The sequence below is a fragment of the Burkholderia sp. FW306-1C-G01B genome (assembly GCF_058781685.1).
Genome location: NZ_JBYSWZ010000009.1, coordinates 202,348 through 317,690, shown reverse-complemented (window position 1 = coordinate 317,690; position 115,343 = coordinate 202,348). Strand labels below are relative to the sequence as shown.

The window sequence follows — 115,343 nt, the reverse complement described above, 5'->3', positions numbered from 1 at the left end:
TCGTCGCGGCGATCATCGTGACGAAGATTCCGTCCGAAAACGGCTATCTGCTCGATCTGGAGTTTTTCGGCGACGCGATGGGCGACGGCGGGCTCGACTACACGATCGTGACGATCATCGAGCGCCTCGCGCAGGAAGGCGTGCAAATGTTCAGCTTCGGCGCGACGTTGGGCGTCGTCGTCGCCGATTCGCCGAATCCGAATCCCCATGTCGAGCGCACGCTCGGCGAATTGCGCGATTCGGGCATCTTCCGCGGCGACGGCAATTTCCAGTTCAAGAACAAATACCGGCCGGACAATTTGCCGGTCTATCTGTGCCAGCCCGCGGCGGCGTCGGCGGTCGATGTCTCGTCGGTGCTGCTGTTGATCGTCAACCCGTCGGTTCCGCCGCGCGTCGACGCGGAATCGAGCGTGCCGCCCGTCGTGCCGGATGACGCGGCGGCCGGCATCGACGCCGTAACGGCGGACCGCGCGCCCGTGACCGGCGAAAGTCCGCGGCGCGCGCGCCTGCGCGAGGCGGGATGGAATCCGCTGCGCCTGTCGCCCGCCGCCGGCATCGTCGAGCTGGTCACCGATTCGTGGGCCGAACGCGACGACTTCGCGCTCGCCGAGCGGGTCCGCGAGCTGACCGAGACGGCCAATGCGATCTGCCTCGACCTCGCGGACCAGCGCCTGCTGCCGTTCTCGTACGTGCAGGCGGCGCCGTCGGGACGTGCCGCCGAGATGGCTTTGCTGCGCGCGGCCGAGGGCCCGAGGAAAGGCATCCTGCAAAACCATCTGTTCCAGACCTGGACCTTCAACCAGCTCGAACTCGGCTGGGTGCCGCATCGGCTGACCACGCTGCCGCACAGCGCCGATATCGATCTCGCGCATCTCGACCGGATGATCGAGCAGCATCGGGCGACGCTCGGCCTCTGCTGCATCGAGCTGGCGCCGAACGCGACCGGTGGCCGGGCAATCTCGATCGACAATCTGCGCGCCGTGAAGGCACGACTCGCGGCCGCGTCGATTCCGCTCGTGTTCGACGCGACGCGCGGGCTCGAGAACGCGTGGATGATCAGCGAGTCGAGCGCCCGACCGTTCTGGGAGGTCGCCGCCGAATTGTTCGGCCTGGCCGATGCGCTGACGCTGTCGATGTCGAAGGATTTTGGCGTCAATGCGGGGGGGCTCGTGGCCAGCAATCACCCTGCGATCACGCGGGCGCTTGAACAGCGCGTGCGCGACCGCGGCCACGACGTGTCGATGGCAGGCCGGCGCCTGCTCGCGAGCGCGCTGGCCGACCGCGACTGGCTCGAACAGGCGGTCGCCGCACGGGTGGCGAATGTCGCGCGCGTCGCAGCCAGCGTCGCGGCGGCCGGCATTCCGGTGCGGGCCGCCGGCGCTCATGCGGTGCTGATCGATGCCGCCGCCTGGTGCGCGGGCCACGCCGAGCCGGTCGCCTCCGCGCTGGCCTGGCTTTACGACGTGGCGGGCGTGCGCGCCGCGCCGCATCTGTCGGCCGGGCTCGACGAAACGGGGCAGTGCATCCGGCTCGCCGTTCCGGTCGGGCTCGACGACGCAGCCCTCGACGCGCTGGACGCGGCCTTCGCCGCGTCACGCGCCGCCGCGGCCCCGGCCGAGCTGTTGCGCGTGCCCGGCGGTGCCGGCGCCGCCGCGCAATACGTGATCCGCGACAGCGTGCCCGACGACGTGGTCGAGGCGCTGGCCGACGCTGCCCCGGGCGCGCCAGCGGCTCGCAACGAAGAGGTCGCGCGCCGCTGGCAGCCGGCCGTCCGACGGCATCTGGTTCCGTATGAAGGCGCGCAGATCGAGGTATTCGAGTGCGGCGCAGGCGAGCCGGTCGTCCTGCTGCATCCGTTCAATATCGGCGCCGGCTTCTTCGCGCCGCAGTTCGCCGAACTGGCCCGGACCCGCCGCGTGGTGGTCGTCCATGCGCCTGGCGCGGGCATGACGACGTATGGCACGGACCTCACGTTCGCCGGACTGTCGCGGCTCGTGCTGGCGGCCGTGCAGGGGATCGGGATCGCCTCGCGCTTTGTCGTGGCCGGCGCAAGCTTCGGCGGATTGACGGCGCTCGCGGTCGCGCATGCCTATCCGGAGCGCGTCGGCGGGCTTGTGCTGCTCGGCAGCTCGTACAAGGTCGGCAACCGGCGCGGAGAAGTCAATCGTCTCGCGGTGGTCGCGCGCGAGGATTTCGACGCGCTCGACCGCGCCGGCGTGACGCTCGACCGGCCGCGCGGCGAATACGAGCGCCTGCTCGCCGAATGCGAAAGCATGGATCCGAAGATCGGTCTGCGCTATCTCGACGTGTTCGCGGCGCGGCCGAGCCTGCTCGACGCCGCCCGCGCGCTGCAGGTGCCGACCTTGCTGATCCACGGCGAACACGACACCGTGATCGCCCGCGCGATTGCGCACGAGATCGACGCGGCGATTCCGGCGGCGCGTTACGTCGAGCTCGACGACGCCGGCCATTTCCCGAGCCTGACCTCGCATGCCCGCGTCAATGCGCTGATCGATGCGTTCGTCGATACCGTCGCGTCGCGGACGCCGCCCGCTGCCGATCCGCTCGAGCGCCGCGCCTATGCGCTCGACTGACGCCAACCGGACCCCGCTCGCGAAGTCCGGGCCGCCTGGCGGGCGGCCCGGGTCTCGCGAGGCCCTCCACAACCCTGAAGTGAGTGTTGTAACGATGACCGTATTGGAAACTTTCGCCGGCTTCGAACCCGACACCCTGGTGCGGGTCGATGATCAGGTGCTGTCGCGCTTCGTCACCGTGAAGCCCGCCATGTGCGGCCATAACGCCCGCCTCGCCGGCCAGATCGGTGACTGGACCTGGGAGGCGGTCAGCCACCTGTGCGGCGTGAATACGTTTCGCGCCACCGACGCGCAGGACGTGCCGACCTATTTGTCATTCTTCTACTACCAGCTGATCGGCGACCAGGCATTTCATCTGCGGGTGCCGACCTTCGGCGACCGGCTGCACGTGGTGTCGCGCTGTTATGGCTTCGGTCCGGAATCGATCCTGACCGTCCACCGGCTCGCGCCGGCCTCGCGCGAGTTGCCGGCCACGGTGTCGGCGCACGAGATGCTGCACGCGCGGCTGCCCGGCTGTCTGTACGCGCAAACCTTCAATCGCTGGATCCAGCGTCGCGGCCAGGGCAACCGCGAACTGCAGTCGGCGGCGCCGTCCGGGTTCCGCTACCAGCATCTCGACCGGCTGCCGCCCGAACTGTCGCCCCGCACCGCCTACGACGCCGCGCGCCGCGGCGGCAGTTTCGTGCCCGACGACGGCACGCTGTTGCTGCGCGACGACCTGCGGCTGGCCTACGAGGTCGACATGGGGCGCGACCTGAACGGCGTCGGCCTGCTCTATTTCGCGAGCTATTTCGAGATCGCCGACAGTGCGCTTGCGAAAGCCTGGCGCCAGCTGAGACGTGACGACGCGTCGTTTCTCGACCGCGTCGTCACGTCTCAGCGCCTGTTGTTTCTTGCCAATGCGGACGCCTGTACGAGCCTGGCGATCCGGATCCGGCGTTTCGAGGTCCCGGCGCAGCCGGGCCGGGAAGTCTTCGATATCGGCATCAGCGAGCGCGACAGCGGCCGCGTGCTGGCGATCATCGAACTCTGTTGTGAGGAAAAGGCATGACCGTACCATCCGACACCGTGCTGCGCGATACCCGCGAGCAGGTCCATAGCGTGCTGCTGGACATCATGCCGGCGCTGAACGCGGCGGGCATCGATGAGCGCCGGCATCTCAAGGAACTGGGCGCCGATTCGGTGGACCGCGTCGAGATCATCATGTCGTTGCGCGAACGTTTCGGGCTGAGCGTCGCGATGTCGCGTTTCAGCGACGTGCCGGACCTGCACGCGCTGATCGCGCTGCTGGCCGCGCTGCGGGAGGGGAAGGCATGAGCGAAGTCGGCATCGAAAAGCTCAACGTTTATGCCGGCGTCGCGGCGATCGACGTGGCCGAGCTGTTCCGGGGGCGCGGCCTCGATCCCGAGCGGATCGGCAACATCCAGCAGGAGCGGCGTTCGCTCGGCCTCGGCTTCGAGGATCCGGTCACCAGTGCGGTCAACGCGGCGAAGCCGATCATCGACCAGCTTGGCGAGGCCGCCGACCGGATCGAGATGCTGATCGTGTCGAGCGAGTCGGGCGTGGATTACAGCAAGTCGCTGTCGTCGTACGTGCATCGCTATCTGGGGCTCGGGCCGCACTGCCGCTTTCTCGAGGTCAAGCAGGCCTGCTACGGCGCGACGGCCGCGCTGCAGATGGCGCTCGGCTACCTCGGCTCCGGCGTCTCGCCCGGCGGCAAGGCTCTCGTCATCGCCACCGATATCTCGCTCGTCGATGCGCGGGCCGGGTATGCGGAGCCGTCGACCGGCTTCGGCGCGGTGGCGATGCTGCTCGGCGAGGCGCCCGAGGTCCTGACGATCGACCGCGGCGCGTTCGGCCTCTATAGCTACGAGACGATGGATTCCGCGCGGCCGCTGCCGACCCAGGACATCGCCGACGTCGACAAGTCGCTGTTCGCTTATCTCGACTGCCTCGGCAACAGCTTCAAGGACTACCAGTCGCGCGTGCCGGAAGCCGATTTCGTGACGACCTTCGGACAACTATGCATGCACACGCCGTTCGCCGGCATCGTGCAGGCGGCGCACCGGAAGATGATGCGCGACGTCGCCAAGCTGTCCGATCCCGCCGTGCTGCGCGACGATTTTGCGCGCCGACTGCAGCCTTCGCTGGTCTATCCGCGCCAGGTGGGGAACATGTGCTCGGGTTCGCTCTACCTCGCGCTGGCCAGCCTGATCGAGAACCGCGACGGCGACGCGCCGGTGCGCGTCGGGCTCTATGCATACGGCTCGGGATGCTCGTCGGAATTCCTGAGCGGGGTCGTCGACGCCCGTTCGCGCGCCGCGCTCGCGCCGTTCGCGATCGCCGACGCGCTGGCGGCGCGCACGCTCGTGTCGTTCGAGCAGTACGAGGCGTTGCTGCGGACCACGCTCGGTGCGATCACGCCCGTCAGTTCGCGCACCGTGCGCATCGAGGACGATCTCCCGCTGCTGCCGGCCACACGGCCAGGGCTGCTCGCGCTGGCGCGGATCGCGGATTACGAACGCCATTACGAGTGGATCTAGCCGCTTCGACGAACAACGAGAGGTAACGACAACATGACACAAGCCATCCCAGTGGGACAGGATCTGGAAGGCACGGTATTGCAGGTGATCGCGGGCAATATCGCCGACTTCATGCCCGGCATCGATCCCGCACAGGTATCGATCGCCGGGAAACTGGCCGATTACGGCTGCAACAGCATCGACCGCATGGATATCGTCTGGAAGACGCTCGACGATCTTCAGCTCGATATTCCCGTGACGGAATTCAGCGCGGTTCACGACCTGCGCGGCCTCGTCGCGCTGCTGTGCGGCTTCATCGGGCGTCGCAATTGACCGCGCCTGCCCTTGCCGTGACGGGCCTGGGCGCGGTCGGCGCATGCGGTCTCGGGACCGCTGCGCTGCTCGACGCCATGCGCGCGGGCCGCGTCGGCATCGAAGCCGGTGCCGACCCCAGCCTGCCGGCGAGCGCGCTCGCGCCGCTGCCCGATTGCGACATCGGCCGCGATGCGGGTGCGCTCGGCATCGACGCCACGCTGGCAGCCAGCCTGCAGCGGAGCGCGCATCGGGCCGGCCAGGCGCGCCGCGCCACGTTGCTGGCCGCCGCTCAGGCGTGGTGCCAGGCGGGCTCGCTGGCCGCCGCCGATCGTGTCGCGCTGATCGTCAGCGGGACGAATCTCGATCAGCAGGGGGTCGCGGAGTCGATGGCGCGCGCGATGGAAGGGCGCGCGGTGCGGCCCGGCTACGCGAGCGATTTCATGGACACCGATCATGTCGGCGCGCTCAGCGAGGCGCTTGGCATCCGAGGCGAGGGCTATGCGATCGGCGGCGCGTCGGCGAGCGGCGGGATCGCGCTCGCGCATGCGCGGCGCGCGCTGCTCAGTGGCGAGGTCGATGCCGTGCTGGTGGTCGGCGTGCCGATGATGCTGTCGGGCGCCGAGTTGCAGGCGCTGGCGGCGGCCGGTGCGATGTACCGGGGCCCGGCGCCGCGGGCCGGCGAATGCGTCTGTCGGCCGTTCGACCGCGCGGCGGCCGGCTTCGTCTATGGCCAGGCCAGCGCTGCGATGGTGCTCGAGCCCGAGGCGGCGGTGCGCGGGCGCGGCGGCCGGACGCTTGCCCGCCTCGCCGCCGCGACGATGGGGCTCGACGCGAACCGCTCGACGAATCCAAGCGTGCAGGGCGAGGTGGGCGCGATGCGGCGCGCGCTGTCGCAGGCGGGCCTCGATGCCGCCGCGATCGACCTCGTCAGCGCGCATGGAACCGCGTCGGTGCTCGGCGACCGGATCGAGGCGACAGCACTCGCGGAAGTGTTCGCCGAGGCCGGTTGCCGGCCGGCGATCAACATGCCGAAGGCGCTGTTCGGTCATTGCCTGGCCAGCGCCGGATTGCTGGAAGCGGTGGCGCTCGTCCTGCAGATGCGCGCTGGATTCGCGCACGGCAATCCGGCGCTCGACACGCCCGTCGACGATCGCCTCGACTGGGTCGGTACGCATGTGCACACATGCCGGGCGGTCGCCGCGATGTCCAACAGCTTCGGCTTCGGCGGTATCAATTCATCCCAGATTTTTACGCTTCCCCAGGAATCCCACCCATGAACACAAGCTGGATCGGCGGGCGCCCGCTTTATTCCGACACCGCCACGACACGGCTGATCTGCTTTTCCCACGCGGGCGGCGGAACGGCGTTGTATGCGCCCTGGCGCACCGCATTCGGGCCCGAGATCGAAGTGTGCCCGGTGCTGCTGCCCGGACGCGAGGCCCGGATGCGGGAGCGTGCCTATCGCCGCATGGAGGACCTGATCGATCCGCTCGTCGACGCGCTGATGCCGTATCTGGACCGGCCGTTCTCGCTGTTTGGTCACAGCATGGGCTCGATCGTGGCGTTCGAGGTGGCGCGCCGCGTGGCGGGGCTCGGCCGCGCCCCGCGCTCGCTGCTCGTCTCGGGACGCCGGGCGCCCCACCTGCGCAGTCCGCGGCCGCCGGTTCACTGCCTCGACGACGCGGCCTTTGCCGACGCGATCGGCGAACTCGGCGGCACCCCCGAGGAAGTGTTGCGTGACCGCGGGATCTTCCAGACGTTTGCGCCGAGCCTGCGCGCCGATTTCGAATTGAACGAGCGCTATACGCCCCTGATCGGGCCGCCGCTCGCTTGCGAGATCGTCGCGTTTTCCGGCGACCGTGATCCGCAGGTCACCGAGTCCGAATTGCTGGCCTGGCGGGAAGTGACGAGCGGCCCGTTCTCGCACCACCTGCTCGATGGCAATCACTTCTACCTGCAGGCGTCGCCCGCGCCGTTGCTCGCGCTCGTCGGCGCGCATCTGCGCGGGATGACGGCCGTCGCGGCGCCACGCGAGACGTCGCGGCCATTCACGGTGCTGGGCGTGCATCACGTTGCGATCGGTGGTCCCGACAAGGCGCGCCTGACGAATCTGTGGGTGAACCTGCTGGGGCTGTCGGTGGCCGAGCGCTTTCGCAGCGATGCCGAAAACGTGGACGAGGACATCCTGATCGCGGGTTCGGGCGCCGGGGCCATCGAGATCGACCTGATGCAACCGCTCGACCCGGCGCGCAAACCCGACGTGACTCGCCCCGCGCTCAATCATATCGGCCTCGCCGTCAGCGACCTCGATGCAGCCGTCGTGTGGCTGGGCGCGCAAGGCGTGCGATTCGCCGATGGCGGGATTCGGCGCGGCGCCGGCGGTGCGCGCGTCGCCTTCATTCATCCGGCCGCCAGCGCGCAGTTTCCGCTGGGTGGCGAAGGCGTCCTGATCGAACTCGTGGAGGCCGTGCCGGCGGCCAGGCACGACGCCCGCGACGAACGCGTCCGGCAGCCGGCGTAAGCGGCGCCGTCGCGTCACCCGAAGTCCCAATGGAGGAACAACCATGCCTGACAATCGAGATCCGGGCGCGCCGGCAGCGGCGCTGAACCTTGCCGCGCTGCAGCGCGAGATGGAGCAGATCCCGCTGAAGCCGGTGTATACCGCGGCGGACACGGCGGGGCTGCCGTTTCAGGACACCTTGCCGGGCGCGCCACCGTATCTGCGCGGCCCGTACGAGACGATGTACACGACGCGTCCGTGGACGATCCGCCAATACGCGGGCTTTTCAACCGCGCAGGAGTCGAACGCGTTCTATCGCAACGCGCTTCGGGACGGCGTCGATGGAATCTCGGTCGCCTTCGATCTGCCGACCCATCGCGGCTACGACTCGGACAATCCCCGCGTCGCCGCCGATGTCGGGATGGCGGGTGTCGCGATCGATTCCGTGGAGGACATGAAGGTCTTGTTCGACGGCATACCGCTCGACAGGATTTCGGTCTCGATGACGATGAACGGCGCCGTGCTGCCGATCATGGCCTGCTTCATCGTCGCGGCCGAGGAGCAGGGCGTCGCGGAATCCGCGCTGACCGGAACGATTCAGAACGACATTCTGAAAGAGTTCATGGTGCGCAACACCTATATCTACCCCGTGCGCCCGTCGATGCGGATCACCACCGACGTGATCGAATACTGCGCGACCCGCCTCAAGAAGTTCAATTCGATTTCGATCTCCGGCTACCACATGCATGAGGCGGGCGCGTCGCCGACGGTCGAGCTGGCGTTCACGCTCGCCAACGCGCGCGAGTACGTGAGGAGCGTGCTGGCGCGCGGTCTTGCCATCGACGAATTCGCGAGCCGACTCAGCTTCTTCTTCGCGGTCGGCATGAACTTCTACCTCGAGATCGCGAAGTTGCGCGCCGCACGCCAGCTCTGGTGGCAACTCGTCGGCGAGTTCAATCCGGCCAGCGAACGCTCCCGCATGCTGCGCACGCACTGTCAGACCTCGGGGTGGTCGCTGACTCGGCAGGAGCCGTACAACAACGTGGTGCGCACCACGATCGAGGCAATGGCGGCCGTGTTCGGCGGCACCCAGTCGCTGCACACCAACTCGCTCGACGAGGCGATCGCGCTGCCGAGCGCGTTTTCCGCGCGCCTCGCGCGCAACACGCAGCTGATCATTCGCGAGGAAACGCGGATCCCGAGCGTGGTCGATCCGTGGGCCGGATCGTACATGATGGAATCACTGACCCAGGATATCGTCACCCAGGTCACGCAGGTCATGGACGAGATCGAACAGCTCGGCGGCGTGATCGGCGCGATCGAATCGGGCTGGGCCAAACGCAAGATCGCCCACGATGCGTCGCGCAAGCAGGCGCGGATCGACTCGAACGCGGATGTGATCGTCGGCGTCAACAAATACCGGCCCGATACCCTGGACTGCGAGACCGAGGTGCGCAGGATCGACAACAGCGCGGTGCGCAGCGAGCAGGTCGAACGCTTGCGGCGCCTGAAGGAAACGCGCAGCCAGCGCGATGTCGATGCCGCGCTGGCCGCGTTGCGCGACGCGGCCGCACGCGGGCAGGCCGACCGCGGCCGGCGCAACCTGCTCGATGCGGCGATCCAGGCGGCTCGCGTTCGCGCGACGGTCGGCGAGATCTCGGCCGCGATCGAGGCCGTGTGGGGCCGGTATTCGGTTCGGACGGAGGTGCTCGCGGGCGTCTACGAACGTGAGTTCGTGAACGATGCCGGATGGCAACAGCTCGTCGCGGCGATCGCGCGGTTCTCGGCCAGGAACGACGGCCCGCCGCGCATTCTGATGGCAAAGCTCGGCCAGGACGGTCATGACCGTGGGATCGGCGTGGTGTCGGGCGCCCTTAAGGATCTTGGCTTTTCCGTCGTGACGGGAACGCTGTTCCAGACCGCCGAGGAAGTGGTCCGGATCGCGTTAAGCGAACAGGTTCACGCGATCGGCATTTCATCGCTGACGGCAGGACACGGTGTCTCGATTCCGGCCCTGATGGACGGCATGGACCGACATCTGCCGTACCGGCTGCCTGTCTTTCTCGGCGGCGTGATTCCCGATTCGGACCATCCGGAACTCCGTCGTCTCGGCATCGCGGACATCTTCGGCCCGGGAACGCCGATCGTCGATTTCGCGACGATCATGCTGCGCCGGATCGAAGCCGAACTCGGCGCGCGCATGGCCTCGGACCCGCGCGTGGCGGGCTGGACCGATGCGCCGCCCGTTACCGACACGATATCCGGCTAATCGACGGCGGCCTGGCGGTTGCGGCATCGGTGCCGTCGGGCCTGCCCCCGCCTTCCTTATCCCTTTACCGCGATACGATGGACATCCTTCTTTACGACACCTGGGAGCGCTCGCTGCGGCCGTTCAGTCCGATTCATGCGGACTGGGTCGGGCTCTATTGCTGTGGTCCGACCGTCTACGACCATGCTCATATCGGCAATCTGAGAACCTATCTGTTCGAGGATCTCCTGCGCCGGACCCTCGAATTCAACGGCTATACGGTCCGCCATGTCGTCAATATCACCGATGTCGGCCATCTGCTGTCCGACCAGGACGAAGGCGAGGACAAGGTCGAGCGTCAGAGCCGACGCAGCGGCGTTTCGGCCTGGGCCCTCGCCGAACGCTACACCGAGGCGTTCATCGCTGATCTCGGGCTGCTCAATATCGAGCCGCCGACGATCTGGTGCAAGGCGACCGACCATATCGAAGAGCAGATCGCACTGATCGAATCGCTCGACGAACGCGGGTATACCTACCGCACGCCGGATGGTCTCTATTTCGACACGTCGCGGCAGGAGGGCTACGGTTATCTCGCCAGGCTCGACAAGGCCGGACTCAACGCCGGCGCACGCGTCTCGATGGGCGAAAAGCGCAGCGCAACCGACTTCGCGCTTTGGAAGTTCAGTCGCGTGGGCGAGCAGCGTCAGATGGAATGGGCCAGCCCGTGGGGAACCGGGTTTCCGGGATGGCACAGCGAATGTTCGGCGATGTCGTGCAAGTACCTCGGTCCATGGTTCGATATCCATTGCGGCGGCGAGGATCACGTTCCTGTTCACCATACGAACGAGATCGCGCAGAACGAGGCGCGTCACGGCACACGGCTCGCGAACTTCTGGTTGCACGGTCACTTCCTGCAGGTCGACAAGGCGAAGATGTCGAAGTCGGGCGGCGATTTCCTGCGATTGCAATCGCTGACCGACGAGGGCATCGATCCGCTTGCTTTTCGCTATCTATGCCTGGGCGCTCATTATCGCGGCCACCTCAATTTTTCCTGGAGCGCGTTGCAGGGCGCAAGCGCGGCGCTAAGTCGGCTCCGTGAAAAATTCCATGAGCTCCCGGCTGGTGGCGATGCCGACCCCGATTTCGTTCTGCGATTCCGGGCAGAGGTGAATCGCGATCTGAATACAGCGAACGGATTGGCGCTGGTGTGGGACCTGTTGAAAAGCGCGCTGCCCGATGCGCGCAAGAAGGCCACGCTCGCTGCAGTCGATGCCGTGCTCGGCTTATGCCTCTCGCAATGGAGCCCCGAAGCCGATGAAGCGATCCCGGAACCGGTGCGTGAACTGCTGCGGGCACGGACTGCGAGTCGCGCCAGTCGGGACTGGGGCCGGTCGGATGCTTTACGTACGGAGATCGAGACGCTGGGCTATGCGGTCGAGGATCGCGGGGGGGCGGGGGGGACGCGGGTTCGGCGTCGGTAAGCATTCGCACGGGCTGCGACTGTAGGTCGGCCGGCACGGATCAGTCGGTGCCACCTATTCTGCGTCCGCCGTCGCGGTCCTTACGGTGGCAATGAGTGGGCTAGGGTCACAGCGCCCGAGTAGCTCGGTCCGGTCGACGAGCTTGCGTGCGATCAGGTGCCGCACCTTGCCGTCGGTCTGCCAGGGGCGGTGCGCCATTACTGGTCGCCGCCGGCCAGTGCACGTCCGACAGGTTAGCCGGAACGGAAGGCGATGCGGCCCCGCAATTCACGCAGGCAAGAAAAAGCCCGCTGCTTGAGCGGGCTGAATCCATGTTTGGAGACATGGAGGAGACAAACGTGAATTTAAGGGAAAACCCGAGGGTTGGCAAGCCCCCGTTGTATCGATGCAACTTGCTGCCGTACCGGCCGCCTCGCGTCGATGCAACCGATACCGCACTCACATTCCGCCAGCCCGCGCGTGCGCCGCAAACGCACCGAACCGTTCCTGCGCGACAGGCAGCGCGTACTTGTCGCGCATTTCCGTCTCGATCCACGCACAGGCCTCGCGCGCGCAGTCGGTCAGCGCATGCCGCGTCGCGTGTCCGTCGATGTCGTAGACGAAGCGCACGCCAACCTCGTCGTCGGCAACCTGCCGCTCGAGCTGGTTGAGCTGCAGTTGCGGCCCGTGCTGTTGCGACAGCGCGCGCAACTCGTCGAAGTGATATTCGAGCCAGTCCGCGAAGAACAGCGCGTCGCTGTGGCACGGCAGGCGGAACGCCGCGCGCCGCGCCGGGCGCGGCCCGGCTTCACCGGCCGCCGCGTGCGGTTCGCTCGCCGCGGCGAGGGGCGCGCCGACGGGCGCGAGCGGGTGTTGAATCTGCCGGTAAGGTGCGTGGTCGCGCAGCGCATGCCACAGCAATTCGTCGCCGGCGGCGCCGGACGGCTGCATCGTCAGGTCGTGGCGGCCCTCGCCGGCCGGGGCGATATCGCGGATCACGAGGCGCAGCGAGCAAAGCGGCTCGTCCGCGACCAGCAGCGTCGCCGCGCGCGGCAGCCCGCAGACGAGCGGCGCGGCGCCGGCGGCACGAAACACGAGCCCGCGGCGGTCGAGCCGCACGAGCGGCAGCGGCCTGGGAAACGACGGATAGGCGACCGCGATGCGGGCGCCGTTGGCGCTCGTCAACCCGGGCATCATCGCGCGAAAGACCTGAGACTGGTCCACGTTGGTTCTCCTTCGTTACGATGCCGCCCGGACGGAAACGCGCGTTCCGGCTCAGGCGGCGATGGCTTGCCGGGCTGCCTGCCCCGGCTCGATTCCTAGTGCCGCAAACGTTTGCGGGTCAATATCGATCCAGCACGCGACCACCAGACGTCCGTCCACCTGCTTCGGCGGGCCTGCGCGGTGCGCGTGTATGCCGATCCGGCGGAACAGCCGCTCCATGCTCGCGAATGTCACGCCGATCAACTGCCGCGCGCCAAGCTGCGCCGCGCATTCGACCACGGCCGCGAGCATCGGTCGCACGGCCCATTCGGCATTGCGCGGCCCGCCTTCGTCGTCGGTCGCCGCGAACCTGGACAGCTCCCAGACGGCCGCCGATTGCGGCAGCGGCATGTCTGCGGCGATCAGGTCGGCGAACAGCGACTGCAGCAGATACGGGCGCGTCGTGGGCAGCAGGCGCGCACATCCGCACACGTCGCCGCCGGCATTTCGCGCGAACACGTACACGGTATCGTCACGATCGAACTGGTCGCGCTCGAAGCTTTCGTTCGCCGACGGGAGCTCCCAACCGAGTTGTTCGACGAACACGCGGCGCCGGTAGCGCCCGAGATCCGCTGCAAGTTCGTGTGGCAACCGCCCTTCTTCGTGAACGAAGGTCCGCATGGTGTCCTCGGATTTGTGCTTTTGTATGCACGCATTACATCGCGCGGCACGAGGAGGCGGTAACTGGTAACTCTTACAGGTTGGGCGGCGCAAAGACGCCATTTAGGACGTGGTAACGGTTTCTTGATCGACGGGATTGAAAAACCGGGCGCTTTTGCTTATAAAGAGCGCCAGCATCATGGAAATTGTCAGATGAATGCGCTGCCGGTTGTCACTGGAGCGTCGGACCGGCATGATAGGCGTCGTTGCGACCGAGCAGGGCCGACGCGACTGCGGCGTGCCAGTCGATGCAGGCGAGCCGCGCGACGAGCGCGGCGGCCGTGCGGAACATGCCGATGTCGGCACCCGTGGCGTCGACGGCCATTACGTTGCTGCGGACGTCGCCGCCGGTGATGACGAACGTGCCCGTTGCGCGTTCGAGGTACCAGTCCCAGCCGACCGTCACGTAAGGGACGCCGGCACGGGCCGTGCGCTGCCATTCGGTATAGCCGGCGAGGCGTGCGTCGATCGCGTTGTCGCGCAGTTCCGCGAGCAGCGATGTATCGAGGCCGCTTGTGACATGATCGAGTACAAGCGCGGCCAGTGCGCCTTCTGACAGGCGCACGTAGCCGTCCGGGGACGGGCCGGGGACCGGGTGCAGCAAAGGTGAAGTCATGCGCGGAATGTATCAGCCTCGAACTGGAGCTGGCACCTGACAAGTATGACAGCGTGACGTTGTCGGAGAACGAATGGAACTGCGCTGGCAGGATGCCTATCAACAATTCAGCGCCGCGGAAGACGAGCAGCAGCTCTTCCAGCGGATCGCCGCCTATTCCAGACGGCTGGGATTCGAATATTGCTGTTACGGCATTCGCGTGCCGCTGCCGGTGTCGAAACCGTCGGTCGCGATCTTCGATACCTATCCGGATGGCTGGATGGCGCACTACCAGGCGCGGAACTACATCGAGATCGATTCGACGGTGCGCGACGGCGCGCACAGCACCAACATGATCGTCTGGCCGGATGTCGACCGGATCGATCCGAACCCGCTGTGGCAGGACGCGCGCGAATTCGGGCTGTCGGTGGGTGTCGCGCAGTCGAGCTGGGCGGCCCGCGGTGCGTTCGGGCTGCTGAGCATCGCGCGCCACGCCGACCGGCTCACGCCGGCCGAGATCAATATGCTGACGCTGCAGACGAACTGGCTCGCGAACCTGTCGCATTCGCTGATGAGCCGCTTCATGGTGCCGAAGCTGTCACCCGCGGCGGGCGTCACGCTGACCGCGCGCGAGCGCGAGGTGCTGTGCTGGACCGCCGAAGGCAAGACCGCATGCGAAATCGGCCAGATCCTCAGCATCTCGGAGCGGACGGTCAACTTCCACGTCAACAACATCCTCGAGAAGCTCGGCGCGACGAACAAGGTCCAGGCGGTCGTCAAGGCGATCTCGGCCGGGCTCATCGAGGCACCCTGACGCGAGCGAGGGCGGCGACGCCGAATCCGGCGGCCGCCATGCCGCTCACTCCATCAACGGCTCCGCTTCCTTCGCGGTCCAGCTCACGCTGGAAATGCTCTTCTCCATGCTCATCCGGCTCGCGATCTGCTCGAGCTTCTGCTGATCCTTCGGATGCAGCTTCAGCGTCGCGGTCACCTTCAGCCGGTCCGGCTGGTCGGGCACGTCCTCGCTCGTCAGGCTCTGGAACGACAGCGGCTTCGCGTACATCGAGTTCGACAGCAGCGTGCGGATGTGCACTTCGTCGGCGGCGAGGCAGATCACGGTGATCTGGTATTCGCGCACGAGATCGGCGTTCGACACGGGCGTCGCGTTGATCGCCTGGCTGACGCCGCGCAGCACGGTGTTGGTGAGCAGCACGACGCCCGTGCCGGCGAGCGCGGGCACGTAATGGCCGGAGCCGGACAGCACGCCGACGGCGGCCGAACACCACAGCGTCGCGGCCGTGTTGATGCCCTGGATCGAGCCCTTGTCGCGCATGATCACGCCGCCGCCGAGAAAGCCGACGCCCGACACGACGTACGCGGCGATCTGCGTGACGCCCGCGACGCCGTTGCCGGTCAGCACGCCGAGCGTGACGAACAGGCACGCGCCGCTCGCGACGAGCGTGATCGTGCGCAGGCCGGCCGTGCGCTGGCGCATCTGGCGTTCGAGGCCGATGGCGACGCCGCAGGCGAACGCGGTGAAAAGACGGAGTGCGAAATCGAAAGTCATGGTTGTCCTGCCGTGCAAGGCGCGCATGCCGGCTCGTATCGCCGCGGCGCAATGCCGAAGGCGACGCGACGATAGCCGTCATCGCGCGGTACTGTACCGCGCGTATGCGTCATTCAGTGTGAAACGGGTAGGCGTGCGGGCTCGCGGAACGCGAGCCGGGGCAGGAGAGAACTGCGTCGGACAGGCGTTCAGGCGGCAAGCGGCGCACGCAACGGAGTGCTGCAACTGTCCACGATGGTTCCTGAAGAAAGAATGGGCGGCATTCTAGTGGGCGGCGTGCGCATGCGTCAACCGCCCGGCGGCGGTTGCGCTACTGCGCCGAGCCGATCGTCCCGGTCGCGAGCGCGAGTGCGGCAGCCGCCGACAGCGCGCCGGCGTAGCTGTCGACCTCCGCATTCCGCGCCGCGAGCAACTGGCTTTGCGCGATCGTCGCATCGGTGACCGAGCCGACGCCGTTCCGGTACGCGGTCAGCGCCGCATCGTAGCTCGTCTGCGCGGCATCGACGAGCGCGGTCGCGGCGTCGTGCGACGCGAGGCTCGTCTGCACCGCGTTCTGCGCGGCGACGACCTGGCGGACGGCTTCCTCCTTGGTCCGCGTGAGGCGCGCGGATGCGCTTTGCGCGTCGTTGCGCGCCTGCATCAGCACGGCCGAACGCAGGCCGCCGTCGTACAGCGGGATCGTCACGCCGAGGAACACGCCGCCGCCGTAGCGGCTGCCGCTCAGGTTGACGGTCGGCGCCTGGTCGCCGATCGCGGGCAGCGCTGAGATAGCCGTGCCGCCGCTCGCATACGACGTCGAAGCGGACAGGAATATCTTCGGCATGAACGCGGCTTCGGCGGCCTTGATCTTCGCGCGATTGGCTTTTTCGAGCGCGAACGCGCCCTGCAGGTCGGGGCGGCGCGCGATCGCGTCCGACACGATCGCGTCGACCGACGAACCGAGCGCGGGCGGCAGCGGCCGTTTCGGCAGCGCGGCGATCGTCGGTTTCGACAGCGGCGAGATGCCGAGCGCGGACACGAGGGCGAGGTAGCTGTCGCTCTCCGTGCCGCTCGCCTGTACGAGCGCGAGGTTCGCCTGCGCACGGTTCTGCGTCGCCTGCGCGAGCTCGACGACCGTGCCGACGCCATGCTTGAGCCGCGCGCGGGACGCCGCGAGGATCGCGTCCGCGTTCGCGAGGCCCTGCTGCGCGCTGAGTGCGCGCGAGCGCGCGGCTTCGTACCGGTAGTACGCGACGGTCACGTCGTGGATCACTTGCTGGTGCACGGCCGTGAACGCGACGTTCGACGCGATCGACGCCTGTTCGGCCGCTTCGACGCGCGCCGCGCGGCCGCCGAAATCGAACAGCAGCCATTGCAGCGACAGCGCCGAGATCGTGCCGTGCACGGTCGTGTCGCTCGACGAGTCGCCGAATATCGTCGACGTCGAGCCGTGGCTCGCCTGGTACGCGCCCATGGCCGTCGCGGACAGCTTCGGCAGGTAGGCGGCTTTCGCGATGCCGACCGCGAGCGCCGCATTGCGCGCGTCGTTCCATGCGATGCGCGTCAGCGGGTTCGCCGATTCGGCGAGATCGATCAGCTCGGGCAGCGTGTACGCATGCGCGGAATCGAGCGCGGCAGGCGGCGCTACCGACGCGAGCGCGGGCGTGGCTGGCAGCGTGTAGTCGTGCGCGCCTTGCGCGGTCGCGCGCGGCGGTGCGGGCACGATGTCGCCCGCGGCCGAGGTCTGCGGCTGCCACGGGCGGTCGGACGCCTCCGGCGCCAGATCGATCGACGACGTCGCGCAGCCGGCCAGCGCGACGGCGGTCGCGAGGGCGGCGGCGGCGATCGAGGCGGCCGGCGGTTCAGGTAGGCGCATGGGGGGCAGGCTCCTTCGGTGTGGCTTGACGGGCGGCGTCGGCGATGTGCGCGAGCCGCGTGTCGATCAGGTTCAGCAGCGCGTCGCGTGCGGGGTCGGTGGGGGCGACATTCGGCGGTGGGGCCGGCGGAGTGGGGGAATCCGCGCGGGGCGCGGCTTCGTCGTCGTGCAGGTCGACCACGCGCGCGAGCTGCACACCGATCGCCGCGTCGCCCGGTGCGCGCTCGGCGAGCAGGAACAGCGGGCCTTCGAGCGCGCCGAATTCCGCGAGTGCGCGTCGCCGTGCGGCGAGCCACGTGGCGGCCGGCCGCACCCACGACGGTTCGTAATGGATCAGGCCGAGCTCCTGCGAGATCGCGCCGTGGCGTGCGAACGCTTCGGCGGCCAGCGCGCGCCGCTCGGCTGGCTGCGCGATCTGCGCGACGCGCCGCCACTGGTCGAGCAGCGCCGCGAGCGCCGCGTCGATCTGCTTGCCGATGCTGACGGGCCAGATGCGCGTAAACACGAGATACACGACCACGTTGCCGAGCAGGATGCCGATCGTGCGATCGCGCGCGAGCGTCAGGTCGAAGCCGGGGCCCGCGCCCTGGATCACGCACAGGAAGAACGCGAATGCGACCTGGAAGCCCGCGTAGGCGATGCGCGGCGACCCGAACGCGACCCACGCGGCGAGCCATGCGCCGGCGAACACGAGCGCCATCAGCTCGCCGATCGACGACAGCGACGGCACGACGAACACGAGCGCGGCGGTGCCGAGCAGCGCGCCGACGATGCAGCCGGCGATGCGCAACGTGAGCTTCTCGACCGTTTCGGCCGTCGAGCCGAGCGACACCATGTAGCAGGTGATGAAGCAGGTATGGATGCCCGACCAGTCGAGCTGCGAGTACAGCAGGTAGCAGAACATCGCCGCTGCCGTCGTCTTCAGCGCATAGCGGATGTGGTCGGGATTGGTGCGCGCGTCGGGCAGGAAGAAGCCGCCGCCGGGGGCGGGCGGTGCGGCGGGTTCGGCACGCGTGTCGGCGGCGTGCGTGTGGGCTGTGTCGGCCGAAGCATCGGCCTCGGCCGGTTCCGCGAAGTGCGTGATCGCCGTGTGCAGATCCGCCGCGACGACGCGCGCGAGCGGTGGCAGCGCTTCGGCTGCCGGTAGCGCGAGCGTCACGTCGACCGGATAACCGCCGCGTTCGAGGATGGCGGCCATCTCGTCGAGCGTCGTCGCGATCGGCTCGACAAACGCGTCGGGCAGCCGCGCGTCGGGTTCGCGGTCGGCGAGCGCGACCGCGACGAGCAGCGCGGTGCTCGATGCGATGGCCTGCCGCAGCGCGACGACGTCGGCGGCCGCCGACGAGCCTTCGAGCTTCGACAGCTTGAGCCACGTGAGCAACTGCTTGTCGCCTTCGCGCAGGCTCGCGTCGAACGCGGCGCGAGAGTCGCCGCTGTCATCGCCGCGCAGCCGCCGCGCGGCGAGCCGCAGCCGTTTCGCGAGCTGCGCGTGCACGAGCTTGCGCGGCGACGGCGCGATCAGCAGGTTGACGACGATCGCGACACCGACCGGGATCGCGACCATCAGCCATGCATAGAGCAGCGCGCGTGTCGCGGCTTCGCCGAACGGCGCCAGTCCGAGCTGGTCGAGCCCGAAGCCGACGATCATCGCGAGGATCGCGCCGACCGGGCGCAGCTTGCTGGCGGATGTCAGGTAGAGCAGGCCGATCGACATCACGGTCATGCAGGCGACCCGCAGGATCGAATAGTCGATGCTGAAGATCGCGACGCCCATCACGAGCGCGATCACGACCGTGACGAGCAGCAGCATCGCGACCGCGAGCACGACGCTCGTCACGCGGTCGGCGCGGTTCAGGAAGAACACGACATACGCGGAGATCGCGGCTTCCGGCGTGCCGTAGCCGCTCGTCACGAGCACGACCAGCGCGCAGATCAGCGCGACGCGCACGGCCATCGCCGTGCGCCCCGGAAACGGTGCCAGCAGCCGCAGGACTTCGCGCGGGCCCGGCGAGCGGACGTCAGCGGCAGGCAGTGCCATGCCGGACCTCGACGATCGCGCTGGCGCCGACGCGCACGAGCTTGCCGTCGGGTTCGTCGAGCTTCACGCGCACGGGGAAGCGCTGCGCGACGTGTACCCAGTTCACCGAGTTCTGCACGATCGGCAGCGAGCGCGGCAGGTTGATGCGAGCACTGTCCGCGATGCCCGCGCCGATGCCGACGACCTTGCCCGTCATCGGGCGGCTGCGGTCGATCATCGAATAGACGGTCGCGCAGTCGCCGACCTCGATGCGATTCAGCGACGTTTCGCGGAAATTGCCGACGGCGAACCATTCGCTCGCGTCGATCAGCGTGAAGATCGACTGGTTCGGCGCGAGGGTCTCGCCGGCGAGCACGGTCAGGCCCGTCACGAGCCCGTTGTGCGGCGCGCGCACGACCGTATCGTCGAGCGCGTGCTGCGCGCGGGCCAGCGCGGCCTCGCGCGCATGCAGCGTCGCGATCGCGTCGGCTTCGTCGCCGATCGTCTGTGTGGACGCGCGCTGCTGTTCCTGCGCCTGCGCGAGCGACACGGCCGCATCGCGCTGGCGGACCTTCGCCTGGTCGAACTGCTGTGCGCTGACGTAGCCCTGCGCGGCGAGCGGCGCGAGCCGGTTCACGTCGCGCGTCGCGAGGTCGGCGTTCTGCGCCGCGCGCTTGACCTGCTCGGCGGCGACCGCCGCGTTCGAGCGTTCGCCGATCAGCGAACGGCGGCGCGTGTCGAGCGATGCGCGCGCGAGCTCGAGGTCGGCTTGCGCCTGCGCAACCGTCAGCCGGTACGGTACGGGATCGATTTCATACAGCAGGTCGCCTTTCGCGACGCGCTGGTTTTCATGCACCGCGAGCCGCACGATGCGCCCGCCGACAGGCGACGCGACATGCACGATGTCCGCGTCGATCGACGCATCGTCGGTGGACGGGTAGGCCGTCGTGCGGTGGTACGCGTACGCGAGCGCCGCGATGCCGAGCGCGACGATCGCGAGCGCGATCACGCGGCCTTTCATGGAGGGGCGGGCGGTTCCGGCGGCCTTCATGCGAACGGCCCCGTGCCGGTGAGCCAGACGAGCACGGCGATCACGAGCCCGATCGCGGTGCAGACGGCAAGCTGGTAAGGGACCGTGGCGGCCCAGCCGGTCGCGACGAACACGCGGTGCGCAACGATCGCGCCGACGATGCCGACGATCGCGCTGACGAGCCAGAGCGGGAAATACGCGCCGAACAGCACGTACGACGGTGCGCCGCGCGATGCGCAGCCCGCGAGCGGCAGGGCTGGCGTCAGGACGGCGGCGACGCGCAGGGGCGCGCGCGGCGTTGTTTTTCTCATGGTGTGGCGAGCTCGACGATGGGGGGGATGCCGGGCGCGGCGCAATGCGGTTCGCCGCCGCGACGACGATTCCGCGATACGGGGCCGATAATAAAGCAGCGCGATGCGGACCGCCAGCCGTCCGTCTCGAGGGGGGCGGCACGGGCCACGGCCGGTCGCGGTCGCGCTGGCGGTGGTGCCGGCCCGTCCGGCATCGCGTTTCGGCGGCGGGGCGGTCGGATCGCCATGATTCTGCCAGCGCAAGCTCGTGTAGGGTTGCTAACGGACTGTAAAGGATCGTCAGACGAAAGAGGGCGGGCTGCATTTCTCGTGCTGATGCGGCGGAATCGGCGTGGAAACGGCCGATCGCCGCACGAAGCCGCGCGAGCCTCCACCGGTGGCCGCGACCGGTCGTCGTAGCCGGGATCTGTGTACCATCGTACGTATGGCGCGAAGCGCGGCATGGGGCGTCACGGCCCCGTGTTGCGGATTTCGCGGAAGCCGTATTGCAACGAAGGTGAGCGCTCCATGCGAAGTTTCTTTGTCCGGTTCATTGCAATCGGCGTATTGTTCCATCTGTACGTCGGGATGCGGATCATTCCCGACGCGTTCGCGTCGCCGGTCGCGCGCACGATCTCGGCGCTCGCGCTGGCGAGCTTCGTCGTGCTGATTCCGGTCGGCATGTTCTCACGCCGCTTCGACGAAGGCTGGGCCGCGACGCTGGTCGGCTGGGCCGGCTCGCTCGTGATGGGCTTCTTTTCGTCGCTGCTCGTGCTGACTGTCCTGCGCGAGTTCGTGCTGCTCGGCGTGTTCGCGTGGCGGCATCTCGGGCACGACGGCGCGTGGAGCGGCGCTGCAGCCGACACGGCGCTCGGCGTACTGGCGGCCGCGGTGCTCGTCACCGCGATCGGGTTCGTCGGCGCGCGCCGCACGGCGGCGGTCAAGCGCGTGTCGATTCCGGTCGCGGGGCTGCCGGCTGCGCTCGACGGGCTGACGATCGTGCAACTGTCCGACATCCACGTCGGGCCGACGATCAAGCGGCCCTATATCGAACGGATCGTGCGCGCGGTCAATGCACTCGATGCGGACCTCGTCGTCGTGACGGGCGACGTGGTCGACGGTTCGGTCAAGCGCCTGCGCGAGCATACGGCGCCGCTCGGCCGCATGCAGTCGCGGCACGGCAGCTTTCTCGTGACGGGCAACCACGAGTATTACGCGGGTGCGCATGAGTGGATCGACGAATTCCGGCGCATCGGGCTGACGGTGCTGCTGAACGAGCACGTGCTGATCGAGCACGACGGCGCGCGTGCGGTGCTCGCCGGCGTGACCGACTTCACGGCGGGCGGGTTCGATCCCGCGCATCGCAGCGACCCCGAGCAGGCGCTGGCGGGCGCGCCGCGCGACGTCGGCACGAAGATTCTGCTCGCGCACCAGCCGCGCAGCGCGGAGGCGGCGAACCGCGCGGGTTTTACCGTGCAGTTGTCGGGGCACACGCACGGCGGCCAGTTCCTGCCGTGGCCGCCGTTCGTGCGGATGCAGCAGCCGGTGATCGGCGGGCTGAGCCGCTTCGGCGATCTGTGGCTCTATACGAGCCGCGGCACCGGATACTGGGGGCCGCCGAACCGCTTCGGCGTGCCGTCCGAGATTACGCTGATCCGGCTGACGCGCGGCGGCTAGCGAGCCCCGTCATTCGATGCGGGCGATATCGTCGAAGTCGAAGCGCGGGCTGCGCGGGAACAGGCCGGCCGGATCGCCGTAGCCGAGATTCACGAGGAAGTTGCTCTTGATCGCGGTGCCCGCGAAGAATTCGGCATCGACCTTCGCGCTGTCGAAGCCCGACATCGGGCCCGCATCGAGGCCGAGCGCGCGTGCGGCGAGGATCAGGTACGCGCCTTGCAGCGACGAGTTGCGGAACGCGGTGGCCTCGATCAGCGCATCGTTGCCGGCGAACCAGCTGCGTGCGTCGGCGTGCGGGAACAGGCGCGGCAGGTGATCGTAGAACGCGAAATCCATGCCGACGATCACGGTAACGGGCGCGGCCATCGTCTTCGCGAGATTGCCTTTGGACAACGCGGGCTTCAGGCGCGCCTTCCCTTCGGGCGACTTGACGAACACGAAGCGCGCGGGGCTCGAGTTCGCCGACGTCGGGCCGAATTTCGTCAGGTCGATCAGCCGGTGCAGCAGCGCGTCGTCGACGGGTTTGTCCTGCCACGCGTTGTGCGTGCGCGCGGTGCGGAACAGTTGATCGAGGGCGGAATCGGAGAGCGTCGTCATGATGGGATCCGGGAAGAAGGCGGCCGGGGCGCGCCGGCAGGCATGGCGGAAGAAAGCCGCGCCCCGCGGCAGGGCGCCGCGACACGCCGCGATGATAGCGTGATGCGAGAACGCGCATCGCGGTGCGCGGCGGTTTCCTTTCATCGGCCCTTTCATCGGCGAATGACAGCGCATGGCGGCGCGCGGCGCCGTTGGCTAGTATGCAGACATGCATGGTTCGCCCCGTTCATCGCTCGCTCCTTCCCGACATGTCGACGCCCGATCTTTTCTCTGACACGCCCGTGCCCGACGTGGACTGGTACCCGGACTGGCTCGCGCAACCCGACGCCGACCGCGCGCTGGCCGCGCTGATCGGCGAGGTCGCGTGGCGGCAGGACACGATCCGCACGCCGCGCGGACGCATTCCGTTGCCGAGGCTCACGGCGTGGCAGGGCGAGCCCGATGCCGTTTACGTGTATTCGGGGATCCGCAACGTGCCGGCGCCGTGGACGCCGGCCGTGCTCGACCTGAAGCACGCGGTCGAGGCGACATGCGGCGCGCGATTCAACAGCGTGCTGCTCAATCGCTACCGCAATGGGCAGGACAGCCTCGGCTGGCACGCGGACAACGAGCCCGAGCTCGGCGATGCGCCGGTGATCGCGTCGGTGAGCCTCGGTGCGATGCGCGTGTTCGATCTTCGCCATCGCGCGACCGGCGTCACGCATGCGTATCGCCTCGTGCGTGGCAGCCTGCTGGTGATGCGCGGGCGTACGCAGGCCGAATGGCAGCATCGCGTGCCGAAGGCGCCGAGCGTGCAGGGCGAGCGCGTCAACCTGACATTCCGGCGCGTGATGCCGGCCGGTACGGGCCGGTAGCGGCCGGTCGTCAAGACGACGATGCCCGGGTGGCCGGGAGATTCCCGCCCCGTTTTTGTGACCCACGAACGACCGATGCACGCAATCGGCCGCGCGTGCGGCACGTTGCCGCATGAGCGTTGTGCCGTGCGGCCTGAAGCGGCTCTGAGGCCCGTCCCATATGGATTTCAGACATATTCGATCGACCGCCCGGTTCCGATAGATGAGTGAAACCTCTGATGGTGCGTCGCAACAATCATTGACTAGACTGTTGAATGGCTGAAACGCGTCATTCGTATACTGGCGCGACCCTTTCGACATGCCCCGTGCGTTGCCGATGCAATGCGCAAGGGGGCAGGAGCATAACGCGTGACCGTACTCGACCCTTCCTTCGAACCCTCGCTGCACGTCTTCGAACAAGACGGCGGATGGCAATGGGCGCTGACGGTGAAGCGGGCGACCGGCGTCGGCGTGAAAGTCGTTGCATTCAGCCGGGAAGGCTTTCGCGGCGAAGCCGAGGCGTACGCCGCCGGCCAGCTTGCCCGCGCCGAGTATGACGCCGCCGTGACGGCCTGACGCCGTCGCGGCGATCCCGCCCGAGGATCGCCTTCATCGCCTGCCGCCCGCTGGCCGCTGTTTTTTCCCGATCGATTCCTGTCTTCCGTCAACCGCGATGCGTACATCGCACGGTACCGCACGCGAGCGCCGATGCACCGCCGCCCGCGATCGTCGTGCGCGCGTGGATCGGCGCGAACGGCGCCGTCACGCGCGTCGAATTCGCGTCGCTGGGCGATTCCGATGCGGACGCGACGCTGCGGCAACTGCTGACGGCCGGCGGCCCGCTGGCCGAGCCGCCGCCGCCCGACATGCTGCAGCCGTTGCGCGTGCGCCTGCGGCTCGCGCCGAATCCCGACGCGGCGGCCGCCGCACCGGCGTCGGCGGCGCGCACGCCGTGACGCATGGGCCGGCCGATGCAGGCGGATATCGTAATAAGATATGAGGTTATTGCGTTGGCGGGGCTACGATGCCCTTCTTCCTCAAAAGGACCTACCCATGCAACTGACCCAGTTAGGCGGCCATGTCGCCCAATCCGGCTTCGCCGAAAAGCAGAAACATGCGCAAGCGCTGATGTACGGCATGGCCGACATCAACGAGTACGTGTCCGGCGGCGTCTGTTACGACGCCGCGGCCTATGTCCGGTACCTGCTGCGCGGCGACGCGATGATCGCGCCCGGTACGCTGCTCGACACGATCGGCCAGCACTGGAGGACGCGATTCAACTTCGAGACCGGCGATCAGTGGGACGGGCGCGCCAGCATTCCGGCGGGAACCGCGGTCGGTTTCTCCCGCGGCGGCAATGTCTTTCATGCCGCGATCGCGGTCGGCGGCAGCCGGATCCGGGCGGTGAACGGCGGCCGTCTGGGCAGCGGATGGATGTATGCGGTCGACCTTGCCCGGGTGCTCGAGCAGGATGCGGCCGGCGGCTTTACGTACGACCGCGCGAACATCCGGGTCCACCTGTCGCGCCTGTAGGCGACGCGGCGCCGGATGCCGCGCCGCTCGCCGTCTTTCAGCCGCCCGAAGCAGGCAACGGCCGGGCGGCCGGGTTCCCGCCGTTCGGCGATTTCCGCATGGCGTCGCGCTGTCCATCGCTGCTATCCTCTCGACCGTGAATGACTCTGCATGGGGTCGCGGATGCGCATGCCGCGTCGCGGCGAAGCGCGCGGGTGCGAGCCTGAGCGCGCGCTGGAGTAGCATGACTGAATATCCACGACGATCCATGACCTGTTTCGTGACTGATTTCCTTCCGTCCATGTCCACATGGTCAAGACAACGATGAGCGACGCACCCGATCCTGCCGCTGCCGGCGACGACGAATCGTCCGGCGGCGCTTCGTCCTATCTGGTGCCGGGGCTCGAGCGCGGGCTGCGGATCCTCGCCGAATTCTCGGCGCGCGAGCCCGTGCTCGGCGCGCCCGAGTTGTCGAAGCGCATCGGCATTCCGCGCACGACCACGTTCCGCCTGCTGCAGACGCTCGAGGCGCTCGGTTTTCTCGAACGCGTGAACGGCGACCGCCATTTCCGGCTCGGCGTCGGCGTGCTGCGGCTCGGCTTCGAATACCTGAACTCGCTCGAGCTGACCGATCTCGGCGCGCCGGTGCTCGAACGGCTGCGCGATTCCACCGGCTTCTCGACGCACCTGCTGATCCGCGACCAGCGCGACGTCGTGTTCGTCGCGAAGGCGCAGAGCAATGCGTCGATGTTCGGTTCGGTGAAGGTGCATGTCGGCACGCGCCTGCCCGCGCATGCGACCGTGCACGGCCACGTGCTGATGGGCGACCTGACGCGCGACGCGCTGCGCCAGCTCTATCCGGAAAAGCGGCTCGAACAGTTCACCGAGCGCACGCCGGGCACCGTCGACGAACTGTACGAGCGTGTGCGGCAGTACGCGCGGCTCGGCTATGCGGTCAGCGAGGCGGCGTTCGAAAGCGGCATTTCGGCCGTGACCGCGCCCGTGCGCGATCATTCGGGCTCGATCGTCGCGGCGATCACCGCAACGGTGCCGCGCTCGGAGATCGGCGAGGCCGGCGAGAAGGAGCGGCTCGTCGAAGCCGTGTGCGGCGCGGCGGTCGACCTGTCGCAGCGCCTGAACTACCGTCCGCTCGAAAGCGACCCGACGTTCGCGCACGCACGCCACAAGGTCGCGATGTTCTGACGCGCGGGCGGCGCGACGCGCCCGGCATCGCCAAACGACAAGAGCGGCCCGCGGGCCGCTCTTGTCGTTTCGGACGCCGAACGCGTGAAACCGCTCAGAACGAGTGGTGGATCCCGGTGAGCACGATCACCTGGTTCGCGGTGCTCGATACGCCGGCCGTGAAGAACGCGGCTTTCGCGCCGCCCGACCCGTGTTCGTACAACACGTTCGCATAGAGTTGCGTGCGCTTCGACAGCGCGTAGATGTCGCCGAGCTCGACCTGCGTCCAGCGGCGGCCGGCCAGCGTCGTGGTCGCCGCGCCGCCCGCGATCGTGTTGAACGCGCTGCTGCGGTAGTTCACGCCCGCGTCATAGCTCTGGAACGTATCCGAATAGCCGTTCGACTGCATCTTCGTGTGCGTGTAGAGGCCGTGCACGAGGAAGTCGCCGAACTGGTACGACGCGCCCGCGCCGATGTTCTCGACCTTGTTCGCTATGTAGCCGTTCGCGGTGTTCTGCCCCTGGAACGAAGCGATACCCGTCTGGCCGATCAGGATCGAGCGGTCGTGTTCGTTCGAATAGACGGCCGACGCCTTGAACGGCCCGTTCGCATAGTTCAGCGCGACGCCGACCGACTTGCCGGTCGAGAAGTTCGTCGTGTTGCCGAGCGCGATCGCCGCCGCTGCCGAGAAGCCCGCGTAGGTCGGCGAGCGGTACTTCACCGAATTGTTGTACGGCACGTTGCCGGTTGCGGCGAGCCCGTCGATGTTGCCGGGGTGGAATGCGTACCAGCTCAGCGCCAGGTAGGCCGTGCTGAGCGGATCGAGATAGTCGAACGACAGCGGCGTCTGGCGGCCGAGCGTCAGCGTGCCGTAGCGCTCCGAACTGAGGCCGACGAACGCCGCGCGGTTCCAGATCGTGTTCGCGGTCGCGAACTGGCCGTTGTTCGTATAGAAGCCGTTTTCGAGCTGGAAGATCGCCGACAGGCCGTCGCCAAGGTCTTCCTTGCCCTTCAGGCCCCACCGATCGGGCTGCGTGTTGCCCTGGATCATCGCCCACTTCGCATGACCGCCGACGTTGTTCACGTACGCGACGCCCGCATCCAGGCTGCCGTACAGCACCACGCTGCTCTGCGCCCACGCGCCCGACGCGGCGCCCATCCCGATGACTGCTGCTGCTACCGCATGCTTGACCATTTGATCTCCTGACTCTCCAACCTGATGAAAACGTGCCGTGGCGGCATGCGCGGGGACGGCCTGCCGTCACGCGTGTTCCACCGCCGGATGGGCATTTCTTGTGTTCCATATAAGGAACGACGTGCCTCTGATGGAATGGAGTATAGGGGCGTCAAGCGCGTGATCAAAAATAAATTTTTCGGGACGGATGGGTTCCCGGACGGTGCGCGGCATCGCTGCGCGAAGCCCGTAAAAAGGGCATAACTCCCCGCTACAAAACAAAAAATCACATTGGATGGGGTGGGTGGGTGCAATGATCGATCCGGCGGTCGGTGTTTTCCCTAGGGCGTGCAGCTTTTTGTTTTACTCGTGGAAAGTCACTTCTATAATCACCATCCATAAACTGTTGTTCCTAATATGGAACAAACAAGAAGCAAACCGAGAGTCGATCAGAAGGAAGGGTGTGAGATGTCTGAACAATGGATTTGCGCCGGGCACGCCGGCGCGCTGTCGGAAGACACGCCGATCGAGTTCAAGCGGACCGACGGCGTCGAAATCGGGATCTACCGCGTCGGCGATGACGTGTATGCGCTCGAGAACGTGTGCCCGCATGCGTACGCGCTGCTGACGCAGGGGTTCGTCGACGAAGGCACGGTCGAATGCCCGCTGCACGAGGCCGTGTTCGACATCAGGACGGGCGAATGCCTGAAGGGTCCGGGCGGACGCGCGCTGAAGCAGTACGCGGTGCGCCTCGCCGGCGAGGAAATCCAGATCAAGGTGGAATGACATGAAAGAAGCGACCGTCAACTTCAATCCCTTCCTGAAGCCGTGGGTGGCGCCGCAGCCGAACAACGTCGCCGGCAAGGGGCAGATCGAGATCCCCGGTCAGGTCGAGAACCTGATCTGGCAGAACCGCAAGGCCGAGCCGACCCAGTACGAGAACGACCTCGGCGATGCGCTCGAACGCGTGTTCGAAGCCGGCGCGACCGAGCTGGACGACGTCGTCGCGGGCCTGAACCGCATCGGCTTCCGCGCGCCGGACGGCACGCCGTGGACACCGGAGCGCTTCCGCGCCGAAATGGCCGCGCTCGCGGAATGACCGCACCGAGCGCGCGATCCGCCGACCCGACGACAACCGCATCCGGAGCACACTGATGACGTCCCCCGTACAACACGCTTCCCAACACGACCCGGTCCGTGACTATCTCGACCGCGGCATCAAGAACTACTGGTATCCCGTCGCGCCGAGCTGGCAGGTGTCGAACGCACCCGTCGGCCTCACGCGCCTGTCCGAGCAGATCGTGCTGTGGCGCGATCACGACGGCAAGGTCCACGCACTCGAGGATCGCTGCCCGCACCGCGGCGCGCGGCTGTCGCTCGGCTGGAACCTCGGCGGCAGCATCGCGTGCTGGTATCACGGCATCGAAGTCGACGGCGGCGGCACGGTCAACCGTGTGCCGGCCGTGTCGAACTGTCCGCTCGAAGGCACGAAGTGCGTGAAGTCCTATCCGGTCGAAGAGAAGGCCGGCGCGATCTTCCTGTGGTTCGGCGACGAAGCGCACGGCGAGCCGGCGCCGCTGAACCTGCCCGAGGAACTGGTCGCCGACGAATACGGCCACTTCCTGTGCGTGTCGAACTGGAAGTGCAATTACCAGTACGCGATCGACAACGTGATGGACCCGATGCACGGCGCATACCTGCACGCGACGTCGCACTCGATGGCCGAAGGCGACAAGCAGGCCGACATGCGCGTGCGCAAGACGGAAACGGGCCTGATGTTCGAGAAGATCGGCCAGCGCGACGTGAACTTCGACTGGGTCGAACTCGGCGAAACCGGCTGCCTGTGGATGCGCCTCGCAATTCCGTACAAGCAGAAGTTCGGCCCGGGCGGCAACTTCGGGATCATCGGCTTCGCGACGCCGGTCGACGGCGACAACTGTCAGGTCTACTTCTGGCGCACGCGCAAGGTCAGCGGCTGGCAGCGCGACGTGTGGCGCTTCATGTACCGCAACCGCCTCGAAGGGCTGCACTGGGACGTGCTCGAGCAGGACCGCTATGTCCTCGAAAGCCTCGCGCCGCAGGCGCGCGATCACGAATACCTGTACCAGCACGACGTCGGCATCACGCGCGTGCGCCGGATGCTGCGCCAGCGTGCGCAGGAACACCTGTCCGCGCTCGACGCGCATCGCGCGGCGCACGCCGCTTCGGAGCCCGCGAATGGCTGAGCTCGCACCGGTCGTGCCGCTCGCGGGGCGCCGCGTGCTCGTCACCGGCGGCGCGCGCGGTCTCGGCGCGGCGTTCGTGAAGGCGCTCGTCGCCGCGGGCGCGCAGGTCGCGTTCGGCGACGTGCTCGCCGAAGAGGGCCGCGCGCTGGCCGCGCAGCTCGCGCAAGCCGGTCACGCCGCGCATTTCTTCGCGCTCGACCTGGCCGATCCGGCGAGCGTCGACGCATTCGTCGCGCAGAGTGCGGCGGCGCTCGGCGGCATCGACGCGCTGATCAACAACGCGGCGATCACGAACTCGGGCGGCAAGCTGTCGACGGAGCTCGACGTCGCGACGTGGGACGCCGTGATGAACGTGAACGTGCGCGGCGTGTGGCTCGTCAGCAATGCGGCGCTGCCGCACCTCGCGAAGTCGGGCCGCGGCGCGATCGTGAACCTCGCATCGGACACCGCGCTGTGGGGCGCGCCGAAGCTGCTCGCGTACGTCGCGAGCAAGGGCGCGGTGATCGCGATGACGCATGCGCAGGCGCGCGAGTTCGGCGCGCACGGCGTGACGGTCAACGCGATCGCGCCGGGGCTGACCGAAGTCGAGGCGACGGCCTACGTGCCGGCCGAGCGCCATGCGTTCTACATGCAGGGCCGCGCGCTGACGCGCGCGCAGGTGCCCGACGACGTGACGGGCCCCGTGCTGTTCCTGCTGTCGGACGGCGCGCGCTTCGTGACGGGCCAACTGCTGCCGGTGAACGGCGGCTTCGTGATGAATTGATGTTTTCACCCTTGATGAAGGAGTTGACGATGGCGGACGCCGATCTCGAACGCAAGTCGTGGGACCAGCCGGAAGGCGCAAGCTTCAACGACTGGATGGAAGGGCGCGTCGCGCGCTACGCGACGCGTCGCTACGACTGGGACGCACTGAAGTTCCAGGCCGACTACGACCCGAAGTACCGCCGTGCGCAGATGCGCTATGTCGGCACCGGCGGCACGGGCGTCGCGAAGGACGTCAACACGGTGCCGGCCGGCAACTTCACGTTCTCGACGATGGTCATCCCGGCCGGCAACATCGGCCCGAGCCACATCCATATCGACGTGGAAGAAATCTTCTTCGTGCTGCGCGGCAAGATGAAGGTGATCTGCGAACGCGACGGCGAGACGTGGGAAGCGATCCTCGGCGAGCGCGACCTGATCTCGGTGCCGCCCGGCGTGTATCGCACGGAAATCAACATCGGCGAGGAAGACGCGCTGATGTGCGTGATGCTCGGTTCGCCGAAGCCGATCACGCCGACCTATCCGCCCGATTCGCCGCTCGCGAAGATCAAGCGTTGAGACGGAGCCGGTGAAGCAATGAGTGTCATCGACAAACGTGAACGCGACCGCACCGCGGCATTCGCCGCGCTGCTCGGGCAGTTTCCCGAGCAGCGTTGCGCGGCCGGCGCGGCGGGCACGATCGGATATCGCGAGGCCGGCGCGCAGCATGCGGGCCGCGCGCTGCCCGTCGTGCTGCTGCACGGGATCGGCTCGGGCGCCGCATCCTGGGTGCGCCAGCTCGACACGCTCGGCGCATCGCGGCATGTGCTCGCGTGGGATGCGCCCGGTTATGGCGCGTCGACGCCCGTGCCCGACGCGTCGCCGGCTGCCGCCGATTACGCGGCATCGCTGAACGCGTGGCTCGAGGCACTCGGCATCGAACGCTGCGTGCTGGTCGGGCATTCGCTCGGCGCGATCGTCGCGGGCGGTCTCGCCCGCGCGATGCCTGGTCGGATCGCCGGCCTGCTGCTGGTGTCGCCTGCCGGCGGCTACGGCAGCGCGCCAGCCGAAACGCGCGAATCGCGCCGCGACGCGCGGCTCGCGATGCTCGCGGAACTCGGTCCGGCCGGGCTCGCCGAGCAGCGCAGCGGCAACATGCTGTCCGGTTTCGCGAGCGAGGATGCGCGCGCGTGGGTGCGCTGGAACATGGCGCGCATCGCGCCGGCAGGTTACGCGCAGGCCACGCATCTGCTCGCGAATGCCGATCTCGCGGCCGATCTCGCCGGTTTTCGCGGCCGCACGGCCGTGGCCGTCGGCGCGAACGACGCGATCACGCCGCCCGCCGCATGCGAGCGGATCGCCGCGGCCGCGCACGTCGGGCTGCAGGTGATTCCGCAAGCCGGTCATGCCGGGTACGTGGAAGCGCCGGCCGTTTATTCCGCACTGGTCGACACGTTCTGCCGTCAGTGCGATACGCAGTGGGGTCGGGTATGAGCGAACCGCTGCAACAAGAACCCGAAACCGGGAAGGCCGAAGCCAGCTACGTGGTGCCGGGCCTCGAGCGCGGGCTGCGGATTCTCGCCGAATTCTCGCCGCGCGAGCCCGTGCTCGGCGCGCCCGAGTTGTCGAAGCGGCTCGGCATTCCACGCACGACGGTGTTCCGTCTGCTGCAGACGCTCGAATCGCTCGGTTTTCTCGAGCGTGCGGACAAGGATCGCAACTACAAGCTCGGCATCGCCGTGCTGCGGCTCGGCTTCGAATACCTGAGCTCGCTGGAGCTGACCGACCTCGGCCTGCCGGTGATCGAGAGCCTGCGCGATGCGACCGGCTTCACGACGCACATCGTGATCCGCGACGGCCGCGACGTCGTGTTCGTCGCGAAGGCGCAGAGCCAGTCGCCGGTGTTCAGCTCGATCCGCGTGAACGTCGGCACGCGCTTGCCCGCGTATGCGACGACGCACGGCCACGTGCTGATGGGCGACCTGTCGCTGAAGGAGCTGCGCTCGCTGTATCCGGAAGGCACGTTGAACCGGATGACGAGCGCGACGCCGGAGACGGTCGATGCGTTGTACGAAGTGATCCGCGAGGATGCGCTGCGCGGCTATGGCGTCAGCAATTCGTCGTTCGAACGCGGCATCTCGGTGGTCACGGCGCCGGTGCGAAACGAGACGCAGAAGATCGTCGCGTGCATCACGGTGACGGTGCCGCGGCCGGAGATCGACGCGGCGCTGATCGCGGACGGGTTGATCGACAAGGTGCAGCGCGCGGCGGCGGAACTGTCGCGGCGGCTCAATTACCGCTCGGATGACGAGCACACGTTTATGAAGGCGTTAGGACTCCGATGATTGAAATCGATCTGACCGGGCAGGTTGCGGTGGTGACGGGCGGTTCGTCCGGCATCGGCCTCGCGACGGCCGAACGATTCCTGCAGGCCGGCGCATCGGTCGCGATTTGCGGCCGCGACAGCGACCGCCTCGCACGCGCCGAAGCGATGCTTCGCGACAAATACGCGGGCGCGCAACTGCTCGCCGAGCGCTGCAACGTGCTCGACGAAGCCGACGTGGCCGCGTTCGCACAAGCGGTGTCCGCGCGCTTCGGCGGTACCGACATGCTGGTCAACAACGCAGGCCAGGGCCGCGTGTCGACCTTCGCCGGCACGACCGACGACGCGTGGCGCGAAGAACTCGAACTGAAGTACTTCAGCATCATCCGCCCGACGCGCGCGTTCCTGCCGCTGCTGCGCGACGCGGCCGCGCCGACGATCACCTGCGTGAACTCGCTGCTCGCGCTGCAGCCCGAGCCGCACATGGTCGCGACGTCGTCGGCGCGCGCGGGCGTGCTGAGCCTCGTGAAGTCGCTCGCGACCGAACTGGCGCCGCAGCGCATCCGCGTGAACTCGATCCTGATCGGCATCGTCGAGTCGGGCCAGTGGCGCCGCCGCTACGAAGCGCAGGCGCAAGCCGGCGAAAGCTGGGAGGACTGGACGGGGGCGCTCGCGCGCACGAAGAACATTCCGCTGAATCGCTTCGGCAAGCCCGACGAGGCCGCCTGGGCACTTTTTTATCTCGCAACGCATCTGTCGTCCTACACGACGGGCAGCCATATCGACGTTTCTGGAGGCTTTGCACGCCATGTCTGAAAAAACCACGGTTGGCGAGCTGATTGCCGCCTTTCTCGAGCAGTGCGGCGTGAAAACCGCATTCGGTGTCATCTCGATCCACAACATGCCGATCCTCGACGCGATCAACTCGCGCGGCAACATCCGGTATGTCGGCGCGCGCGGCGAAGCCGGCGCGGTGAACATGGCCGACGGCCTGGCCCGCGTGTCGGGCGGCCTCGGCGTCGCGTTCACGAGCACGGGCACGGCGGCGGGCAACGCGGCCGGCGCGATGGTCGAGGCACTGACGGCCGGCACCGCGATGCTGCACATCACGGGGCAGATCGAGACGCCGTACCTCGACCAGGATCTCGCCTATATCCACGAAGCGCCCGACCAGTTGACGATGCTGGACGCGATCTCGAAGGCCGCGTTCCGCGTGCGCACGGTCGAGACCGTGCTGCCGACGATCCGCGAAGCCGTGCGCATCGCGCAGACCGCGCCGACGGGCCCCGTGTCGGTCGAGATTCCGATCGACATCCAGGCCGCCGAAATCGAATGGCCGGAAGATCTTGCGCCGGCGCACGTCGCGGTGAGCGAGCATGACGCCGCACGCGTCGCGAAGCTCGCCGATGCACTCGCGGCCAAGCGCCGTCCGCTGCTGTGGCTCGGCGGCGGCGCGCGTCACGCACGCGACGAAGTCGAGCGCCTCGTGAAGCTCGGCTTCGGCGTCGTGACGAGCGTGCAGGGCCGCGGCGTGCTGCCCGAGGATCATCCGGCGACGCTCGGTGCGTTCAACGTGCATGCGTCCGTCGAAGCGTTCTACAAGACCTGCGATGCGCTCGTCGTGGTCGGCTCGCGCCTGCGCGGCAACGAGACGCTGAAGTACAAGCTCGCGCTGCCGCAGCCGCTGTTCCGCGTCGATGCCGACGCGCTCGCCGACAACCGCGGCTATCGCAACGAGCTGTTCGTGCATGGCGATTCGAAGCGCGTGCTGGCCGAGCTGGCCGATCGCCTCGAAGGCCGCCTGTCGGTCGATCCGCAGTTCGCATCGGATCTCGCGGCGGCCCGCGAGCAGGCGGTTGCCGATGTGGCGAAGGGCCTGGGGCCCTACAAGCAGCTCGTCGATACGCTGCAGGGCGCGGTCGGCCGCGACTACAACTGGGTGCGCGACGTGACGATCTCGAACAGCACGTGGGGCAACCGCCTGCTGAAGATCTTCGAACCGCGCGCGGGCGTGCATGCGCTCGGCGGCGGCATCGGCCAGGGGATTCAGATGGGCATTGGCGCGGCGCTGGCGGGCGCCGCCGCGAAGACGGTCTGCCTCGTCGGCGACGGCGGCCTGATGGTCAACGTCGGCGAGCTCGTGACGGCCGTGCAGGAAAACGCGAACGTGATGATCGTGCTGATGAACGACCAGTGCTACGGCGTGATCCGCAACATCCAGGACGCGCATTACGGTGGCCGCCGCTGCTTCGTGCAATTGCACCAGCCCGATTTCGCGCAGTTCTGCGCGAGCTTCGGCCTCGCGCATTACCGGATCACGTCGCTCGACCAGGCCGAAGCGATCGTGCGCGACGGGATGGCGAAGGAAGGGCCGGTGATGGTCGAAGTCGACATGCTGTCGGTCGGCTCGTTCGCCTCGTCGTTCGCAGGCCCGCCGGTGAAGACGGAAGCGCCGTCGGAGCGCCAGTATGCGTAACGATCACGCACGCGCGCACGCACCCGTCGACGTAGCGATGATCGGCTTCGGCGCGATCGGCGCGGCCGTGTACCACGCGGTCGAGCACGATGCGGCGCTGCGCATCGCGCACGTGATCGTGCCCGACCACCAGCGCGCCGCGGTGCAGAGCGTGCTGGGCGGCGCGGTGGAGGTCGTGTCGTCGGTCGACGCACTGGCCCGCCGCCCCGGGTTCGCGCTCGAATGCGCGGGCCACAGTGCGCTCGTCGATCACGTCGTGCCGCTCTTGAAGGCCGGCACCGACTGCGCGGTCGCTTCGATCGGCGCGCTGTCCGATCTCGCGCTGCTCGACGTGCTGTCTCGGGCCGCCGACGAAGGCGACGCGACGCTGACGCTGCTGTCCGGCGCGATCGGCGGCATCGACGCGCTGGCTTCCGCGAAGCAGGGCGGTCTCGACGAAGTGCTGTACGTCGGCCGCAAGCCGCCGCTCGGCTGGCTCGGCACGCCGGCCGAGGAATTGTGCGACCTGCGCGCGATGACCGAGGAAAAGGTGATCTTCGAAGGCACTGCGCGCGACGCTGCGCGGCTCTATCCGAAGAACGCGAACGTCGCGGCGACCGTCGCGCTCGCGGGCCTCGGCCTCGATGCGACGCGCGTGCGCCTGATCGCCGATCCGGCCGTCTCGCGCAACGTGCACCGCATCACCGCGTGCGGCGCATTCGGCGAGATGTCGCTGGAAATGAGCGGCAAGCCGCTGCCCGACAACCCGAAGACGTCCGCGCTGACGGCGTTCAGTGCGATCCGCGCGCTGCGCAACCGCGTGGCCCGCTGCGTGATCTGAGCGGCGCTTCGAGAGATTCGGACTATTGAACGTCCGTCCGCGCCACGGCGAGGGCGGGTGCGCAGAGACAGATTTGTGGGACTTGTGACATGACTCCTTTCGATACGAGCCTCGTACCCGACGGCAACATCCTGATCGGCGGCGAGTGGCGGCGCGGCCGTGGCGTGCCTTACGCCAGCATCTATCCGGCCGACCAGTCGGTGAACATGGAAGTGTCGACGGCGAACGCCGAAGACGCGGCCGGCGCCGTCGAAGCCGCCGATGCCGCATGGCGCCGCGCCGACTGGGCCGGGCTGAAGCCGCACCAGCGCGCGCAGGTGCTGTACCGCATCGCGGATCTGATCATGCAGCGCCACGAGGCGCTCGCGAACCTGCAGCGTCGCGACAACGGCAAGCCGATCGGCGAGACGCGCGTGCTGGTGGCCAGCGCCGCCAACACGTTCCGCTATTTCGCGGCCTGCCTCGAAACGCTCGACGAAGAACTGACGCCGTCGCGCGGCGACTACCTGACGATGAGCGTGTACGAGCCGATCGGCGTGATCGCGGCGATCACGCCGTGGAACTCGCCGATCGCATCCGACGCGCAGAAGCTCGCGCCGGCACTCGCAGGCGGCAACGCGGTGGTGCTCAAGCCGGCCGAAGTCACGCCGCTCGTGTCGCTTGCGCTCGCGCGCATCTGCGAGGAAGCCGGCGTGCCGAAGGGCGTGCTGAGCGTGCTGCCCGGCAAGGGCTCGGTGATCGGCGACGTGCTCGTGCGTCATCCGCTGGTGAAGAAGGTGTCGTTCACGGGCGGTACCGAAGTGGGCCGCGGCATCGCGCGCATCGCGGCCGAGAAACTGATGCCCGTGTCGCTCGAACTCGGCGGCAAGTCGCCGACGATCGTGTGCGACGACGCCGATCTCGATCATGCGGTCAACGGCGTGCTGTACGGCATTTTCAGCTCGTCGGGCGAAGCGTGCATCGCGGGTTCGCGGCTGTTCGTGCAGCGCACGGTGTACGACGAATTCATGAAGCGCCTGGTTGCGGGCGCACGCAAGCTGCGCGTGGGCGACCCGACGCGGCCCGATACGCAGATGGGGCCGCTGATTACCGCGAAGCACCGCGAATCGGTGGAGCGCTACGTCGCGCTCGGCCTGGAAGAAGGCGGCCGCCTGCTGTGCGGCGGCGAGCGGCCGTCGGGCGACGGGCGCGAGAACGGCTTCTTCTACCAGCCGACGATACTCGAAGGCTTGCCGAACAGCGCGCGCATCTGCCAGGAAGAAATCTTCGGGCCCGTGCTCGTCGCGATGCCGTTCGACGATGAAGCGTCGCTGATCGCGCAGGCGAACGACAGCGTGTTCGGTCTTGCCGCCGGCATCTGGACGCGCGACTACAAGCGCGCGTGGCGCATCGCGCGCGCGCTGGAGACGGGCACCGTATGGATCAACACGTACAAGCTGTTCTCGATTTCCACGCCGTTTTCCGGCTGGAAGGAGAGCGGGATGGGGCGCGAGAAGGGGCGTCTCGGCATCCGCGAGTACATGCAGCAGAAGAGCCTCTACTGGGGTTTGAACGACGCGCCGCTGCCGTGGGCGAACTGAGCGAAGGGGAATGACGCAATGAGCATTTTGGGAATCGAGCAGATCACGTACGGCGTCGACGATCTCGCGACCTGCCGACGCTTTTTCGCCGACTGGGGGCTGAAGGAAGTCGCGCACGACGACACGCGCGCGCGCTTCGAGACGATGAACGGCTGCACCGTGCTGGCCGTCAACGCCGACGATCCGGCGCTGCCGCCCGCGTTCGAAGCGGGCCCGACGCTGCGCGAAGTGACGTGGGGCGTCGCGACGCAGGGCGAAGTCGACGCGCTGCGCACGAAGCTCGCCGGCCAGCCGGGTTATTACTCGCACGACGATGCGGTCGGCTGTATCGACCCGAACGGAATGGCGATCCGCGTCGAAGTCACGCGCAAGCGCGAACTCGACATCACGGGCTCGCCGTCGAACGTGTGGGGCCAGACGCTGCGCGTCGACCAGCCGAGCCCGATCTATGCACGCGCGGAGCCGGTCGAGGTCGGGCATGTCGTGTTCTTCACGAACTGCCTTGACGAACAGGAAAAGTTCTATCACGAACTGCTCGGCTTCGAGACGTCCGATCGCTACCCGGGCCGCGGCGCGTTCATGCGCTGCGCGCCGCACGGCGGCCATCACGACCTGTTCCTGCTCGCGCTGCCGAACGGAAAGCGCGGCCTGAACCACGTCGCATTCACCGTGCGCGACATCCACGAAGTGTTCGGCGGCGGCATGCATATCGACCGCTGCGGCTGGGAAACGCAACTCGGCCCGGGCCGTCACCCGGTGTCGTCTGCGTACTTCTGGTACTTCCAGAATCCGGCCGGTGCGCTGATCGAGTACTACGCGGACGAGGACGTGCTGACGCCCGAATGGCAGCCGCGCGAATTCGAGCCGGGCCCGACCGTGTTCGCCGAGTGGGCCGTCGACGGCGGCCTCGACGGCAACACGCGCCGGCAGAAAAACGCGAAGGCGCCGGAAGGCAAGTTCATGACGGAGCGCAAATCGTGACCGAAGCGAACACACAGGCGCAGCCCGCGCCCGGCACGGTCGTCGTGATCGGCGGCGGCCAGGCCGCCGGCTGGGTGCTGAAGACGTTGCGCGCGGAAGGTTACACGGGCCGCCTCGTGATGATCGCGGACGAGCCGCACCTGCCGTACGAGCGTCCGCCGCTGTCGAAGGCCGTGCTGGCCGGCGACGCCGATATCGAAACCGTACGCGTCGTGCGCCCGGATGAATTCGGCGCGCTCGATATCGAAGCATGGCAACCGGAACGCGCGGCGTCGATCGACCGCGCGCGCCGCGTGGTGACGACCGCCAGCGGCCGCGAGATCGAATACGACCGGCTCGTGATCGCGACCGGCGGCACGTCGCGCCGCCTGCCGGACGCAATCGTGAGGACGCCGAACCTGCATTACCTGCGCACGCTCGACGAAGCGGCAGCGCTTGGCGAGAAGCTGCGCGCGAGCCAACGCGTGCTCGTGATCGGCGGCGGCTGGATCGGCCTCGAAGTCGCGGCGACCGCGCGCAAGCTCGGCGTCGAGGCGGTCGTGGTCGAAGGCGCGCCGCGCCTGTGCGGCCGCTCGGTGCCGCAGATCGTGTCGGATTTCCTGCTCGATCTGCATCGCACGAACGGCGTCGACGTGCGTCTCGGCGCGGCGCTCGCGTCGCTCGATGCGCAGCCTGGCGACGCATCGAAGGTGCGCGCGACGCTCGCCGACGGCACGACGATCGACGCCGATTTCGCGGTGGCCGGCATCGGCCTCGCGCTGAACGCATCGCTCGCGAGCGATGCGGGGCTGGCCGTCGACGACGGCATCGTCGTCGACGAATTCGGTGCGACGAGCGACCCGGCGATCTTCGCGTGCGGCGATGTCGCGAACCATCACAACGGCTGGCTGAAACGGCGCGTGCGGCTCGAATCGTGGGCCAATGCGCAGAACCAGGCGATCGCGGCCGCGAAAGCCGTGCTCGGCGTGCGCGCGCCGTACGCGGAGATTCCGTGGTTCTGGTCCGATCAGTACGACGTGAACCTGCAGATCCTCGGCGATCTGCCGGCCGATGCGCAGCTCGTCGTGCGCGGCGATCTCGCCGCGCGCCGCGCGACGCTGTTTTTCCTTGGCGACGGGCATGTGAGAGGTGTCATCGCCGTGAACAACGCACGCGAGCTGAAGCTCGCGCGCAAGTGGATGAACCAGGGCCGGGCAGTGGATACGGAAGCCCTGGCGGACACGACCAAAGCGCTTGCCTGACCGGCAAACCAGGAGACACCCCGCATGAGCACTTTCGACAACGTCGTGGCCGGACGCGCCACGATGGAAGCTGCCGCCTCCACGCCCGGCGCGATCATCGCGCGGCTCGAGCGGCTTCCCGGCAACGCGATGCAAATCCGCGCACGCGTGCTGATCGGCACCGCGACGTTCTTCGACGGCTTCGACGTGATCACGATCGCGGCGACGCTGCCGCTGCTGATTCACAAATGGGGGCTGTCGCCGACGCAGATCGGCATGCTGATCGCATCCGGTGCGATCGGCCAGCTGATCGGCGCCTTCCTGTTTCCCGCGCTGGCCGAGAAGCACGGCCGTGTGAAGGCGATCGCATGGAGCTCGGCCGTGATCGGCATCACAAGCATCGCATGCGGTTTCGCGCCGACTTTCGAGGTGTTCGTGCTGCTGCGGATCCTGCAGGGGCTCGGGCTCGGCGGCGAGCTGCCGGTGGCCGCGACGTACATCAACGAGATCACGCGCGCGCATGGCCGCGGCCGTTTCGTGCTGCTATACGAGATCGTGTTCCCGATCGGCCTGCTGGTGTCGATGGCGCTCGGTGCGTGGCTCGTGCCGCGGTTCGGCTGGGAAATCATGTACTTCGTCGGCGGGCTGCCGCTGATCCTGTCGCTCGTGCTCACGCGCCTCGTGCCGGAATCGCCGCGCTGGCTCGCGTCGCGCGGGCGGCTCGCGGAAGCCGGGCGCGCGGTCGGCGTGTTCGAAGCGTCGGTTCGCGGCGAACTGCCGCCGGTCACGCAGGCGGCCGCGTTCGACGAGATGGTGCGCCAGCATCCGAAGCGCAGGATGAGCGACCTGTTCAGCGCCGCGTATCGCAAGCGCACGCTCGCGGTGGCGACGTTGTGGGCGACCTGCGGGTTCATCCAGTACGGACTGTCGACGTGGCTGCCGACGATCTACAAGAACTTCTATCATGCGCCGCTGCAGCTCGCGCTGAACCTCGCGGTGATCGGTTCGGTAATGGGCGTGCTCGGGTCGCTGGCGTCGGCGCTGCTCGTCGACAAGCTCGGCCGCAAGCCGGTGATCGTGTGGTCGTTCGTGCTGTGCGCGCTGTCGCTGGCGCTCGCGGGCATCTATCACGCATCGTCGGTGTATGTCGTTGCGGTCTTCTGCTCGCTGTCGCTCGGGTTGATGGCGTCGGGGTTCATTACCGCGTACGTCTACACGCCGGAACAGTATCCGACGAGCATCCGCGCGTCGGGCTGCGGGCTCGGCAGCGCGTGGCTGAAGATCGCGTCGTTCGTCGCGCCGATGGTCGTGCCGCACGCGATCATCGGCGGGAACCTCGCGCCCGCGTTCTACCTGATCGGCATCGTGCCGCTGATCGCGGCGGTGACCGTGCACTTCGTCGGGATCGAGACGAAGGGGAAGGTACTGGAGGCGCTCGAAGCGTAAGCGCGGCCGGCGGTAGCGGACGATGTCCGGGCCTTTTTGTCTGGGGCGATCCGTTGGCAACGGAGCGCGTTGCGCGCAACCTGAAGACGTCCGCGAGCATGTCGATCTCGACGCAGCGCAAGGATAGGCGAAGGCTTGCCGTCCGACCTGACCGAACGGTTTTACGCGCTTGCGACTGACCGGGCCGGTACTTCGGTCCAGCGCCGAATAAAAAAATGGCGCCGCGAGCATGCAGCCTGCGGCGCCATTGCGCGATGCTGCGACGGCAACAACCCGCCGCAGCCCGACCCGTGTGCTTACATCTGCACGGTGTCGGCCACTTCCTTGAAGTCTTCGATCTGGTCGAAGTTCATGTACTTGTAGATCTTGTCGCCGTTGGCGCTGAGCACGCCCATGTCGGCCATGTACTCGTCCTTGGTCGGGATCTTGCCCAGGCGCGAGCAGATTGCCGCCAGTTCCGCCGAGCCGAGGTACACGTTCGTGTTCTTGCCCAGGCGGTTCGGGAAGTTGCGGGTCGACGTCGACATGACCGTCGCGCCTTCGCGCACCTGTGCCTGGTTGCCCATGCACAGCGAGCAGCCCGGCATTTCGGTACGCGCACCGGCCGTGCCGAACACGCCGTAGTGACCTTCTTCCGTCAGCTGCTTCTGGTCCATCTTGGTCGGCGGGGCGACCCACAGCTTGACCGGGATGTCGCGCTTGCCTTCGAGCAGCTTCGACGCCGCACGGAAGTGGCCGATGTTGGTCATGCACGAGCCGATGAACACTTCGTCGATCTTCGCGCCAGCGACGTCGGACAGCGTCTTCACGTCGTCCGGGTCGTTCGGGCATGCGACGATCGGCTCATGGATGTCGGCGAGATCGATCTCGATGACGGCCGCGTAGTCGGCGTCGGCATCCGGCGACAGCAGTTGCGGGTCGGCCAGCCACTGCTCCATTGCCGCGATACGGCGCTGCAGGCTGCGCGGATCCTGGTAGCCCTGCGCGATCATCCACTTCAGCAGCGTGACGTTGCTGTTCAGGTATTCGATGATCGGTTCCTTGTTCAGGTGGACCGTGCAACCGGCGGCCGAACGCTCGGCGGACGCATCCGACAGTTCGAACGCTTGCTCGACCTTCAGGTCGGGCAGGCCTTCGATTTCGAGAATGCGGCCCGAGAAGATGTTCTTCTTGCCTTGCTTGGCGACCGTCAGCATGCCTTGCTTGATCGCGTACAGCGGAATCGCGTTGACGAGGTCGCGCAGCGTGACGCCCGGCTGCATCTTGCCCTTGAAGCGGACCAGCACCGATTCCGGCATGTCCAGCGGCATCGTGCCGGTGGCGGCCGCGAAGGCCACCAGGCCCGAGCCTGCCGGGAAGCTGATGCCGATCGGGAAGCGCGTGTGCGAATCGCCGCCGGTGCCGACGGTGTCGGGCAGCAGCATGCGGTTCAGCCACGAGTGGATCACGCCGTCGCCCGGACGCAGCGCGATGCCGCCGCGCGTGCTGATGAAGTTCGGCAGCGTCTGGTGCGTCTTCACGTCGACCGGCTTCGGATAAGCGGCGGTGTGGCAGAACGACTGCATCACGAGGTCGGCCGAGAAGCCGAGGCACGCGAGATCCTTCAGTTCGTCGCGGGTCATCGGGCCCGTGGTGTCCTGCGAGCCGACCGAGGTCATCTTCGGTTCGCAGTACGTGCCCGGGCGGACGCCCTGGCCTTCCGGCAGACCGCATGCGCGGCCGACCATCTTCTGCGCGAGCGAGAAGCCCTTGCCGCTGTCGGCCGGCTGGTGCGGCAGGCGGAACAGCGTCGACGGCGCGAGGTCCAGCGCTTCGCGTGCCTTCGCGGTCAGGCCGCGGCCGATGATCAGCGGAATGCGGCCGCCGGCGCGCACTTCGTCGAACAGCACGTCGGACTTGACCTGGAATTCGGCGATCACTTCGCCGTTCTTCAGCGCCTTGCCGTCATACGGACGCAGTTCGACCACGTCGCCCATTTCCATCTGCGACACGTCGAGTTCGATCGGCAGCGCGCCCGCGTCTTCCATCGTGTTGTAGAAGATCGGAGCGATCTTGCCGCCGAGGCACACGCCGCCGAAGCGCTTGTTCGGAACGAACGGGATGTCTTCGCCGGTGAACCACAGCACCGAGTTGGTGGCCGACTTGCGCGAGGAGCCGGTGCCGACCACGTCGCCCACGTATGCGACCAGGTGACCCTTTTCCTTCAGCGACTCGATGAACTTGACCGGGCCGCGCTTGCCGTCTTCTTCCGGCGTGATGCCCGGGCGCGCGTTCTTCAGCATCGCCAGCGCGTGCATCGGGATGTCCGGGCGGGTGGTCGCGTCCGGTGCCGGCGACAGGTCGTCTGTGTTGGTTTCGCCCGTCACCTTGAAGACGGTGACGGTCAGGCTTTGCGGCACTTCCGGACGGCTCGTGAACCATTCGGCGTCGGCCCAGCTTTGCAGCACGGCCTTCGCGTGGGCGTTGCCCTTGTCGGCGAGTTCCTTCACGTCATGGAACTGGTCGAACATCAGCAGGGTTTTCTTCAGCGCGTCGGCGGCCACGGCCGCGACTGCGTCGTCGGACAGCAGTTCGATCAGCGGCTGGATGTTGTAGCCGCCCAGCATCGTGCCGAGCAGTTCGGTGGCGCGCGCGCGCGAGATCAGCGGGCAGGCGGTCTCGCCTTTGGCCACGGCGGCCAGGAAGCCGGCCTTCACGCGGGCGGCTTCGTCGACGCCGGCCGGCACGCGGTAGGTGATCAGTTCGAGCAGCGTCTGCTCTTCGCCGGCGGGCGGGTTCGTCAGCAGTTCCACCAGTTCGGCGGTTTGCTGAGCCGTCAGCGGCAGGGGAGGAATACCGAGCGCGGCGCGGGCGGCCACGTGAGCGCGAAAGTTTTCAAGCATGGGGAGACCTGCTGATATGGCGTTTGAGGGGAAGGCCTTTCCGGCACTCCGGGGCTGTTCCAGGCACTGCTTTGAGCGGGATTCTAATCTCAATGAACTGTAACGTCAAATGTCTTATGTCTTATATAAGAGTTGTCGGGCAAGATGCGGGGGAGCGTGGCGGCGCGGGGGAGTCGGCGTTTCCGTGCGTGCTCCGGGGGGCGGCCCGAGCGCCTTTGCGGACAAGGTATTTCGTGTGGTTCTTGCGATAGCCGGCAGGAGGGGGGGGCGATTTGCGGCTGGCTGCCCGGCTGCGGTTTGGGGGCGTCCGTTGACGCCAGGTCGGTCTCTTCGGGGTTCGCTTTCGTTATGTGGAACAGAAGCGGGCCGTGCGAAGCCGCGCCGGACGACTACACGCCCCAGCTAGAGAAGCCCTTGCGCTCGATTCTGGTTTCAGGTGCCGCACATATCTGCACAAGCACGCAAGAAGCGGTACACACGCCAACGCCACGATGAAATAGTAGCGGCGCGCGTCCTATCTCCGCTTTGCCCGATACGCGTCGAGATTCTTCCGCGCCTGCGCGCGGATCGCGCGTTGCACGAACGGCGTCCAGCCGAGCAGGGCGCCCTTCAGCCCAAGCGCCTGACGCGCCCAGCGCCACAGGTCGAAACTGTCGCGATGCTCGGCGATGAGCCCGTCGCGGAACCGGAAACGCGCATCGATCCGGTTGACCACCATGCGGCCGGTCGCGGTGAACCGGTAGTGCGCGACCCACTGCGCGCGCCCGGTTTGTTCGTCCGCGTCGACCTCGCCGAACGTCAACGAAAATTCCTGCGCACGCGCCACCAGCATGCGCCACATGTCGCGCGCGAGCTCGCCGCGCAGCTCGCCGAACGCGGGATCGCTGAAGACGATGTCATCGGCATAGCAGGCGAGCATCGCGTCGATGTCGCGCTGCTGAAAGGCCGTGTAAAAACGCTGGATCAAATCGGTGTTGAGATGACTCATCTTTTGATTGACTGTTGTTGTAGATGAAGCGGCGTCTTCCCCGCGACGGCACGGGCCACGAGCAGACCTTCAGCATGAACGGCGTCCGGAGCGTGACATCCGTCGCGACATCGATCGAGAAAATGACGGTAAACAGCGGGAATTGACTCGAATGCGATCGGAACGTCACCGGATTCGCGTCAACGGTTCGCCATCGCGACGTCCCGGTTGCCTCGCCCGGTCACGAGGCAACCCGACATGAATGCCTCGCTCTGGCTGCCGGCGGCCGCCTCGCCGAAGCCGCGGCCGAGCGCGTCGGCCTTCACCTGCGCGGCGCCCTGTTCGCATGCAAGCGGGCTGGCGTCGCGGCCCTGCGCATGCAGGATCGCGCGATCGGCAATGAGATACGCCAGCAGCGCGAAAACAGCGATATGTACGGCTCGTCTCATGGTGCGTCTCCTCGTCGCTCAAGCGTAACGCGGACACGTTCGGCGAAGCACTTGGGGCTTCCCCCGGTAAACGTCTGCTGAATCGGTGGCGGGGCGGCGTGATCCCGTCGCGTTTTTCGTGTTTCGCGTGCAAAAGGAACGGAGCTTTCAGGCTGGCGGCCGGCAGACGAGGATAGGCACGCAGCGCGGCAATCGTGCGACGGATTTCGGTGCGAGAGGTGTGTGATTCGCGCGAGTTTGACGAATGTCAGGGTACTGGCGGGAGGGGGCGGTCGCGCTGCCGCTCAAAGCGATAGCATGAATGCATGATTTGACGGAACGCGATGACGGATGAATGCATCGGTTCCGGCAAGCAGGTGCGTGCCGAACATCGCTGTCGAAATAGTGAGGAATCCAAATGCTTAACGTCTCTTCCGTGCTGATCAGTCTTGCTCCGATGTGGGCAATCCTGCTGGTTGCGTCTTCGGCGGCCGCCTATTTCGTGTTCTGGCGCAAGGTCATCAAATAAGCGCCGCGTGAGGGGCAGTACACGTGCGGCGCGCAACGCGCACACATACTGCGCCGCTCATTCGTCCGTCGCTGGTGCAAGCCTGCGGCCCGTCGTGAGACTGTCGACACGCATCGTTTCCGTCATTGCACGGCCGTCACCGGCACATTCGAAATCCGCACCAGCCGGCCCATCACGCTGCGGCGAAACACCGACATCAGTGCATGAAGCGGGTCGTGCCGCGGCGCGACGACCACGATCTCGTCGCATCCGGTCTCGGCCGCCACGGCCGCGATCGTATCGGCCACCGGCCCGACCTTCTTCACGACGCTGTATTTGACGCCGGCATCCTGCAGAATCCGCTCCGCCATGGCCAGATCGTCGGACGCGAACTTTTCCTCGATCGAGCGCAGCCGCGACAGCGGGTGATAGGCCTCGAGCCGCGTCGATTCGAGCGGCGCCTGAACGTTGATCAGCACGATCTCCGACGCGCACCGCTCGCGATACAGGAATGTCGCGTGGCGAACCGCCTGAAGCGAGCGTGGCGAGTGACCGACCGGAACCAGCAGCTTGAGCATGAACGATGTCCAGGGAACAAGATGCTTCCAGCGTAGCGCGCCGCCGGAACGAACCATCTAAAGAGATCGGGCGATCGCGTAAAAATGTCGTTAACGCGCGCCGTCTCGTGTCGCGCCTATTAGAAATATAAGAAATTTTAGTTTATGCGCATAAACGATTTCATCGATCGGGCCGGCGTGGGCGGCCCGGTATGCTTTGCCCCGATTCAGTCGGATTCGCAATGAATCGCGACGGAAAATATCGGAGGTCGCCGAATCGGGGTCGCGTAGAGTAGAGAGCATCGGCCGCGGCGCGGCCCCTCCCGGCCGGTTCGGGGGCGACCGCCGCCGCCACGCGGCCTGCCATTCCATTCCGATTTCAGGAGACCCGCATGCCGCACGGCGCCCCGCAGCTTCTCGCTCCCGCCTCCATCCCCGTCGACCCGATCGTGCGCCTGTCGGCCGGCGAGCTCGCGTCGGCGATCCGCGGCAAGGCGATCTCGTGCGTCGAGACGATGCGCGCGTATCTCGACCACGTCGAGCGCGTGAACGGCGCAGTCAATGCGATCGTCGCGCTGCGCGAGCGCGATGCGCTGCTCGCCGAAGCCGCGGAAAAGGATGCCGCGCTGGCGCGCGGCGAGTACCAAGGCTGGATGCACGGGATGCCGCAGGCGCCGAAGGATCTGGCGATGACGAAGGGGCTGCGGACCACCTACGGCTCGCCGATCTTCCGCGAGAACGTGCCGCAGGCCGATTCCGTCGGCGTCGCGCGGATGCGCGCGGCCGGCGCGATCTTCATCGGCAAGACCAATACGCCGGAGTTCGGGCTCGGTTCGCACACGTTCAACGAGGTTTATGGTGCGACGCGCAATCCGTACGACCTGACGAAGAGCGCGGGCGGCAGCAGCGGCGGCACGGCGGCGGCGCTCGCGTCGCGGATGCTGCCGGTGGCGGACGGCAGCGATTTCGGCGGCTCGCTGCGCAATCCGGCCGCGTTCTGCAACATCTACGGCTTCCGCCCGTCGCAGGGGCGCGTACCGCGCTGGCCGGCCGTCGACGTGTTCATGCAGCAGCTCGGCATCGAAGGGCCGATGGGCCGCACGGTCGGCGACGTCGCGCAGCTGCTCGCGATCCAGGCCGGCTACGACCGCAACGATCCGCTGTCGCTCGCGGAAGATCCGGCCGTGTTCGCGCAGCCGCTCGACGCGGACCTGCGCGGCAAGCGCATCGCGTGGGTCGGCGACTGGAACGGTTATCTCGCGACCGAGGCCGGCGTGCTCGCGCAGTGCGAACAGGGGCTGGCAACGCTGCGCGAGATCGGCTGCGACGTCGATGCCGCGCTGCCGGCATTCGCGCCCGACCGGATCTGGCGCCTGTGGCTCGTGCATCGGCACCTGCTGTCCGGCGGCGGGCTGCTCGCGCACTATCGCGACCCGGCGCGCCGCGCGCTGCTGAAGCCCGAGGCGATCTACGAGGTCGAAGGGCTGCTCGCGATGCAGGGCGCGGCCGTGTTCGACGCGAGCGTCGAGCGCACCGTGTGGCACCAGGCCGTGCTGAGCTTCTTCGATCGCTACGACTTCATCGCGGCGCCGACCGCGCAGGTGTTTCCGTTCGACGTCGACCAGCGCTGGCCGAAGGAAATCGCGGGCCGCGCGATGGACACTTATCACCGCTGGATGGAAACGGTCGTGCCGTGGACGCTGGCCGGCTGTCCGGTGATCAACGTGCCGGTCGGCTTCAATGACGCGGGGCTGCCGATGGGGATGCAGCTGATCGGGCGTCCGCGCGCCGATCTCGCCGTGCTGCAGCTCGCGCGCGGCTACGAGCAGGCGGCCGACTGGGTCGGCCGGCGGCTGCCGGCGTGGATGGCTGCGTAAGGTCGCGGCCGGCCGGCAGCCGGTAACGGGTAGCAGGGTGACGGGTAGCAGGGTGACGAAACGGGTGGCGGCGAGCCGCCCGTTTTGCTTCGATCCCCGAACGCGATGTTTGTCGGCACCCAGCACTCAGCACGCCCGCGAGAACGCGTTTCCGGGCCGCGATACGTTTTGCGGTACCGCTCGCAGAACCCGAAACCCGCCGTCATTCATGCAACCGGAGAACGAATGCCGGCACAGGCGTGATATCGCGCATCAACCGCGGACGAATCCGCTCGACCGTGTCCGTCGGTCGCGGAATTGCAAGCGGCCGCGTGGCGTGATTTCGTTTCGATGTGTTTCAGTCGTTGCGGCGGCGCGCGACGCGCTTCGACAATATCGGCCTCAATCATTCCGGCACGAGGGAAACACATGAAGCACATTCGCGCGACGGGCAGGCATCTGGCCTCGGCAGGCATCGCGTTCGGCATCCTGGCGAGCGGCGCCGCGCACGCGCAGCTCGATCTGCAGTCGCTCGGCGCATCGCTGCTCGGCGGCGGCCAGCAACAGGCAGCGCCCGCGCAGGGCGGCATCGCGCAACTGCTGCAGGCGTATGTCGGTGCGAACCAGCAGGTGTTGTCCGGCCAGTCGTCGCTCGCGTCGGCGATGGGGTTGACCGGCGCGGCCGGGCAGGCGCAGCAGGCCGCGAGCCAGCTGGCCGGCGGCGATGCGCTGACGCCGGCCGCACTGTCGCAGATGGGCGGCGCGCAGCAGTCGGTGTCGCAGGCGCTCGGCCAGGCTTTCGCGAGCGGCGGCGCGTCGCACGGCCCGATCGACAAGCAGGCGTTCAGCAACGGCCTCGCATCGCTCGGCCAGGGGCTTACGCAGTATTCGCAACTGCAGTCGGGGCTCGGCAATCTCGGTTCGACGAGCGCCGCGTCGCTGCTGCAGTCAGGCCTGAATCCGCAGAACATGCAGGCCGCGTCGTATATCGCGCAAAGCGCGCCGGGCCAGTTGCAGTCGCTCGCGGCGATGCTCAACCAGGCCGTGCAGTTCGCGACGAGCCAGGGCATTTCGGTGCCGTCGGTCGCGTCGTCGGCGCTGAAGCTGCTGCCGTAACGTTGCGCGGGGCCGCGCGCGGTGCGGTGCCGGCATCGCGCGCGACGGCGGACAATCGCCCCGCCCAACATGGGGATTTCGCGCGATGCTATCGTGGCGTGTCCTTTTTACCGGTGCAGGTTCATGACTGACTCGTTCGACCTCTCGCGCTATTTCTCCCGCATCGGCTACGACGGCCCGGCCGAGCCGACGCTCGACGTGCTGCGCCGGCTGCATCTGCTGCACCCGCAGGCGATTCCGTTCGAAAACCTCAATCCGCTGACCGGCGCGCGCGTCGCGCTCGACCTGCCCGCGATCGTCGACAAGGTGATCGGGCATCGCCGCGGCGGCTACTGCTTCGAACTCAACAAGCTGTTCCATACCGCGCTCACGACGATCGGTTTTCGCGTGACGCCGCTGATCGCGCGCGTGCGCTGGATGCGGCCGCCCGAGATCGTCACCGCGCAGACGCACATGCTGCTGCGCATCGATCTCGACGATGCGGTCTGGCTCGCGGACATCGGCTTCGGCAGCGCGACGCTGACCGCGCCGCTGCGCTTCGTGCCGGGCGAGCGGCAACTGACGCCGCATGGCGCGTTTCGCGTGATCGACGCGCCGGTCGACGGCGAATTCGACATGCAGTTCGAAATCCCCGATGGCTGGCAGACCACTTACCGTTTCTCGCTGAAGCCGGCCGAGTGGATCGATTACGACGCCGCGAACTGGTTCACGTCGACGTATCCGGAATCGATCTTCGTGAACGACCTGATCGCATGCCGCGTGCTGCCGGACGGCCGCGCGGCGCTGCTCAACACCGCGCTGACGCTGCGCGACGCGGTGGGGGCCGGGCGCACCGTCACGTTCGACGACGCGGCCGCGTGGGGCGCATGCCTGCGCGACACGATCGGCATCGATACGGCAGGGTTCGATCTCGACGCGCTGTTTGCGCGGCTGGCGGCGCGCGCCGCGAAGTAACGACGCGAACCCACGGGGTTCGCGCCGGCGGCCCGCGCGGCGGGCCGCGCCCGATCAAGACATCCCGCTCTCCACCGCCCGCATTTGACAATTGCTATTTTGCTAGCATACTAGCAGCCATGACCGACGAAGAAGTGAAGCAATTCAACGTGTACCTGCCGCTTGGCCTGATCCGGCAGGTCAAGCATCGCGCCATCGAAACGGAGCAATCGCTGTCCGCGCTGGTGGCCGACGCGTTGCGCGCATACCTGGCCGCGCCGCCGCCGGGCGCGGGGCCGTCCACCAAGGAGGAGTGACATGTCATCCGAGCGAATCGAAGCCGTGTACCTGACGACGCACAACTGGGGCAAGTCCGCGAAATTCTTCCAGGCGCTGGGCTTCACGCTGGAATTCGAAACCGATCACAACTCGGGCCAGCTACGCAGCGGCGACGGCCCTTTTCTGTTCATCGCCGAAGTGCCGCCGGGCGAGGTGCCCGACATGCAGGTCGTGCTCAAGGTGCCGGACGAGCAGGCGGTGCGGCCGCAGCCGATCGTCGATGTCGTCACGCCGTTCGAGGACACGCACTGGGGCACGCGCGACATGACCGTGCGCGACCCGGACGGCCGCGTGTGGCGGCTGCAGGCGCCGGGCAAGCAGGGCGCGTGAGGCCGCGATGACCGATACCCGCGAAGACGCCCCCGACAGCACCGCCGCGCGCGTCGCGCTGTGGCGCGCGCTGCACGTCGAACTCGACGCGCCGCCGCACGTGCTCGCCGACGAAGTCGGGCTTCGACTGCTCGCGCCGGCGCCGGGCTGGCAGCAGCGCGGCGACATGGATCCGCGGTTCACGCGGCCGTTTCGCGCGTCGATCGTCGCGCGGGCGCGCTTCATCGAGGATCTCGTGGCCGAGCAGGCCGCGCGCGGCGTGAGCCAGTACGTGATCCTCGGCGCGGGCCTCGACAGTTTCGTGCAGCGCCGGCCCGACATGGCGTCGCGCGTGACCGTCTTCGAAGTCGACCCGCCGGCGCCGCAGGCATGGAAGCAACGCCGCCTGGTCGAACTCGGCTTCGGCGTGCCCGACTGGCTGCGCTTCGTGCCGGTCGATTTCGAGGCGAAGCAGTCGTGGCGCGATGCGCTCGTCGGCGCGGGCTTCGATGCCGGCAAGCCGGCGGTCGTGGTGTCCACCGGCGTCAGCATGTACCTGACGCGCGAAGCGAACGCGGCCGCGCTGCGCGAAGTCGCGTCGCTCGCGCCGGGCTCGACGCTCGCGATGACTTTCCTGCTGCCGCTGGAGAACGCGGACCCGGACGTGCGCCCGGGGCTGGAAATGGCCGCGAAGGGCGCGCGCGCGAGCGGCACGCCGTTCATCAGCTTCTTCATGCCGGCGCAGATCCAGGCGCTCGCGCTGGGGGCCGGCTTCGCGACTGCCGCGCACGTATCGGCCGCCGAACTGACGCGGCGCTATTTCGCCGATCGCACGGACGGCCTGCGGCCGCCGAACAACGCGGAAGAGCTGCTGGTCGCGACGGTCTGATCCAGCCAGAACCGTCACGCGCGTTCGAGCACGGCCATCTCGCGCACGATCACGAGCAGTACCGCGAGGCTGGCGCCGCCCGACGCGCGCAGGTCCGCGAGCAGGTGCTCGTAGCGCGCGAGCGCGGCGTCGCGGCGCTCGCGCCACGCGCCGACGATCGTCTCCGGCGTGGTCGAATCCGACGATTCCGCGAGCGCGCTCGTTGCGAGCGTGCGCTTCAGTCGCGCGACTTCCGCTAGCGCGGCCGCGCGTGCGAGCATGTCCCAGTGCGTCGGCGTCGGCAGCGTCGCCGCGCGTTCGCCGATCCATCCGTAATTGAGCAGCGTGCCGAGCGAGAAATAGACGCCCGCGACGAGTTCGAGGCTGCGGTTGCAGGTTGCGGCCACTTCGGCGATGTCGAGCAGCGCGGCCGAGATGTCGCCGCTCGCGACGCGCACCGCGAGCGCGCTGTCGACGCCGGCTTCAACGAGCACGCGCTGCCGCTCGGACAGCGCATCGAGCGCGTCGGCCGGCAGCAGCGACGGCAGCTGCGGCGCGAGCCGCTGCGCCGCGTCGCGGCAGCGCGCGATCAGCTCGCTAACGCCGCCGTCGGCCACCGCGCCGGACTGCAAATGACGCAGGAACCACAGCGCCGCGCGCTCCAGCAGCCGTGCGACGTCGACGAACATGCGCGCCTGCACGTCGTCGGCGACGCGGTTGTCGAGCGCGTCGATGTCGCGCCATACCGCATCGAGGTCGAACACGTCGCGCGCCATGATGCACGCGCGCACGATGTCGCCCGGATTCGCGTCGGTTTCCTCCATCAGCCGATGCACGAACGCGCAGCCGACGCGATTGACGAGCGCATTGGTCAGGTGTGTCGCGAGAATCTCGCGGCGCAGCGGATGGCGGCGCATCGGCTCGCTGAAGCGCTGCTGCAGCGGCTTGGGGAAGTAGTCGACGAGCATCGCGGCGACCAGCGGATCCTCGGGCACGTCGGATTCGAGCAGCGCGTCGTAGAGCCACATCTTGCTGTACGCGAGCAGCACCGCGCGCTCCGGCGACGTGAGGCCGAGCTTCGCGGCTTGCCGTTCGGCGACTTCGTCGTCGGTCGGCAGGAACTCGATCACGCGGTTCAGGCGGCCCGCGCGTTCGAGCCAGCGCATCAGGCGCGCCTCGGCGTCGAGCTGCTCGACGCCGTAGCGGCCCGCGATCGACAGCGCCTGCGTCTGGTAGTAATTGTCGCGCAGCACGAGCAGCCCGACTTCGTCGGTCATCTCCGCGAGCAGCGCGTTGCGCTGCTTCCCGGTCATCTCGCCGTCGGAGACGACGAGCCCGAGCAGGATCTTGATGTTGACTTCGTGATCCGAACAATCGACGCCGGCCGAGTTGTCGATCGCATCGGTGTTGATGCGGCCGCCGCGCTGCGCGAACTCGATGCGGCCGAACTGCGTGCAGCCGAGGTTGCCGCCTTCGCCGACCACCTTGCAGCGCAGGTCCGCGCCGTTCACGCGCACCGCGTCGTTCGCGCGGTCGCCGACCTGCAGGTGGGTTTCGCGCGCGGCCTTCACGTAGGTGCCGATGCCGCCGTTGTACAGCAGGTCGACCGGCGCCTGCAGGATCGCACGGATCAGCTCGGTCGGCGGCAGCGCGTGCGCGTCGATGCCGAGCGCGGCCTGCACGCCCGGCGACAGCGGGATCGTCTTCGCGGTGCGCGGATAGACGCCGCCGCCCGCCGAAATCGCGGCCGGGTCGTAGTCGGCCCAGCTCGACCGTTCGAGCGCGAACATCCGCTGGCGCTCCGCGAAGCTGACCGCCGGATCGGGGTTCGGGTCGAGGAACACGTGCCGGTGATCGAACGCGGCGACGAGCCGGATATGCGGCGACAGCAGCATTCCGTTGCCGAACACGTCGCCCGACATGTCGCCGACGCCGACTACCGTGAAGTCGGTCGTCTGCGTATCGATGCCCATCTCGCGGAAGTGCCGCTTCACCGATTCCCACGCGCCGCGCGCGGTGATCGCCATCTTCTTGTGGTCGTAGCCGACCGAGCCGCCGGACGCGAACGCGTCGTCGAGCCAGAAGCCGTATTCGTGCGAGATCGCGTTCGCGTAGTCGGAGAAGGTGGCCGTGCCCTTGTCGGCGGCGACGACCAGATACGGATCGTCCGGGTCGTGGCGCACGACGTCGGGCGGCGGCACGATCGCGTTGCCGACCAGGTTGTCGGTCAGGTCGAGCAGGCCGCGCAGGAACGTCTGGTAGCACGCGATGCCTTCGCGCATCCACGCTTCGCGATCGCTCGGCGGCGGCGGGTTCTTCACGACGAAGCCGCCTTTCGAGCCGACCGGCACGATCACGACGTTCTTCACCATCTGCGCCTTCATCAGCCCGAGCACCTCGGTGCGGAAATCCTCGCGGCGATCCGACCAGCGCAGCCCGCCGCGCGCGACGCGGCCGCCGCGCAGGTGCACGCCTTCGACGCGCGGCGAATACACCCAGATTTCGAACATCGGCTTCGGTTCGGGCAGGCCCGGCACTTTCGCCGGATTGAACTTGAACGACAGGTAGGGTTTCGATTCGCCGTTCGCGTCGAGCAGGAAGTAGTTGGTGCGCTCGGTCGCGTTGATCACGCCGAGGAACTGGCGCAGGATGCGGTCCTCGTCGAGGTTGGGCACCTGGTCGAGCGCAGCTTCGATCGCCTTCAGCAGCCGTTCGGCCTGCACGTCGCGCGTGTCGCCGGTGCGCGGGTCGAAGCGCAGCAGGAACAGCTCGACGAACTGGCGCGCGATCGCCGGATTGCCGGTCAGCGCGCGTTCGATATACGCGTCGCTGAACGTCGAGCCGACCTGTCGCAGGTATTTCGCATACGCGCGCAGGATCGTCACTTCGCGCGCGCTCAGGTGCGCGCGCAGCACGAGGCGGTTGAAGTCGTCGTTCTCGATCCGGCCGCTCCAGATCCGGTCGAACGCATCCTCGAACAGGCCTTTCACGCGCTCGATGTCGAACTCGGTATCGTCGGCGAGTTCGAGCCCGAAGTCGTGCACCCATGCGTGCGCGGCGTCCTGCGTCTGGATCCGGTACGGCCGCTCCTCGTCGACGCGCACGCCGAGATGCTCGAGCATCGGCAGGCTGCGCGACAGCGCGATCGGGTCGCCCGTGCGATAGACCTTGAAGCGAAACGCGCGCGCCCCGGCCTCGATCGGCCGGTACAGGTTCATCGCGAGCTGGCCCGAATCCTTCACGCGCTCGATCAGCTCGATGTCGCGCACGGCCGTGCGCGCCGGATAGTCGTCGCGATAGCCGGCCGGGAACGAGTCTGCATAGCGTTGCAGCAGGCGGTTGCCTTGTTCTTCGCCGAACGCGTCGAGCAGTGCGTCGGCGAGATCGTCCTGCCAGCGGCGCGCCACCTGAACGAGCCGCGTTTCGAGCTCGCGCGTGTCGACGTCGGGCATCGTGCCCGGCTCCGCATGCACGACGAAATGAATGCGCGCGATCGCCGATTCCGACAGCAGCGGCGTGAATTCGACGTTCACGCCGTTGTACGCGTCGACGAGCAGCTTCGCGATGCGCCGGCGCAGGTCGGTGTTGTACTTGTCGCGCGGCACGAACACGAGACACGACACGAAGCGGTCGAACCGGTCGCGGCGCACGAACAGGCGCGTGCGCTGGTGTTCCTGCAGCCGCAGGATGCCGAGCGCGATGTCGTAGAGCTGGTCTTCGTCGGCCTGGAACAGCTCGTCGCGCGGATAGGTTTCGAGCACCGTCACGAGCGTCTTGCCGAGATGCCCCTTCGGAAGGAAGCCTGCACGCTGCACGATGTTCGCGCACTTGCGGCGCACGATCGGGATCTCGGCGCTCGACACCATGTATGCGGTCGACGTGTAGAGCCCGATGAAGCGGCGCTCGCCGGTGATCTTGCCGTCGGCGCCGACGAGCTTCACGCCCACGTAGTCGAGATAGCCGGGCCGGTGCACGGTCGCGCGCGAATTCGCCTTGGTCAGGAAGATCGGCCAGGAGCCGGTGATGATGTCGGCGGCGGCCTTCGGCAGCGGCGTCACGTCCGACGCGCCCGACGTGCGCAGCGATTCGCGCAGGATGCCGAGGCCCGTGCCCTCGATGCCGCGCAGGCCGAAGCCGGTGCCATCCGACACCAGCGCGTAGTCGCGGTGGCCGAGGAACGTGAAGTGATCGGCGGCCATCCATTCGAGGAACGCGCGCGCCTCGATGTCCTCCGTGGTCGATTCGCGCGCTTTCATGTCCTTGATCGTCGCGCGCACGATGTCGACGATCTTCGGCCAGTCCTCGACCGATGCGCGCACGTCGCCGAGCACGCGCGCGATGTCCTCGCGCAGCGTGTCGAGCAGCGCGGCGTCGCCGCAGCGATCGACTTCGAAATGGATGAACGACGCGAGTTGCGACTGGCCGTCGCCGGACGTCGCGCCGCCCGCGTCGACGCGCTCGATGCCGCCGTTGGCGCCGCGCCAGATGCGGAACACGGGATGCAGTGCCGAATGCAGCGCGAGCCCGAGGCGGTTGACGGCCATCGTCACCGAGTCGACGAGGAACGGCATGTCGTCGTTGACGATCTCGATCACCGTGTGGTCGGAATGCCAGCCGTGCTGTTCGAGGATCGGGTTGTATACGCGCAGCCGTTCGCTGCCGGGCACGTATTTCTGGGCGGTCTGCCAGTGCGCCATCGCGGCGCCGTAGAGGTCGGCGATGCTGCGGTCCTGGAGATCGTCGGCGTCGACGAAATCGTAGTAATGACGCAGGAAAGGTTCGACGATCCGGAACGTGGCTTCGGGCAGGCGCTCGCGCGCGAATTCGACGACGTCGGAGAGCAGGTGTGCGACGACTTCCTCGTTCTTCGCTTCCATGGCGGTCTCCCGGGTGGCCATTGGCTGCTGCGTCTGTCCGGCATTATGCGCCGATTGCGTGACAAAGCGATGTGCGGGCGCACAACGGCGGAGCCGGGGGACGGCGCGAACGCGCGCTAGTCGAGCCGCTCGGGCTTCAGATCGGGGTGCCGTGCATGGAGTGGATTCATGAAGTCGACCAGCATCGTGGTGAGCAAGGAGGAGACGAATTCGCGATAGGTCGCGAACTCGTGTTCGGAGCAGGTTTCCTTGACTTGCTGAAGCGATCGATCCAGTTCCGCGCCCATGGACAGGATCATCTCGTTCAACGCCGAGGCGATGCGTGTGTTCTCGATCATGCGGTCTCCTTCGAGCGCTGCGATGTCGCGGCGCGGCCGTTCAGGCTCCGGCCTGGTTCGAGCTCGTTTTGCCCGGCGGGTTCCGTAGGGACTGCGTTACGCCTGTCAGCCCTCGTCGCTCCACAGCTTCCCGGCCGTCGCCCAGTTCTCCTTCTTCACGTCGGTCAGGATGATGTCGACCGAGCCCGGCGCGCAGCCGAGCGTCTCGCACGTGACGCGCGTGATCGCTTCGACGAATTCGCGCTTCTGGTCGACGGTGCGGCCTTCGAACAGCTGGATATTGAAAGTCGGCATGACAGGTGCTCCGGTTGGGTTTGAACGATTCGGCCGCGGTTGCGGCGATGGTTGCGGCGTCAGTCGCGATACGACGGATCGATCCGGTCGAGCCGGCGCAGCAGCGCCGGCCATTCCAGTTCGCCTTCGATCGCGCCGCCGCCGCGCAGTTGTTCGGCGGTGCGGTCGGCGACGGCCGGGTCGGGCAGCACGAGCGGCCCGCCGCCCGCCTGCGCGCGCACCTGGATGTCGCACGCCTTGATCAGCGTATCCATCAGCACATAGGCTTCGGCAACGGTGCGGCCGACCGTCAGCGTGCCGTGATTGCGCAGCAGCATCGCGGATTTCGCGCCGAGGTTCGCGGTCAGCCGCGCGCCTTCGGCCGGCGAGAACGCGAGCGCCTCGTAGTCGTGGTACGCGAGGTCGCGATGAAAGCGCAGCGCGTGCTGCGATGCGGGCAACAGCCCGTCGCGCTGGATCGACACGGCAATGCCGGCCGTATTGTGCAGATGCATCACGCACACGGCGTCGGCGCGTGCGGCATGCACGGCCGCGTGCAGCGCGAAGCCCGTCACGTTGACCGCGTGCTCGCTGTCGCCGATCCGGTTGCCGGCCAGGTCGATCTTCACGAGGTTCGATGCGCGGACCTCGTCGAACGCGAGGCCGAACGGGTTGATCAGGAAATGGCCGGGCTCGCCGGGCACGGTCGCGGAAAGGTGCGTGTAGATCAGGTCGTCCCAGCCGTTCAGCGCGACGAGCCGATACGCGGCGGCGAGATCGACGCGCAGCCGGCGTTCGGCGTCCGAGATCGGGCCGCCGGGTTTCACGGCATCAGGACGGTGTGCGAATGACGACATCGGGTTCTCCGAGGGTGAAGCGGCGCGCGACGGCCACCGTGACCCACGACGCGAGCACGAACGGGGCCGTGAACGCGGGGATGCCCGCGCATGTCGCGAGCCACTGGATCAGTGCGGCGAGCGCGGCGGCCGCGAATGCCGCGCGCGGGCCGCGCGGCGCCAACGCGAGCGCGGCGAGCGCGCCGTTGAAGCCGAGCAGGCCGTCGGCGAACGACGTGCCGTTCGCGCCGAGCGCGAGCAGCAGCACGGCCGACACGATGGCGCCGCCGAGCGCGAACGCGGCCGCGCGGCGCGACGCGGCGGCGATGCCGGCGACGATCAGCGCGCCGGCCCACGCGCCTTGCGCGAAGATGGTCTGCGCGATGCCCGAGAGCAGCGCGTCGGCGATGGAAGAAAGCGTCAGTGTCGCGCCAGCCGTTGCGCCGCTCGCATGCGGCGGCGCAACAAACGACAGCCACAGCGCGGTAACGGCGAGGCACGGGCTCGAATACGGACACTGGCGCCAGCGGGCGAGCGGCGCGCGCATCGCGCGTTGCACGAGTGCCGCGCCGATGGCGACCAGCGGCACCAGCGCGAGCGCGGCGAGCGGACGGGGCGCGAGCAGCACGGCGATCAGCGCGGCGAGCGCGCCGTTGAAGCCGTGCAGCCCCAGTTCGACGTCGCGCCGCTCGGCGCCCGTCAGCACGGCGGTCATGCTCGCGGCGGCCGAGCCGACCAGCGCCGCGCACGCGAGCCGCACGTCGGTCAACGCCAGCGCGGCGAGCAGCAGCGCGCCGGTGAACGCATTCGCCTGCAGCACGATCTGCCCGATGCCGCGCAGCAGGATGCGCAGGTCGATCGACGGCGAGGCGGAGCGGGCGGTAGGCATGGTGGCGGCGGGACAGGACGAGCCGCGAGCATAGGACACAATTCCATGCACCGGAATAGGGAATCCTGGATAGTCAGGATTTGTGGGCGGCGCCCCGAATTGGGGCGGAAAGCGTTGTCCAAGATGCGTTTGTCAGGCGCATTAGCGTTTTTTTGGAGTTTCTCTATTTTGGTAGCAAATTTTGGTCGTCGTTAGATTTTCCGTGCCCCTGCGAACGCGTTAGCGTTTTCGGGTAGGATCCGGAAATTGGTAGTATTTTCGCGGCCTCGGTAGGAGATTTTTCCATGCAAGTCGGCTTCAAGGCTCTGGCTGCTCGCTACGGTATTACGCTCGCACAACCTCTGCGTGTCGATTCGGTCATCGGCACCGGACGTGCGAGCCGGGAAACTGATGAGCAGGTAGAAAACCGGTATCCGCCCAGCTATCGACCCACCGACGACTTCGCCGGCCATTTTGAATTCGGACTCAAGTACGAAGAGCTTCACTTCGAGTTTTTTGCACGCCTGTTTGCAGCCGTGGGACCGGAGCCGATCGAAATGTGGTGCCGAAATGCCCCCTTTGGCCAATACGCCCGACGCGCGGGTTTCTTGTACGAGTGGCTGACAGGCAGGCGCCTGAATGTGCCTGACGTGACCAACGGCGGCTATGTCAACGCCGTTTCTCCGACTGAATACCTTACTCGCACAGAGTCGCTTCGCGTTCGCCGTTGGCGCGTGCACGACAACTTGCCGGGAACGCCCGCGTTCTGCCCGCTGGTTCGGCGAACTGCGGCGGTGCAGGCAGCGCTGCAGTTCGACTTGGGCACCGCATTGAGAGAGTTGGATCGCGTTTTCGGGGCCGACATCCTGATGCGGACAGCCAGCTGGTTGACGTTCAAGGAGTCGCGGGCGAGCTTTCTCATCGAGAAAGAGGCTGATCAGACCGACCGCATCCAGCGGTTTGCACACGTCATCGCGCAATACTGCGGCCGTATCGACGCTCCACTAAGCGACCGTAGCCTGCATACTCTGCAAGCCGGCATTCTGGGCCACGATGCGTTCGGTTTGGGGTTGCGGCGTTCGCCGGTCTTTGTAGGGCAGGCGACGATGCGCGAGAATATCGTGCATTACATTGCTCCTGCGTTCGAGGACGTGGCGGCGATGCTGGAGGGCCTCGGTGAATTCGAGGCCGCGACTCGAGGCGCAGAGCCGCTGGCACGTGCCGCTGCGTTGGCATTCGGCTTCGTTTATATCCACCCTATGCGAGACGGCAACGGCCGGATTCATCGCTTTCTAATCAACGATTCTCTGGTGCGGGACAAGGCGGTGCCGGATGGCGTGATATTGCCGATCTCGGCAACCATCACGAGTTCGACGGAGTTCCGTGCCGGTTACGATCGCACGCTCGAGGTGTTTTCTCGCTGCTTCATGCGCCGCTATGCAACGTCCTATCGGTTCGGAGAACTGGTGACCTATGAGGACGGGACGCTGAGCAACTTCGTATTCGACGACTACGAAGATGCGCGCTTCGCTTGGCGTTATCCGGATCTGACGGCTCACGTTCTGTATACCGCGCGAGTTGTCGAGCACACGATTCGCACGGAGATGGCCGATGAAGCCAGGACGCTGCTGATCTTTCAGCTTGCCCAGGAGCGGCTCAAGGAGGTCGTGGAGATGCCGGGCCCGGATGCTGACCGTATCATTCGCTCTGTCAAGGAAAACGGCTGGCAAATCTCCGGCAAGCTGAAGCAGCAGTATCCGCAGCTGGAGAATGAGCGCAGGGCGTCGCGAGTCGTGGAAGCTATCCGGTCCTCGTTTGAAGGCAGGGACATGAACTTCGACAACGAATGACGCTCGTTGGATTTGTCGACAGTGAAATTCCGGATGGTCGGAATGTATGCGACGATCCTTCGCATTGAGTAAACCCGGAGGCGGAAGGATGCGCGAAGTGCGTTGGGCGTCGCTCGAGGGCGACGGGGCCGAACATCTGACGTTCGACCGGAGCGGCGGCGGGATCGTCGTCGAAAGCGCGGTGGTCGGCCAGCGGTACGGCCGCGCATACGGGCTCGCGTATCGCGTCGAGTGCGATTCGCACTGGCGCGTGACGTATGCGGTGCTCAAGGTGATGGGCGGCGGCACGCTCGAACTGCGCGGCGACGGCGCAGGCCACTGGCACGACGGCGCGGGCCGCGCGCTGCCGGAGCTCGACGGCTGCGTCGACATCGACATCGCGGCGACGCCGTTCACGAATTCGCTGCCGATCGGCCGCCTCGGGCTCGCGCGCGGCGAGCGGCGGCCGATCGACGTCGCGTACATCTCGACGCCGGACCTGAAGGTCACGCCGGTCAAGCAGGCCTACGCGTGCATCGAGCCGGGCCGGCGCTACCGCTACGAAGGCATCTTCAGGAATTTCACGGCCGAGATGGACATCGACGACGACGGGCTCGTCGTCGACTACGAGACGCTGTTCAGGCGCCTGCCGACGCCGGCGGTGCGCTGAACCGCGGCGGTCGTGACCGCCGGCCGCTCCTGCGCGGACGCGAAGCGGTCGATCCGCGACGCGATCATGTCCGGGTGGCGCAGCACGATCCAGTGCGTGCCGTCGATTTCCTCGCGCACGTGGTCGCCGAGCCAGCGGTCGAGGTCGACCGACATTTCGGGCGTCACGTAGCGGTCGCGCACGGGCACCAGGATCTGCACGGGCGCCTGCGCATACCGTTCGCGCGGCTTGCGTGCCCGTGCGAGGAAGTTCGCGCGGTAAAGCTGCAGGCCGTTCAGCGCATTCTTCAGTTGCACGGGGTCGCGCTCGGCGCGAACGCGTTCGGTGAGCTGCAGCCAGCGCGGCCACAGCGCCGCGCCGCCGAGTCGCCACACCAGCGACGGCACGAACGGCAGGTGGAAGAACGCGATGTACCACGACTTCAGGCTCTGCTTGAGCCGCAGCTTCGCGCGGAACACGTGATCGAGGCACGGGCCCGAGATCGACGTGTACGACGCGATCCGGCCACGGAACGCGGGGTCGGTCACGGCCTCCCAGCACTGGATCGAGCCCCAGTCGTGGCCGACGAGGTGGAACGGCCGGCCGCCGCAGGTCGCGTCGGCCACCGCCTTCAGGTCGTCGGCAAGCCGCGCGAGCGTGTAGTCGGCACGGCGGCGCGGCGCATCGGACGCGCCGGCGCCGCGCACGTCGTACGCGATCACGCGGTAGCGCTTCGCGAGCCGTGCGCGGATCGGCGCCCACACGGCCGCCGAATCGGGGTAGCCGTGCACGAGGATCAGCGGCGGCGCGCGACGCGATCCGCTTACGTAGACGGCGAGTTTCACGTCGCCGGACTGGACGGTCAGCATCTCGTGAGCGCGCGCCATCGCGTCATGCCTGCGCAACCGGATGCAGCGGCACGCGGCGCGGGGCGGCCTGCGCCGCGTAGCGCGCGTTGGTCGCGTCGATGTTCTCGAGCAGCGTGTCGAGCCCCTGCAGGTACTGGTGGTTGTCGTGGTCCCACGGGTGGAAGCCCGGGCGGAAGTAGTCGAGCCATTCCCGCGCGATGCTCGGGAACACGCCGTGCTTCGGGCCGTACAGGTACTTCACGAGGCGCCACATACCGCCGAACTTGCCGTGTTCGCGACGGTGCGCGCGCATCAGGCGCACGTGGAAGTCGAACACGATCGCCCAGAAGAACACCGTCGTCGTCAGCATCGTGCCCGTGCGCAGCAGGTAGCTGCCGAGGCCCGGCTTCATCACGGTGGTCCATACGTCGTACGACACCGCCTTGTGCTCGGTTTCCTCCATCGCATGCCACATCCACATCTGCTGGTAGCCTTCGACCGAGCCGTCGATGCGGTGCTCGTGGCCCGACAGCAGCTGGTTCGCGAGAATCGCCGTGTAGTGCTCGAGCGCGATCGTGATCGCGAGCTGCATCGAATGCGGCAGCACCTTCTTGAACCAGCCGAGGATCGTCCACAGGCGCTTGTCGAGCTTGTGCGCGGGCAGGCCCGACGCCTGCAGCAGGTCGTTGTATTCGATGTGCTCGCGCGTGTGCATTGCTTCCTGGCCGATGAAGCCGAGCACCTGCTTCTTCAGCTCGGGATCCTCGATCCGGTCGCGGTAGTTGCGCACCGAATCCATGAAGAAGCGTTCGCCGGCCGGGAACAGCAGCGACAGTGCGTTCATGAAGTGCGTGACCGGCACGCCCTGCACGTGCCAGTCGCGCGCGCGTTCGGGCGGCAGCGCGAAACGGATGTCGCGCCGCACGGGCATCATGTTCGGGGTCGTCATGATTGTTCTCCTCCCTGATTACCTGCGTTGTTGTAGGTGGCGTGCAGCGGGGCGGGCGCCGGCGTGCCGCGTGCGGCGTCGCGGCGGGCCTTCGCGGCCTCGCGGCGCGTCGCGAGCACGACGAGCGCCTGATACGCGGACGGCAGGACGCGCGCCATCCAGTCGCCGGCCTTCGCATCGCGGCCGATCAGCACGCGGCGCTTGTTGCGGCGCACGCCGGCGAGGATCGTGCGCGCGGCGTCGTCGGCGGTCGTGATGAAGAACTTCTCGAACGTGTCCCTGCCTTGCTGCTCGCTCGCGACCATGAAGCCGACCATGTTCTTCGACACGCGGCTGGCCTGCGCGATGTTCGTGCGGATGCCGCCCGGATGCACGCAGGTCGCCGACACGCCGCACTTCATCATGTCGAGCTCCTGGCGCAGCGATTCGGTGAAGCCGCGCACCGCGAACTTGGTCGCGTTGTAGCCGCTCATGCCCGGTTGCGCGAAGATCCCGAACAGGCTCGACGTGTTGATCACGTGGCCGTCGCCGGATGCCTTCAGGTGCGGCAGGAACGCCTTCGTGCCGTGCACGACACCCCAGAAATTGATGTTCACGATCCACTCGAGATCGCTGTAGTCCATCCCTTCGATCGTGCTCGACAGCGCGACGCCCGCGTTGTTGAAGATCAGGTTGACCTTTCCGTGTTCCTTCGCGGTGTCGTCGGCCCACGCGAACATCGCGTCGCGCTCGCCGACGTCGAGCACGCGCGTCGACACGCGCACGTTCGGCGCGATCGCGCGGACGATCCGTTCGGTTTCGGCGAGGCCGACGCCGTTCTTGTCGGCGAGCGACACATGGCAGCCGGCCTGCGCGAGCTGGATCGCGAGCGAGCGGCCCATGCCCGAGCCGGCACCCGTGATCGCGGCGACCTTGTTGGCGAAATCTCTCATGTCGTTGGCTCCTTGTCGGGCTCAGGCCGCTTCGGCGGAAGTGGAGGCGGAAGCGGCGGGCGCGGCGATCGGCCGCGCGATCGTGTCGTGCGGTGCGCGATACGCGTGGTAATCGGCGATCGAGAAGCGCGCGGTCGCCTGGCGGAAACGCCACGTGAAGCCCGGCCACAGCGTCGTGTTCTTGCCCGTGCGCGGATCGAGATACCAGCTCTTGCAGCCGCCCGTCGACCAGATCGCTTTCTTCAGCTTGCCTTGAAGGTCGCTGTTGAACTGAGCTTCGACGAGCGGACGCACCTCGATCGCGTCCGCGCGCTCGCGGCGCATCGCCTGCAGCGCGCCGAGGATGTATTCGATCTGCGACTCGATCATGAACACCATCGAGTTGTGGCCGAGGCCCGTGTTCGGGCCGACGATCATGAAGAAGTTCGGGTAGCCGGGCAGCGTCGAGCCGAGATACGCATGCGCGCCGTCGCGCCACGCGTCGACGATGTCGAGGCCGCCGCGGCCGACGATCGCGCCGCGCGGATACGGATCGGCGACCTGGAAGCCGGTGCCGTAGATCAGGCAGTCGACTTCATGGCGGCGGCCGTCGGTCGTCACGACCGCGTCGGCTTCGATATGGTCGATGCCGGTCGTGATCACGTCGACGTTCTTGCGCGACAGCGCCGGGTAGTAGTCGTTCGAGATCAGCACGCGCTTGCAGCCGAGCGTGTAGTTCGGCGTGACGGTCTTGCGCAGCTCCGGATCGGGAATCTGCTTGAGGATGTGGCGCAGCGCGAGCTTCTGCACGTTCTTCATCAGCGACGGATGGATCGCGAAGCCGAGCACGCGCGATTCGAGCATCCAGTAGATGCCGCTGCGCACCACCTTCTGCGTGAACGGCAGCGTGCGGAACAGCCATTTCTCGAACCCGGTCAGGTTGCGGTCGGGTTTCGGCATGATCCACGGCGGCGTGCGCTGGAACAGCGCGAGCGCCTTCACGCGCGGCGCGATCTGCGGCACGAACTGGATCGCGCTCGCGCCGGTGCCGATCACCGCGACGCGCTTGCCTGCGAGCGCGTAGTCGTGATCCCACTGCTGCGAATGGAACGCGCGGCCCCGGAAATTCTCGACGCCCGGAATTGCCGGCAGCGCGGCGCGCGACAGGCCGCCCATCCCCGACACCAGCACGCGCGCGGACAGCCGCTTGCCGTTCGCGAACGTGAGGCGCCAGCGCTGCGCGGCCTCGTCGTACTCGGCGCGCTGCAGCTCGTGGTTCATGCGCAGGTGCGGGCCGATCCCGAAGCGCTGCACGCAGTCTTCCAGATACGCGCGGATTTCCGGCTGCGGCGCGAACATGCGCGTCCAGCGCGGGTTCGGCGCGAACGAGAACGAATAGACGTGCGATTGCACGTCGCATGCACACCCGGGGTAGTGATTGTCGCGCCACGTGCCGCCGACCGACGCGGCCTTCTCGAGGACGACGAAGTCGGTCACGCCTGTTTGCCGCAGGCGGATCGCCATCCCGAGACCGGCGAAGCCGGTGCCGATGATGGCGATGTCGATGGTTTCGTCCAGGCCGTCGTGGCCGGGCGGACCGAAAGGCAACGTGCGAGCATTCATCCGGGTGTCTCCGATTTGGCTCATTTTTTAATGTTACATTGGTTGATGTAACGATAGTGGGTGAGCCCGGAAACCGCAAGAGGCTAGAAGCGGCGCTCTAAGGGCCGGAAAACCAGGCGGGAAAAGGCTGAGCGGGGTTTGGAACAGCGCATTTTCCGCAATGCGGGATACGCGGAAAGACGCGTCGATACGGGCGGAGCGGGGCGGAGAGGAGACCGCCGGCATGCGGCGGTCTGTTTGAAACGGAATCAGGGGCGGATCGATCGGGCGGCCGTCTCATGGAAAACCCCGGCCACGATCGTGACCTGCGCGAGCGCGTAGAGGCCCCAGATCAGGTAATCGATGCCCGGAAAACCGCCGAGGAACCGGCCGACGCCGATCAGCGTATCGGAGCCGACGAAGATCAGGCTGCCGACGGCCACCAGCGGGCCGTGCGAGCGGGCGGCGAGCGCGAAGCTCGCCATCGCGCACAGCACGAGCATGTAGACGGCGACCGGTGCCAGCAGTTCGCCGAGGTGCGGCAGGAAGGCGAGGTAGAACGCGGGCGCGGCGATCCACAGCCCGATCAGCGCGACGATGCGCCAGCCATGCGGCCGCGCGCGCCAGCGCAGGAAGATCGCGCAATAGCACAGGTGCGTGAGCAGGAACGCGCCGAGGCCGAGGACGAACGACAGCGGCCAGTCGGGCAGCGCGAGCAGCACGTCGCCGAGCACGGCCGTCGCGAGCGCCGCGCACAGCCACGCGCGTTCGCGCGGCGCGCCGCTGGTGCTGCCCGCCGCGAGCAGCAGGATGCCCATCGCGGCTTTCGCGGCGGCCTGGCCCGGATAGGGCGCGGCGGCGAGCGACAGCCCGTACAGCAGCGCGGCGGCGACGGCGAGCGGCCAGAGCCGGCGGTAGGTGGCGGGAAGCGTGGCGATCAAGGCGGGTGTCTCCGGTTTGTTTTTTTCTGCGGTGGACGGCGCGCCGTCGTCGTCGTCGGCGCGGCTGCGGCCATTATCCGGAAGAAAGGGCGGGCGAAAACCGGCGAATCCTTCTAGGACGCGGTCGGGATGACACGTGCAGGTGTGTGCCCGCCGCCGCCGCGATCCGGTGCTGCCGGGTGACGATGCGCGGCCGTTGCCGCCGGATTTTTCAACGCGTTGCCCCTGCTGAACCGGGGCAACGGCTCCAATTCGGCTTGCTATGATCGCCGCGGTATTGCCGTTGTCGTTGTCCCGCCCGGCCGCGCGACTGGATGCGCAAGCCGGTGCGTGCCCGATGAATCCACGCCGTGCCCGGCCCGCGCGCCCATGCAACGCGAGGCCGAGCCGGCCCCCATGAAAACAGGTCCGACCATGACCGAACTTCTCCATGGCGACGGCGCGATCCGTCGCACGACGCCGTACGGCTCCTCGATCGAAAACACCTATGCGGGCGTGCTGTCGTTCATGCGCCGCAACTATTCGCGCGCGCTCGACGGCGTCGACGTCGCGATTTCCGGCGTGCCGCTCGACCTCGCGACCACCTATCGCTCGGGCGCACGGCTCGGGCCGGCCGCAATCCGAGCGGCGAGCGTTCAGCTCGCGGAGCTCAATCCGTATCCGTGGGGCTTCGATCCGTTCGACGATCTCGCGGCCGTCGACTACGGCGACTGCTGGTTCGATGCGCACAACCCGCTGTCGATCAAGCCCGCGATCGTCGAGCATGCGCGCACGATCCTGCGCTCGGGCGCGAAGATGCTGACGCTCGGCGGCGATCACTACATTACGTATCCGCTGCTGGTCGCGCACGCGGAGCGCTACGGCAAGCCGCTGTCGCTGATCCATTTCGACGCGCACTGCGATACGTGGGCCGACGACGATCCGGACAGCCTCAATCACGGCACGATGTTTTACAAGGCCGTGAAGGAAGGGCTGATCGATCCCGCGACGTCGGTGCAGGTCGGCATCCGCACGTGGAACGACGATTTTCTCGGGATCGAGCGGCTCGATGCCGCGTGGGTGCACGACCACGGTTCGCGCGCGGCGGTCGAGCGGATCGTCGACATTGTCGGCGCGCGGCCCGCGTATCTGACGTTCGATATCGACTGCCTCGATCCGGCGTTTGCGCCCGGCACGGGCACGCCGGTCGCGGGCGGGCTATCGTCCGCGCAGGCGCTGGCGATTGTGCGTGCGCTCGGGGCGGTGAACCTGGTTGGGGCGGATGTTGTCGAGGTCGCGCCCGCTTACGATCATGCGGACATTACTGCGATCGCGGCCGCGCATGTTGCGTGCGATTTGCTGTGTCTATGGCGGCAGAAGAAGGTGGCGGGGGCGTTGAAGTAGGGCGATGGTCGACCTTCACCACGCGGGCTTGTTGCTCAAGTACGAGGTACCCACGACGCACGATCTGTTCGGGTGCTGGCTGGCGTGAGCCGCGCGCGCATCGACGGCACCTCTGTGCGGATTCTCCATGACGATCTCCTTTCAGGCTAACGGGATCGAGTGTGCGCATCTTCCGGCGGCGCTATCCGACTCGTTCCTGCGCTGCGGGGGCTCACGGCCTGAAAACAGGTTCCGAGGTCGATAAGTCGCTGCATTGCATGCGATGGCAATCCGCTTCCACGCAAGCATGAGTCATCCGAGCGGAAAATAGGTGACGTCCAGGGCGGGGGGCGCGACGGGCGTCTGCGAGAGGAGCGTATGAACTTGGCCGCGATGGTGGGCGTGATGAATGAAAATGTGGGAAAGAACGAGTTGAAGAGGTTTTCGTTGCGGCGTTCCATCCATGCTCGTGTAGTCGATGTTTTTCTCCAGGTCGTTGCATGCGACCGTGCCGACAATGCGGACAAGCCGCCCATCCTCCGTTAGTCTTGCGGTTCGCAGGCTCTCGAAATCCCGGCAGACGACATGGTCCAGGGACGGGATGTCATGCCCTTCCCCGGAGAGCCGGCCGAGCCAGATGCGGTCGGTGGCAAGCAGATGATTGAGCGTATTGTGGATCGAGCCGAAGGCGCAGGCGCGCTCGAGAAAATAGTCGTCCGACGAAAGCCTGGCGCATGCGTCGTATAGGAGGCCATTCGCCCAGACGGTCCAACGTGCCAACATCTCGAAGTTGTTCCTCATCACCGTTCCTTTGTCTTTCGATAGCCGCACGGGTAATCTATTGGCCCTGATGGCCCCTGTCGATGGCGTTTTTCTGATCAGCTATAAGGCCCGATGATGCCTGTCCGCCGTGATCCGCCCCAGACCCACTTGCTTCGCGCCTTTGAGGCTGTCGCCCGGCTGAAGAGTTTCAAGCAGGCGGCTGTCGAAATCGGCGTGTCACAGAGTGCGGTCAGCCAGCGCGTGGCGGCTCTCGAAACCCGCCTCGATACATGCCTGATCCATCGAGACCATGGCCGCTTCGAATTGACCCGCGATGGCCTTGCTTATCTGGCAACAGCGGAAGGCGTGCTGAGAACGCTGGCGCGCGCGGACAACAGGCTTGCGGATCGCCGCGACACTGTCCGCATGACGGTTGTCTCGTCCTTTGCGCACTGCTGGCTCGCTCCCCGACTCGAATCGCTCTCCCAGTCCTTTGAAGACATCTGTCTCGATCTGCATGTTTCCGACGAGATCGTAGCCATCGACGAAGGCGAATACGATCTCGCGATCCGCTTGCATCCGAGGGCTGGTATCCCGGGAGAGCGGATGACGGCAACCGACGACGTGCTCATCCCGGTCCACGCGCCCGGCAGTCGGGCGAGCCGTGCCGGGCGCCCGGACCCGTTCGACGGTATGAGGTTGCTCGAAGATGACTGCAGCCGTCTCGGCGGATCTCGCCACCAATCGTGGGACGCATGGTATGAGTTCAACGGATGCGATATTCCGCGAGAGCGCAGGCGGATCGTGTTCAGCGATGCGGGCTTGATGATCGAGGCCGCGCGCCGCGGGGCAGGCGTCGCTCTCGCACGCCAATCGCTGGTGGCGGACCATTTGGCTGCCGGCGAATTGGTGAAATTCGACGGAACGCCGCTCGAATGCGTGGGGCAGACATCATTGATTCAACGACGAGCGAGCAGTCGCAGCAAGGCAAGTCAGCGCGTCGCAAAATGGCTTCTTGATGCCGTGTCCGCCGATGACGCTTAGGATCGCTTGTCGTGTTTTTGGGACGGTGGTCTGGAAGTCGGGCGATATTTTCAAGAGCCACGATAGCCATTCCCCAACCTAACTGCCGGTGTGATCCGCCCCAACCACCTCCTTGGTGAAGGCGAGCAGGAGCTCGCTGAGCCGAACCGGCTGCTCCTGCTGGATCCAGTGACCGGCGCCGTCGATCATCTCGATGCCCGCCATTCTCGTCGTCGCCTTCGTCCTCATGAGATCGAGCGCGCCCGGCGCCGAATACGTACCCCAATCGCTCTTGCCGCCAATGAAGAGCGACGGGACATCGATCGTCTTGCCCGAAAACAGGCGCAACTCAGCGTTTAGGTCAGGATCGGAAAAGACGCGATAAGCCTGCAGGGCGCCTTGAAACCCCGTGCGGCCATACTCCTCCGTGTACACCCCAAGTTCCGGCTCGGTGAGCCATTTGCTGGCCAGGACCTCGGCGGCGGAGGGTTGGAATGGCGCGACGGTCTCGGGCATCGTCTTGCCGAGATCCATGACGTAATAGGTGGGCATTTGCGCAAGTTCTGCGGCGGTCAGCGCCTTCAACGGATGCGGCTTATTTCCCGGCCAGTCGGCGCTCTTGACGTAGAAAAATGCACGAAGAAACGCGTGTAAGCCTTGAGGGGGTGCCACATGTCATGGTTCGCCTCCCGTGTGCTCAGGTATTGCTGGTAATACTCTCTCGGCGGGTCGAGCGCAGCCAGCGCGGCCGCCAGCTTTTGATTGCCGGTATTCGGTTGAACCGACGATACCTCGCTTTCCGCAATGTTGAACGGAAGCGTCGGCGGACCGGGGAACGGTGCGCTCATCAGCACTACCGAGGGAAAGACGTCAGGTCGGGCTAGCGCACAATAGGCCGCGACGGGCGATCCGAGGTCGTGCCCGACGAGCATTGCCGTACGCCGATACCCCAACGCCAAAACCAATCCGAGGGCGTCACGCGCCATATTCAAAAGGCTGAAAGGCGCCAGCTGGGCGTCATAGTCGTTCATCCAACCGGTGGTGCGGCCAAAACCCCGCTGGTCGGGCGCCACGACATGGTAGCCGGCGTCGGCCAGAATCGGGATCAGGTGTCGCCAGCCGTAAGCCAAATCGGGAAAACCGTGCAGAAGCAATGCAAGCGGCCGGCCGGGGGGCTCGTAACCGGCCTCGAGAATATGGACATCGAGGCCGTTGACCCCGTGGATCATGCGCGAGCGGACCGTCTTCGGAAGCGTTCCACCGCCATATGTTGATGCGGACAAGTCAACTCCTCCTATGGGGGTTGCGCGGGCGGGTCGAATCAAAGGGGCAAACAGGCTGACCGCGCCCATCGCCAGGAAGGCTCGTCGGGACGCCGTTGGCCTGAAGCGATGTGGGCGACTCATGATGGAACACCCCGTCCGCGTGCAAGCGCTGTCTTCAGCTTCAGCGAAAACGCACGCGACGAACGATTCGCCCGGCGGCCGGGCAATCGAGGACGAGCAGCCCCGACACGAAGACGCTCTGCATGGGATGAGCGAGAAAACCCGCGCGTTTCACGTTGAGTTTCAGCTATTCGTGCCGCGATCTGGGGAGGCTGCGGATCACTGAACGAACCTTCTTGACTTGCGATTGGGTCGAGGGGCATCGCCGGGCTCCGGATATGGCGATCACCATACTATGCCAATCGCCATAGAATCATCAAGCGAAACGTGCTATGTTCTCGGCATGCCACGTAAGACTGACGCCCGCGCTCGCGCGATTGCCACGGCTCAACGACTGTTTCGCATCCAGGGCTACACTGCGACGGGATTGACCCAGATCCTTGAAGAAAGCGGTGCGCCTAAAGGATCGTTCTACTTTCACTTTCCACGCGGCAAGGCACAACTCGCAGAAGAAGCAATCGATAATTACATTGCGAATCGAATTGCTGTACTACGGGACATCTCGGCGAATACGACGGGTGATGCTCTGAATTTTGTTCATCAGATTTTCAGGACATTCGCGGCTGAAATGGTCGCCTCTGATTTCCAGTATGGATGTCTGATGCAAAATCTGGCGAATGAGCTGCCCGCGCTCGACGCCGAGCTGACCAAACGGATAGCACGCGGGTTTGTTGAGTCGACCGAGATTATCGCGGAGCATTTTAGGGGGTGCGGTTTCGCTCCCACGCGCGCGTCCTCTACCGCAGCCGCATTGGTAGCCGCCCTCGAAGGCGCGCGGACGATCGCCCGCCTGGAACGCACACCCGCTGTATTCGAGGCGCTGGCAGAGGTTAGTGTTCAAAGGTGGGCTGCCTCCGAGGGGTGATCCGGTCCAATGTTCCCGGTCGGACGAAATTGGCCCCGATCATCCTACGAAGAGCGTCGATCTTTCGCGCATGTCCGTTTGCAGACGCTCAGCCGCCGGATGAATGTCTTAGCCTTGTCCATTGCCGGACCGCCACAATCAGTTTGGCTTCGGCTTAAGCGGGAATATGTCAGCTCATTCTCTCGACTGCGTTCGCTTGGGTCTGCAATCCAAGATTGGTCGCTCGTCAATGAAGTCCGGCCACAGCTGCAATTTCAGGCAAATGCCGGCTGGTTCTTGACACTCGGGCGTTCCCGCATTCTCTTGTACCAGGCGAGAAGGGCTTCACACTCGGTGGGAACGGGCAGCTTCACGATCGACGCGAAGACCAGGCCGCCGATGACGGTGATGTCGGCCATCGAGAACGCATCCCCGCCGACAAATGGCTGCTTTTTCAGGACGTCATTGAAGTACTGCATGCCCCTCAGGGCTTTGTCACGCTGACGAAATCCCCATTCGGAGTTCTGATAGCGCTCGACTTCGGGCCCGAGCCCGGGCGTGGCGTGGTGGAAATAGACACTGATGGCGTCGAGCAATTCCAGCTCGGCGCGCTTGCTCATCATGTGGATCACACCCTTTTCGCGCGGCGTGCTACCGGTAAGCGTGGGTACGCCATCGAGCGTGTCGAGGTATTCGGTAATGGCGGTGCACTCGGCAATACAGGTTCCGTCATCCAGTTCAAGCACCGGTAGCGTGCCGGAGTAGTTCTTGTTGGCGATGAACCCAGGCCTTTTGTGCTCGCCCTTGTAGAGATCGACCAAGACGTACTGGACGCGCGATTGCAGGCTCTTCTCGGCCAGAGCGATACGGACTCGTGTCGGATAAGGGCCCGTGGGGAAATCGTAAATCGTCATCGTAGCCAGTTTGCTTACGTCGAATTCGCGGGTGTCGGAAGCCATGGTTCGCCTATCAGGATGGGTGAAGCGTTTGAAATTAGATAGGGCCGAACCGTTTGATACGACCCTACCTGCCACTTGGTAGGTTTACGTTAGACGCTATAATGTGCTTGGTCAACACGTATTTTTCTTAAGCGAGGCAAGCAGTGAGGAACGAAGCCAGTTCGAATTCAAGGGAAAACATCCTCGCGGCAGCCAAGCTGGCTGCGCAGTCGCATGGCTACGACGGTCTGAATTTTCGTGATCTCGCGTTAGCGGTCGGTATCAAGGCAGCCAGCATTCACCATCACTTTCCCACGAAGGCCGATCTTGGCGCGGCGGTAGCAAGGCGCTACTGGGAGGACTCGGCGGCCACTCTGGACGCACTGTGGACTGAATCCTCGGATCCGATCGACTGTCTGCGCCGCTATCCAGAGACGTTTCGCAAGGCGCTGGAGAACGGTAATCGTATCTGCCTCTGCAGTTTCATGGCCGCCGAATCTGATGACTTGCCCGAAGCGGTGACGAAAGAAGTCCAAACCTTTGCAGATGTGAATATTGCGTGGTTGAGCAAAGTGCTGTCGGCCACGGCCAGCGCCGAGGACAGCGAGGGGCGTGCTCGCGCTATCTTCGCAGCCGTCGCTGGCGCGCAACTCATCGCCAGAAGTCGCGCGGATATCTCTGTCTATGACGGGCTAATTGAAAGCTATCGTGTTGCTGGTCTTTTGCCGGCATAGCAGTAGAAAAAAGTGGGGTATCAGAATTTCCGTGTTCAAGGCGGGTTGAGAATCACACGGACGGACGAACGAAACGATCGGCGTAGAGGATCGCGAATTGGTTCATGGCCGCCTTCCAGTCCTTGGCTGCGCGTCCCCAATCAGCGGTGATATTGCGCAGTGCCAGCCAGATGAGTTTCGTCGCTGCGTCATCTGTCGCGAAGTGTCCCCGCGTCTTGATGATCTTGCGCAGTTGCGAGTTGATATTCTCGATGGCGTTCGTAGTGTATATAACCTTGCGTATCTCAGGCGGAAACGCAAAGAACGGAATCACGCGGTCCCAGGCATTGCGCCAGGCTGTGCTGACGGGCGGGAATCTCTGGCCCCAGGGCCCTTCGGCAAACGCCTCAAGTTCGGCCTGAGCCGCCTCCGAGCTGGGTGCCGTATAGATCGGCTTGATCGCGGCGGCCAATCCCTTGCGATCCTTCCAGCTCGCGTAATCGAGGCTGTTGCGGATCAGATGGACGACGCAGGTTTGCAGCGTGGTCGCCGGGAACACCGCAGCCAGCGCCTCGGGCATGCCTTTGAGGCCGTCGGTTACGGCGATCAGGACATCGTGGATGCCACGCGTCTTCAGGTCGTTGAACACCTTCATCCAGAACTTGGCACCCTCGGTGTTTTCAATCCACAGGCCGAGGATGTCGCGCGAACCATCGGGCAGCACGCCCAGCGCCAGATAAACCGCCTTGTTGCGAACCACAGCGTCTTCGCGGATCTTGACCCGCAACGCATCGAAGAATACGACTGGATACATCGGCTCGAGCGGCCGGGCCTGCCAGGCAGTGACCTCGGCCATCACCTCGTCGGTCACGGAGCTGATGAAGTCGGGCGAGACCTCGGTGCCGTATTGCTCAAGCAGAAAGCCTTGAATCTCGCATACCGTCATCCCCCGGGCATACATAGCAACGATCTTGTCGCCGAAACCGGTGAAGCGTCGTCCGTGCTTGGGAATCAGCAACGGTTCGAAGCTGCCGTTGCGGTCACGCGGGACCTCGATGCGTATCGGTCCATCTTCGGTCAGGGTCGTCTTGGCGCCTTTACCATTGCGCTGGTTCCCCCGTATTGGCTGACTTGGCAGCACCGGGCGGATAGCCGAGATGATGATTCATCTCGCCACCCAGCGCCTGCTCGATCAGCGCCTTCTTGAGCGCCATCGTCGCGGCGTTGATGGCCTCGGCCGTCATCGGACCATTGCCGAACTGTTCAAGCAGCTCGGTGGGAATCGCCGGCAGCGTTGCCGGCGGTGTTTTCGGTTTGCGTGGCATACGTTCTCCTTGGGAACATCATATGCCTCGAACACGAAATTGCTGACAGGCCCGCGCTTTCCGACTGCGGATTCAACCGGTCGATGCAGCATGACACTTGCACGGACGCGACTCATCACGCTATTTCTTCTTCGACACAATCGCCGCCAACTTTGGCCAACGCATTCAGCAACCCTGTTCGCAGCGTGATCAACGCGAGACTCTTTGCGTCGAGTTCGGCGAGTTTTGCTTGCAGGCACGCGACCTTTTGGTCAACGCCGAACGTCGGACTTTCCCATACATGGACAACGTCGCGAATTTCCGCCAGCGTGAAGCCCAACGCCTTCGCGTGGACGATCAGCCTTATCCGCTGTAACGAAAGTTCTGAATAGCGCTTGTAAGTGTTCGTCGCGTTAGGTTGTGTTGCTTTGTCCAGCAGACCCATGCGCTCGTAGTAACGGACGGTGTCGCGCGATACACCCGCCCGCTTGCATAGCTCGCCGATGCGCATGCTGCCTCCAATCAATGTCGTGGAGCGTCATTTACGCTTGACCGTTGCCTATAGTCAACGGTTTAGAGTGCAAACTCCCGTTCCACTCCATCAGCAAGCTATGAGTAAATCTTTCGATTTTGGCGGAAAAACAGCACTCGTCACCGGTGCATCGTCGGGTATCGGGCGCGCGTTTGCCTATGCGTTGGCCGAACGCGGTGCGAGACTCCTGCTGGTCGCACGCTCTCACGACAAGCTGCGCGATCTGGCCGCAGAACTGCGGCGCGACTATGCGTGCGACGCCGATTTTCTGACGGTCGACCTGAGCGCGGCCGACGCCGTCGACACGATCGATCGTCATCTGAAGGAGACCGGCACGTTCGTCGATGTGCTGATCAACAATGCGGGCTTCGCAGCATACGGGCGCTTTGAAACGATTCCGTTGACGCGCCAGCGCGATGAAGTTCTGGTGAACTGCATCGCCGCGCTCGAGCTGACTCATCTTCTGCTGCCGGGGATGCAAGCGCGATCCGGTGGCGCAGTCATCAACGTCGCGTCAACCGCGGCATTCCAGCCCGATCCGTATATGGCCGTCTACGGCGCGACGAAGGCCTTTCTCCTGTCATTTTCGGAAGCTGTTTGGGCTGAGAACCGGCATCGGGGCATCCGGGTCGTCGCGCTATGTCCTGGCGCGACGCAAACGGCCTTTTTCGACGTTGTCGGCGCGAAGGAGGCTGCTGTCGGCGTGCCGATGCCGGTCGCGAACGTGGTGCGGGATGCGTTGTGGGCGCTCGATCGCAATCTGAGCTACCGGGTTGTGGGGGCGCGAAATCGACTGCTGGCGAACTTGCAGAGACTACTGAGCCGTCATATGTCGGCCCGGCTCGTTGAAAAAATCCTTCGGCCAAGAGAAGATCCGGATTTCGCGGCAACAGATCTCAAGGCTTAGGGCTGCGCCGTTTCCGGATGGTAGTCTCTCGACGTCGCTATCCGCAGATCGTCTTCGGCGGATAGCGAGCGGCTGCAACCGGCCGAACGCCGACAGTTCGCTCCACGTTCCCCGAAAATTCGAGAAGAACAAAAAAGGCCGACGGGCAGGGTGCCCGTCGGCCTTTTTCGACTGCGCGCGCTGCGCGTTACTTCGCCGCGAGCGCGGTTGCCACGCGTTTGTCGCTCCACGCGTTGTCGGCGACGCTCAGCTTCTGCGGAATCAGCTTCGCCGCGTAGAACGCGTCCGCGACACCCTGCTGAACCGCAACGATCTTCCCGTCGACCGGCACCGCCCCAAACGGCACGCGCTTGATCCACGTCTCGACGAGCGGCAGCGGCAACCCGACCTTCGGCGCGATCAGCGCGGCGGTCTCGGCCGGATGCCCGTTGACCCACAGGCCCGTCTCGCGCGCCTGCTTCAGGATCGCGCCGACCACGTCGGCATGCTGCTCCGCGAAATCGCGCGTCGCCTCGTAGAAGTTGTTCGCCGGCGTGAGGCCCGTGTAGTCGGACAGCGTGCGGATCTTCAGCGAATTCTGTGCGGCCGCGTAATACGGATCCCAGACGGCCCACGCATCGACATTGCCGCTTTCGAATGCGGCGCGCGCGTCGGCGGGCGGCAGGTACACGGGGTGGATCTCGTCGTAGCGCACGCCGGCCTTCTTCAGCGCTTCCAGCAGCAGGTAGTTCGCGCTCGAACCTTTTTGCAGCGCGACCTTCTTGCCGCGCAGCTCGGCGAGCGAGCGGATCGGCGAATCGGCCTTCACGAACACGGCTTCGTTGTGCGGCGACGGCGGTTCCGCGCCGACGTACACGAAGCGCACGCCTGCTGCCTGCGCGAACACGGGCGGCGGCGCGCCCGTGTAGCCGAAGTCGATGCTGTTCGCGTTCAGCGCTTCGAGCAGTTGCGGGCCGGCCGGGAATTCGAACCACTGCACGTTGTAGCCGAGCGGCTTGAGCCGCGCTTCGAGCGAGCCCTGCGCCTTGATGATCGACAGCAGGCCGGCCTTTTGATAGCCGATGCGCACGACCTTGTCGGCGCCGCCCTGCGCGAAGGCCGACGCGGCGGACAGCGCGACGAGCGTGACGGCGGCGGTGCGGGTGATCCAGCGGGTGAAACGAATCATCGAACGGACTCCATGCGAAACGTCTTCGGGAGAGCGGCCGGTGCCGCTCGGTTGGAAGAATCGTCGCATGGGCGGTTGCGCTCGCAAACGAAGCATTGCCGATAAGAATATGACGGCGGCGGCCCTATGCTTTGTCGTCGTCGCCTTGCGTATCGGGCGTGCCGGACTGGCGCGCCGCTTCGTCGCTGAGCTTCTTGTCGAGGATCGTCGCGACGCGGCCGCCGAGATATGCGCCCGCCGCGGCTTCGAGCGCGCGGTTCGTCTCGCCTTCGACGAACACGGCCGCGAGCGGGCGCAGGCGCCAGATCGCGTCGACCAGTTCGGGCACGTCGGTGGCCGGCGGCAGCGTGTCGGCGTCGTAACGGTCGAGCCGCTTCACGACGAGATCGACGAGCAGCCGCGCGATCGCGTCGAAGTGCGGCCGGGCGAGGCTGATCACGTCGAGCAGCTCGCGCGGCGGGATGCCTTCCTTCGTCATCGCGGCCGCCGCTTCGAGCAGTGCCGGGCTCTTCGCGACGAACGACAGGCCGTGCCGTTCGAGCAGCCCGAGCTCGGTCACGCGCGAAAGCTGCGTGGTCGCCTGCGGGCCGAACATCTGCGCGAGCGCGGCGAGCGAATAGGTTTTCGGCAGTTCATGCGACCAGCGCCCGCCGATCGCGTTTTCGAGGCCGAGGATCGAGCGCAGGTCGTGGCCTTCGTCGATCGCCTTGATCAGATCCTGGATGTTCGACAGCGTGTAGCCGCGCGCGAGCAGGTGGTTGATCAGCGTCAGGCGCGCGACGTGCGTGTCGTCGTAGATGCCGACGCGCCCGCGCTTCTCGGGCGGCGCGAGCAAACCGCGATCCTGGTACGCGCGAACGTTGCGCACGGTCGTGTCGGACACGCGCGCCAGTTCGTCGACCGTGTATTCGTTGCGGGAATCCGCCGCGGCCTCGTCGGGGGTGGAATGAGTCTGTTTTGACATGCGGCCATTCTAGCGCGACGCGGCAGGCTCGGGCGAGGCGGGGAGCGTGCGTGCGCCGTCCCCGAGCGGGCGCTGCAGCAGCGCCGTGTCGATCCAGCGGCCGTGCTTGAAGCCGACCGCCTTCAGCGTGCCGGCCGGCTCGAAGCCGAACGCGCGATGTAGCGACGTCGAGCCGCCGGTGCCGCCGTCGGCGATCACCGCGATCATCTGCCGCCACGGGCCGTTCTCGCAGCGCGCGATCAGCGCCGCGAGCAGGGCGCGGCCGATCCCGCGCCCGCGCTGCGCATCGTCGATGTAGATCGAATCCTCGATCGTGAAGCGGTATGCGCTGCGCGTGCGGTACGGCGTCGCGTACGCGTAGCCGGCCACGCGGCCGTCGCATTCGGCGACGAGATACGGCAGCCCGTGGCTCAGCACCGCTTCGCGGCGCGCGCGCAGCTCGGCGGCGTCGGGCGGCGTTTCCTCGAACGACGCGACGCCGTGGCGGACGTGGTGCGCATAGATCGCGTGAATGGAGGTGAGATCGGCTTCGGTCGAATCGCGGACGATGCAGGCGGCTGGCGTATCAGGCATGGTGGCGGGGCGGCAGGGCGGGGATGCGGGCAAACCATGACTATGCGGGCGATTGCCTGGCGCGTAAAGCGGCGGCCGCATTCCGGGCGCCGCGGCGTTCAGTTCGGCGGCCGCTTCTTCTGCGTGTCGCGCGGCAACTCGTCGAAGCGGGCGAAGTAGTACGCGGAAAAGCGGCCGAGGTGCCCGAAGCCGAACGTCAGCGCCGTATCGGTGATGCTGGCCACCGGGTCGGTCAGCAACTGCACGCGCGCGGCGTCCAGCCGGATGTTGCGCAGCAGTTCCATCGGGGTCGCGCCGTGGTAGCGCCGGCACAGCACGTTCAGCGTCCGCAGGCTGACGCCGGCCGCCCTGGCGAGATCTTCGAGCGAGATCGGCGCGCAGAGCCGCGCGTGGATGAATTCGTGCAGCGCATCCATCTGCCGGATGCCGCCACGCGACACGGCTTGCGCCGGCGCGCCGCGCGCTGGCGGCGCCGCGCCGGCATGCACGGCGGCGGGCGACGGCGGGCAATGCACGAGCAGGAACAGCGCGAGGCTTCGTTCGAAATGGTCGCGCCATTCGGCCCGGATGCCGCCGTCGTCGGCGACGGCGAGCACGTTGAGCAGCGACTGCGCGATCAGATCCCATTGCGACGCAAGCGCCGTCGGCAACAGGAATCCCGGCGCGAGGCCGGGCGCCGCGTCGTCGGGCCGGCGGCCGCAGACCGCGCGCATCAGCGAATCGGGCACCTTGACGATCAGTTGCCGGGTGCCGGACCGCCAGCGAAGGCGGACGTGCGACGTCGGCGCCAGCACGGCGGTGCGCCCTTCGGACACGCCCATCACGTGCCCGTCGCACTCGATCTCGGCGCCGCCCGCAAGCGACGTGTGGACGAGCGAAAAGCCGTCGAACGGGCGCGGGGCGACCTCGACTTCGGCGCCGTACTGCAGCGCGTAGACGCTCAGATGATTCAGTTGCCCCTTGAAAAGCGCCGCGTCGGGCACGCCCTGCTTCCAGCGCAGCGCATGCTCGGCCAGCTCCAGCGAGACCTGCTCGTGCGCATCCATGCGCAAGCCGGATCGGAACACGCAATTCCGATATAGCGCGGACAGCACTTCCGCATTCGGGGTGAGGGGCATGGGGGGCGTCTCCTGTGTGGCGCTTTTCGTGCAGCGCATCCAGCGGGCCGCGGATGCGCGTCGTGCCACATCGGTTTCTCTTGTGAGCGAGATATCCTGAAAGGATGATATTGATCTTCGTCAGACTTGTCGAAAGTATCGCAAGAATCGGATAGTCCCGCTCCCGCCAGGGAAAAATCCGGATAGCGCGCGGCCCGCGGTACGCGGCACTAGAAAAAAAGCGGACTGAGTTCGCGAGCCACGTGCAAATTCCGGATAGTGAGAATCATTGTGGCTTCCTACACTGCGCCGGCATCCGGACGGAAAGCGGCGCATTTCACGATGAAATTTCGTACAGCTACTAAATCGATGAGCTGAGCGATCGTATTACTTCGAACGCGTGTGATGCGACGGCTACCGCCGGGCCCGAATCCCCTCTGGAAAAAGGAACGAAGCTCCATGCGTCAAATCAACCTGCAGGCGCTCTCCGACGATGCGCGGCTGGGTCCGCTGCACGGCGTCGTGCTGTTCTGGTGCGCGCTGATCATCGTGTTCGACGGCTACGACCTCGCGGTGGCCGGCATCGCGCTCCCGGCGATCATGAAGGAGATGGGCGTCAATCCGGCGCAGGCCGGCTTCATGGTCAGCTCGGCGCTGTTCGGCATGATGTTCGGCAACATCGTGTTCGGGACCGTCGCCGAGCGGATCGGGCGCCGCTGGGCCATCGCGGCCTGCCTGACGCTGTTCAGCGTCTTTACCGCGGCGGCCGGGCTGGCGCCGACGCCCGCGCTGTTCGGCGCCGCGCGCTTCCTGGCGGGCATCGGCATCGGCGGCGTGATGCCGAACGTGATCGCCCACATGACCGAGTACGCGCCGCGCCGCTTGCGCAGCACGTTGGTGACGCTGATGTTCAGCGGCTATTCGGTCGGCGGCATGCTGGCGGCGGTCATGGGCAAGGGGATGATCGAGGCGTACGGGTGGCAGTCCGTGTTCGTCGCCGCGGGTGCGCCGGTGCTGCTCGTTCCGATGCTCGTGAAATGGATGCCGGAATCGCTGCCGTTTCTGATCCGGCGCGGCAGGACCGACGAGCTCGCGCGCATCGCGCGCCGGCTCGATCCCGCATACCGGCATCAATCGGGCGACTGCTATGTCGTCCCGCGCGAAGGCAACGCCGGCAGCGCGCCGGTTCGCCAGTTGTTCGACGACGGCCGCGGATTCAGCACCGTCATGTTCTGGATCGCCTGCTTCATGTGCCTGTTCATGGTGTATGCGCTCAGCTCGTGGCTGACCCGGTTGATGGCGAGCGCCGGCTACAGCCTCGGCTCCGCGCTGACCTTCGTGCTGGTGCTGAACGCCGGCGCGATGGTCGGCGCGATCGGCGGCGGCTGGATGGCCGATCGCTTTCCGATCAAGAGGGTGCTCGTGTCGATGTATCTGCTTGCCGCGGTGTCGATCACGCTGCTCGGCTACAAGATGCCGACCGCGCTGCTGTTCGTGCTGGTCGGCCTCGCGGGCGCGTCGACGATCGGCACGCAGATCGTCAATTGCGCGTATGCGGGGCAGTTCTATCCGATGGCGATCCGCTCGACCGGCATCGGCTGGACGCTGGGCGTGGGCCGCAGCGGCGCGATCCTGGCGCCGATCGTCATCGGTTTGCTGGTCGGCATCGATCTGCCGCTGGAACAGAACTTCATGGCGATCGGGCTGCCCGCGCTGGCGGCGGCCGTCGCGGTCGGCCTGATCGATCATCGGCGCTCGGCGTCGCATCGCGATCACCCGGCCAGTACCGGCGAGCGTCAGGCGTCGCCTGTCCGGCAGTCCTGAGCGGCGCATCGGCGGGGCGCAGCCAGCCGGGGATCATGGTCGGCCCGCAACGGCGGTTCTGAAGGGGCGGCGGTGTCAGAGCCGCCCGTCCGCCGCGCGCACGGCGTCTGCGATCGCGTCCGCGACGCGCTGCACGCGCGGCGAGCGGCGCACGTCCGGATGGACGACGAGCCAGATCTCGCGCTCGATGTCGCAGCGCGGCGCGGAAGTCAGCTCGACGAGCGGCGCGGGTGCGGACGAGGGTGCCGCACCGGCTGCAGCGAGCGAATCGTCGACGAGAAACCGCGGCAACAGCGCGACCCCCGCGCCGGCGACGCACGCGCGGTGCAGCGCCGCGAGGTCGTTCGCGACGAACGCGAAACGGCGCCCGGCCGCGAAGCGTTCGAGCCATTGCTGCTGCGGCGTCTGCGCGAGCGCGTCGTCGTAGCCGACGAACGGCCAGGTGTCGGGCGGCGCGGCCGCCCATTCCGGCGACGCGCACAGCGCGAAGCGCATCGTGCCGAGCCGGCGTGCGGCGAGCCCCGGCTCGCTCGGCCGCGACAGCCGCACCGCGAGATCGGCTTCGCGCGCATACAGGTTCGCCGCATGCATCTCGCCCATCAGGTCGATCCGCAGCGCCGGCCATGCGCGCTGCGCGCGGGCAAGCCGCGGCGCGAGGAAATGGCTGGCGAACACCGGCGACGCCGACACGCGCACGACGCCGTCGAGCGCTGCCGCGCCCTGCGCGGCGCGCGCGAACGCATGGGCATCGGCTTCGACGCGCGCGGCGTGCTCGGCGAGGTGCAGCCCTTCGTCGGTCGGCGGCCAGCCGCGCGGCAGCCGGTCGAACAGCCGGATGCCGAGCGCGGACTCCAGCGCGTCGATGCGCCGTGCGACCGTCGAATGCTGGACCTGCAGCGCGCGTGCGGCGGCCGACAGGCTGCCGCCGCGCATCACCGCGAGGAAGGTGCGGATGTCGTCCCAGCTCATTGACGGCGCGGACGCGGGTACGGAACCAGGATCGGTCGAATTTTGCACAGTAGTTGGGCGATAAACGGGAATTCCGATCGATTATGCACGATGGGATGATCGTGTCACTTCATTCGATTGCGAGGAACGTCATGACCCAAACTGCCACCGCCATCCGGATCGGGATCGACCGCTACGGCGACGCAGGTGTGCTGCGCCGCGTCGATGCGCCCGTCGCGCCGCCCGGCGCCGGCGAGGTGCGGATTCGCCAGACCGCCGTCGGCGTGAATTTCGTCGACATCTATTTCAGGACGGGGGCGCACGCATTGCCCGCGCTGCCGGACGCGCTCGGCGTCGAGGCGGCCGGCGTGATCGACGCGGTCGGGCCCGGCGTGACGGATCTCGTGCCGGGCCAGCGCGTCGCGTATGCGGGCATGCCGACCGGCAGTTATGCGAGCCTGCGCACGATGCCGGCCGGGCGCGTGCTGCCGATACCCGACGGCCTGAGCGACGACGCGGTCGCCGCCGGGCTGCTGAAAGGGATCACCGTCTATATGCTGTTGCATCGCGTCCGGCAGATCGGCGCCGGCGACTCGGTGCTCGTGCATGCGGCGGCCGGCGGCGTCGGGCTGCTGGCGACGCAGTGGGCGCGCGCGCTCGGCGCGCGGGTGATCGGCACGGTCGGGTCGGCCGCGAAAGCCGCGCTCGTGCGCAGGCATGGTGCCGACGCGGTCGTCGATTATCGCGAGGAGGATTTCGTCGCGGCCGCGCGCGCGTTCGGCGGCGGCGCGGGTGTCGATTACGCGATCGACGGGATCGGCGGCGACGTGCTGACGCGCACGCTCGGCGCGATCCGTCCGTTCGGGATGGTCGCGAGCATCGGGCAGGTTGCCGCGATCGGCACGCGGCAGACGGTCGATCTCGACGAACTGGGGCCGGCCCGCTCGATCGCGCTCGCGCGGCCGAGCGTGCTCGGTTTCATCGCGCGCGACGTCGCGGGGTATCGCGAAGCCGCGCGCGCGACGCTCGAACGGCTGGCGGGCGGAATGCACGTCGAGATCGGCGCGCGGCTGCCGCTCGAACAGGCGGCCGATGCGCACCGGCTGCTGGAGTCGCGCGCGACGACGGGCGCGGTCGTGCTGGTGCCGTAAGGACGGGCCGCTGGGAATGGGGCGCGATACGGGTCGAAGGCCTGAAGGCCGCGGCGCGGCGCGCTTCCAGTGCCGGCCGCGGCGCGGCTCGCATGCCGATCAGTTGTGCTTGCGCAGCGGCGCATCCTCGACGAACCACGCGAGCACGAACGCAATCGCGACCACGGTCGCCGCCGCGAGATACACGACATGCAGCGAGCCCGCGAACGCATGCAGGTACGCGTCGCGCACCGCGTCCGGCAACTGGTGCACGGCACCGGGGCCGAGCGCGGGCGGCAGCTCCGTGCCGGCCGGCAGCGCCTGCAGCATCCGCGCCTGCAGCCCGTGCGAGAACAGCGCGCCGAACGCCGCGACGCCGATCGAGCTGCCGATCGAGCGGAACAGCGTCGCGCCCGATGTCGCGACGCCCATGTGCCGGAACTCGACCGTGTTTTGCACCGCGAGCGTGAGCACGGGCATCACCATCCCGAGGCCGATCCCGAGCAGCGCCATGTACGCGTACATCGTCTGCAGCGGCGTATCGAGCGACAGCGTCGACAGCAGCGCCAGCGCGATCCCGCCGATCAGCGTGCCGGCGATCGGAAACATCCGGTACGAGCCGAACCGCGAGATCAGCCGGCCGCTAATGACCGACATGGCGAGCATCCCGCCCATCATCGGCAGCAACTGCATCCCGGCCTGCGACGGCGTCGAGCCCTTCACGACCTGCAGGTAGAGCGGAATGAACGTGACCGAGCCGAACAGCGCGGTGCCGACCACGAAGCCGATCAGGCTGACCAGCACGAACGTGCGATGGCGGAACAGTTCGAGCGGGACGATCGGCTCGGCCGCGAGCCGTTCTTCGTAGATGAAGCCGCCGATCGCGACGAGGCCGAGCACGAGCGTCATCCACAGTTGCGGCGACGTCCACGGCAGCAGCGAGCCGCCTTCGCTGGTGAACAGGATCACGCAGGTGAGGGCCGTCGCGAGGAACGCGGCGCCCATGTAGTCGATCCGGTGCTTCACGTGCGCGCTGTGCGGCCGGAACGCGATGCCGATCACGGCGAGCGCGAGAAAACCGAGCGGCAGGTTGATCGTGAAGATCCAGCGCCACGACAGATGCTCGACCAGGAAGCCGCCGAGCAGCGGGCCGACGATCGTCGCGAGGCCGTACACGCCGCCGAACATCCCCTGGTAGCGCGCCCGGCGATCGGGCGGGACCAGATCGCCGATCGCGGCCATCGTGACGACCATCAGGCCGCCGCCGCCGAGCCCCTGCAGCGCGCGCAGCACGATCAGCTGCGTCATGTCCTGCGCGACGCCGCACAGCGCGGAACCGGCGAGGAACAGCACGATCGCGGCCTGCAGCACGATCTTGCGGCCGTACAGGTCGCCGAGCTTGCCGTACAGCGGCAGCACGACGGTGGACGACAGCAGGTACGCGGTGACGACCCACGACAACTGGTCGAGCCCGCCGAGCTCGCCGACGATCGTCGGCAGCGCGGTCGACACGATCGTCTGGTCGAGCGCGGACAGCAGCATGACGAGCAGCAGCGCGGCGACGATCAGCCCGGTCGGCGCGTCGCGGCGGGCCGTCTCGGCGGCCGGCGGAGTAAGGAGGGTGTCGGTTGTCATCGAGATATCTGCCATGGCAGGGAATTGGTCGAAATATAACGACCAGTGATTGACTAGTCAATTTCTGCCCAGCCTCGATATGTTGCAGCCGTAACAGGAGATTGCCGGTGCGAAAAATTGATCGGGATCAGACAGAAAGCGGGGCCGGACTCAAGTTTTCTGCAGGCAAACCGTAATCCAGAGTGCCGCGGACCGATTGCCGCGGCACTTTTCATCGCTCACGTCCCGTCATGAACCTGAACGCCCTGTTTTCCCGTTTCTCGATCCGTACGCGGATTTTCTCCACGCTCGGTCTCGTCGCCGCGCTGCTCGTCGTGTCGGGGCTGATCGGCCTCGCCGGCATGCAAAGCTCGAACCGCGCGCTCGACGAGGCCTATACGCAGCAACTGGCGGCGAAGACTGCGTTGTCCGCGGCGAGCCTGAACCTGACGATCGTGCGTACGACGCTCGACCGCGCGCTGCTGCATCCGGAAGCGCCGGAAGTGCCCGATCTCGTCAAGAAGGCCGAGAACTATCTCGCGAAGGCTGACGCCGCGTGGCGCGGCTACGCGGCGATGCCGCACGACGGCGACGAAGGCCCGCTCGCGAGCCGTCTCGACGCCGCGCGCCAGGCGCTGATCGGGCAGGCGCTGAAGCCGCTGATCGACGCGATCCGCGACGGCCGGCGCGACGAGGCCGACCGCTTGCTGATGCAGGTCGCGCCGCCGCTGTCGGTCGCGCTCACGCAGGCGACCGATGCGCTCGATGCTTACCAGGCGGCGCGCGGCAAGGATGTCTACGACACCGCGCAGACCTATTACGGCTGGATGCGCGCCGGCGCGATCGCGGGCATCGCGTTCGGCCTGGCCGCGTGCCTCGGCTGCGCGATCGGCCTGCATTACGCGATCACGCAGCCGGTGAACCGGCTGCTGTCGCATTTCCGCCGACTGTCGGACGGCGACCTGACGTCGGAAGTGCGCTGGTCGTCGCGCGACGAGATGGCCGAACTGGTCGAGGGCGTGACGGGCATGCAGCGCAGCCTCGCGGACACGGTGCGCCAGGTCAGCCAGGGTTCGGAAGCGATCTCGACGGCGACGCACCAGATCGCGGCCGGCAACACCGATCTTTCGCAGCGCACCGAGGAACAGGCGTCCGCGCTGCAGGAGACGGCCGCGAGCATGGAGCAACTGACCGCGACCGTGAAGCAGAACGCCGACCATGCGCTCGAGGCGCAGGCGTGCGCGGACAGCGCGAGCGAGATCGCGACGCGCGGCGCGACGGTGGTCGGCGAGGTGATCGGCACGATGAACGAGATCGACCAGAGCTCGCAGAAGGTCGCCGACATCATCGGCACGATCGAGGGGATCGCGTTCCAGACCAACATCCTCGCGCTGAATGCGGCGGTCGAAGCCGCGCGCGCGGGCGAGCAGGGCCGCGGCTTCGCGGTGGTCGCGGGCGAGGTGCGCACGCTCGCGCAACGCTCGGCGTCCGCCGCGAAGGAGATCCGCACGCTGATCGGCGAATCGGTCGAGCGCGTCGCGAACGGCTCGCGGCTCGTCGGCGTGGCCGGCGCGACGATGCAGGACATCCAGCAGGCGATCGGGCGCGTGACGGGGATCATGACCGAGATCGCGGCCGCGTCGAACGAGCAGCGCGACGGGATCGAGCAGGTGAACCGCGCGGTGTCGCAGATGGATCAGGTGTCGCAGCAGAATGCGGCGCTCGTCGAGCAGGCCGCGGCTGCGGCGTCGTCGCTGGAGGAGCAGGCTGACGGGTTGCGTCGTGCGGTGGGGGCGTTCCGGGTAGCTTGATCGATAACGGGCGGCGACGCGGCGGGCACTCGCCTGCCGGCTGCCCGCCCGTTGCGTCAACCCGCCGCGAGCTGCCCAGCCGCCCGCGACGACGCGACGATCAGCAGCTTCATCGTCGCGCGCGTCGCGCCGACGAACAGCTTGCGCGCAGCACGCGCGTCGAGCGTGTCGAAGTCGACTTCGGTGAGGATCACGCACGGCGCCGACTGGCCCTTGAAGCGGTAGATCGAATCGAGCAGCACATCGCCCTCGCGATATTCGGGGTTGCCGAACAGGTCGTACTTGCCGGTGAAGCTCTTGACCCGGTGCGGGCCGAGCTGGTCGAGCGGCGCGAGCACCGAGCCATCGCGGCCGCGATACGACAGCACCGCGATGTCCTGCTTGCGGAAGCCGAGCGACAGCGCGTGCGTGATCGCGCGCTTGGTCGCGTCGATGCAGGCTTGCGCCAATGCGTCGCCCGACATGCCTACTTCCCCGTATGCCGACACCGACGGATCGGACCCGTCGAACGGGCTGCCCGAGCGCAGCTCGGTCGCAAGCGGCTCGACGCGCCCGACGACGTCGCGCACGAAGTCGAGCAGGTCGCGCGGGCTGCGGTAGTTCGTCAGTGCCTTTAGCGTCACCCAGCCGGGCAGCGCGACGGGCTCGCGCATGTACAGGTTCTGCAGCGGATCTTCGAGCCACCACCACGCGCCGTCCGGCGCCAGCAAACGCTCCAGTGCGGCCGCCCACGGCGCATGGAAATCCTGCCCCTCGTCGACGACCAGCACGTCGAAGCGCCAGCGTTCGGCGATCGGCGCCTGTGCGAAGCGCGCCTCGAGGCGCTCGAATTCGCCGGGCACCTGGAAGTCGGGCGTATAGCCGCCGTCGCGCGCGACCCAGTCGCACAGTTGGTGGTAGTTCGCGATCTTCGCGCCGGGCGGCGCGATGCGCGCGATGTAGTCGGCGAGCGGCCGGTTGAAGCACACGTAGAGCACGCGCTTGCCGGCCGCGACCGCATCGCGCATCGCCTGCACCGCGAGCTGCGTCTTGCCCGAGCCGGCCGTGCCGGTGACGCGCAGCCGGAACGGCGCGAATTCGAGCTGGCGCGCCCACGCGGCGAGGCCGCCCGACAGCCGCGTGACGAGCGTGCCGGCCTGCCCGACGAGCGCGCTCGTGTCAGGCGTGAGCGCGAGCTCGTCCGCGAGGAAATGGTGGAGCTTCGGCGCGTTCGGGAGACGTTCGTCGTCCTCGGGCAGGATCTGCAGGATCACCTGCGCGAGCTGCGCCTTGCGCGACGCGTCGACGATGCGGTCGGCCGCGACGCCGGCGATCGATGCCTGGCGGATCGAGTAGTCGGGGCAGTACAGCAGCGCCTCGACGCCGTAGACGCCCGCGCCGAGCGCGGCTGTCAGGCGCCGGTGCAGCGTTTCCTGCGTGCGCGCGAGCTGGATCGCGACGTTGCGCTCGGTCTGCAGGTAGACCTTCACGAGCCCCTTCGGCGTTTCGCGCAGGAAGCCGGCCTTCTGCTCGATCAGCAGCACGCGGCCGGCGGGGCTCACGACGACGAACGCGGCCTCGCCGAACACCGAGAAGGCCTGGTCGGCGCGCGTCCAGTGCACGCCGTGGTACACGGTGTAGGTGTCGGGCAGCACGTGTTCGAGCGCGGCGAGCGTTTCGCGCTCGCGTTCGGCCGCGCCGGTCGCGGCGAGGCTTTTCCAGTCGTCGGGAATGAGGCGGGCCATGGAGTCGGGCGGCGTAGGCGTGAACAGGTGCGGCTATTGTACTGAGGAACCTGTTCACGGCCGCACGGACGCTGGCCGTCCGGGAGAGGGGCGGAGGCGGGCGGAAGCTACCCGCGCGCGAGCCGTTTCGCGAGATCGGCGCTGAGGATCGCCATGCGCGCGGGTTTTTCGTAGCAGACGACGTCGAACGTGCGGATCACTTCGCTGATGTCGACTTCGCTCGCGCGGCCGGTGAGCAGGTCGCCCGTCAGCACGAAAATCGGCGCGCCCGGGTTGTCGGACGTACGCACCGCCTTGATCGCGGTCGCGGCCGTGCCGTCGTCGAACAGCCATTCGGTGAGCACCGCATCGAAAGCCTGGCCCTGCAGCGCGTCGACGAACGGCGCGAGGCCGTCGAACGCGGCCGTCGCGAAACCTTGCCGTTCGAGATAGCGGCACAGCTCGGTCGCGCTGACGCGATCGGGATCGATCACGGCGACGACGAGCTTGTCGCTCTCCGCGCGGCGCGGATAGATTTCGATCTTGTGCACGTCGTACGCGTTCTGGTACAGCACGCCCGTGTGGCGCAGCACGCGCCAGCGGCCGTTCTGTTCGTACGCGACGAACTCGGGGCGCGCGCCGGCTTCGAGCGGCGCGCCGATCCATGCGGTGCACGGAATCTCGGCGACGCCCGCGTAAAGTACGGCTTCCTGCGAACAGGCGCCGACCATGCCGGGGTCGAGCGTTTGCGCGCCGAACAGCTGGGCGGCGGGTTCGCCGTACGCTTCGGCAACTTTCTTGATCTGCGCGAGCGTCCAGGGGCTGCTGCCGCGCAGTTTGCGGTGGCCTTGCGAGAAACTCAGGTCGAGGATGCGGCACAGCTCGGTGGTCTGCTGGCGCTTGCCGATGCCGTTGCGGGTCATCAGCTCGCGCACGCGCTCGGCGACCGCGAGGGAATCCGTGGTGATTGCTTCAGTGGTCATGCTACGGGAACGGATCGTGACGTTCAGAACGACGCCTTGCGGCAGTCTCGACGGACAGTCTTCATGACGTCCAATGGCGAGCCGACCGGCCACGCGCGGAAAAGATAACTTTACCGCAAAATGGTCGTCATTCAGTGTCGCGAAAGGTGCGTTTGTGTGAAAGGTGTGTCACGACGTTACCGCGAGCGGCCGTATCTCGAATGTATTGACGCCTGACAGGAAGCAATGACGACAACCTATCCGCTGCACGATGCATTGACCCGCGCCGAAACGGCGCTTCCGGCCGAAGCCGACGTCGTGATCGCCGGCGCCGGCATCATGGGCTGCGCGGCCGCGTACTACCTGGGCCTGCGCGGCCTGAAGGCCGTCGTGCTCGACAAGTCGCGCATCGCCGGACAGCAGTCGACACGCGCGTGGGGCTTCGTGCGGCAGCAGGGGCGCGAAGCCGCCGAAGTGCCGCTGATGATGGCCGGCATGCGGATCTGGGAGGGGTTAGAGGAAACCCTCGGTTTCGATCTCGAATGGCGGCAGGGCGGCTGTCTCTATATTGCGGACAACGAAACGGACTGGGCGTCGTTCAACGCGTGGCTCTCCGTCGCGCGCGAGCACGGTCTCGATACGCGCACGCTGACGCGCGCGCAGATCGACGAGCGCGTCAGCGGCCTTTCGCCGCAGGCGCGCACGCTCGGCGGGCTGTATACCGCGACCGACGGGCAGGCCGAGCCGCGCCGCGTGGCCGCGGCGTTCGCCGCGCGTGCAACCGAGGCAGGTGCGCGCTTCTTCGAAGGCTGCGGCGTGACGGCGATCGAGACGGCCGGCGGCGCGGTCGTCGGCGTCGCGACCGAGCGCGGCACGATCCGCACGCGGCGCGTGATCTGCGCGGCCGGCGCGACCAGTTTCAGGCTGCTCGACGGCGTCGGCATCCGGCTGCCGCAGCAGGCCGTGCGCGGCACCTGCATGCGCACCAACGTGGTGCCGCCGGTATCGGCGTCGACGGTGTGGGGGCACGGCCTCGGCATCCGGCAGCGCAAGAACGGCGCGATCAATCTCGCCGACGACATGCAGGTCGACGTCGACCTGACGCTCGGCCACCTGCGCGGGTTGAGCCTGTTCTGGCCGGAGTTCTGGTCGCAGCGCGACAAATTCCGGCTGCACGTGAATTCGGCCGCGTGGCGCGATGTGCTTGCGCGCATCAACGGCGCGGCCGGGCCGATCGAGCCGCGCGATCCGCAGCCGCAGCCGAATCGCGCGCATGCGCCGCGCGCGCTCGCGAAGCTCAAGGCGATCTTCCCCGCGCTGAAGGACGCGCAGATCGTCGAGGCATGGGCCGGCCTGATCGACGTGCTGCCCGACGGCATTCCGGTGATCGATGCGCCGGGCGCGCCGTCGGGGCTCGCGATCGCGACGGGGTTCTGCGGTCACGGTTTCGCGATGGGGCCGATCGTCGGCCGGCTGCTCGCCGAATGGATCGACACGGGTGCGCCGTCGCTCGACCTGTCGGCGTTTCGTGCGCAGCGTTTCGTCGACGGGACGATGGTGCGGCCGCGCAGCATGCTGTAACGGACGAATCGATGCGATGGCGTCGGGCCGGATCGCTGCCTTCCCGTCGTAGAATCGAGCCCGCATCCTTCAGGAGATTCCCCGTTGGCCTCGCCTTCCGCCCAGCGCCGTTCGTTGCGCTCACGCCTGCGTCGCGCCCGCAACCCGTGGCAGGCGCCGCGTGCGCGCATGCTGTTCACGCGTCCCGCGACGTCGCCGCGGCGCACGCTGCTGTTTCGTGTCGGTGCGGTCGCGCTGTTGTGCATGCTCGCGTTCCTCGTGCTGTATCTCGATCGCGACGGCCTGCGCGATTCGACCAAGAGCACGCCGATGACCGTCGCCGATCTCGTGTACTTCACGATGGTCACGGTCGCGACGGTCGGCTACGGCGACATCGTGCCCGTCACCGCGCGCGCCCGCCTGATCGATGCGTTCTTCATCGTGCCGATCCGCATCGTCATCTGGTTCATTTTCCTGGGCACGGCGTATCAGTTCGTGATCCAGCGCGTCATCGAGGAATTCCGCATGAAACGCCTGCAAAAGCAATTGTCCGATCACATCGTCGTGTGCGGTTACGGCCTGTCGGGGTCGATCGCCGTGCGCGAGCTGCTCGAGAGCGGCGTCGATGCCGCGACGATCATCGTGATCGATGCGCAGCAGCAGGCGCTCGAGGCCGCGACGTCGCTCGGCGTGACGGGGCTGCTCGGCGATCCCGCGCACGAGGATCTGCTCCAGCAGGCCCAGGTGCGCGCGGCGAAGGCCGTGATCATCTCGGTGACCGACGATCCGACCGCGATCCTGCTGACGCTGTCGGTGCGCAGCATCGCGCCCGACACGAAGATCGTCGTGCGGATCCAGGAGAACCTGTACCAGCGGCAACTGCGGCAGGCCGGTGCGGACGTGATCGTGTCGTCGACGAAGATCGGCGCGTTGCTGCTCGCGGATGCGGTGCATAGCCGCTATATCGTGCCGTTCGTGAACGACATGCTGTCGACCCGCGGGCGCGCGACGCTGATCGAACGCGAGGCGCTGCCGCACGAGATCGGCTGCATGACGAATGTCGTGCCGGGCGCGATCGTGGTCGGGCTCGATCGCTGCGGGAAGATCCAGTCGTTTTATGAAGATCCGCCATGCCGGATCGAGGCGGGGGACACGCTGGTCGTGATTCAGTCGGCGCGGATTCCGGATCCGGATGCTTGAGGATGTTTGTTTTTGTAGAGCATGGATATTTAGGTATGCGATCCGTTTGCGACGTCCTTGTCTGGAAGTAGGCTTCTTTTAACGCCGCCCCGCGGAGTTCGGGGCCGGCGGGCATCACCCAACGCATGAGTGCAGCGTAGCCGTCGACGGTCGTGGCAAGCGGCAACGTTGCGAACAGCCGGACGAGGTAGCGGTGCGGCTCGACATCGTTCGCTTTGCAGGTATCGACGAGGGAGTACAGGTTGACTGGCCCGCGCGCCGGCGACCGTATCGGAGAACATCGTTTGACGGTGTCAATCACGCTGTTTGAATCGAATTTCAAGTCAATTGCCTGTTATTTATCGCAGGGCTTGTCGAATTGTAATTTCGCCATGCAGGATTGAAAACAAAATCAAATCAAATCCCCTAAATATTGAGTTTAATGTTCGCGCTCGCGCGCGCGACATGAAGATTGTTAATGAGATTGACTTTGAAAACGCTGTGTACTACCTTGTCGTCTCGATGAGTTTGCAGTTCAAGAAGATTTAAAATATCGCCAGAGGGTCGCTTCATTATTGCAATGTTCCGTTGAAGAACTCCCGGAGTCTATCGGTCGGCGTTTTGGTGCGCGCCGTTCTGGTGTGCATTTCCCGTTTTTCAATTCGCTAAACAGTGCAGAGGCCGGTGGCCGGGCAACGCAGTTTGTGGCTTGCTGGTACCGGTTCACTCATAAAAATTATTCAAAAATCAATAATCTGAGAGATATCAAAAGCAAAATTGCCGGGTGATGTGACACTGACATCATCGACAAGCCCGATTCCACGGAGCGCTGGCGAGTGCCTGACGTCTTGCCGGTATCTTGTTTTTGTTGCAAAAACGCTTTTGTCAGGATGCGTCGTAAAACGATCGAATCCGAAATTTTTTTATTGCGCGAAAGTTGCCGGCGCAAAGCAAACAAGGCACCTCTGTATGAGTTGACTTGCGGGGTCGATGCGCCAGTTGCAAATGAATAAGAGATGGAAGGGGCTTTGCACCGATGTGTATTCGTATCCGTGTTCATCGAAATATCCCGTGTTTTTCCGTGGCAGCGAGGCGCCGGGGCGTGCACGGCGTCACCTATGGCCGGATGCACGGGCACCGCGGCGCACATGTCCATTGAACCGAATTTCGGGAAGAGAGGGGCCCAGTGACTCATTCGCTTGATTCATTTGCAGAGCAAAAGCTCGCGGAACTGAGCGCAGCGAACTTGCGTCGCGTCCTCACGGAAACGGATCGAAGTGAAGGGATCTGGATCCGCCGGGACGGACGCCGGTTGCTTTCGTTCTCGTGCAACGACTACCTCAATCTCACCCAGCATCCGGCGGTGAAGGAAGCGGCGATCGCCGCGATTCGCCGCTATGGGGCCGGTGCCGGCGCGTCGCGGCTCGTGACGGGCAATCACCCGTTGTTCGCCGATCTCGAAGCGCGGCTCGCCGGCCTGATGGGCACGGAGGCCGCCTGCGTGTTCGGCTCGGGCTACCTCGCCAACTCGGGCATCGTTCCGGCCCTCGTCGGCAAGGAGGACCTGATCCTCATCGACGAACTGGCGCACGGCTGCCTGTGGGCGGGCGCGCAGTTGTCGCGCGGCCGGACCGTCGCGTTCCGGCATAACGACCTCGCCCACGTCGAGGCGCTGCTGGACGAGCACCGGCGCGCACATGGCAAAGCGATCCTGTTGACCGATGGCGTGTTCTCGCAGGACGGCGACATCGCGCCGCTCGAGGCGCTGGTCGCGCTTGGCGATCGTTTCGACACATGGGTGATGTCCGACGACGCGCACGGCATCGGTGTGGTGGGGCAAGGGCGCGGCGCGACCTTCGCGACCGGGCGCGACGCGCGCGTACCCCTGAAGATGGGCACGCTAGGCAAGGCGGTGGGCAGCTACGGCGGCTACCTTGCGGCGTCGACCCCAGTGATCGACCTGATCCGCAACCGCGCGCGTACCTATGGGCTGACGACGGGCCAACCCCCGGCGACGGTCGCGGCGACCATCGCGTCGCTCGAGATCATCGCGACCGATCCGGCGCTGGTCGGACGGCCGCTCGCGAAAGCGAAGGCGTTCGCGGCGTCGCTGGGCATCCCGGAGCCGCAGACGCCGATCGTGCCGATCATCATCGGCGACGAGAGGGCCACGCTGGACGCATCGCGCATGCTTGCCGACGAAGGCTTCTTCGTGACCGCGATCCGTCCGCCCACGGTGCCGCGCGGCACGGCCCGCCTGCGCGTCCTGATCACCGCGGGCCATCCCGACGACGAGATCGAGCGCCTCGCGACGGTGATCCGGCAGCGCGTTGCGCGCGCGGACGCGCCGGCCGGCAGCTGATCATCCGCAGTCGTGCGTGCGGCGGGCGCGGCGCGCCCGGCAGTGCTGCTTCCTGTCGGCCGCCTCGGGGTCGCGTGGAGCGGCCGATTCATGGAGAAGACATGAGGGTATCTGGAGAGAAGGGGCACGCGCTCGTCATAGGCGCGGGCGTGGCCGGCCTGACGACAGCGCTGTGCCTGCACGCGCGCGGCATCCGCGTGACGGTCGTCGGCGAGAAATTCGCGCCGAACATCACGTCCGTGGTGGCCGGCGCCCTGTGGGAATGGCCGCCCGCCGTCTGCGGCTATCACGACGACGAGGTTTCGCTGGAGCGCTCGAAGCACTGGTGCATGGTGTCGTTCCGCACGTTCGAGACGCTCGCGGCCGATCCGGCGACGGGCGTCTACATCCGCCCGGTCAATTTCTATTTCCGCAACAGGATCGAGGAGCACGCGCTCCATCTCGAGAAGATGAACGAGATCCGCGAGCACGTGCCGGGCTTCCGGCGCGACCCGTCGCTGATCCGCGAGAACGGCGTGAATCCGGACATCGGACTCGTCGACGCGTATTGCCATCTCGCGCCGATGGTCGATACGGACGTCTACATGGCCTGGCTGCTGGGCCAGGTGATCGCAAAGGGCATCCGGGTCGTCCAGCAGCGGATCGAAGGCGACCTGCAGGCGAACGAGGCGCGCCTGAAGGCGGACTTCGGCGTCGATGCGATCGTCAACTGCGCGGGCCTCGGGGCGGCCGAACTGAGCGGCGAGCCGATGTATCCGCTGCGCGGCGCCGTGATCCGCCTCGTGAACGACGGCAGCAAGATGCCGCGCCTTGATCAGGCGCACTGCGTGTCTCATGACCACGTGACGGGCGTCGACGAGATCGTGTTCCTCGTGCCGCGCGGCGAGGACCGCATCGTGCTCGGCGCGATCGCGGAAGCCGACGAATGGAGCACCGACATCGGGTTCGACAATCACGAGCCGATCCGGCGGATGTACCGGCGTGGCATCGAGTTCATGCCCGCACTCGCGAACGTCGAGATCGATCCGGACGAGCCGGTGCGGGCCGGGCTGCGGCCGTTCAGGCACGGCAACGTGCGGCTCGAAGCAGTGCCGGGCACACACATCCTGCACAACTACGCGCACGGTGGGGCCGGTGTGACGTTGTCGTGGGGATGCGCGCTCGAGGCTGCGGAACGGGTCGAGCAGATGCTGTCGGCCGGGTCGGCCGGCATCGAGCAGGATGGCCGTCGGGGCGCGCGCGCCGACGACGTGCCGGCCGGGGCTTGATCATGCGCGCGATCGTATGTGAAGCCTATGACGGCACCGGGGCGCTCGCGCTGCGGGACGTGACGCCGGCGCCGCTCGGGGCGGGCGAGGCGCGGGTCGACGTGCATGCGTGCGGCATCAATTTCGCGGACACGCTGATCGTCGAGGGGCGCTACCAGACCAAGCCGGCGTTGCCGTTCGTGCCGGGTTTCGAAATCGCGGGCACGGTCGTCGAGACGGCGCCCGGCGTGACGTCGGTGTCGGTCGGCGAGCGAGTCATGGGCATCCTCGCGTGGGGCGGCTTCGCGGACGAGGTCGTGCTGCCTGCCGCAAACCTGTTCAGGATACCGGCGTCGATGGATTTCACGACCGGCGCAGGCTTCGCCATCGCCTACGGCACGTCGTACGGCGCGCTCACGTGGCGCGCGAAGCTGCAGGCGGGCGAGACGCTGCTGGTGCACGGCGCGGGCAGCGGCACCGGCCTGACCGCTGTCGAAGTGGGCCGGGCGCTCGGTGCCACGGTGATCGCGGTGGCGAGCTCGGAGGACAAGCGGGCGGCCGCCCGTCGCCACGGCGCGCACCACGTGATCGAGGTCGGCCGGGACGATTTCCGCGAACAGGTGAAGGCGCTGACCGGCGGGAAGGGCGTGAACGTCGTGTACGACCCGGTCGGCGGGGCCGCGTTCGACACCAGCCTGCGGGTGGTCGCGCCCGAGGCGCGCATCGTCGTCATCGGTTTCGCGAGCGGCGAGATCCCGCGCGTGCCGGCGAACCTGCTGCTGGTCAAGAACTGCGACGTGATGGGTTTCTACTGGGGGCACTACCGGGCGAACCGGCCGGACTGGGTGCGCAAGGCGTTCGCCACGCTGTTCGGCTGGTTCGAGGCCGGCAAGCTCGCACCGCACGTGTCGCGCGTCATGGAACTGTCGGAGGCGGCGGACGCAATCGAGCTGCTGCGCCAGCGCAAGGTGGCCGGAAAGGTGGTGCTGAGCACCGGGCGGAACTGACTGCCGTCCGATTTTCATTTCAATCAACGGAATCGTTCACATGAGTCATGACACGTCGTCGGACGGCGTTCGCGCGTGCGCAGGCGGGCGGAGCGCCGACGCGGCCGTCCGGCACGACTGGACGCACGAACAGATAGCGGCGCTGTTCGCCGCGCCGCTGACGGATCTCCTGTACGACGCGCAGACGATCCAGCGCCGCTTCCATGCGGGACGTCCGCTGCAGATTTCGCAGCTGCTGTCGATCAAGACCGGCGGATGTCCGGAAGACTGCGGCTATTGCAGCCAGTCGGTGCATGCCGACACGATGCTGCCGGCCAGCAAGCTGATGGATCTCGATGCGGTGCTGGCTGCCGCGGCGTCCGCGAAGGCGGCCGGCGTGCAGCGGTTCTGCATGGGCGCGGCGTGGCGCAGCCCGCGCGAGCGGGATCTCGAGCGCGTGTGCGACATGGTCAAGGGCGTGAAGGCGCTCGGCCTCGAGACCTGCGTGACGCTCGGCATGCTGACCGGGCCGCAGGCCGAGCGGCTGGCGGAAGCCGGGCTGGATTTCTACAACCACAACATCGACACCGGGCCGGCGTATTACCCGACGGTGGCGAGTACGCGCACGCTCGACGATCGCCTCGAGACCCTCGATCACGTGCGCGGCGCGGGCCTCAAGGTGTGCTGCGGCGGCATTGTCGGCATGGGCGAGACCCGCGACGACCGCATCGGCATGCTGCAGACCCTCGCGAACCTGCCGGTCCATCCCGAGTCCGTGCCGATCAACTCGCTGATGCGGATTCCCGGCACCGCGCTGGCCGACGCCGACGGCGTCGACGGGCTGGAGTTCGTTCGCACCATCGCGGTCGCGCGGATCCTGATGCCGGAATCGGTGGTCCGCCTGTCGGCCGGCCGGGAGCACATGAGCGACGAACTGCAGGCGCTGTGCTTCCTGGCCGGCGCCGGATCGGTATTCGTCGGCGACCGGCTGTTGACGACCCCGAACCCGACGCTCGAGCGGGACGAGCATCTGATTACGAGACTGGGCGCGCGCTGACCCGGCGTCCGTGTCGACCCGACACCATTCGAATCACTTTACGAGGGGCCGTCATGCATGTCCTTGGGATTAGCGGGCTGGACCGCGCCATTGCGTTTCGCGAGCAGCACTACCCGGATATCCAGCGCCGTGAATTGCGCATCACGCAAGGGCTGGACGCTGCCGCGGCGCTCGTCGGCCCGGACGGCATCGTCGGCGCGGCGGCGGAAGAGCGCTTCACGGGTCACAAGGGCACCGAGCGCTTTCCGGCCGGCGCGATCGACGCGGTGCTGGCCCAGGCGGGCCTGCGGCTCGACCAGGTCGATCGCATCGCGCACGGCTTTGCCTACGATGCTGTCGCCGCATCGCTGGCGCAGTCGGGCGATGCACGCGTGGAGTTCGAGCAGGTCCAGTCGCGCGACGCGCAATTGAGCGTGCTGCGCGAACGCTGGGGCGACGGGCCGTGGGACGAGAAGTTCGTACAGGTGCCTCACCATCTCGCGCACGCGGCCAGCGCCTACTACCCGAGCGGCATGGACGACGCGCTGGTGTTCGTCTCCGACGGAATGGGCGAGACCGAGAGCGCGTCGATCTGGACCGGCCGCAACGGCCGCCTCACCCGGGTCGCGAGCGTGTCGCACCGGCATTCGCTCGGCGTGCTGTACGGGCTGTTCACGCTGCACCTCGGGTTCCGTTTCAACTCGGGCGAATACAAGGTGATGGGACTCGCGCCGTATGGCGATCCGCGCCCGTACTTCGCGAAGCTGAGCGAGCTGGTGCGCCTGCAGGAAGATGGCTTCTACACGATTCCGGTCCTTCAGTTGAACGAGACGCCGCTCGAGATGGCGACCTATCGCGCGTCGTCGCGCGTCATCGAGGAACTGTTCGGCAAGCCGCGCCTGCCGGACGAGCCGATCACCCAGGCTCACATGGATCTCGCGGCCGCGCTGCAGGCCGTGCTGCAGAACACGACGCTGCATACGCTGCGGACCTTCAAGGCGAGCACCGGCGCGCGCCACCTGTGCATGGCGGGCGGCGTCGCGCTCAACTGCACCGCGAACGGCGTCGTGCTGCGCAGCCGGCTGTTCAGGCGCACCTTCGTGCAGCCCGCTTCGGGCGACGACGGCACGGCGCTCGGCGCGGCGCTCTACGTGCAGAGCGAGCACGACCCGGATGCGGTGATGCAGCCGATGAGCATGCCGTTCTGGGGCACGCACGAGGACGACGGCGCGATCCGCGCGGCGCTCGACAAGCCGTGGCTCGACGTGCGCCGCTTCGACGACGCGGCGGAACTGGCGAGCGCGACGGCGGACCTGCTCGCGCGCGAGCAGATCGTCGGCTGGTTCCAGGGCGCGATGGAATTCGGTCCGCGCGCGCTCGGCAATCGCAGCATCCTCGCCGATCCGCGCTCGCCGTCGATGCGCGCGCGCGTCAACGCGCTGGTGAAGAAGCGCGAGGATTTCCGGCCGTTCGCGCCGGCCGTGCTGGCCCATCGCGCGCCGGAATTCTTCGACGTCAGGGCGGGCGAAGTGGATACCTTCGCGCACATGCTTTACGTGACCGGCGTGAAGGCCGCGCACCGGGACGCGTTGCCGGCCGTCACGCATTGCGACGGCTCCGCGCGGGTGCAGACGGTGTTCGCCGACCGCAACCCGCGCTTTTATCAGTTGCTCGAAGCGTTCGAGCATGCGGCGGGCATCCCGATCCTGCTGAACACCTCGTTCAACGTGCGCGGCCAGCCGATCGTTCGCACCGCGGAGGAGGCCGTCGAGACGTTCCGCGAAGCGCGCCTCGACGCGCTGGTGATCGGTAATTACCTGGCAGTGCTGAAGGCTTGAAGATAACGACGACACGACCATGAACGCACACACGACGACGCCCGCGACGCACGCGCCCGTACCGCTCGACCTGCCGCGCGACTATCCCGCGCCGGTCACGCCCCGCTACCGCAGGATGCGTCACGACATGCCCGTGCCCGCCGCGGCGGCGGAGGCGGCCGGCAAGCGCGCTCGACAGGACGGCTACGCGGAGACGACACTCTGGCTCGCGGGGCTCGGCATGACGCTCGCCCGCTACGCGGACCAGCGCAGCGTGCCGCTCGACCTGATCACGCAGGCCGACGCGCAGGACGAACCGGCGCGCACGCGACTGACGCTCGACGTCGCGCCGGAGGCGCCGGCCGATGCGTTGCTGCGCGCGACCCGTGGCGCGCTCGACCAGCGCGCGCTGCACGACGCCGAGCGCGTGCCTGCTCCCGTGACGGTGTCGTTCGCCGGCTTGCCCGCCGATCTTCCCGAGGCGGCGTTGTCCGAGGCGGCGCTGGATGACGCCGACGCGCTGTTCGTCGACAGCGAGCTCAATTTCATGCTGATCCGCCGCGCGGAGGGCCTGTCGCTCGAATGCGAGTACGACGAGGATCGCTACGAAGCCGCGACGATCGCAGGCATGCTGACGAGCTGGCTTGGTGCGGCCACGGCGCTGTCGGACGCGGAGGCCGCGCCGGTCGGCGAGCTGCCGCTGTGGCCGGCGCCTGCGCTTGCCGCGTGGTGCGACACGCTGCGCGGCCCGGTGGCGGAGATCCCCGATCTGACGGTCAGCGCGTTGATCCGGGCGGCCGCCGCGCGCACGCCGGACGCGATCGCGGTCGAGACGGCGACGCAGCGGCTGAGCTATCGCGAACTGCTGCAGCGGGCGGCGCGGGTCGCCCGCGAGATTCGCGCGCAAGGCGTTCAGCCGGGCGAGCGCGTGGCGGTGTGCGTGGAGCGTCGCGTCGATTTGCTCGGCGCGCTGCTCGGCGTGATGACGGCCGGCTGCGCGTACGTCCCGCTGGACCCCGGTTACCCGGCCGCGAGACGCGATTTCATCCTCGAGAACGCCGACGTCCGGCTCGTGATCGCCGAGGCGGCGGCCGACGGTGCGCCGGCGCGTCCGCAGGTGGCGCTGGACACGCTGCTGGAAGGCGCGCCTGGCGACGGCGCGGGCACTGATTTCAGCGATGACGATCCGTCCGCGATCGCCTACGTGATCTACACGTCGGGTTCGACGGGGCAGCCCAAGGGCGTGCGCGTCGCGCATCGCGCGGCCGTCAACCTGCTGCTCGCGATGCACGAGCGCAGCGGCCTGCAGGCCGGCGAGACGTGGCTGGCCGTGACCACGCCGATGTTCGACATCGCGTTCGCGGAGCTGTTCGTGCCGCTCGTCGCCGGCGGGCGCGTGTGGCTTGCGAGCCGCGACGAAACGGCGGACCCGCTGGCGCTGGCGAGCCGGATCGACGCGGCGCAGGCACGCGTGCTGCAAGCAACGCCGGCCACCTGGCGGATGCTGGTCGCCGCGCAATGGCGCGGCAAGCCCGACCTGACCGCCGTGTGCGGCGGCGAAGCGCTCGACGAACCGCTCGCTCGCGCGCTGCGGCCGCTGGTGGGCCGCCTGTGCAACGTCTACGGGCCGACGGAGGCAACCGTGTGGGCGACCTGGCACGAAGTCCGGGATCACGGTTTCGTGGCGATCGGCGCGCCGCTGCGCAACGTGCACCTGCATATCCTCGACGCGCATGGCGCACCGGTGCCGCCCGGCGTGGCGGGCGAGCTGTATATCGGCGGCGCGGGCCTTGCCGACGGCTACCACGGCCGCGATTCGCTGACGCGGGAGCGTTTCGTCGAAGCGACGCTCGACGGTGGCCGCAAGGTTCGGCTGTATCGCACCGGCGACCTGGTGCGGGCGAGCGCGAGCGGCGCGATCCGCTGGCTCGCGCGGCTCGACAACCAGGTGAAGCTACGCGGCTTCCGGATCGAGCTGGGCGACGTCGAGGCCGCGTTGACCGCGCTGCCGGGCGTACGCCAGGCGGTTGCCATCGTCGAGCGCGTCGACGAGCAAGACCAGCGGCTCGTCGCCTACGTGGTGCACGACGACGGCGCAGCCACGGACCGCTCGGCGTCATGGCGCGACGCGTTGCGCCGCACGCTGCCCGACTACATGATGCCGGCGGCGTTCGTGTCCATCGAGCGGGTGCCGCTGACCGACAACGGCAAGGTCGACCGCAACGCGCTGCCGGCGCTCGCACGTGCGGCGTCGCCCGCGCCGCAGGCCGCGGCGGCCGGATCGACGCTCGAACGCGTGCAGGCGATCTGGCGGGACGTGCTGCGCACGCCCGAGGTGGGCGTCGACGTCAATTTCTTCGATCTCGGCGGCCATTCGATGCTGCTGCTGCAGATGCAGCAGAAGATCGAGCAGGCGTTCGGGATGCGCGTGCCGCGCGTCGAGTTCTTCCGCAATCCGACGGTGGCCGGGCTGGCCGCCCATCTCGACGCGCACGGCCAGCCGGCCGGCGCCGCCGGCCGGCCGCGCAGACGCAGCCGGGGCGAGACGCCGGCGCGCTCGGCGAGCGTCGCGGTGGTGGGGATCGGGGTGCGGGTGCCGGGCGCGTCGAGCGTCGACGCGTTCTGGCGCAACCTGCGCGAAGGCGTCGAATCGCGCACGGAATTCAGCGAAGCCGAGCTGCGCGCGGCCGGCGTCTCGCCCGCGCTGCTCGCCGATCCGAACTACGTGCGCGCGGGCTTCGTGCTCGACGACATCGACGCGTTCGACGCGACCTTCTTCGGCATGAGCCCGCGCGAAGCCGAGCTGCTCGATCCGCAGCAGCGGATCTTCCTCGAATGCGCGTGGCAGGCGCTCGAGGATGCGGGCGTCGATCCGCAGAAGGAGGGCGACGGGATCGGCGTATTTGCGGGCACGGACGCGAGCGGCTATCACAAGTCGGTTCTCGCGTCGCTCGAATCGGACTCGGCGCCCGCGGCGGCTTTCCAGATCCGCATCAGCAACGAGAAGGATCACCTGCCGACGCGCGTCAGCTACCGTCTGAACCTGCGCGGCCCGAGCGTCAACGTGCAGACGGCCTGCTCGACTTCGCTGGTCGCCGTGCATCTGGCCGCGCAAAGCCTGCTGCGCGGCGAGTGTGACGCGGCGCTCGCCGGCGGTGTCAGCATCCACGTTCCGCATCGCGTCGGCTACCTGTACCAGGAAGGGATGGTCGCGTCGCCGGACGGCCACTGCCGCGCCTTCGACCGGCAGGGCGCGGGCACGGTGTTCGGCAGCGGAGCCGGCGTGGTCTTGCTGAAGCGGCTCGACGACGCGCTCACGGCCGGGGACCGCATCTACGCGGTGGTGAAGGGGACCGCGATCAACAACGACGGCTCGGGCAAGGTCGGGTACACCGCGCCGAGCGTCGACGGCCAGGCGGCAGCGATCATGGAGGCGCACGCGGCGGCCGGCATCGATCCGCGTGCGATCGGCTACGTCGAGGCGCACGGCACGGCGACGCCGCTCGGCGATCCGATCGAGATCGCCGCGCTGACGCAGGCATTCCGCGCGTCGACCGCGGACACCGGCTTCTGCGCGATCGGCTCGGTCAAGACCAACATCGGACACCTCGATCAGGCGGCGGGCGTCGCCGGGCTGATCAAGGCGGTCCTCACGGTATTTCACGGCGAGATCCCGCCGAGCCTGCACTGCACGCAGACCAATCCGGACATTCCGTTCGACGCAAGCCCGTTCTTCGTCAATACGCAGCTGCGCGCGTGGCGCCCCGAGGGCGGCGTGCGGGTGGCCGGCGTGAGTTCGATCGGGATCGGCGGCACGAATGCGCACGCGATTCTGGAATCGGCGCCGGAGGTGGCGCGCGAAGCGGCGGTCGCGGGTCGCGGCGCGCAGGTGCTGACGCTGTCGGCGCGCAGCGAGGAGGCATTGCGCGCGCTGTCGACGCGCTATGCGTCGTTCGTGGAGCAGGGCTCGGCGGATCTGGCATCGATCTGCTACACGGCGAACACGGGACGCAGCGCGTTCGAGCAGCGCGCTGCGTGGGTCGTGCGCGAGCGCTCGGAGCTGGTGTCGCGGCTGCGCGCATTCGGCGAGGGCGGCGAGCAGCCGGCGCTGCTGCGCGGGGTGTACCGGAACCGCCGGCCGCGGGTGGCGATGCTGTTCACGGGGCAGGGCTCGCAATACGCGGGGATGGGCCGTGAGCTATACGAGCGCGAGCCGGTGTTCCGGGCGGCGCTGGACGACTGCGCGAGGCTGCTGGAAGGCGAGCTGGAGGTGGGGCTGCTGGAGGTGCTGTTCGGGGCGTCGACGGCGCTGCTGGACCGCACGGACTACACGCAGCCGGCGCTGTTCGCGCTGGGGTATGCGCTGCGCCGGACGTGGGAGGAGTGGGGCGTGACGCCGCAGGTGGTGATGGGTCACAGCCTGGGCGAGTACATGGCGGCGCAGGCGGCGGGGGTGCTGACGCTGGAAGCGGGGCTGAAGCTGGTGGCGAGCCGTGGGCGGCTGATGCAGGGCCGTTGCGAAGGCGGGGCGATGCTGTCGGTGATGCTGGATGCGGCGACGCTGCGCGAGCGGCTGGCGGAGCAGGGCGGCGGGCTGGTGATCGCCGCGTTGAACGGGCCGTCGCAGCAGGTGGTGGCGGGGACGTCGGCGCAGATCGAGGCGCTGCGTGCGCGGCTGGCGCAGGACGGGGTGCGCACGGATCTGCTGCCGGGCTCGCACGCGTTTCACTCGCCGCTGGTGGAGCCGATGCTGGAGGCGTACGAGGAGGTGCTGAAGGCGACGCGGCTGTCGGTGCCGCAACTGCCGCTGGTGTCGAACGTGAGCGGCGCGATGGCGGGCGCGGAAGTGGGGACGGCGGGGTATTGGGTCGAGCATACGCGCGCGCCGGTGCGGTTCGGCGTGGGGATCGAGGCGCTGGCGGCGCAGGGCGTGGATGTGGTGCTGGAGATCGGAGCGCGTCCGACGCTGACGGCGCTGGCGCGTCAGACGCTGGGGCTGGACAGCGAGGTGGTGTTGCTGGCGAGCCTGCGCCCCGGACGCGGAGAGGTGGAGCAGATGCTGGAGAGCGCGGCGGCGCTGTACGTGCGCGGCGCGGCGCTGGACTGGGCAGCGTTGCATCGCGTCGACCGGCCGGTCAAGGTCGCGTTGCCGGCCTATCCGTTCCAGCGCAAGCGCCATTGGGTCGATGCGAGCCAGCACGCCGATGCGTCCGCGCACCGGCACGCGGCGTCCGACGAAGGCGGCCTGCACACGCTGCTCGGCCGGCGCCTGAAGCTGCCGCGCTCGGCCGAGGTGCGCTTCGAGGCCGAATTCCGCCCGGACTGGCCCGCCTACGTGGACCACCATCGCCTGTTCGGCGCGATGGTCGTGCCCGGCGCGTCGCACATCGCAATGTTCCTGGCCGCAGCCGAGGCGGTCTACGGCGAAGCCGGCTGCGTCGTCGACGAAATCCTGTTCCTGCGGCCGTTCGTGATGCCCGAGGCGGGACGGCGCACGGTGCAGATCGTGATGCGGCCGGCGGCGGCCGGCCAGTCGCACGCGATCGAGATGGTCACGCTCGCGCCGCAACGCGATCCCGCCGACGACGCGGCGTGGACCCTCCACGTCGAGGCGCGCAGCATTCGCGGCCCGCGCGCGTTGCCGCCGGCCCCGGACGCATCGGAGCTGGACGCGGTCAAGGCGCGCTGTGCGGACTACCTGTCGGGCGCCGACTTCTATTCGAAAGTGTGGATTCCCGGCATGGACACGGGCAATTCGTTCCGCTGGATCGACGAGATCTGGCGGGGCGACGCGGAGGCGCTGTGCCGCACGCGCCTGCCGGCGCTGCTCGAACCGATCGACGGGCCGTTCCACGCCGGCCTCGTCGAATCCGGCTTCCAGCTGCTCAACAGCTGCTGGCAGTTCGCGACCGAGGAGCTGCTCAAGACCGACTACATCTACGTGCCGTTCAGCATCGACAGCTATCGCCTGTACGGACGCCCCGCGACCGACCGGCTGTGGGTCCATGCGCGGATCGTCCGGCAGGGCGAGGGCGAGGAGAACGGCGTGACCGCGGATATCCGGGTGTTCGAGGATTCGGGGCGCGTGATCGCGCACGTGCGCGGCTTCGAGGTGCGCCGCCTGCATCGGGGCGCGGTGCACGCGCTGTTGCAGGGCGACGGAACGGATCGCCTGTTCGCGACCCGCTGGCAGCGCCTCGACGACCTGGCGACACCGCCGCTGCCGGCCGACGACTGCGTGCTGGTCGTCGGCGACGGCGCGGGAACCGGCGCGGCGCTGGCTGCCCGGCTGCGCGGCGCGGGAGTGCGCTGCGTGCAGGTCGATGCGGCATCGCACGCCGGCGACGACCTGACCGTGCCGCTGGCCGATCCGGCGAGCGAGGCGGCATGGCGCGAAGCGCTGCGCGCGGTCGCGGCGCGTGCGGGCAAGGGCACGCTGCATGTCGTGGACCTGCGCGCACTGGACCTCGGTGCCGAGGCCGACACGCCGGCCGACCCGCTCGCGGTCCAGGAGCGGCTGTGCGGCGGCGCGCTCGCGCTCGTCGGCGCGCTGGCGCAGGTCGGCAGGCCGGCCCGCGTGAGCTTCGTCACCCGCGGCGCGCAGGAGCCGGGCGGCACGCTGAACGTCGAGCGCGCGACACAGGCGACGCTGGCCGGGCTTGCGCGCGTGGTCGCGGCCGAGCATCCGGAATGGCGTTGCCGCACGATCGACCTGGATCCCGCGACGGCCGACCCGGCCGCGGCGCTGGCGCCGCTGCTGCACGCCGCGCCGGACGAACTGCAGCTCGCGATCCGCGACGGCGCGGTGCATGTTGCCCGCCTTGCGCGCGCGAAGCCGGCCCGCCGGGACGCGCCGCCGCTGGAGCCGAACGGCAGCTACCTGATCACGGGCGGGCTCGGCGGGCTGGGCTTGCGCCTTGCGCAGCAGCTCGCGCAGGCCGGCGTGAAGCGGCTCGTGCTGATGTCGCGCGGCACCCCTGACGCCGCCGCGGCCGCCGCGATCGACGCGCTGCGCAAGCAGGGCTGCACGGTCGAGCTGGCCCGCTGCGACGTCGCCGATCTCGCGGCGCTGCGCGCCGCATGGCACGAGACCGTGCTGTCCGGCCCGCTGCCGCTGAAGGGCATCTTCCACGCGGCCGGCGCGCTGCGCGACGGAGTGCTGGGCGGCCAGTCGTGGGCGGAGTTCGCGGTGCCGTTCCACGCGAAGGTCGCGGGCGCGCTCAACCTGCATGCGCTGAGCCTCGACGCGCCGCTCGACTGCTTCGTCTGCTTCTCGTCGATCAGCGCGCTGTTCGGCACCGCCGGGCAGGGCAACTACGCGGCGGCGAACGCGTACCTCGACGCGCTCGCCGGCGCCCGCCGCACGCTCGGGCTGCCGGCCACGAGCATCCAGTGGGGGCCGTTCGCCGAGGTCGGGATGGCGGCCGCGCTCGATCGCGCGCATCGCGACAAGACGGCCGCGCGCGGTCTGCAGGCGCTGTCGCCGGACGAACTCCTCAAGTACGTCGAAGCGGCGCGGCGCGCCGACGTGGCCACGGTCGTGATCGGCAACGACGACTGGCAGCGCTATGCGCAGACCGAACCGTCCGAGGGCGTGTGCAAGCTGCTCGCCGACTGGTTCCCGAAGGAGGCGGCCGACGCCGCGCCCGTCGCGACCCACGACGTGCGCGACCGCTTCGACGCGCTGGCGCTGCCGGCCCTGCACGACGCGCTGGCGACCTATCTGCAGGCGCAGATCGCGGTGATGCTCGGCCGCACCGCCGAGGAGGTCGCGCCAACCCGCGGCTTCCTGGAGCTCGGGCTGGATTCGCTGGCCGCCGTCGAGTTTCGCAGCAAGGTGCAGCGCGACCTGCGGCTGTCGTTGCCCGCGACCTTCGCGTTCGACTACGGCAACGTCGAGCTCGGCGCCGACTTCTTGTTCGAGCGGCTGAAGGCGGAACGCGTGCCGGCGGCGGACGAGCCGGTGCCGGCGGCCGGGGCCGGAAATCCGGGGCAGGCGGCGGGGCAGGCGGCGGGACAGCCGGCGGACGAGGCGGCGGACGAGGCGGCGGACGACGTCGACGCGGAACTGGCGCGCCTCGAGGCGTCGCTGCGCCGTTGAGCATCACGCGCACAGACACGGGGACATCAAGGTGACTACAACGCAGCAACGGATCGCGCAGGCGCTCAAGCTCGCACGGGAGCGGGTCGAGGCACTCGAGCGGGCCCAGCGCCAGCCGCTCGCGATCGTCGGCATCGGCTGCCGCTTTCCGCGCGACGTCGCGGGCCCGGACGCGTTCTGGGACGTGCTGTCGAACGGCCGGGACGTGACGACGGAGATTCCGGCGGACCGCTGGGACGTCGAGCACTTCTTCGATCCCGATCCGGAGGTGCCGGGCAAGATGTACGTGCGGCGCGGCGGCTTCCTGGACGCGGTGGACGGCTTCGACCCGGCGTTCTTCGGCATCTCGGAGCGCGAGGCCGTGTCCCTCGATCCGCAGCAGCGGCTCTTGCTGGAAGTGGGCTGGGAAGCGCTCGAACATGCCGGGATCGCGCCGAGCGCGGTGCGGGGCGCGTCGTGCGGCGTCTTCATGGGCGTGAGCTGGCACGACTACGAGCGGCTCGCGTTCGGTCGCGACGCGCGGCGCGTCGATGCGTACGCGGGGCTCGGCAACACGCCGAGCATCGCGGCAGGCCGGCTCGCCTACGTGCTCGGCGTCGAGGGGCCGACGATGCTCGTCGACACGGCATGCTCGGCCAGCCTGGTCGCGGTCCACGAGGCGTGCCAGAGCCTGCGCATGGGCGAATGCGACATGGCGCTCGCGGGCGGCGTCGCGTTGATGCTGTCGCCGCTGTCCACGGTGTTCTGCTGCAAGATTCGGGCGCTGTCGCCGACCGGCCGCTGCCACACGTTCGACGCGGCGGCCGACGGCTATCTGCGCGGCGAAGGGGCCGGCGTGGTCGTGCTGAAGCGGCTCGACGACGCGCGCGCGAACGGCGACCGAATCCTGGCCGTGATTCGCGGCACGGCCATCAACCATGACGGCGCGAGCAGCGGGCTGACCGTGCCGAACGGCCGGGCGCAGGAGCGCCTGCTGGAAGCCGCGCTGAAGGATGCCGGCGTCGAGGCCGGCGCGATCGGCTACGTCGAGGCGCACGGCACGGGCACGCCGCTCGGCGACCCGATCGAGCTGGCCGCGCTGTCGAAGGTGTACGGGCGCGGGCGCACCGCGCAGCGGCCGCTGCTGGTTGGCTCGGTGAAAACCAACATCGGCCATCTGGAAGCCGCCGCGGGCATCGCGGGGCTGATCAAGTCGGTGCTGATGCTGCAGCACCAGCGGGTACCCGCGAGCCTCAACTTCACGGATCCGAACCCCCGCTTCGACTGGGCGAGCAGCGGGCTGGCGGTGCCGACGCGCCTGACGGAAAACGACGCGCCGCTGAAGATGATCGGCGTGAGTTCGTTCGGTTTCAGCGGCACGAATGCGCACGCGATTCTGGAATCGGCGCCGGAGGTGGCGCGCGAAGCGGCGGTCGCGGGCCGCGGCGCGCAGGTGCTGACGCTGTCGGCGCGCAGCGAGGAGGCATTGCGCGCGCTGTCGACGCGCTACGCGTCGTTCGTGGAGCAGGGCTCGGCGGATCTGGCGTCGATCTGCTACACGGCGAACACGGGACGCAGCGCGTTCGAGCAGCGCGCTGCGTGGGTCGTGCGCGAGCGCTCGGAGCTGGTGTCGCGGCTGCGCGCATTCGGCGAGGGCGGCGAGCAGCCGGCGCTGCTGCGCGGGGTGTACCGGAACCGCCGGCCGCGGGTGGCGATGCTGTTCACGGGCCAGGGCTCGCAATACGCGGGGATGGGCCGTGAGCTATACGAGCGCGAGCCGGTGTTCCGGGCGGCGCTGGACGATTGCGCGAGGCTGCTGGAAGGCGAGCTGGAGGTGGGGCTGCTGGAGGTGCTGTTCGGGGCGTCGACGGCGCTGCTGGACCGCACGGACTACACGCAGCCGGCGCTGTTCGCGCTGGGGTATGCGCTGCGCCGGACGTGGGAGGAGTGGGGTGTGACGCCGCAGGTGGTGATGGGTCACAGCCTGGGCGAGTACATGGCGGCGCAGGCGGCGGGGGTGCTGACGCTGGAGGCGGGGCTGAAGCTGGTGGCGAGCCGTGGGCGGCTGATGCAGGGCCGTTGCGAAGGCGGGGCGATGCTGTCGGTGATGCTGGATGCGGCGACGCTGCGCGAGCGGCTGGCGGAGCAGGGCGGCGGGCTGGTGATCGCCGCGCTGAACGGGCCGTCGCAGCAGGTGGTGGCGGGGACGTCGGCGCAGATCGAGGAGCTGCGTGCGCGGCTGGCGCAGGACGGGGTGCGCACGGATCTGCTGCCGGGCTCGCACGCGTTTCACTCGCCGCTGGTGGAGCCGATGCTGGAGGCGTACGAGGAGGTGCTGAAGGCGACGCGGCTGTCGGTGCCGCAACTGCCGCTGGTGTCGAACGTGAGCGGCGCGATGGCGGGCGCGGAAGTGGGGACGGCGGGGTATTGGGTCGAGCATACGCGCGCGCCGGTGCGGTTCGGCGTGGGGATCGAGGCGCTGGCGGCGCAGGGCGTGGATGTGGTGCTGGAGATCGGAGCGCGTCCGACGCTGACGGCGCTGGCGCGTCAGACGCTGGGGCTGGACAGCGAGATGGTGTTGCTGGCGAGCCTGCGCCCCGGACGCGGAGAGGTTGAGCAGATGCTGGAGAGCGCGGCGGCGCTGTACGTGCGCGGCGCGGCGCTGGACTGGGCAGCGTTGCATCGCGTCGACCGGCCGGTCAAGGTCGCGTTGCCGACCTATCCGTTCCAGCGCAAGCGCTACTGGGTCGAACCGGACGATGCCGAGACCGCGCGCGGTGCGCCTGGCGTCGCGGTGTCCGGGCTCGGCGCGCGGGTCGACGTCGCGGACGGCACGATCGTGTTCGAGCAGCGTTGCAGCGCGCGCAGCCACGCGTTCCTGCGCGACCACCGGTTGTCCGGAGCGATCCTGGTGCCGGGCAGCTTCTACCTGAGCCTCGCGCTCGAAGCGTGCGACGCGTTGGGCGACGGCGTCGCGACGGGCGTGCGCGACATGGTGTTGAGCGCGCCGCTGCGCCTCGCCGAGGACGAGACCCGGGTGATCCAGCTGGTCGTCTCCGCGCCGGCGAACGGTGCGCGCCGCTTCGCGATCCACAGCCGGGGCGACGCCGCGCGCGCAGAAGCGGGCTGGACCGAGCATGCGCGTGGCGAGCTGGCGCCGGTCGCGCGCGAAGCCGGAGCGCCGCCGTTCGACGCCGCCGACGACGCGCTCGTCGGGCACCTGGGCGGCGCCGCGCTGCGCGCGCAATTCGCGCGGCGCGGGCTCGGCTACGGCGGCAGTTTCCAGGCGCTCGCAGACGTGCGTCACGGCGCGCATCGCGCCGAGGCGACCCTGGTCGACCAGGGGACGACCAACGGGCTCGCGGTGCATCCCGGCCTGCTCGACGCCGCGCTACAGGCGAGCGCCGCGTGCCTCGTCTATCAACTGCGCGACGGGGCCTTCGTGCCGCTCGCGTTCGACGAGGTCGTGCTGTCGCGCGGTACCCGGCCGTTCGCCGCGTCGCGGCTGGCCGTCTGGCTGGACCGCGATGGCGACGCGCAGCCGGACACGATCCGTGCGACGCTGCGCCTTTTCACGGACGACGGCGCGCCGGTGATGGAGGTGCGCGGCATGACGCTGCGCCGCCTCGCGGAGCCGGCGCTCGACGTGGTGCCCGAGGCGGCGGAGCCGACCGAGCACGCGATCGAATGGACGCCGGTCGACGCAGCCGTCGGGCCGGAGGATCCGGCGGGCGTCTGGCTGCTCGTCGGCACGCCCGCGCGCTGCGCCGCGCTCGAGGCAAGGTTCGCGCGCGGCGGCGCCGGCATGACGTTCGTGCGCGTCGACGAGGCGGCGGGGCGCGACGCGATCGCCGACGCGTTGCGCGACGCGCCCGGCCCGTTGCGGGGCGCGCTGCGCGTCGTGCCGGAGCTGGACGTCGCGGCCGGCAGCGCGGTGATCGCCGGCGTGGCCGCGCGCGTCGGCGCATTGGCCGTCGCGCTCGCCGCGGCGCCGCTGGCGCCGGGGTTCAAGCTCTGGCTCGTGACCGCGGGCGCGTGGTCGCCGGCCGACGATCCGGAGCCGGGCGTCCCGGCGGCCGGCGCGATCGCGGCGCTGGGGCGCACGCTCGCGGTCGAGTACCCGGACCTGCGCTGCACCAACGTCGACCTGGCGCGCGGCCTGCCGGACGACGCGGCGGCGGACGCGCTGTGGCCGGAGCTGTGGCGCACCGACGGCGAGACCGATGTGTGCCTGCGTGCGCGCCGCTACGCGTTGCGGCTGCGGATGGCTGCCGGCGACGACAGCCTGGCCGTGCCGTCCGCGGCGTCGTACCGGCTCGCGGCGGCGGCAGACGGCCGGCTGGAGTCGCTGGCGCTGGCCGCCTGCGCGACGCCGGGGCCGGAACGCGGGGAGGTCGCGATCGCGGTGCGCGCCGCCGGCCTCAATTTCCGCGACGTACTGCGCGTGCTCGGCAAGCTGCCGGCGAGCGCGAACGGCATCGGCGGCGAGTTGAGCGGTGTGGTTACCGCGATCGGCGATGGCGTGACGACGCTGCGGGTCGGCGACCGCGTGATGGCGATGGCCGACGGGAGCTTTGCGTCGCATGCGGTCGTCGACGCCCGCTACGTGGCGCGGATGCCCGACGACTGGTCGTTCGAGGCGGCGGCCACCGTGCCCGTCGCCTTCCTGACCGCGCACCATGCGCTGACGACGCTCGGCGGTCTCGCGCGCGGCCAGCGCATCCTGATTCACGCCGCCGCCACGGGCGTCGGCCTCGCGGCGGTCCAGCTGGCGCAACGCATGGGCGTGCAGGTGTTCGCCACCGCGAGCGCGGGCAAGCGCGGTGTGCTGGAGCGGCTGGGCGTCGAGCATCGCTTCGATTCGCGCAGCCTGGGATTTGCCGACGAGATTCTCGCGAGAACCGGCGGCCGCGGCGTCGACGCCGTGCTCAACGCGCTGACCGGCGACTTCATCCCGGAAAGCCTGCGCGCGCTGTGCCCGTCGGGTGTCTTCCTGGAAATGGGCAAGGCGGAGATCTGGCCGCCGGCGCGCGTCGCCGCGCATCATCCGGGCGCGCGCTACCTGCCGTTCGACATCGCCGACGTGCCGGGCGACCGGATCGAGGCGCTGTTCAGCGAGCTGCAGGCGATGTTCGCGCGCGGCGAGCTGCAGCCGCTGCCGCGCACGGTCCATCCGCTGCGCGCCGCTCGCACGGCGTTCCGCACGATGGCGCAGGGCCGTCACGTGGGCAAGGTCGTGCTGCGCGTCGCCGACGACGACGCCGATGCGTTGCCGGCCGGCGCGACCTACCTCGTCACCGGCGCAAGCGGCGCGCTCGGCCGGGAAGCCGTGCAATGGTTGGTCGAGCGCGGCGCCAGGCACCTGATGCTGGCCTCGCGCACCCGCAACGCGGCGCTCGACGCGCTGCTCGAACACCTGTCGGCGCGCGGCGTGCGGTGCGGCTGGACGCCTGCCGACGTCGGCGTCGAGGCGGATGTCGATAGCCTGTTCGCCGCGCTCGCGGACGGCTGGCCGCCGCTGCGGGGCGTACTGCACGCCGCCGGCACGCTCGACGACGCGCCGCTGAGCGAGCTCGACGAGATGCGCTACGGCCGCGTGATCGCGCCCAAGGCGGACGGTGCACGCTGGATTCACGAGCGGACCGCGCGGGCGCCGCTGGACTTCTTCGTCGTCTACTCGTCGATCGCGTCGACGCTCGGCGCAGCGGGCCAGGGCAACTACGCGGCGGCCAATGGCTATCTCGACGCGCTGGTCCAGCACCGCCGCCGCCTCGGCCTGCCGGCCCTTGCCGTCAACTGGGGCGGCTGGAGCGGCGCCGGCATGGCGGGCTCGATGGAGGCCCCCGCGCTGCGCCGGCTGCGCGCACAAGGCCAGTTCCTGCTGAAGCCGGCGAGCGGCATGGCCAGCCTCGCGCGGCTGCTGCGCGCCCCCGACAGCCAGGTCGCGGTGATCGCGGCCGATTGGGCGACGCTCGCGCAGGCGCGCGTCGTGCGCCCGTCGCTGCTGGCGGACGTCGTGCGCCCGCCGGCCGCATCGTCGCCGGCCGCCGCCGCGCCGGAGCGCG

90 protein-coding genes and 5 pseudogenes (2 of these 95 only partly in view) are annotated in these 115,343 nt (G+C 67.7%); 56 read left to right on the top strand and 39 right to left on the bottom strand.

What is annotated here, in order from left to right; genetic code table 11:
- The 10 genes and pseudogenes from AC3WLY_RS20140 to cysS form a co-directional block, all read left to right on the top strand.
- Positions 1–2,594, top strand: partial view of an SDR family NAD(P)-dependent oxidoreductase gene (locus AC3WLY_RS20140; protein WP_492310512.1) — the final stretch only. The gene continues 18,241 nt to the left of window position 1, outside the view; the window shows 2,594 of its 20,835 coding nt (coding positions 18,242–20,835); the start codon falls outside the window, past its left edge; its stop codon occupies positions 2,592–2,594.
- Complete coding sequence (locus tag AC3WLY_RS20135; RefSeq protein ID WP_175959404.1) at positions 2,581–3,645, top strand: LnmK family bifunctional acyltransferase/decarboxylase; 1,065 nt, start codon at positions 2,581–2,583, stop codon at positions 3,643–3,645. Before AC3WLY_RS20140 ends, AC3WLY_RS20135 begins: the two co-directional genes overlap by 14 nt.
- Entirely contained in the window at positions 3,642–3,911 is a 270-nt protein-coding gene (locus AC3WLY_RS20130; protein WP_175959403.1) for an acyl carrier protein, read from the top strand. The genes AC3WLY_RS20135 and AC3WLY_RS20130 overlap by 4 nt, the downstream gene beginning before the upstream one ends.
- Positions 3,908–5,137 carry a hydroxymethylglutaryl-CoA synthase gene (locus AC3WLY_RS20125; RefSeq protein ID WP_310140822.1) on the top strand — a complete coding sequence of 410 codons (1,230 nt, stop codon included), beginning with the start codon at positions 3,908–3,910 and terminating at the stop codon, positions 5,135–5,137. The genes AC3WLY_RS20130 and AC3WLY_RS20125 overlap by 4 nt, the downstream gene beginning before the upstream one ends.
- A gap of 33 nt (positions 5,138–5,170) precedes the next feature.
- Positions 5,171–5,449: a phosphopantetheine-binding protein gene (locus tag AC3WLY_RS20120; protein ID WP_492310513.1), complete on the top strand. Its 279-nt coding sequence runs from the start codon at positions 5,171–5,173 to the stop codon at positions 5,447–5,449.
- Positions 5,446–6,708 carry a beta-ketoacyl synthase N-terminal-like domain-containing protein gene (locus AC3WLY_RS20115; protein ID WP_492310514.1) on the top strand — a complete coding sequence of 421 codons (1,263 nt, stop codon included), beginning with the start codon at positions 5,446–5,448 and terminating at the stop codon, positions 6,706–6,708. The genes AC3WLY_RS20120 and AC3WLY_RS20115 overlap by 4 nt, the downstream gene beginning before the upstream one ends.
- A pseudogene (locus AC3WLY_RS20110) lies at positions 6,615–7,382 on the top strand (thioesterase II family protein); the annotation flags it as partial. The gene AC3WLY_RS20115 and the pseudogene AC3WLY_RS20110, both read left to right, overlap by 94 nt.
- Positions 7,383–7,439: 57 nt before the next feature.
- Positions 7,440–7,952, top strand: a complete 513-nt coding sequence (locus AC3WLY_RS20105; RefSeq protein WP_492310517.1) for a VOC family protein — start codon at positions 7,440–7,442, stop codon at positions 7,950–7,952.
- A 43-nt stretch (positions 7,953–7,995) separates the two neighbouring features.
- On the top strand, positions 7,996–10,200 hold the full coding sequence (gene scpA, locus AC3WLY_RS20100; RefSeq protein WP_175959399.1) for a methylmalonyl-CoA mutase: 2,205 nt from the start codon (positions 7,996–7,998) through the stop codon (positions 10,198–10,200).
- Positions 10,201–10,277: 77 nt separating this feature from the next.
- A complete protein-coding gene (gene cysS / locus AC3WLY_RS20095; protein WP_175959398.1) occupies positions 10,278–11,660 on the top strand; it encodes a cysteine--tRNA ligase in 1,383 nt (460 codons plus the stop codon).
- 438 nt (positions 11,661–12,098) lie between these two features.
- Here cysS and AC3WLY_RS20090 read toward each other — a convergent pair whose 3' ends face one another.
- The 3 genes from AC3WLY_RS20090 to AC3WLY_RS20080 all read right to left on the bottom strand — a co-directional run bounded on the left by AC3WLY_RS20090 (position 12,099) and on the right by AC3WLY_RS20080 (position 14,178).
- Complete coding sequence (locus AC3WLY_RS20090; protein ID WP_492310887.1) at positions 12,099–12,863, bottom strand: hypothetical protein; 765 nt, start codon at positions 12,861–12,863, stop codon at positions 12,099–12,101.
- Between the two features lie 51 nt (positions 12,864–12,914).
- Entirely contained in the window at positions 12,915–13,523 is a 609-nt protein-coding gene (locus AC3WLY_RS20085) for an acyl-homoserine-lactone synthase (RefSeq protein WP_072442486.1), read from the bottom strand.
- Between the two features lie 211 nt (positions 13,524–13,734).
- On the bottom strand, positions 13,735–14,178 hold the full coding sequence (locus AC3WLY_RS20080; protein WP_175959396.1) for a DUF4902 domain-containing protein: 444 nt from the start codon (positions 14,176–14,178) through the stop codon (positions 13,735–13,737).
- A 73-nt stretch (positions 14,179–14,251) separates the two neighbouring features.
- On the opposite strand from AC3WLY_RS20080, the gene AC3WLY_RS20075 reads away from it, so the two are divergent.
- On the top strand, positions 14,252–14,971 hold the full coding sequence (locus AC3WLY_RS20075) for an autoinducer binding domain-containing protein (RefSeq protein WP_175959395.1): 720 nt from the start codon (positions 14,252–14,254) through the stop codon (positions 14,969–14,971).
- A gap of 45 nt (positions 14,972–15,016) precedes the next feature.
- Here the strand turns inward: AC3WLY_RS20075 and AC3WLY_RS20070 are convergent, their stop codons facing one another.
- The 5 genes from AC3WLY_RS20070 to AC3WLY_RS20050 all read right to left on the bottom strand — a co-directional run bounded on the left by AC3WLY_RS20070 (position 15,017) and on the right by AC3WLY_RS20050 (position 20,937).
- Entirely contained in the window at positions 15,017–15,724 is a 708-nt protein-coding gene (locus AC3WLY_RS20070; RefSeq protein WP_010089673.1) for an MgtC/SapB family protein, read from the bottom strand.
- 310 nt (positions 15,725–16,034) lie between these two features.
- Positions 16,035–17,579 (bottom strand): TolC family protein, encoded by a 1,545-nt coding sequence (locus AC3WLY_RS20065; RefSeq protein ID WP_492310888.1) that lies wholly within the window; start codon positions 17,577–17,579, stop codon positions 16,035–16,037.
- Positions 17,566–19,617, bottom strand: a complete 2,052-nt coding sequence (locus AC3WLY_RS20060) for an FUSC family protein (RefSeq protein WP_492332709.1) — start codon at positions 19,615–19,617, stop codon at positions 17,566–17,568. The genes AC3WLY_RS20065 and AC3WLY_RS20060 overlap by 14 nt, the downstream gene beginning before the upstream one ends.
- Positions 19,598–20,647 carry a multidrug transporter subunit MdtN gene (mdtN, locus tag AC3WLY_RS20055; protein ID WP_175959392.1) on the bottom strand — a complete coding sequence of 350 codons (1,050 nt, stop codon included), beginning with the start codon at positions 20,645–20,647 and terminating at the stop codon, positions 19,598–19,600. Before mdtN ends, AC3WLY_RS20060 begins: the two co-directional genes overlap by 20 nt.
- Positions 20,644–20,937, bottom strand: a complete 294-nt coding sequence (locus AC3WLY_RS20050; protein WP_072442498.1) for a hypothetical protein — start codon at positions 20,935–20,937, stop codon at positions 20,644–20,646. The genes mdtN and AC3WLY_RS20050 overlap by 4 nt, the downstream gene beginning before the upstream one ends.
- 507 nt (positions 20,938–21,444) lie before the next feature.
- On the opposite strand from AC3WLY_RS20050, the gene AC3WLY_RS20045 reads away from it, so the two are divergent.
- A complete protein-coding gene (locus AC3WLY_RS20045; protein WP_492310416.1) occupies positions 21,445–22,593 on the top strand; it encodes a metallophosphoesterase in 1,149 nt (382 codons plus the stop codon).
- A 9-nt stretch (positions 22,594–22,602) separates the two neighbouring features.
- On the opposite strand, the gene AC3WLY_RS20040 is transcribed toward AC3WLY_RS20045, so the two are convergent.
- On the bottom strand, positions 22,603–23,190 hold the full coding sequence (locus AC3WLY_RS20040) for a malonic semialdehyde reductase (RefSeq protein ID WP_425132045.1): 588 nt from the start codon (positions 23,188–23,190) through the stop codon (positions 22,603–22,605).
- Positions 23,191–23,438: 248 nt separating this feature from the next.
- Between AC3WLY_RS20040 and AC3WLY_RS20035 the strand changes: the two genes are divergently transcribed.
- The 5 genes and pseudogenes from AC3WLY_RS20035 to AC3WLY_RS20015 all read left to right on the top strand — a co-directional run bounded on the left by AC3WLY_RS20035 (position 23,439) and on the right by AC3WLY_RS20015 (position 26,738).
- Entirely contained in the window at positions 23,439–24,044 is a 606-nt protein-coding gene (locus AC3WLY_RS20035) for an alpha-ketoglutarate-dependent dioxygenase AlkB family protein (RefSeq protein WP_175959720.1), read from the top strand.
- Between the two features lie 348 nt (positions 24,045–24,392).
- Positions 24,393–24,599, top strand: coding sequence for a hypothetical protein (locus tag AC3WLY_RS20030; protein WP_034180396.1), 207 nt, complete (start codon positions 24,393–24,395; stop codon positions 24,597–24,599).
- A gap of 113 nt (positions 24,600–24,712) precedes the next feature.
- Positions 24,713–24,979 (top strand): annotated as a pseudogene (locus AC3WLY_RS20025) (YbaB/EbfC family DNA-binding protein); the annotation flags it as partial.
- Positions 24,980–25,076: 97 nt separating this feature from the next.
- A complete protein-coding gene (gene tecA, locus AC3WLY_RS20020; protein ID WP_175918184.1) occupies positions 25,077–25,556 on the top strand; it encodes a type 6 secretion system effector deamidase TecA in 480 nt (159 codons plus the stop codon).
- A 288-nt stretch (positions 25,557–25,844) separates the two neighbouring features.
- Positions 25,845–26,738, top strand: coding sequence for an IclR family transcriptional regulator (locus AC3WLY_RS20015; protein ID WP_034180374.1), 894 nt, complete (start codon positions 25,845–25,847; stop codon positions 26,736–26,738).
- A gap of 94 nt (positions 26,739–26,832) precedes the next feature.
- Here AC3WLY_RS20015 and AC3WLY_RS20010 read toward each other — a convergent pair whose 3' ends face one another.
- Positions 26,833–27,912, bottom strand: coding sequence for a porin (locus AC3WLY_RS20010; RefSeq protein ID WP_492310415.1), 1,080 nt, complete (start codon positions 27,910–27,912; stop codon positions 26,833–26,835).
- Positions 27,913–28,359: 447 nt separating this feature from the next.
- Between AC3WLY_RS20010 and AC3WLY_RS20005 the strand changes: the two genes are divergently transcribed.
- The 14 genes from AC3WLY_RS20005 to AC3WLY_RS19940 all read left to right on the top strand — a co-directional run bounded on the left by AC3WLY_RS20005 (position 28,360) and on the right by AC3WLY_RS19940 (position 41,703).
- Complete coding sequence (locus AC3WLY_RS20005) at positions 28,360–28,677, top strand: non-heme iron oxygenase ferredoxin subunit (protein WP_027789384.1); 318 nt, start codon at positions 28,360–28,362, stop codon at positions 28,675–28,677.
- A 1-nt stretch (position 28,678) separates the two neighbouring features.
- Positions 28,679–28,990 carry a recombinase-like helix-turn-helix domain-containing protein gene (locus tag AC3WLY_RS20000; RefSeq protein ID WP_492310414.1) on the top strand — a complete coding sequence of 104 codons (312 nt, stop codon included), beginning with the start codon at positions 28,679–28,681 and terminating at the stop codon, positions 28,988–28,990.
- A gap of 55 nt (positions 28,991–29,045) precedes the next feature.
- On the top strand, positions 29,046–30,116 hold the full coding sequence (locus AC3WLY_RS19995) for an aromatic ring-hydroxylating dioxygenase subunit alpha (protein ID WP_492310413.1): 1,071 nt from the start codon (positions 29,046–29,048) through the stop codon (positions 30,114–30,116).
- A complete protein-coding gene (locus AC3WLY_RS19990) occupies positions 30,109–30,879 on the top strand; it encodes an SDR family oxidoreductase (RefSeq protein WP_492310412.1) in 771 nt (256 codons plus the stop codon). The genes AC3WLY_RS19995 and AC3WLY_RS19990 overlap by 8 nt, the downstream gene beginning before the upstream one ends.
- 29 nt (positions 30,880–30,908) lie before the next feature.
- Entirely contained in the window at positions 30,909–31,436 is a 528-nt protein-coding gene (locus AC3WLY_RS19985) for a cupin domain-containing protein (protein WP_034180369.1), read from the top strand.
- Between the two features lie 18 nt (positions 31,437–31,454).
- Positions 31,455–32,351 (top strand): alpha/beta fold hydrolase, encoded by an 897-nt coding sequence (locus AC3WLY_RS19980; protein ID WP_492310411.1) that lies wholly within the window; start codon positions 31,455–31,457, stop codon positions 32,349–32,351.
- Positions 32,348–33,202 (top strand): IclR family transcriptional regulator, encoded by an 855-nt coding sequence (locus tag AC3WLY_RS19975; protein WP_492310410.1) that lies wholly within the window; start codon positions 32,348–32,350, stop codon positions 33,200–33,202. The genes AC3WLY_RS19980 and AC3WLY_RS19975 overlap by 4 nt, the downstream gene beginning before the upstream one ends.
- Positions 33,199–33,996, top strand: a complete 798-nt coding sequence (locus AC3WLY_RS19970) for an SDR family oxidoreductase (protein ID WP_175959383.1) — start codon at positions 33,199–33,201, stop codon at positions 33,994–33,996. The genes AC3WLY_RS19975 and AC3WLY_RS19970 overlap by 4 nt, the downstream gene beginning before the upstream one ends.
- The gene (locus AC3WLY_RS19965; protein WP_492310409.1) at positions 33,989–35,656 is read left to right on the top strand and encodes a thiamine pyrophosphate-binding protein; all 1,668 of its coding nucleotides are present in this window, start codon (positions 33,989–33,991) and stop codon (positions 35,654–35,656) included. Before AC3WLY_RS19970 ends, AC3WLY_RS19965 begins: the two co-directional genes overlap by 8 nt.
- A complete protein-coding gene (locus AC3WLY_RS19960; protein ID WP_175959381.1) occupies positions 35,649–36,476 on the top strand; it encodes an aspartate dehydrogenase in 828 nt (275 codons plus the stop codon). Before AC3WLY_RS19965 ends, AC3WLY_RS19960 begins: the two co-directional genes overlap by 8 nt.
- Before the next feature lie 89 nt (positions 36,477–36,565).
- Positions 36,566–38,056, top strand: coding sequence for an aldehyde dehydrogenase (locus AC3WLY_RS19955; protein ID WP_175959380.1), 1,491 nt, complete (start codon positions 36,566–36,568; stop codon positions 38,054–38,056).
- A gap of 18 nt (positions 38,057–38,074) precedes the next feature.
- Entirely contained in the window at positions 38,075–39,037 is a 963-nt protein-coding gene (locus tag AC3WLY_RS19950; RefSeq protein WP_425132036.1) for a VOC family protein, read from the top strand.
- Positions 39,034–40,278 (top strand): NAD(P)/FAD-dependent oxidoreductase, encoded by a 1,245-nt coding sequence (locus tag AC3WLY_RS19945; protein WP_492310408.1) that lies wholly within the window; start codon positions 39,034–39,036, stop codon positions 40,276–40,278. Before AC3WLY_RS19950 ends, AC3WLY_RS19945 begins: the two co-directional genes overlap by 4 nt.
- Positions 40,279–40,302: 24 nt before the next feature.
- Complete coding sequence (locus tag AC3WLY_RS19940) at positions 40,303–41,703, top strand: MFS transporter (protein WP_034180360.1); 1,401 nt, start codon at positions 40,303–40,305, stop codon at positions 41,701–41,703.
- A gap of 296 nt (positions 41,704–41,999) precedes the next feature.
- On the opposite strand, the gene acnB is transcribed toward AC3WLY_RS19940, so the two are convergent.
- The 4 genes from acnB to AC3WLY_RS19920 form a co-directional block, all read right to left on the bottom strand.
- The gene (gene acnB, locus AC3WLY_RS19935) at positions 42,000–44,585 is read right to left on the bottom strand and encodes a bifunctional aconitate hydratase 2/2-methylisocitrate dehydratase (protein WP_492310407.1); all 2,586 of its coding nucleotides are present in this window, start codon (positions 44,583–44,585) and stop codon (positions 42,000–42,002) included.
- A 514-nt stretch (positions 44,586–45,099) separates the two neighbouring features.
- Positions 45,100–45,573 carry a nuclear transport factor 2 family protein gene (locus AC3WLY_RS19930; protein WP_492310406.1) on the bottom strand — a complete coding sequence of 158 codons (474 nt, stop codon included), beginning with the start codon at positions 45,571–45,573 and terminating at the stop codon, positions 45,100–45,102.
- 179 nt (positions 45,574–45,752) lie between these two features.
- Positions 45,753–46,001, bottom strand: a complete 249-nt coding sequence (locus AC3WLY_RS19925; RefSeq protein WP_034180352.1) for a hypothetical protein — start codon at positions 45,999–46,001, stop codon at positions 45,753–45,755.
- Between the two features lie 630 nt (positions 46,002–46,631).
- On the bottom strand, positions 46,632–47,066 hold the full coding sequence (locus AC3WLY_RS19920) for a universal stress protein (protein WP_034180351.1): 435 nt from the start codon (positions 47,064–47,066) through the stop codon (positions 46,632–46,634).
- Between the two features lie 371 nt (positions 47,067–47,437).
- Here AC3WLY_RS19920 and AC3WLY_RS19915 point away from each other — a divergent pair, with 371 nt between their 5' ends.
- The 6 genes from AC3WLY_RS19915 to AC3WLY_RS19890 all read left to right on the top strand — a co-directional run bounded on the left by AC3WLY_RS19915 (position 47,438) and on the right by AC3WLY_RS19890 (position 52,487).
- Positions 47,438–48,922, top strand: a complete 1,485-nt coding sequence (locus AC3WLY_RS19915; RefSeq protein WP_492332708.1) for an amidase — start codon at positions 47,438–47,440, stop codon at positions 48,920–48,922.
- A gap of 408 nt (positions 48,923–49,330) precedes the next feature.
- Complete coding sequence (locus tag AC3WLY_RS19910; protein WP_492310404.1) at positions 49,331–50,017, top strand: hypothetical protein; 687 nt, start codon at positions 49,331–49,333, stop codon at positions 50,015–50,017.
- 123 nt (positions 50,018–50,140) lie between these two features.
- Positions 50,141–50,971 (top strand): arylamine N-acetyltransferase family protein, encoded by an 831-nt coding sequence (locus tag AC3WLY_RS19905; protein WP_492310403.1) that lies wholly within the window; start codon positions 50,141–50,143, stop codon positions 50,969–50,971.
- A gap of 119 nt (positions 50,972–51,090) precedes the next feature.
- Positions 51,091–51,267: a ribbon-helix-helix domain-containing protein gene (locus AC3WLY_RS19900; RefSeq protein ID WP_089475130.1), complete on the top strand. Its 177-nt coding sequence runs from the start codon at positions 51,091–51,093 to the stop codon at positions 51,265–51,267.
- Between the two features lies 1 nt (position 51,268).
- On the top strand, positions 51,269–51,619 hold the full coding sequence (locus tag AC3WLY_RS19895) for a VOC family protein (RefSeq protein WP_310140995.1): 351 nt from the start codon (positions 51,269–51,271) through the stop codon (positions 51,617–51,619).
- Positions 51,620–51,626: 7 nt separating this feature from the next.
- Complete coding sequence (locus AC3WLY_RS19890) at positions 51,627–52,487, top strand: class I SAM-dependent methyltransferase (RefSeq protein WP_492310402.1); 861 nt, start codon at positions 51,627–51,629, stop codon at positions 52,485–52,487.
- Positions 52,488–52,501: 14 nt separating this feature from the next.
- Here the strand turns inward: AC3WLY_RS19890 and AC3WLY_RS19885 are convergent, their stop codons facing one another.
- The 5 genes from AC3WLY_RS19885 to AC3WLY_RS19865 form a co-directional block, all read right to left on the bottom strand.
- Entirely contained in the window at positions 52,502–57,343 is a 4,842-nt protein-coding gene (locus AC3WLY_RS19885) for an NAD-glutamate dehydrogenase (RefSeq protein WP_492310401.1), read from the bottom strand.
- Between the two features lie 116 nt (positions 57,344–57,459).
- Entirely contained in the window at positions 57,460–57,681 is a 222-nt protein-coding gene (locus tag AC3WLY_RS19880; protein WP_310141000.1) for a hypothetical protein, read from the bottom strand.
- A gap of 105 nt (positions 57,682–57,786) precedes the next feature.
- The gene (locus AC3WLY_RS19875) at positions 57,787–57,975 is read right to left on the bottom strand and encodes a 4-oxalocrotonate tautomerase (RefSeq protein WP_072443320.1); all 189 of its coding nucleotides are present in this window, start codon (positions 57,973–57,975) and stop codon (positions 57,787–57,789) included.
- 59 nt (positions 57,976–58,034) lie between these two features.
- Entirely contained in the window at positions 58,035–58,811 is a 777-nt protein-coding gene (locus AC3WLY_RS19870) for a class II aldolase/adducin family protein (RefSeq protein WP_492310400.1), read from the bottom strand.
- Positions 58,786–59,679 (bottom strand): urea transporter, encoded by an 894-nt coding sequence (locus tag AC3WLY_RS19865; RefSeq protein WP_492310399.1) that lies wholly within the window; start codon positions 59,677–59,679, stop codon positions 58,786–58,788. The genes AC3WLY_RS19870 and AC3WLY_RS19865 overlap by 26 nt, the downstream gene beginning before the upstream one ends.
- Before the next feature lie 284 nt (positions 59,680–59,963).
- Here AC3WLY_RS19865 and AC3WLY_RS19860 point away from each other — a divergent pair, with 284 nt between their 5' ends.
- Positions 59,964–61,508, top strand: coding sequence for a Fic family protein (locus tag AC3WLY_RS19860; RefSeq protein WP_175959366.1), 1,545 nt, complete (start codon positions 59,964–59,966; stop codon positions 61,506–61,508).
- A gap of 88 nt (positions 61,509–61,596) precedes the next feature.
- Entirely contained in the window at positions 61,597–62,157 is a 561-nt protein-coding gene (locus tag AC3WLY_RS19855; protein ID WP_072443312.1) for a putative glycolipid-binding domain-containing protein, read from the top strand.
- On the opposite strand, the gene AC3WLY_RS19850 is transcribed toward AC3WLY_RS19855, so the two are convergent.
- From AC3WLY_RS19850 to AC3WLY_RS19830, 5 genes are all read right to left on the bottom strand, one after another.
- Positions 62,112–63,023: an alpha/beta fold hydrolase gene (locus tag AC3WLY_RS19850; protein ID WP_492310398.1), complete on the bottom strand. Its 912-nt coding sequence runs from the start codon at positions 63,021–63,023 to the stop codon at positions 62,112–62,114. The genes AC3WLY_RS19855 and AC3WLY_RS19850 overlap by 46 nt on opposite strands.
- Positions 63,024–63,027: 4 nt before the next feature.
- On the bottom strand, positions 63,028–63,933 hold the full coding sequence (locus AC3WLY_RS19845; protein WP_310141010.1) for a metal-dependent hydrolase: 906 nt from the start codon (positions 63,931–63,933) through the stop codon (positions 63,028–63,030).
- A complete protein-coding gene (locus AC3WLY_RS19840) occupies positions 63,930–64,865 on the bottom strand; it encodes an SDR family NAD(P)-dependent oxidoreductase (RefSeq protein WP_492310397.1) in 936 nt (311 codons plus the stop codon). The genes AC3WLY_RS19845 and AC3WLY_RS19840 overlap by 4 nt, the downstream gene beginning before the upstream one ends.
- A 21-nt stretch (positions 64,866–64,886) precedes the next feature.
- The gene (locus AC3WLY_RS19835; protein ID WP_492310396.1) at positions 64,887–66,467 is read right to left on the bottom strand and encodes a flavin-containing monooxygenase; all 1,581 of its coding nucleotides are present in this window, start codon (positions 66,465–66,467) and stop codon (positions 64,887–64,889) included.
- Between the two features lie 248 nt (positions 66,468–66,715).
- The gene (locus tag AC3WLY_RS19830) at positions 66,716–67,387 is read right to left on the bottom strand and encodes a lysoplasmalogenase (RefSeq protein ID WP_492310395.1); all 672 of its coding nucleotides are present in this window, start codon (positions 67,385–67,387) and stop codon (positions 66,716–66,718) included.
- Between the two features lie 414 nt (positions 67,388–67,801).
- On the opposite strand from AC3WLY_RS19830, the gene speB reads away from it, so the two are divergent.
- Positions 67,802–68,770: an agmatinase gene (gene speB / locus AC3WLY_RS19825; protein ID WP_175959360.1), complete on the top strand. Its 969-nt coding sequence runs from the start codon at positions 67,802–67,804 to the stop codon at positions 68,768–68,770.
- Positions 68,771–69,061: 291 nt separating this feature from the next.
- Here speB and AC3WLY_RS19820 read toward each other — a convergent pair whose 3' ends face one another.
- Complete coding sequence (locus tag AC3WLY_RS19820) at positions 69,062–69,550, bottom strand: DinB family protein (protein ID WP_492310394.1); 489 nt, start codon at positions 69,548–69,550, stop codon at positions 69,062–69,064.
- Between the two features lie 129 nt (positions 69,551–69,679).
- Between AC3WLY_RS19820 and AC3WLY_RS19815 the strand changes: the two genes are divergently transcribed.
- Entirely contained in the window at positions 69,680–70,555 is an 876-nt protein-coding gene (locus tag AC3WLY_RS19815; protein WP_492310393.1) for a LysR family transcriptional regulator, read from the top strand.
- A gap of 78 nt (positions 70,556–70,633) precedes the next feature.
- On the opposite strand, the pseudogene AC3WLY_RS19810 reads toward AC3WLY_RS19815, so the two are convergent.
- Positions 70,634–71,763: pseudogene (locus AC3WLY_RS19810) on the bottom strand (alpha/beta fold hydrolase).
- Positions 71,764–72,214: 451 nt separating this feature from the next.
- Between AC3WLY_RS19810 and AC3WLY_RS19805 the strand changes: the two are divergent.
- Complete coding sequence (locus AC3WLY_RS19805) at positions 72,215–72,844, top strand: TetR/AcrR family transcriptional regulator (RefSeq protein WP_425132468.1); 630 nt, start codon at positions 72,215–72,217, stop codon at positions 72,842–72,844.
- Positions 72,845–73,098: 254 nt separating this feature from the next.
- On the opposite strand, the gene AC3WLY_RS19800 is transcribed toward AC3WLY_RS19805, so the two are convergent.
- Positions 73,099–73,782: a glutathione S-transferase gene (locus AC3WLY_RS19800; protein ID WP_492310392.1), complete on the bottom strand. Its 684-nt coding sequence runs from the start codon at positions 73,780–73,782 to the stop codon at positions 73,099–73,101.
- Positions 73,783–73,925: 143 nt separating this feature from the next.
- Between AC3WLY_RS19800 and AC3WLY_RS19795 the strand changes: the two genes are divergently transcribed.
- Positions 73,926–74,495 (top strand): TetR/AcrR family transcriptional regulator, encoded by a 570-nt coding sequence (locus tag AC3WLY_RS19795; protein WP_072443294.1) that lies wholly within the window; start codon positions 73,926–73,928, stop codon positions 74,493–74,495.
- Between the two features lie 52 nt (positions 74,496–74,547).
- On the opposite strand, the pseudogene AC3WLY_RS19790 reads toward AC3WLY_RS19795, so the two are convergent.
- A pseudogene (locus tag AC3WLY_RS19790) lies at positions 74,548–75,799 on the bottom strand (IS256 family transposase).
- Between the two features lie 115 nt (positions 75,800–75,914).
- Complete coding sequence (locus tag AC3WLY_RS19785; protein ID WP_072443292.1) at positions 75,915–76,289, bottom strand: heavy metal-responsive transcriptional regulator; 375 nt, start codon at positions 76,287–76,289, stop codon at positions 75,915–75,917.
- Between the two features lie 100 nt (positions 76,290–76,389).
- Between AC3WLY_RS19785 and AC3WLY_RS19780 the strand changes: the two genes are divergently transcribed.
- The gene (locus tag AC3WLY_RS19780) at positions 76,390–77,217 is read left to right on the top strand and encodes an SDR family NAD(P)-dependent oxidoreductase (RefSeq protein WP_425132467.1); all 828 of its coding nucleotides are present in this window, start codon (positions 76,390–76,392) and stop codon (positions 77,215–77,217) included.
- Between the two features lie 187 nt (positions 77,218–77,404).
- Here AC3WLY_RS19780 and AC3WLY_RS19775 read toward each other — a convergent pair whose 3' ends face one another.
- The 4 genes from AC3WLY_RS19775 to AC3WLY_RS19760 form a co-directional block, all read right to left on the bottom strand.
- Positions 77,405–78,385, bottom strand: a complete 981-nt coding sequence (locus tag AC3WLY_RS19775) for a sulfonate ABC transporter substrate-binding protein (RefSeq protein WP_175959353.1) — start codon at positions 78,383–78,385, stop codon at positions 77,405–77,407.
- Between the two features lie 124 nt (positions 78,386–78,509).
- Positions 78,510–79,349: a MerR family transcriptional regulator gene (locus AC3WLY_RS19770; RefSeq protein ID WP_492310391.1), complete on the bottom strand. Its 840-nt coding sequence runs from the start codon at positions 79,347–79,349 to the stop codon at positions 78,510–78,512.
- 9 nt (positions 79,350–79,358) lie between these two features.
- Positions 79,359–79,922 (bottom strand): GNAT family N-acetyltransferase, encoded by a 564-nt coding sequence (locus AC3WLY_RS19765; RefSeq protein WP_492310390.1) that lies wholly within the window; start codon positions 79,920–79,922, stop codon positions 79,359–79,361.
- Between the two features lie 98 nt (positions 79,923–80,020).
- A complete protein-coding gene (locus AC3WLY_RS19760; protein WP_175959350.1) occupies positions 80,021–81,040 on the bottom strand; it encodes an AraC family transcriptional regulator in 1,020 nt (339 codons plus the stop codon).
- Positions 81,041–81,478: 438 nt separating this feature from the next.
- Here AC3WLY_RS19760 and AC3WLY_RS19755 point away from each other — a divergent pair, with 438 nt between their 5' ends.
- Positions 81,479–82,843 carry an MFS transporter gene (locus AC3WLY_RS19755; RefSeq protein WP_310137375.1) on the top strand — a complete coding sequence of 455 codons (1,365 nt, stop codon included), beginning with the start codon at positions 81,479–81,481 and terminating at the stop codon, positions 82,841–82,843.
- Between the two features lie 75 nt (positions 82,844–82,918).
- Here the strand turns inward: AC3WLY_RS19755 and AC3WLY_RS19750 are convergent, their stop codons facing one another.
- Positions 82,919–83,812 carry a LysR family transcriptional regulator gene (locus tag AC3WLY_RS19750; protein ID WP_492310389.1) on the bottom strand — a complete coding sequence of 298 codons (894 nt, stop codon included), beginning with the start codon at positions 83,810–83,812 and terminating at the stop codon, positions 82,919–82,921.
- Positions 83,813–83,943: 131 nt separating this feature from the next.
- Here AC3WLY_RS19750 and AC3WLY_RS19745 point away from each other — a divergent pair, with 131 nt between their 5' ends.
- Complete coding sequence (locus AC3WLY_RS19745; RefSeq protein ID WP_492310388.1) at positions 83,944–84,942, top strand: quinone oxidoreductase family protein; 999 nt, start codon at positions 83,944–83,946, stop codon at positions 84,940–84,942.
- A 99-nt stretch (positions 84,943–85,041) separates the two neighbouring features.
- Here AC3WLY_RS19745 and AC3WLY_RS19740 read toward each other — a convergent pair whose 3' ends face one another.
- Positions 85,042–86,556, bottom strand: coding sequence for an MDR family MFS transporter (locus AC3WLY_RS19740; protein WP_492310387.1), 1,515 nt, complete (start codon positions 86,554–86,556; stop codon positions 85,042–85,044).
- A gap of 230 nt (positions 86,557–86,786) precedes the next feature.
- Here AC3WLY_RS19740 and AC3WLY_RS19735 point away from each other — a divergent pair, with 230 nt between their 5' ends.
- Complete coding sequence (locus AC3WLY_RS19735) at positions 86,787–88,346, top strand: methyl-accepting chemotaxis protein (RefSeq protein ID WP_492310386.1); 1,560 nt, start codon at positions 86,787–86,789, stop codon at positions 88,344–88,346.
- Positions 88,347–88,402: 56 nt separating this feature from the next.
- On the opposite strand, the gene AC3WLY_RS19730 is transcribed toward AC3WLY_RS19735, so the two are convergent.
- Together AC3WLY_RS19730 and AC3WLY_RS19725 are read right to left on the bottom strand one after the other, a co-directional pair.
- Positions 88,403–90,070, bottom strand: a complete 1,668-nt coding sequence (locus AC3WLY_RS19730; RefSeq protein ID WP_492310385.1) for an ATP-binding domain-containing protein — start codon at positions 90,068–90,070, stop codon at positions 88,403–88,405.
- Between the two features lie 107 nt (positions 90,071–90,177).
- The gene (locus AC3WLY_RS19725; RefSeq protein ID WP_072443244.1) at positions 90,178–91,032 is read right to left on the bottom strand and encodes a helix-turn-helix domain-containing protein; all 855 of its coding nucleotides are present in this window, start codon (positions 91,030–91,032) and stop codon (positions 90,178–90,180) included.
- A 225-nt stretch (positions 91,033–91,257) separates the two neighbouring features.
- On the opposite strand from AC3WLY_RS19725, the gene AC3WLY_RS19720 reads away from it, so the two are divergent.
- Complete coding sequence (locus tag AC3WLY_RS19720) at positions 91,258–92,592, top strand: NAD(P)/FAD-dependent oxidoreductase (RefSeq protein WP_492310384.1); 1,335 nt, start codon at positions 91,258–91,260, stop codon at positions 92,590–92,592.
- Between the two features lie 84 nt (positions 92,593–92,676).
- A complete protein-coding gene (locus tag AC3WLY_RS19715) occupies positions 92,677–93,771 on the top strand; it encodes a potassium channel family protein (protein WP_072443240.1) in 1,095 nt (364 codons plus the stop codon).
- A 103-nt stretch (positions 93,772–93,874) separates the two neighbouring features.
- On the opposite strand, the pseudogene AC3WLY_RS19710 reads toward AC3WLY_RS19715, so the two are convergent.
- Together AC3WLY_RS19710 and AC3WLY_RS19705 are read right to left on the bottom strand one after the other, a co-directional pair.
- Positions 93,875–94,052: pseudogene (locus AC3WLY_RS19710) on the bottom strand (transposase domain-containing protein); the annotation flags it as partial.
- Positions 94,053–94,486: 434 nt separating this feature from the next.
- Positions 94,487–94,945: a hypothetical protein gene (locus AC3WLY_RS19705; protein WP_310137396.1), complete on the bottom strand. Its 459-nt coding sequence runs from the start codon at positions 94,943–94,945 to the stop codon at positions 94,487–94,489.
- Between the two features lie 117 nt (positions 94,946–95,062).
- Here AC3WLY_RS19705 and AC3WLY_RS19700 point away from each other — a divergent pair, with 117 nt between their 5' ends.
- The 7 genes from AC3WLY_RS19700 to AC3WLY_RS19670 form a co-directional block, all read left to right on the top strand.
- Positions 95,063–96,112 (top strand): aminotransferase class I/II-fold pyridoxal phosphate-dependent enzyme, encoded by a 1,050-nt coding sequence (locus AC3WLY_RS19700; protein ID WP_492310383.1) that lies wholly within the window; start codon positions 95,063–95,065, stop codon positions 96,110–96,112.
- A gap of 101 nt (positions 96,113–96,213) precedes the next feature.
- Entirely contained in the window at positions 96,214–97,380 is a 1,167-nt protein-coding gene (locus AC3WLY_RS19695) for an FAD-dependent oxidoreductase (protein ID WP_492310382.1), read from the top strand.
- Positions 97,381–97,382: 2 nt separating this feature from the next.
- Positions 97,383–98,366: an NADPH:quinone oxidoreductase family protein gene (locus tag AC3WLY_RS19690; protein ID WP_072443234.1), complete on the top strand. Its 984-nt coding sequence runs from the start codon at positions 97,383–97,385 to the stop codon at positions 98,364–98,366.
- Between the two features lie 40 nt (positions 98,367–98,406).
- On the top strand, positions 98,407–99,402 hold the full coding sequence (gene bioB / locus AC3WLY_RS19685; protein WP_425132456.1) for a biotin synthase BioB: 996 nt from the start codon (positions 98,407–98,409) through the stop codon (positions 99,400–99,402).
- A 53-nt stretch (positions 99,403–99,455) separates the two neighbouring features.
- Positions 99,456–101,219, top strand: coding sequence for a carbamoyltransferase family protein (locus AC3WLY_RS19680; RefSeq protein WP_492310381.1), 1,764 nt, complete (start codon positions 99,456–99,458; stop codon positions 101,217–101,219).
- A 19-nt stretch (positions 101,220–101,238) separates the two neighbouring features.
- The gene (locus AC3WLY_RS19675; RefSeq protein ID WP_492332707.1) at positions 101,239–109,299 is read left to right on the top strand and encodes an amino acid adenylation domain-containing protein; all 8,061 of its coding nucleotides are present in this window, start codon (positions 101,239–101,241) and stop codon (positions 109,297–109,299) included.
- Between the two features lie 31 nt (positions 109,300–109,330).
- Positions 109,331–115,343: the 5' portion of a type I polyketide synthase gene (locus tag AC3WLY_RS19670; RefSeq protein WP_492332706.1), read on the top strand. It continues 419 nt past the right edge of the window; 6,013 of the gene's 6,432 nt are visible here — the first part of the coding sequence; it begins with the start codon at positions 109,331–109,333; its stop codon lies beyond the right edge, outside the window.

Excerpts from the sequence above, each read along its gene's own strand:
- AC3WLY_RS19745 (WP_492310388.1), top strand. The coding sequence starts at position 83,944 with ATGACCCAAACTGCCACCGCCATCCGGATCGGGATCGACCGCTACGGC.
- AC3WLY_RS19970 (WP_175959383.1), top strand. The coding sequence starts at position 33,199 with ATGATTGAAATCGATCTGACCGGGCAGGTTGCGGTGGTGACGGGCGGT.
- AC3WLY_RS19805 (WP_425132468.1), top strand. The coding sequence starts at position 72,215 with ATGCCAATCGCCATAGAATCATCAAGCGAAACGTGCTATGTTCTCGGC.
- AC3WLY_RS20085 (WP_072442486.1), bottom strand. The coding sequence starts at position 13,523 with ATGCGGACCTTCGTTCACGAAGAAGGGCGGTTGCCACACGAACTTGCA.
- AC3WLY_RS19975 (WP_492310410.1), top strand. The coding sequence starts at position 32,348 with ATGAGCGAACCGCTGCAACAAGAACCCGAAACCGGGAAGGCCGAAGCC.
- AC3WLY_RS19990 (WP_492310412.1), top strand. The coding sequence starts at position 30,109 with ATGGCTGAGCTCGCACCGGTCGTGCCGCTCGCGGGGCGCCGCGTGCTC.
- AC3WLY_RS19850 (WP_492310398.1), bottom strand. The coding sequence starts at position 63,023 with ATGGCGCGCGCTCACGAGATGCTGACCGTCCAGTCCGGCGACGTGAAA.
- AC3WLY_RS19765 (WP_492310390.1), bottom strand. The coding sequence starts at position 79,922 with ATGCCTGATACGCCAGCCGCCTGCATCGTCCGCGATTCGACCGAAGCC.
- AC3WLY_RS19725 (WP_072443244.1), bottom strand. The coding sequence starts at position 91,032 with ATGACCACTGAAGCAATCACCACGGATTCCCTCGCGGTCGCCGAGCGC.
- AC3WLY_RS19895 (WP_310140995.1), top strand. The coding sequence starts at position 51,269 with ATGTCATCCGAGCGAATCGAAGCCGTGTACCTGACGACGCACAACTGG.
- AC3WLY_RS19835 (WP_492310396.1), bottom strand. The coding sequence starts at position 66,467 with ATGAATGCTCGCACGTTGCCTTTCGGTCCGCCCGGCCACGACGGCCTG.
- AC3WLY_RS20105 (WP_492310517.1), top strand. The coding sequence starts at position 7,440 with ATGACGGCCGTCGCGGCGCCACGCGAGACGTCGCGGCCATTCACGGTG.
- AC3WLY_RS19775 (WP_175959353.1), bottom strand. The coding sequence starts at position 78,385 with ATGATTCGTTTCACCCGCTGGATCACCCGCACCGCCGCCGTCACGCTC.
- AC3WLY_RS19840 (WP_492310397.1), bottom strand. The coding sequence starts at position 64,865 with ATGAGAGATTTCGCCAACAAGGTCGCCGCGATCACGGGTGCCGGCTCG.
- AC3WLY_RS19770 (WP_492310391.1), bottom strand. The coding sequence starts at position 79,349 with ATGTCAAAACAGACTCATTCCACCCCCGACGAGGCCGCGGCGGATTCC.
- AC3WLY_RS19800 (WP_492310392.1), bottom strand. The coding sequence starts at position 73,782 with ATGGCTTCCGACACCCGCGAATTCGACGTAAGCAAACTGGCTACGATG.
- AC3WLY_RS19885 (WP_492310401.1), bottom strand. The coding sequence starts at position 57,343 with ATGGAAGCGAAGAACGAGGAAGTCGTCGCACACCTGCTCTCCGACGTC.
- AC3WLY_RS19865 (WP_492310399.1), bottom strand. The coding sequence starts at position 59,679 with ATGCCTACCGCCCGCTCCGCCTCGCCGTCGATCGACCTGCGCATCCTG.
- AC3WLY_RS20000 (WP_492310414.1), top strand. The coding sequence starts at position 28,679 with ATGAAAGAAGCGACCGTCAACTTCAATCCCTTCCTGAAGCCGTGGGTG.
- AC3WLY_RS19855 (WP_072443312.1), top strand. The coding sequence starts at position 61,597 with ATGCGCGAAGTGCGTTGGGCGTCGCTCGAGGGCGACGGGGCCGAACAT.
- AC3WLY_RS20065 (WP_492310888.1), bottom strand. The coding sequence starts at position 17,579 with ATGCGCCTACCTGAACCGCCGGCCGCCTCGATCGCCGCCGCCGCCCTC.
- tecA (WP_175918184.1), top strand. The coding sequence starts at position 25,077 with ATGCAACTGACCCAGTTAGGCGGCCATGTCGCCCAATCCGGCTTCGCC.
- AC3WLY_RS20070 (WP_010089673.1), bottom strand. The coding sequence starts at position 15,724 with ATGACTTTCGATTTCGCACTCCGTCTTTTCACCGCGTTCGCCTGCGGC.
- AC3WLY_RS19980 (WP_492310411.1), top strand. The coding sequence starts at position 31,455 with ATGAGTGTCATCGACAAACGTGAACGCGACCGCACCGCGGCATTCGCC.
- AC3WLY_RS20135 (WP_175959404.1), top strand. The coding sequence starts at position 2,581 with ATGCGCTCGACTGACGCCAACCGGACCCCGCTCGCGAAGTCCGGGCCG.
- acnB (WP_492310407.1), bottom strand. The coding sequence starts at position 44,585 with ATGCTTGAAAACTTTCGCGCTCACGTGGCCGCCCGCGCCGCGCTCGGT.
- AC3WLY_RS19995 (WP_492310413.1), top strand. The coding sequence starts at position 29,046 with ATGACGTCCCCCGTACAACACGCTTCCCAACACGACCCGGTCCGTGAC.
- AC3WLY_RS19965 (WP_492310409.1), top strand. The coding sequence starts at position 33,989 with ATGTCTGAAAAAACCACGGTTGGCGAGCTGATTGCCGCCTTTCTCGAG.
- AC3WLY_RS20125 (WP_310140822.1), top strand. The coding sequence starts at position 3,908 with ATGAGCGAAGTCGGCATCGAAAAGCTCAACGTTTATGCCGGCGTCGCG.
- AC3WLY_RS19735 (WP_492310386.1), top strand. The coding sequence starts at position 86,787 with ATGAACCTGAACGCCCTGTTTTCCCGTTTCTCGATCCGTACGCGGATT.
- AC3WLY_RS19875 (WP_072443320.1), bottom strand. The coding sequence starts at position 57,975 with ATGCCGACTTTCAATATCCAGCTGTTCGAAGGCCGCACCGTCGACCAG.
- mdtN (WP_175959392.1), bottom strand. The coding sequence starts at position 20,647 with ATGAAGGCCGCCGGAACCGCCCGCCCCTCCATGAAAGGCCGCGTGATC.
- AC3WLY_RS19820 (WP_492310394.1), bottom strand. The coding sequence starts at position 69,550 with ATGAGGAACAACTTCGAGATGTTGGCACGTTGGACCGTCTGGGCGAAT.
- AC3WLY_RS19750 (WP_492310389.1), bottom strand. The coding sequence starts at position 83,812 with ATGAGCTGGGACGACATCCGCACCTTCCTCGCGGTGATGCGCGGCGGC.
- AC3WLY_RS19780 (WP_425132467.1), top strand. The coding sequence starts at position 76,390 with ATGAGTAAATCTTTCGATTTTGGCGGAAAAACAGCACTCGTCACCGGT.
- AC3WLY_RS20130 (WP_175959403.1), top strand. The coding sequence starts at position 3,642 with ATGACCGTACCATCCGACACCGTGCTGCGCGATACCCGCGAGCAGGTC.
- AC3WLY_RS19950 (WP_425132036.1), top strand. The coding sequence starts at position 38,075 with ATGAGCATTTTGGGAATCGAGCAGATCACGTACGGCGTCGACGATCTC.
- AC3WLY_RS20120 (WP_492310513.1), top strand. The coding sequence starts at position 5,171 with ATGACACAAGCCATCCCAGTGGGACAGGATCTGGAAGGCACGGTATTG.
- AC3WLY_RS19940 (WP_034180360.1), top strand. The coding sequence starts at position 40,303 with ATGAGCACTTTCGACAACGTCGTGGCCGGACGCGCCACGATGGAAGCT.
- speB (WP_175959360.1), top strand. The coding sequence starts at position 67,802 with ATGACCGAACTTCTCCATGGCGACGGCGCGATCCGTCGCACGACGCCG.
- AC3WLY_RS19720 (WP_492310384.1), top strand. The coding sequence starts at position 91,258 with ATGACGACAACCTATCCGCTGCACGATGCATTGACCCGCGCCGAAACG.
- AC3WLY_RS19955 (WP_175959380.1), top strand. The coding sequence starts at position 36,566 with ATGACTCCTTTCGATACGAGCCTCGTACCCGACGGCAACATCCTGATC.
- AC3WLY_RS19960 (WP_175959381.1), top strand. The coding sequence starts at position 35,649 with ATGCGTAACGATCACGCACGCGCGCACGCACCCGTCGACGTAGCGATG.
- AC3WLY_RS19915 (WP_492332708.1), top strand. The coding sequence starts at position 47,438 with ATGCCGCACGGCGCCCCGCAGCTTCTCGCTCCCGCCTCCATCCCCGTC.
- AC3WLY_RS20075 (WP_175959395.1), top strand. The coding sequence starts at position 14,252 with ATGGAACTGCGCTGGCAGGATGCCTATCAACAATTCAGCGCCGCGGAA.
- AC3WLY_RS19695 (WP_492310382.1), top strand. The coding sequence starts at position 96,214 with ATGAGGGTATCTGGAGAGAAGGGGCACGCGCTCGTCATAGGCGCGGGC.
- AC3WLY_RS20080 (WP_175959396.1), bottom strand. The coding sequence starts at position 14,178 with ATGACTTCACCTTTGCTGCACCCGGTCCCCGGCCCGTCCCCGGACGGC.
- AC3WLY_RS19890 (WP_492310402.1), top strand. The coding sequence starts at position 51,627 with ATGACCGATACCCGCGAAGACGCCCCCGACAGCACCGCCGCGCGCGTC.
- AC3WLY_RS20010 (WP_492310415.1), bottom strand. The coding sequence starts at position 27,912 with ATGGTCAAGCATGCGGTAGCAGCAGCAGTCATCGGGATGGGCGCCGCG.
- AC3WLY_RS19680 (WP_492310381.1), top strand. The coding sequence starts at position 99,456 with ATGCATGTCCTTGGGATTAGCGGGCTGGACCGCGCCATTGCGTTTCGC.
- AC3WLY_RS19845 (WP_310141010.1), bottom strand. The coding sequence starts at position 63,933 with ATGACGACCCCGAACATGATGCCCGTGCGGCGCGACATCCGTTTCGCG.
- AC3WLY_RS19755 (WP_310137375.1), top strand. The coding sequence starts at position 81,479 with ATGCGTCAAATCAACCTGCAGGCGCTCTCCGACGATGCGCGGCTGGGT.
- AC3WLY_RS19760 (WP_175959350.1), bottom strand. The coding sequence starts at position 81,040 with ATGCCCCTCACCCCGAATGCGGAAGTGCTGTCCGCGCTATATCGGAAT.
- AC3WLY_RS20060 (WP_492332709.1), bottom strand. The coding sequence starts at position 19,617 with ATGGCACTGCCTGCCGCTGACGTCCGCTCGCCGGGCCCGCGCGAAGTC.
- AC3WLY_RS19910 (WP_492310404.1), top strand. The coding sequence starts at position 49,331 with ATGAAGCACATTCGCGCGACGGGCAGGCATCTGGCCTCGGCAGGCATC.
- AC3WLY_RS19860 (WP_175959366.1), top strand. The coding sequence starts at position 59,964 with ATGCAAGTCGGCTTCAAGGCTCTGGCTGCTCGCTACGGTATTACGCTC.
- AC3WLY_RS19925 (WP_034180352.1), bottom strand. The coding sequence starts at position 46,001 with ATGAGACGAGCCGTACATATCGCTGTTTTCGCGCTGCTGGCGTATCTC.
- AC3WLY_RS20035 (WP_175959720.1), top strand. The coding sequence starts at position 23,439 with ATGTCGACGCCCGATCTTTTCTCTGACACGCCCGTGCCCGACGTGGAC.
- AC3WLY_RS19880 (WP_310141000.1), bottom strand. The coding sequence starts at position 57,681 with ATGATCGAGAACACACGCATCGCCTCGGCGTTGAACGAGATGATCCTG.
- cysS (WP_175959398.1), top strand. The coding sequence starts at position 10,278 with ATGGACATCCTTCTTTACGACACCTGGGAGCGCTCGCTGCGGCCGTTC.
- AC3WLY_RS20045 (WP_492310416.1), top strand. The coding sequence starts at position 21,445 with ATGCGAAGTTTCTTTGTCCGGTTCATTGCAATCGGCGTATTGTTCCAT.
- AC3WLY_RS20005 (WP_027789384.1), top strand. The coding sequence starts at position 28,360 with ATGTCTGAACAATGGATTTGCGCCGGGCACGCCGGCGCGCTGTCGGAA.
- bioB (WP_425132456.1), top strand. The coding sequence starts at position 98,407 with ATGAGTCATGACACGTCGTCGGACGGCGTTCGCGCGTGCGCAGGCGGG.
- AC3WLY_RS19920 (WP_034180351.1), bottom strand. The coding sequence starts at position 47,066 with ATGCTCAAGCTGCTGGTTCCGGTCGGTCACTCGCCACGCTCGCTTCAG.
- AC3WLY_RS20015 (WP_034180374.1), top strand. The coding sequence starts at position 25,845 with ATGGTCAAGACAACGATGAGCGACGCACCCGATCCTGCCGCTGCCGGC.
- AC3WLY_RS19905 (WP_492310403.1), top strand. The coding sequence starts at position 50,141 with ATGACTGACTCGTTCGACCTCTCGCGCTATTTCTCCCGCATCGGCTAC.
- AC3WLY_RS20050 (WP_072442498.1), bottom strand. The coding sequence starts at position 20,937 with ATGAGAAAAACAACGCCGCGCGCGCCCCTGCGCGTCGCCGCCGTCCTG.
- AC3WLY_RS19705 (WP_310137396.1), bottom strand. The coding sequence starts at position 94,945 with ATGAGTCACTGGGCCCCTCTCTTCCCGAAATTCGGTTCAATGGACATG.
- AC3WLY_RS19690 (WP_072443234.1), top strand. The coding sequence starts at position 97,383 with ATGCGCGCGATCGTATGTGAAGCCTATGACGGCACCGGGGCGCTCGCG.
- AC3WLY_RS19785 (WP_072443292.1), bottom strand. The coding sequence starts at position 76,289 with ATGCGCATCGGCGAGCTATGCAAGCGGGCGGGTGTATCGCGCGACACC.
- AC3WLY_RS19870 (WP_492310400.1), bottom strand. The coding sequence starts at position 58,811 with ATGTCGTCATTCGCACACCGTCCTGATGCCGTGAAACCCGGCGGCCCG.
- AC3WLY_RS19675 (WP_492332707.1), top strand. The coding sequence starts at position 101,239 with ATGAACGCACACACGACGACGCCCGCGACGCACGCGCCCGTACCGCTC.
- AC3WLY_RS19730 (WP_492310385.1), bottom strand. The coding sequence starts at position 90,070 with ATGGCCCGCCTCATTCCCGACGACTGGAAAAGCCTCGCCGCGACCGGC.
- AC3WLY_RS19985 (WP_034180369.1), top strand. The coding sequence starts at position 30,909 with ATGGCGGACGCCGATCTCGAACGCAAGTCGTGGGACCAGCCGGAAGGC.
- scpA (WP_175959399.1), top strand. The coding sequence starts at position 7,996 with ATGCCTGACAATCGAGATCCGGGCGCGCCGGCAGCGGCGCTGAACCTT.
- AC3WLY_RS19740 (WP_492310387.1), bottom strand. The coding sequence starts at position 86,556 with ATGACAACCGACACCCTCCTTACTCCGCCGGCCGCCGAGACGGCCCGC.
- AC3WLY_RS20040 (WP_425132045.1), bottom strand. The coding sequence starts at position 23,190 with ATGACGACGCTCTCCGATTCCGCCCTCGATCAACTGTTCCGCACCGCG.
- AC3WLY_RS19930 (WP_492310406.1), bottom strand. The coding sequence starts at position 45,573 with ATGAGTCATCTCAACACCGATTTGATCCAGCGTTTTTACACGGCCTTT.
- AC3WLY_RS19900 (WP_089475130.1), top strand. The coding sequence starts at position 51,091 with ATGACCGACGAAGAAGTGAAGCAATTCAACGTGTACCTGCCGCTTGGC.